The organism is Paenibacillus sp. KS1, assembly GCF_001680695.1.
Classification (GTDB): domain Bacteria; phylum Bacillota; class Bacilli; order Paenibacillales; family Paenibacillaceae; genus Paenibacillus_B; species Paenibacillus_B suaedae.
In genome coordinates this window covers 1-97,857 of sequence record NZ_MAIS01000010.1, presented here as the reverse complement: position 1 = coordinate 97,857, position 97,857 = coordinate 1, and the positions used below count along the sequence as shown (strand labels likewise).

110 protein-coding genes, 1 riboswitch and 1 other annotated feature are annotated in these 97,857 nt (G+C 47.3%); of the genes, 8 read left to right on the top strand and 102 right to left on the bottom strand.

Translation table 11 applies throughout. The features are described 5' to 3' along the window. Positions 1–26: 26 nt before the first annotated feature. The 4 genes from bshB1 to BBG47_RS05560 all read right to left on the bottom strand — a co-directional run bounded on the left by bshB1 (position 27) and on the right by BBG47_RS05560 (position 2,477). Positions 27–728, bottom strand: coding sequence for a bacillithiol biosynthesis deacetylase BshB1 (gene bshB1, locus BBG47_RS05575; RefSeq protein ID WP_394358355.1), 702 nt, complete (start codon positions 726–728; stop codon positions 27–29). Beyond that, positions 725–1,147, bottom strand: a complete 423-nt coding sequence (locus tag BBG47_RS05570) for a methylglyoxal synthase (RefSeq protein ID WP_021254659.1) — start codon at positions 1,145–1,147, stop codon at positions 725–727. The genes bshB1 and BBG47_RS05570 overlap by 4 nt, the downstream gene beginning before the upstream one ends. Before the next feature lie 97 nt (positions 1,148–1,244). Continuing rightward, positions 1,245–2,048: a 4-hydroxy-tetrahydrodipicolinate reductase gene (gene dapB, locus BBG47_RS05565; RefSeq protein ID WP_065290867.1), complete on the bottom strand. Its 804-nt coding sequence runs from the start codon at positions 2,046–2,048 to the stop codon at positions 1,245–1,247. Between the two features lie 45 nt (positions 2,049–2,093). After that, the gene (locus tag BBG47_RS05560) at positions 2,094–2,477 is read right to left on the bottom strand and encodes a MazG nucleotide pyrophosphohydrolase domain-containing protein (RefSeq protein WP_021254661.1); all 384 of its coding nucleotides are present in this window, start codon (positions 2,475–2,477) and stop codon (positions 2,094–2,096) included. Positions 2,478–2,677: 200 nt separating this feature from the next. On the opposite strand from BBG47_RS05560, the gene BBG47_RS05555 reads away from it, so the two are divergent. Then, positions 2,678–3,547 (top strand): YitT family protein, encoded by an 870-nt coding sequence (locus BBG47_RS05555; protein WP_065290866.1) that lies wholly within the window; start codon positions 2,678–2,680, stop codon positions 3,545–3,547. Positions 3,548–3,790: 243 nt separating this feature from the next. Here BBG47_RS05555 and BBG47_RS05550 read toward each other — a convergent pair whose 3' ends face one another. From BBG47_RS05550 to mtrB, 33 genes are all read right to left on the bottom strand, one after another. Further along, entirely contained in the window at positions 3,791–4,627 is an 837-nt protein-coding gene (locus BBG47_RS05550) for a sporulation protein YpjB (protein ID WP_065290865.1), read from the bottom strand. 41 nt (positions 4,628–4,668) lie between these two features. After that, complete coding sequence (locus tag BBG47_RS05545) at positions 4,669–5,328, bottom strand: DUF1405 domain-containing protein (protein WP_065290864.1); 660 nt, start codon at positions 5,326–5,328, stop codon at positions 4,669–4,671. Positions 5,329–5,453: 125 nt separating this feature from the next. After that, a complete protein-coding gene (locus BBG47_RS05540) occupies positions 5,454–6,332 on the bottom strand; it encodes a menaquinol-cytochrome c reductase cytochrome b/c subunit (RefSeq protein ID WP_065290863.1) in 879 nt (292 codons plus the stop codon). A 15-nt stretch (positions 6,333–6,347) separates the two neighbouring features. Next, positions 6,348–7,019, bottom strand: a complete 672-nt coding sequence (qcrB, locus tag BBG47_RS05535; RefSeq protein ID WP_005546984.1) for a menaquinol-cytochrome c reductase cytochrome b subunit — start codon at positions 7,017–7,019, stop codon at positions 6,348–6,350. 20 nt (positions 7,020–7,039) lie between these two features. Then, complete coding sequence (locus BBG47_RS05530; RefSeq protein ID WP_065290862.1) at positions 7,040–7,576, bottom strand: Rieske (2Fe-2S) protein; 537 nt, start codon at positions 7,574–7,576, stop codon at positions 7,040–7,042. 173 nt (positions 7,577–7,749) lie between these two features. Further along, positions 7,750–8,196: a DUF2487 family protein gene (locus BBG47_RS05525; protein ID WP_065290880.1), complete on the bottom strand. Its 447-nt coding sequence runs from the start codon at positions 8,194–8,196 to the stop codon at positions 7,750–7,752. 133 nt (positions 8,197–8,329) lie between these two features. Then, a complete protein-coding gene (locus BBG47_RS05520) occupies positions 8,330–8,509 on the bottom strand; it encodes an IDEAL domain-containing protein (protein ID WP_021254668.1) in 180 nt (59 codons plus the stop codon). Between the two features lie 24 nt (positions 8,510–8,533). Further along, complete coding sequence (locus BBG47_RS05515) at positions 8,534–9,040, bottom strand: gamma carbonic anhydrase family protein (protein ID WP_021254669.1); 507 nt, start codon at positions 9,038–9,040, stop codon at positions 8,534–8,536. An 84-nt stretch (positions 9,041–9,124) separates the two neighbouring features. Further along, positions 9,125–10,282 (bottom strand): hypothetical protein, encoded by a 1,158-nt coding sequence (locus BBG47_RS05510; protein WP_065290861.1) that lies wholly within the window; start codon positions 10,280–10,282, stop codon positions 9,125–9,127. A 222-nt stretch (positions 10,283–10,504) separates the two neighbouring features. Then, a complete protein-coding gene (locus tag BBG47_RS05505; protein ID WP_065290860.1) occupies positions 10,505–11,113 on the bottom strand; it encodes a histidine phosphatase family protein in 609 nt (202 codons plus the stop codon). A 23-nt stretch (positions 11,114–11,136) separates the two neighbouring features. Further along, positions 11,137–11,733, bottom strand: a complete 597-nt coding sequence (locus tag BBG47_RS05500; protein ID WP_021254672.1) for an anti-sigma factor family protein — start codon at positions 11,731–11,733, stop codon at positions 11,137–11,139. Between the two features lies 1 nt (position 11,734). Then, positions 11,735–12,316 carry an RNA polymerase sigma factor gene (locus BBG47_RS05495; RefSeq protein ID WP_021254673.1) on the bottom strand — a complete coding sequence of 194 codons (582 nt, stop codon included), beginning with the start codon at positions 12,314–12,316 and terminating at the stop codon, positions 11,735–11,737. A 283-nt stretch (positions 12,317–12,599) separates the two neighbouring features. Further along, entirely contained in the window at positions 12,600–13,373 is a 774-nt protein-coding gene (locus BBG47_RS05490; protein WP_065290859.1) for a prolipoprotein diacylglyceryl transferase, read from the bottom strand. A 382-nt stretch (positions 13,374–13,755) separates the two neighbouring features. Next, positions 13,756–14,850, bottom strand: coding sequence for a prephenate dehydrogenase (locus BBG47_RS05485; protein ID WP_065290858.1), 1,095 nt, complete (start codon positions 14,848–14,850; stop codon positions 13,756–13,758). Continuing rightward, on the bottom strand, positions 14,847–15,944 hold the full coding sequence (gene hisC / locus BBG47_RS05480; RefSeq protein WP_021254676.1) for a histidinol-phosphate transaminase: 1,098 nt from the start codon (positions 15,942–15,944) through the stop codon (positions 14,847–14,849). Before hisC ends, BBG47_RS05485 begins: the two co-directional genes overlap by 4 nt. Before the next feature lie 43 nt (positions 15,945–15,987). Then, positions 15,988–16,815: a tryptophan synthase subunit alpha gene (gene trpA, locus BBG47_RS05475; protein ID WP_065290857.1), complete on the bottom strand. Its 828-nt coding sequence runs from the start codon at positions 16,813–16,815 to the stop codon at positions 15,988–15,990. Further along, on the bottom strand, positions 16,812–18,050 hold the full coding sequence (gene trpB, locus BBG47_RS05470) for a tryptophan synthase subunit beta (RefSeq protein WP_065290856.1): 1,239 nt from the start codon (positions 18,048–18,050) through the stop codon (positions 16,812–16,814). Before trpB ends, trpA begins: the two co-directional genes overlap by 4 nt. After that, positions 18,037–18,798 (bottom strand): phosphoribosylanthranilate isomerase, encoded by a 762-nt coding sequence (locus BBG47_RS05465; RefSeq protein WP_065290855.1) that lies wholly within the window; start codon positions 18,796–18,798, stop codon positions 18,037–18,039. The genes trpB and BBG47_RS05465 overlap by 14 nt, the downstream gene beginning before the upstream one ends. A 24-nt stretch (positions 18,799–18,822) precedes the next feature. Then, a complete protein-coding gene (gene trpC, locus BBG47_RS05460; protein ID WP_065290854.1) occupies positions 18,823–19,632 on the bottom strand; it encodes an indole-3-glycerol phosphate synthase TrpC in 810 nt (269 codons plus the stop codon). Further along, positions 19,622–20,644 (bottom strand): anthranilate phosphoribosyltransferase, encoded by a 1,023-nt coding sequence (gene trpD / locus BBG47_RS05455; protein ID WP_483310698.1) that lies wholly within the window; start codon positions 20,642–20,644, stop codon positions 19,622–19,624. The genes trpC and trpD overlap by 11 nt, the downstream gene beginning before the upstream one ends. Positions 20,645–20,673: 29 nt before the next feature. Further along, positions 20,674–22,365 (bottom strand): anthranilate synthase component I, encoded by a 1,692-nt coding sequence (gene trpE / locus BBG47_RS05450; RefSeq protein ID WP_065290852.1) that lies wholly within the window; start codon positions 22,363–22,365, stop codon positions 20,674–20,676. A 494-nt stretch (positions 22,366–22,859) separates the two neighbouring features. Continuing rightward, on the bottom strand, positions 22,860–23,228 hold the full coding sequence (gene aroH, locus BBG47_RS05445) for a chorismate mutase (RefSeq protein ID WP_021254683.1): 369 nt from the start codon (positions 23,226–23,228) through the stop codon (positions 22,860–22,862). Between the two features lie 2 nt (positions 23,229–23,230). Beyond that, on the bottom strand, positions 23,231–24,352 hold the full coding sequence (gene aroB, locus BBG47_RS05440) for a 3-dehydroquinate synthase (RefSeq protein ID WP_065290851.1): 1,122 nt from the start codon (positions 24,350–24,352) through the stop codon (positions 23,231–23,233). Positions 24,353–24,366: 14 nt separating this feature from the next. After that, positions 24,367–25,536: a chorismate synthase gene (aroC, locus tag BBG47_RS05435; RefSeq protein WP_065290850.1), complete on the bottom strand. Its 1,170-nt coding sequence runs from the start codon at positions 25,534–25,536 to the stop codon at positions 24,367–24,369. 241 nt (positions 25,537–25,777) lie between these two features. Next, positions 25,778–26,602, bottom strand: coding sequence for a CheR family methyltransferase (locus BBG47_RS05430; protein ID WP_302621941.1), 825 nt, complete (start codon positions 26,600–26,602; stop codon positions 25,778–25,780). Positions 26,603–26,867: 265 nt separating this feature from the next. After that, positions 26,868–27,311 carry a nucleoside-diphosphate kinase gene (ndk, locus tag BBG47_RS05425; RefSeq protein ID WP_065290849.1) on the bottom strand — a complete coding sequence of 148 codons (444 nt, stop codon included), beginning with the start codon at positions 27,309–27,311 and terminating at the stop codon, positions 26,868–26,870. Between the two features lie 94 nt (positions 27,312–27,405). Next, positions 27,406–28,380, bottom strand: coding sequence for a heptaprenyl diphosphate synthase component II (gene hepT, locus BBG47_RS05420; RefSeq protein ID WP_021254688.1), 975 nt, complete (start codon positions 28,378–28,380; stop codon positions 27,406–27,408). A gap of 127 nt (positions 28,381–28,507) precedes the next feature. Further along, entirely contained in the window at positions 28,508–29,152 is a 645-nt protein-coding gene (locus tag BBG47_RS05415; protein WP_065290848.1) for a UbiX family flavin prenyltransferase, read from the bottom strand. Continuing rightward, positions 29,152–30,021, bottom strand: a complete 870-nt coding sequence (locus BBG47_RS05410) for a UbiA-like polyprenyltransferase (RefSeq protein WP_021254690.1) — start codon at positions 30,019–30,021, stop codon at positions 29,152–29,154. Before BBG47_RS05410 ends, BBG47_RS05415 begins: the two co-directional genes overlap by 1 nt. Then, a complete protein-coding gene (locus BBG47_RS05405; protein WP_021254691.1) occupies positions 30,014–30,751 on the bottom strand; it encodes a demethylmenaquinone methyltransferase in 738 nt (245 codons plus the stop codon). The genes BBG47_RS05410 and BBG47_RS05405 overlap by 8 nt, the downstream gene beginning before the upstream one ends. A 70-nt stretch (positions 30,752–30,821) precedes the next feature. Next, positions 30,822–31,655: a heptaprenyl diphosphate synthase component 1 gene (locus tag BBG47_RS05400; RefSeq protein WP_021254692.1), complete on the bottom strand. Its 834-nt coding sequence runs from the start codon at positions 31,653–31,655 to the stop codon at positions 30,822–30,824. Between the two features lie 129 nt (positions 31,656–31,784). Then, complete coding sequence (locus tag BBG47_RS05395; protein WP_065290847.1) at positions 31,785–32,339, bottom strand: hypothetical protein; 555 nt, start codon at positions 32,337–32,339, stop codon at positions 31,785–31,787. Between the two features lie 151 nt (positions 32,340–32,490). Continuing rightward, positions 32,491–32,715 carry a trp RNA-binding attenuation protein MtrB gene (gene mtrB, locus BBG47_RS05390; protein WP_021254694.1) on the bottom strand — a complete coding sequence of 75 codons (225 nt, stop codon included), beginning with the start codon at positions 32,713–32,715 and terminating at the stop codon, positions 32,491–32,493. A 113-nt stretch (positions 32,716–32,828) separates the two neighbouring features. Here mtrB and BBG47_RS29825 point away from each other — a divergent pair, with 113 nt between their 5' ends. Then, a complete protein-coding gene (locus BBG47_RS29825) occupies positions 32,829–33,002 on the top strand; it encodes a hypothetical protein (protein ID WP_155987316.1) in 174 nt (57 codons plus the stop codon). Positions 33,003–33,084: 82 nt separating this feature from the next. On the opposite strand, the gene BBG47_RS05385 is transcribed toward BBG47_RS29825, so the two are convergent. The 25 genes from BBG47_RS05385 to BBG47_RS05270 all read right to left on the bottom strand — a co-directional run bounded on the left by BBG47_RS05385 (position 33,085) and on the right by BBG47_RS05270 (position 53,904). Beyond that, complete coding sequence (locus tag BBG47_RS05385; RefSeq protein ID WP_021254695.1) at positions 33,085–33,357, bottom strand: HU family DNA-binding protein; 273 nt, start codon at positions 33,355–33,357, stop codon at positions 33,085–33,087. 204 nt (positions 33,358–33,561) lie between these two features. After that, positions 33,562–35,196, bottom strand: coding sequence for a sugar ABC transporter ATP-binding protein (locus tag BBG47_RS05380; protein ID WP_083189092.1), 1,635 nt, complete (start codon positions 35,194–35,196; stop codon positions 33,562–33,564). Between the two features lie 220 nt (positions 35,197–35,416). Beyond that, complete coding sequence (spoIVA, locus tag BBG47_RS05375; RefSeq protein ID WP_021252893.1) at positions 35,417–36,895, bottom strand: stage IV sporulation protein A; 1,479 nt, start codon at positions 36,893–36,895, stop codon at positions 35,417–35,419. 485 nt (positions 36,896–37,380) lie between these two features. After that, positions 37,381–38,115: a DUF3939 domain-containing protein gene (locus BBG47_RS05370; protein WP_254659750.1), complete on the bottom strand. Its 735-nt coding sequence runs from the start codon at positions 38,113–38,115 to the stop codon at positions 37,381–37,383. Between the two features lie 69 nt (positions 38,116–38,184). Next, positions 38,185–38,541 (bottom strand): 2Fe-2S iron-sulfur cluster-binding protein, encoded by a 357-nt coding sequence (locus BBG47_RS05365; protein WP_065290846.1) that lies wholly within the window; start codon positions 38,539–38,541, stop codon positions 38,185–38,187. Positions 38,542–38,612: 71 nt separating this feature from the next. Then, positions 38,613–39,215, bottom strand: coding sequence for a nucleotidyltransferase family protein (locus BBG47_RS05360; RefSeq protein WP_065290845.1), 603 nt, complete (start codon positions 39,213–39,215; stop codon positions 38,613–38,615). Positions 39,216–39,286: 71 nt separating this feature from the next. Continuing rightward, on the bottom strand, positions 39,287–39,586 hold the full coding sequence (locus tag BBG47_RS05355) for a 2Fe-2S iron-sulfur cluster-binding protein (RefSeq protein WP_021252897.1): 300 nt from the start codon (positions 39,584–39,586) through the stop codon (positions 39,287–39,289). A gap of 69 nt (positions 39,587–39,655) precedes the next feature. Continuing rightward, complete coding sequence (locus BBG47_RS05350) at positions 39,656–39,835, bottom strand: DUF2768 family protein (RefSeq protein WP_065290844.1); 180 nt, start codon at positions 39,833–39,835, stop codon at positions 39,656–39,658. A gap of 152 nt (positions 39,836–39,987) precedes the next feature. Continuing rightward, a complete protein-coding gene (locus BBG47_RS05345) occupies positions 39,988–40,260 on the bottom strand; it encodes a stage VI sporulation protein F (RefSeq protein WP_021252899.1) in 273 nt (90 codons plus the stop codon). A gap of 104 nt (positions 40,261–40,364) precedes the next feature. Next, positions 40,365–41,399, bottom strand: coding sequence for an NAD(P)H-dependent glycerol-3-phosphate dehydrogenase (locus BBG47_RS05340; protein WP_021252900.1), 1,035 nt, complete (start codon positions 41,397–41,399; stop codon positions 40,365–40,367). After that, positions 41,389–42,003 (bottom strand): glycerol-3-phosphate 1-O-acyltransferase PlsY, encoded by a 615-nt coding sequence (gene plsY / locus BBG47_RS05335; RefSeq protein WP_065290843.1) that lies wholly within the window; start codon positions 42,001–42,003, stop codon positions 41,389–41,391. Before plsY ends, BBG47_RS05340 begins: the two co-directional genes overlap by 11 nt. Before the next feature lie 12 nt (positions 42,004–42,015). After that, positions 42,016–43,338: a ribosome biogenesis GTPase Der gene (gene der, locus BBG47_RS05330; RefSeq protein WP_021252902.1), complete on the bottom strand. Its 1,323-nt coding sequence runs from the start codon at positions 43,336–43,338 to the stop codon at positions 42,016–42,018. A gap of 110 nt (positions 43,339–43,448) precedes the next feature. Further along, positions 43,449–44,054, bottom strand: a complete 606-nt coding sequence (locus BBG47_RS05325; protein WP_065290842.1) for a hypothetical protein — start codon at positions 44,052–44,054, stop codon at positions 43,449–43,451. Positions 44,055–44,158: 104 nt separating this feature from the next. Then, positions 44,159–45,376, bottom strand: coding sequence for a 30S ribosomal protein S1 (gene rpsA / locus BBG47_RS05320; protein WP_065290841.1), 1,218 nt, complete (start codon positions 45,374–45,376; stop codon positions 44,159–44,161). A gap of 142 nt (positions 45,377–45,518) precedes the next feature. Then, positions 45,519–46,106 (bottom strand): lysophospholipid acyltransferase family protein, encoded by a 588-nt coding sequence (locus BBG47_RS05315; protein WP_065290840.1) that lies wholly within the window; start codon positions 46,104–46,106, stop codon positions 45,519–45,521. 12 nt (positions 46,107–46,118) lie between these two features. Beyond that, a complete protein-coding gene (gene cmk, locus BBG47_RS05310) occupies positions 46,119–46,811 on the bottom strand; it encodes a (d)CMP kinase (RefSeq protein ID WP_065290839.1) in 693 nt (230 codons plus the stop codon). Positions 46,812–46,930: 119 nt separating this feature from the next. Beyond that, positions 46,931–47,206 carry a hypothetical protein gene (locus BBG47_RS29410; RefSeq protein ID WP_139070679.1) on the bottom strand — a complete coding sequence of 92 codons (276 nt, stop codon included), beginning with the start codon at positions 47,204–47,206 and terminating at the stop codon, positions 46,931–46,933. Between the two features lie 78 nt (positions 47,207–47,284). Beyond that, the gene (locus BBG47_RS05305; protein WP_065290838.1) at positions 47,285–47,929 is read right to left on the bottom strand and encodes a flagellar brake protein; all 645 of its coding nucleotides are present in this window, start codon (positions 47,927–47,929) and stop codon (positions 47,285–47,287) included. Positions 47,930–48,030: 101 nt separating this feature from the next. After that, the gene (gene ypeB, locus BBG47_RS05300) at positions 48,031–49,371 is read right to left on the bottom strand and encodes a germination protein YpeB (RefSeq protein ID WP_021252908.1); all 1,341 of its coding nucleotides are present in this window, start codon (positions 49,369–49,371) and stop codon (positions 48,031–48,033) included. A 336-nt stretch (positions 49,372–49,707) separates the two neighbouring features. Then, the gene (prsW, locus tag BBG47_RS05295; RefSeq protein ID WP_051249867.1) at positions 49,708–50,433 is read right to left on the bottom strand and encodes a glutamic-type intramembrane protease PrsW; all 726 of its coding nucleotides are present in this window, start codon (positions 50,431–50,433) and stop codon (positions 49,708–49,710) included. 328 nt (positions 50,434–50,761) lie between these two features. After that, positions 50,762–51,382, bottom strand: coding sequence for a genetic competence negative regulator (locus BBG47_RS05290; RefSeq protein WP_021252911.1), 621 nt, complete (start codon positions 51,380–51,382; stop codon positions 50,762–50,764). Positions 51,383–51,587: 205 nt separating this feature from the next. Then, positions 51,588–52,040: a hypothetical protein gene (locus tag BBG47_RS05285; RefSeq protein ID WP_021252912.1), complete on the bottom strand. Its 453-nt coding sequence runs from the start codon at positions 52,038–52,040 to the stop codon at positions 51,588–51,590. Between the two features lie 74 nt (positions 52,041–52,114). Continuing rightward, a complete protein-coding gene (locus BBG47_RS05280; protein ID WP_254659749.1) occupies positions 52,115–52,945 on the bottom strand; it encodes a metallophosphoesterase in 831 nt (276 codons plus the stop codon). A gap of 3 nt (positions 52,946–52,948) precedes the next feature. Further along, positions 52,949–53,314, bottom strand: a complete 366-nt coding sequence (locus BBG47_RS05275) for a hypothetical protein (RefSeq protein ID WP_021252914.1) — start codon at positions 53,312–53,314, stop codon at positions 52,949–52,951. Next, positions 53,311–53,904, bottom strand: coding sequence for a type II CAAX endopeptidase family protein (locus BBG47_RS05270; RefSeq protein ID WP_065290875.1), 594 nt, complete (start codon positions 53,902–53,904; stop codon positions 53,311–53,313). Before BBG47_RS05270 ends, BBG47_RS05275 begins: the two co-directional genes overlap by 4 nt. Before the next feature lie 174 nt (positions 53,905–54,078). Between BBG47_RS05270 and BBG47_RS05265 the strand changes: the two genes are divergently transcribed. Both BBG47_RS05265 and serA read left to right on the top strand, forming a co-directional pair. Beyond that, positions 54,079–54,654 carry a tetratricopeptide repeat protein gene (locus BBG47_RS05265; protein ID WP_083189091.1) on the top strand — a complete coding sequence of 192 codons (576 nt, stop codon included), beginning with the start codon at positions 54,079–54,081 and terminating at the stop codon, positions 54,652–54,654. Between the two features lie 92 nt (positions 54,655–54,746). Further along, positions 54,747–54,988: a binding site (T-box leader), on the top strand. Between the two features lie 124 nt (positions 54,989–55,112). Then, positions 55,113–56,699: a phosphoglycerate dehydrogenase gene (gene serA, locus BBG47_RS05260; RefSeq protein WP_065290837.1), complete on the top strand. Its 1,587-nt coding sequence runs from the start codon at positions 55,113–55,115 to the stop codon at positions 56,697–56,699. A 158-nt stretch (positions 56,700–56,857) separates the two neighbouring features. Here serA and BBG47_RS05255 read toward each other — a convergent pair whose 3' ends face one another. The 27 genes from BBG47_RS05255 to BBG47_RS05125 form a co-directional block, all read right to left on the bottom strand. Next, positions 56,858–58,282, bottom strand: coding sequence for a sensor histidine kinase (locus tag BBG47_RS05255; RefSeq protein WP_065290836.1), 1,425 nt, complete (start codon positions 58,280–58,282; stop codon positions 56,858–56,860). A 1-nt stretch (position 58,283) separates the two neighbouring features. Beyond that, a complete protein-coding gene (locus BBG47_RS05250) occupies positions 58,284–59,000 on the bottom strand; it encodes a response regulator transcription factor (protein WP_021259234.1) in 717 nt (238 codons plus the stop codon). A 229-nt stretch (positions 59,001–59,229) separates the two neighbouring features. Further along, the gene (gene ccsA, locus BBG47_RS05245) at positions 59,230–60,489 is read right to left on the bottom strand and encodes a cytochrome c biogenesis protein CcsA (RefSeq protein ID WP_065290835.1); all 1,260 of its coding nucleotides are present in this window, start codon (positions 60,487–60,489) and stop codon (positions 59,230–59,232) included. Continuing rightward, positions 60,486–62,168, bottom strand: coding sequence for a cytochrome c biogenesis protein ResB (gene resB / locus BBG47_RS05240; protein WP_065290834.1), 1,683 nt, complete (start codon positions 62,166–62,168; stop codon positions 60,486–60,488). The genes ccsA and resB overlap by 4 nt, the downstream gene beginning before the upstream one ends. Positions 62,169–62,194: 26 nt before the next feature. Then, complete coding sequence (locus tag BBG47_RS05235) at positions 62,195–62,722, bottom strand: redoxin domain-containing protein (RefSeq protein ID WP_254659748.1); 528 nt, start codon at positions 62,720–62,722, stop codon at positions 62,195–62,197. Positions 62,723–62,937: 215 nt separating this feature from the next. After that, entirely contained in the window at positions 62,938–63,684 is a 747-nt protein-coding gene (locus BBG47_RS05230) for a pseudouridine synthase (protein ID WP_065290832.1), read from the bottom strand. Positions 63,685–63,790: 106 nt separating this feature from the next. Next, positions 63,791–64,336, bottom strand: coding sequence for a spore maturation protein (locus tag BBG47_RS05225; protein ID WP_021252923.1), 546 nt, complete (start codon positions 64,334–64,336; stop codon positions 63,791–63,793). Between the two features lie 73 nt (positions 64,337–64,409). Then, positions 64,410–65,072, bottom strand: coding sequence for a nucleoside recognition domain-containing protein (locus BBG47_RS05220; RefSeq protein ID WP_254659751.1), 663 nt, complete (start codon positions 65,070–65,072; stop codon positions 64,410–64,412). Positions 65,073–65,099: 27 nt separating this feature from the next. Further along, the gene (locus BBG47_RS05215) at positions 65,100–66,401 is read right to left on the bottom strand and encodes a D-alanyl-D-alanine carboxypeptidase family protein (RefSeq protein ID WP_065290831.1); all 1,302 of its coding nucleotides are present in this window, start codon (positions 66,399–66,401) and stop codon (positions 65,100–65,102) included. A 194-nt stretch (positions 66,402–66,595) separates the two neighbouring features. Beyond that, positions 66,596–67,081, bottom strand: a complete 486-nt coding sequence (gene ytfJ, locus BBG47_RS05210) for a GerW family sporulation protein (RefSeq protein ID WP_021252926.1) — start codon at positions 67,079–67,081, stop codon at positions 66,596–66,598. Next, positions 67,054–67,731, bottom strand: a complete 678-nt coding sequence (locus BBG47_RS05205; protein ID WP_021252927.1) for a DUF2953 domain-containing protein — start codon at positions 67,729–67,731, stop codon at positions 67,054–67,056. The genes ytfJ and BBG47_RS05205 overlap by 28 nt, the downstream gene beginning before the upstream one ends. A 206-nt stretch (positions 67,732–67,937) precedes the next feature. Further along, the gene (locus BBG47_RS05200; RefSeq protein ID WP_065290830.1) at positions 67,938–68,636 is read right to left on the bottom strand and encodes a metal-dependent hydrolase; all 699 of its coding nucleotides are present in this window, start codon (positions 68,634–68,636) and stop codon (positions 67,938–67,940) included. 51 nt (positions 68,637–68,687) lie between these two features. Then, entirely contained in the window at positions 68,688–69,344 is a 657-nt protein-coding gene (gene scpB / locus BBG47_RS05195; RefSeq protein WP_065290829.1) for an SMC-Scp complex subunit ScpB, read from the bottom strand. Next, entirely contained in the window at positions 69,313–70,107 is a 795-nt protein-coding gene (locus tag BBG47_RS05190) for a segregation and condensation protein A (RefSeq protein WP_028533111.1), read from the bottom strand. The genes scpB and BBG47_RS05190 overlap by 32 nt, the downstream gene beginning before the upstream one ends. Before the next feature lie 72 nt (positions 70,108–70,179). After that, positions 70,180–70,647 carry a 6,7-dimethyl-8-ribityllumazine synthase gene (ribH, locus tag BBG47_RS05185; protein ID WP_021252931.1) on the bottom strand — a complete coding sequence of 156 codons (468 nt, stop codon included), beginning with the start codon at positions 70,645–70,647 and terminating at the stop codon, positions 70,180–70,182. Positions 70,648–70,731: 84 nt separating this feature from the next. Further along, positions 70,732–71,973 (bottom strand): bifunctional 3,4-dihydroxy-2-butanone-4-phosphate synthase/GTP cyclohydrolase II, encoded by a 1,242-nt coding sequence (locus BBG47_RS05180; RefSeq protein ID WP_065290828.1) that lies wholly within the window; start codon positions 71,971–71,973, stop codon positions 70,732–70,734. Between the two features lie 21 nt (positions 71,974–71,994). Further along, positions 71,995–72,678: a riboflavin synthase gene (ribE, locus tag BBG47_RS05175; RefSeq protein ID WP_065290827.1), complete on the bottom strand. Its 684-nt coding sequence runs from the start codon at positions 72,676–72,678 to the stop codon at positions 71,995–71,997. Further along, positions 72,659–73,828, bottom strand: coding sequence for a bifunctional diaminohydroxyphosphoribosylaminopyrimidine deaminase/5-amino-6-(5-phosphoribosylamino)uracil reductase RibD (ribD, locus tag BBG47_RS05170; protein WP_065290826.1), 1,170 nt, complete (start codon positions 73,826–73,828; stop codon positions 72,659–72,661). The genes ribE and ribD overlap by 20 nt, the downstream gene beginning before the upstream one ends. A 330-nt stretch (positions 73,829–74,158) precedes the next feature. Beyond that, a riboswitch (FMN riboswitch) is annotated at positions 74,159–74,317 on the bottom strand. Positions 74,318–74,486: 169 nt separating this feature from the next. Next, positions 74,487–74,924, bottom strand: a complete 438-nt coding sequence (locus BBG47_RS05165; RefSeq protein WP_021252935.1) for a peptidylprolyl isomerase — start codon at positions 74,922–74,924, stop codon at positions 74,487–74,489. A gap of 211 nt (positions 74,925–75,135) precedes the next feature. Next, on the bottom strand, positions 75,136–76,467 hold the full coding sequence (lysA, locus tag BBG47_RS05160) for a diaminopimelate decarboxylase (protein ID WP_065290872.1): 1,332 nt from the start codon (positions 76,465–76,467) through the stop codon (positions 75,136–75,138). A gap of 184 nt (positions 76,468–76,651) precedes the next feature. Beyond that, positions 76,652–78,313 carry a spore germination protein gene (locus BBG47_RS05155; protein WP_065290825.1) on the bottom strand — a complete coding sequence of 554 codons (1,662 nt, stop codon included), beginning with the start codon at positions 78,311–78,313 and terminating at the stop codon, positions 76,652–76,654. Between the two features lie 89 nt (positions 78,314–78,402). Beyond that, positions 78,403–78,840 (bottom strand): stage V sporulation protein AB, encoded by a 438-nt coding sequence (locus BBG47_RS05150; RefSeq protein ID WP_083189090.1) that lies wholly within the window; start codon positions 78,838–78,840, stop codon positions 78,403–78,405. Continuing rightward, on the bottom strand, positions 78,833–79,483 hold the full coding sequence (locus tag BBG47_RS05145; protein ID WP_065290824.1) for a stage V sporulation protein AA: 651 nt from the start codon (positions 79,481–79,483) through the stop codon (positions 78,833–78,835). Before BBG47_RS05145 ends, BBG47_RS05150 begins: the two co-directional genes overlap by 8 nt. A gap of 102 nt (positions 79,484–79,585) precedes the next feature. Next, the gene (gene sigF / locus BBG47_RS05140) at positions 79,586–80,341 is read right to left on the bottom strand and encodes an RNA polymerase sporulation sigma factor SigF (RefSeq protein WP_021252940.1); all 756 of its coding nucleotides are present in this window, start codon (positions 80,339–80,341) and stop codon (positions 79,586–79,588) included. Between the two features lie 11 nt (positions 80,342–80,352). Beyond that, on the bottom strand, positions 80,353–80,808 hold the full coding sequence (gene spoIIAB / locus BBG47_RS05135) for an anti-sigma F factor (protein ID WP_021252941.1): 456 nt from the start codon (positions 80,806–80,808) through the stop codon (positions 80,353–80,355). Continuing rightward, the gene (spoIIAA, locus tag BBG47_RS05130) at positions 80,805–81,158 is read right to left on the bottom strand and encodes an anti-sigma F factor antagonist (RefSeq protein ID WP_021252942.1); all 354 of its coding nucleotides are present in this window, start codon (positions 81,156–81,158) and stop codon (positions 80,805–80,807) included. Before spoIIAA ends, spoIIAB begins: the two co-directional genes overlap by 4 nt. A 91-nt stretch (positions 81,159–81,249) precedes the next feature. Next, entirely contained in the window at positions 81,250–82,482 is a 1,233-nt protein-coding gene (locus BBG47_RS05125; protein ID WP_065290823.1) for a D-alanyl-D-alanine carboxypeptidase family protein, read from the bottom strand. A gap of 223 nt (positions 82,483–82,705) precedes the next feature. Here BBG47_RS05125 and BBG47_RS05120 point away from each other — a divergent pair, with 223 nt between their 5' ends. After that, positions 82,706–82,975, top strand: a complete 270-nt coding sequence (locus tag BBG47_RS05120; RefSeq protein ID WP_175400486.1) for a hypothetical protein — start codon at positions 82,706–82,708, stop codon at positions 82,973–82,975. A 147-nt stretch (positions 82,976–83,122) separates the two neighbouring features. Here the strand turns inward: BBG47_RS05120 and BBG47_RS05115 are convergent, their stop codons facing one another. From BBG47_RS05115 to BBG47_RS05100, 4 genes are all read right to left on the bottom strand, one after another. Then, the gene (locus BBG47_RS05115; RefSeq protein WP_065290870.1) at positions 83,123–83,950 is read right to left on the bottom strand and encodes a purine-nucleoside phosphorylase; all 828 of its coding nucleotides are present in this window, start codon (positions 83,948–83,950) and stop codon (positions 83,123–83,125) included. A 104-nt stretch (positions 83,951–84,054) separates the two neighbouring features. Further along, positions 84,055–85,242, bottom strand: coding sequence for a phosphopentomutase (locus tag BBG47_RS05110; RefSeq protein ID WP_065290821.1), 1,188 nt, complete (start codon positions 85,240–85,242; stop codon positions 84,055–84,057). 63 nt (positions 85,243–85,305) lie between these two features. Next, positions 85,306–86,235 carry a tyrosine recombinase gene (locus BBG47_RS05105; RefSeq protein ID WP_065290820.1) on the bottom strand — a complete coding sequence of 310 codons (930 nt, stop codon included), beginning with the start codon at positions 86,233–86,235 and terminating at the stop codon, positions 85,306–85,308. A gap of 108 nt (positions 86,236–86,343) precedes the next feature. After that, positions 86,344–86,589: a DUF4227 family protein gene (locus BBG47_RS05100; protein WP_227774397.1), complete on the bottom strand. Its 246-nt coding sequence runs from the start codon at positions 86,587–86,589 to the stop codon at positions 86,344–86,346. A 203-nt stretch (positions 86,590–86,792) separates the two neighbouring features. Here BBG47_RS05100 and BBG47_RS05095 point away from each other — a divergent pair, with 203 nt between their 5' ends. Then, positions 86,793–88,223, top strand: a complete 1,431-nt coding sequence (locus BBG47_RS05095; RefSeq protein WP_065290818.1) for a S8 family peptidase — start codon at positions 86,793–86,795, stop codon at positions 88,221–88,223. Between the two features lie 124 nt (positions 88,224–88,347). Here the strand turns inward: BBG47_RS05095 and fur are convergent, their stop codons facing one another. The 4 genes from fur to BBG47_RS05075 all read right to left on the bottom strand — a co-directional run bounded on the left by fur (position 88,348) and on the right by BBG47_RS05075 (position 91,492). Further along, a complete protein-coding gene (fur, locus tag BBG47_RS05090; protein WP_065290817.1) occupies positions 88,348–88,809 on the bottom strand; it encodes a ferric iron uptake transcriptional regulator in 462 nt (153 codons plus the stop codon). 125 nt (positions 88,810–88,934) lie between these two features. Beyond that, positions 88,935–89,576: a stage II sporulation protein M gene (gene spoIIM / locus BBG47_RS05085; RefSeq protein ID WP_065290869.1), complete on the bottom strand. Its 642-nt coding sequence runs from the start codon at positions 89,574–89,576 to the stop codon at positions 88,935–88,937. 85 nt (positions 89,577–89,661) lie between these two features. Next, complete coding sequence (locus BBG47_RS05080) at positions 89,662–90,906, bottom strand: endonuclease Q family protein (RefSeq protein ID WP_065290816.1); 1,245 nt, start codon at positions 90,904–90,906, stop codon at positions 89,662–89,664. A 4-nt stretch (positions 90,907–90,910) separates the two neighbouring features. Then, positions 90,911–91,492: an NUDIX domain-containing protein gene (locus BBG47_RS05075; protein ID WP_065290815.1), complete on the bottom strand. Its 582-nt coding sequence runs from the start codon at positions 91,490–91,492 to the stop codon at positions 90,911–90,913. Between the two features lie 95 nt (positions 91,493–91,587). Between BBG47_RS05075 and BBG47_RS29820 the strand changes: the two genes are divergently transcribed. After that, on the top strand, positions 91,588–91,746 hold the full coding sequence (locus BBG47_RS29820; RefSeq protein WP_174810645.1) for a hypothetical protein: 159 nt from the start codon (positions 91,588–91,590) through the stop codon (positions 91,744–91,746). Positions 91,747–91,960: 214 nt separating this feature from the next. Here the strand turns inward: BBG47_RS29820 and BBG47_RS05070 are convergent, their stop codons facing one another. Next, a complete protein-coding gene (locus BBG47_RS05070) occupies positions 91,961–93,091 on the bottom strand; it encodes a M20/M25/M40 family metallo-hydrolase (RefSeq protein WP_065290814.1) in 1,131 nt (376 codons plus the stop codon). Positions 93,092–93,172: 81 nt separating this feature from the next. On the opposite strand from BBG47_RS05070, the gene prli42 reads away from it, so the two are divergent. Beyond that, the gene (gene prli42 / locus BBG47_RS29290) at positions 93,173–93,274 is read left to right on the top strand and encodes a stressosome-associated protein Prli42 (RefSeq protein ID WP_005546772.1); all 102 of its coding nucleotides are present in this window, start codon (positions 93,173–93,175) and stop codon (positions 93,272–93,274) included. 120 nt (positions 93,275–93,394) lie between these two features. Here prli42 and lipB read toward each other — a convergent pair whose 3' ends face one another. The 4 genes from lipB to BBG47_RS05045 all read right to left on the bottom strand — a co-directional run bounded on the left by lipB (position 93,395) and on the right by BBG47_RS05045 (position 97,642). Further along, positions 93,395–94,111, bottom strand: coding sequence for a lipoyl(octanoyl) transferase LipB (gene lipB / locus BBG47_RS05060; protein ID WP_065290868.1), 717 nt, complete (start codon positions 94,109–94,111; stop codon positions 93,395–93,397). Between the two features lie 41 nt (positions 94,112–94,152). Continuing rightward, positions 94,153–95,544, bottom strand: coding sequence for a dihydrolipoamide acetyltransferase family protein (locus BBG47_RS05055; RefSeq protein ID WP_065290812.1), 1,392 nt, complete (start codon positions 95,542–95,544; stop codon positions 94,153–94,155). Positions 95,545–95,636: 92 nt separating this feature from the next. Then, positions 95,637–96,620: an alpha-ketoacid dehydrogenase subunit beta gene (locus tag BBG47_RS05050; protein WP_021252956.1), complete on the bottom strand. Its 984-nt coding sequence runs from the start codon at positions 96,618–96,620 to the stop codon at positions 95,637–95,639. Beyond that, positions 96,611–97,642, bottom strand: a complete 1,032-nt coding sequence (locus tag BBG47_RS05045; protein ID WP_065290811.1) for a thiamine pyrophosphate-dependent dehydrogenase E1 component subunit alpha — start codon at positions 97,640–97,642, stop codon at positions 96,611–96,613. The genes BBG47_RS05050 and BBG47_RS05045 overlap by 10 nt, the downstream gene beginning before the upstream one ends. Positions 97,643–97,857: the final 215 nt, after the last annotated feature.

Genomic DNA, 97,857 nt, shown 5'->3' with positions numbered 1-97,857 from the left:
TGAAAACCGGCCTTTTTGAACACGCACTATAAGAAAAGAGATACCGCAAACGGGCCTTTCACGACAAACCCTTCCGCATACTCAAATCCGCGAGTCTGACCAAGCAGCGAATCTCGTGCAGCAACCCGCTCCACATAATTTTGATTCAATGGAGTTGCGACAAAGTCATTGTCGCCATCTGGCTTCATAAACTGAGAGCGATATGCTTGAAGCGACTTCCGCTTCTGATCATATACATCAGACACATCAACCAGAACTTGAGAAGCAGCAACATCATTAATAAAGTAATAATAGACTTGCTCAACCGTATGTGCAGGCAGCTCTGGCATATAACGCCGCAGCTTTGCATTGAACACTGCTTCCTGAACAATGCGGCTGCAGGCAATATGGTCAGGATGGCGATCCTCCCAGTAAGGCATGAAGACAATACGAGGACGATGATTGCGAATAGCGGTTACCACCGCATCGATATGCTCCTTGCTTACCTGTAAACCGCGATCAGGAAGGCACAAATTACCGCGTGCCGAGAGCCGCAAGATTTCTCCTGCTTCCCTCGCTTCCTCTCTGCGCAGCTCTACCGTACCATTCGAGGACATCTCCGCTTCAGTCAAATCGCAAATGCCGACACGATACCCTTCCTTCGTATGCTTGGCAATCGTGCCCGCCATGCCGATCTCGACATCATCAGGATGCGCTCCGAATGCAAGAATGTCGAGAGTATTCATCATTCTTCCGTTCCCGGCTTATATTTATGTGTCAGTTCACGCCATGCGAAGTCGCCGCGTTCAAGCGCCTTAACAAGAATTTCTGCTGTCGCAATATTCGTTGCAACTGGAATGCCCTGCACGTCGCATAGGCGAAGAAGAGCAATAATATCCGGCTCGTGAGGCTGAGCCATTAACGGATCGCGCAAGAAGATAATGAAGTCCATTTCATTTTGCGCAACAAGTGCGCCGATCTGCTGATCGCCGCCGAGCGGGCCAGACTGGAAGCGATGAATATCCAGGCTTGTCTGCTCCATAATGCGCAGCCCTGTCGTACCCGTTGAATATAATTTATGACCTTGGAACACTTTTTCATATGCGATAACAAAATTAACGATTTCATCTTTTTTGCGATCATGTGCAATAAATGCGATATTTAGCATGTCTATCCCTCCGTTGTGTGTCCCCTGCTCACATTCATTTTGATGCTATCTAAAAATACAAATGCCTTCAGCATTAATAGAAATTGAAGTCAATTGATCAGTCATCAAGCAGGTGCTCGAAGCCGTATACCAATTGCTCCAGATTCATTACCTTCTTGACTGCCATATTCACACCTGGCATATACCCTGCACGCTCATAGGAGTCGTGACGGATTTTAAGAGATTGCCCATAGCCCCCGAAGATAACTTCCTGCTGAGCAAAGACCCCTGGCAAGCGTACACTATGAATACGGAATCCGTTGTAATATCCGCCTCGGGAACCCTCGATCTTCTCTTCTTCATTCGGATTGCCTTGGCGATGCTCCGCTCTTACCTGAGAGATCAATTCTGCTGTCTTCACAGCAGTTCCGGAAGGAGCATCGAGTTTCTGATCTCCGTGATATTCAATGATCTCGAGATCCGGGAAATACTTGGCCGCTTGCTGTGCAAATTGCATCATAAGAATGGCCCCAATAGAGAAATTCGGCGCAATCAGACCACCAAGCTTCTTCTCTTGGCAAAGTTGCGTCAATTGCTCAATCTCTTCCGGCTGGAAGCCTGTTGCCCCAATAACAGGGCGAACTCCATACTCAATTGCAAGCATCGTATTCTTCATTACGGCCTGCGGGATCGAGAAATCAACCATGACATCTGCTTCTACCTTCTGCAGTGTCTCTTCAACATCTGCTGTAGTTGTAACACCGCATGCAGGTAGACCTACTAGCGTGCCCGCATCGATAGCGCCCGCTGACGGTGCAATTGCTGCAACAAGTTCCAAGGACTCGTCCTGCAGTACCATTTTCACAACTTCTCTTCCCATGCGTCCGCTTGCACCCGAGACGGCTACGCGAATTCGTTCCATTTTATGTCCCCCCAACTGCTCCAATAATGATATGTTTTTTTGCGATTATGATTCGTTTGATGTCTGTTCATCAATCCGTGTCCATCGATTCGCGTCACGTGTATTGAACTTGTGCATGCAGGCATCATGAGCCTTCGTCAAGTCGATACCGAGCGAGTTCGAGAAGCACAACAGAATGAACAATATATCTCCAAGCTCCATCTCAATGGAGTTGTCTTCTTCTGAAGCCTTCTTCGGCTTCTCCCCATAGCGATGATTCACTTCACGCGCCAATTCCCCTACTTCTTCAGACAATCGGGCAAGCATCGCAAGGGGGCTGAAGTAGCCTTCCTTAAACTGTGATATGTAGTCATCAACTTCCTGCTGCATTTGCGCGAGTGGCTTGCTGCGCAGGGAAGTGAGGAAAGACTTCATCTCTGGATTTGTCATACGATCCCCTTCTTTATTCATGCAAAAGTGGTTTGAAATGAATGAAATCTGCTCCCTATATTGAGGGTAACGAATTCGTTACTTTCTGCTACTATGTTATCGTATCACCGTCTGGAAAACAAATGCTTTTTATCTGCTTCGTAATCCGATATACTAATGAACGAATGAGCATCTTCCTGCCTAAAGGAGCCTGAATACTTTTGAAATCGACCATTGTTCAACGCATTTGGAATACGTTTCTCCCGATAACGGTTGGAACCGCGATTTTTGCATTTGGATTAATTTACTTCATCATGCCTAACCAGTTGATGGAAGGCGGCGTTACAGGAATTACCGTTCTATTGAATTATGCAGCAGGTATTCATCCATCAATCTCTACGCTAGTTTTGAACATCCCACTGTTCATCATCGGATGGAGAGCACTTGGCATGAAGCAGCTGGCACTTAGTTTTTACGGTGTTCTTAACCTCACATTCTTCCTATGGTTGTTCGAGCGTGCAGTCTCCATGCATTGGATTTTACCATTTCAAACTTCGAATGACTTCATTTTGGCCACCTTGTACGCTGGCGTTACCGTAGGAACAGGACTCGGTATTGTCTTTCGATTCGGCGGTACTACAGGTGGCGTCGACATCATCGCCAGGATTGCGAACCGTAAATTCGGTATCAGCATGGGGCAATTCATCCTTATCCTCGATATATTCATCATAGGGGCTGCTTTGTTCTATATTCCTAAGGAAAAAATTCTATATACGCTCGTTGCTGTATTCATTTCCTCTAAAGTCATCGATTTTATTCAAGAGGGAGCATATGCAGCCAAAGCATTCACCGTTATCTCTGATCATTCGCAGGAGATTGCGGATGCGATTACAAAAGAAATGGAACGCGGGGTCACACTTATTCCAGCAGTAGGAGCATATTCCCGCTCTCAGAAGCAAATGGTGTACTGTGTCGTTAGCCGCACAGAAATTCGCCGCTTCAAAACGATCGTAAAAACAATCGATCCACGGGCATTTATTGTTGTGAACGATGTTCATGATGTGCTTGGTGAAGGCTTTCGAGAGGAGTAGCAGAAGAAGTTAGAGGTTCAGCCTTCGCGAACACTAGAAATTCCCATCCCACTGCCTGCTCAGCGTTCTTCATAAAGTCATTTCTTAGCCCCAAATAAACAGACCTCGAAGCAAGCCTGCTGTCGCTGGCCTATATCGAGGTCTACTGTAAGATAGGCATTCCTAGAAGAATTCGCCCATCCCATCCTTCATTCTTTTTTTCATTCCTTGCCTGTCCGAACGACATACTGATATTACTGCCTTCTACCTCTTACTATTGCGGAAGTTCCCTGGACGAATAGCATATTGTTCATAGCGATACTTCTGAAAACCTACATAAGCCAACATCATGCATACGATAAAGGCCAGCATAAAAATCCACTGAAACGGCATCGGTGTATAAGCAAGCGGCCCTAATGTCGGGTTCGCCTTACTCGAACCGAATAACTGGATCAGCACCGAGTCCCCATATTTATTTAATGCCTGATTTGCTTCCTTAGGACTGTGTTTTCCCATTATTGATTCACGGATAAGTTGGCTTAACGACTCCATCATCTCAATCGTCTGCACATCTCGCTGGATGGTCGCAGCAGGACGAATCCGATCAATATGCTCCAACCAGCGGTTGGCATAGGGAATCCATTCTCCCTTATTATCCGTAGCAAGCAAGCGTGCCATATCATCCCGCAGCACCTGCTCGTATTGAAGCCACATCGGTTGCTTCGGATTGGTTAAAGCGTCCGTAGCAAGGCGCAATCTGGCCGATGCACTCATCAATTCCTCTTGCTTCAATTGAATGGAAGGCAATATCCGCTTCACTTGTACGATTGCATCGCTAAGTGCACGTACCCCCTCAACATTTGTCACATCATTGAATGTTGTCTCCGTGAACAGCTTCCCCATAGCCTGAACCGCTTGCTGTATTTTCTCGATCTCTCCTGCAACGCTCGCCCGATAAATCTGTTCTGCATACTGATCTAGCTGCTTCCACTTCTCGCTCGCCGTCTGAACCGGATCAGCAGCAAGTCGAGACCCCGCATATGTAAAATCGGGCAGTCCTAGGTATCCGAGAATACATAACACAACCATTACCGCACGCATGTACATCCCTCCCCCATCATCGTATGGGAGGATGTCCACATTTAGAACATAGCTTCCTTCGATATGTTCGTTCTTTGGTCTCGATAGCGCATTGCTAGCCATGTCATAACGACACTAATCCCTGTCCATGTAAAAGTAAAAATACATACTGCAGGCAGTTCATTTACTAGCGTATACGGAAGCCATGGGTACACCCCAGCACTGTAATCAACGGTATCATTAAGCCATGTCCAGCACGCTGCCAGCGTCAGCGCCGCACTGCCAAATGCAAACAACCGGACAAATAACAGCCCTTCAACCGCCATCGCCAAATGTGAACCAATTAGCATCCAATCCTGCCATACCATTGGAGAACCCAAATAAGCTCCAGCGACAATCATGACACATGCCCAAATCCCATATTTAATCGACGTAACAACACCTAACGCTTCAATAATACGTTTTGCAATCATGCCGAATATGGTTCGAGGCTGCGGCCGAAATAGCAAAAATCCAATACTGATCGTAAAGAACAGACTTGCCGTAGGACTATCTGGAACGAAGATCAATTGCCATGCAGGATGGTGCTCCCACGTATAGATCAACTGGTTTTTATACCAGTAGTAACCGTAAATTGTTCCAATAAGATTGCTCCAAAACAATAACCATAATACCCATCGCTGCGAAAGAAAACGTGTGCTCATTACTGATAACAAGTTCATAATTGCTCTGCTCCGATTATTAGGAATATTAAGTTCGTATGCATTTCTAGGGTGTCAATTTCTATGTAATATTAGAATAAGACCTGACTGCACTTTTGGCAATCAGGTCTGTCACACGTTTGAATCTATTGTTTTGCTGCCTTCTGCTTCGAGAGCCAGTCGGCAATATGTTCGATATCTTGGTCATTCAGGCCTTCCTTCTTGGCTGCTTCCACCATAGAAGGCATTCCGCCTTTACCATCCTTAATGACCGTTAAGATCTCATCCTTGCTGAGCTTGTCGCCAATACCAACAAGGGCAGGGCCCGCAGCACCCTTCATATCAACTGCGTGGCAGCTTAAGCAGCCAACCTTCTTCATGTTCGCAAATGCTGGATCATCCTTTTCAACGATGGCGATGCCTTTGCTTGGTTTTGGCTGGTTAGAAGCCTCACCCTTCTCAGCAGCCTCACGTGCCTTTTCCTCACGCTCGACATGCTCTGGTATCATATTCTTCTCAGCCATCTCGGCCTCATAGTGAACCCAAGCGACTCTTGTCAAATATACACATGCGATCAATGTCAAAATCATCATTGAGGATGCGATTGGGCGGCGATAGAATCTGCGTTCCTTCCCTGTATCGAGGAATGGAGCAAGCAGCAGGCCTCCGAATGCAAGACCAGGGACTAACACCGTACCGATAACAACATAACTTCCTGATGCATATGGATACTTCAAGAACTGATAGAGAAATAAGAAATACCAGTCTGGAATCGGAACGAACGCCGCGTTATTCGGGTTCGCCGGATAACCGAGCGGTGCAGCTTCCGAGATCGTTAATACTAGAAAAGCGACCAGTGCCACACAGCCAACCATCCACTCTTTCAACAAGAAGTTAGGAATGAAGGCTTCGGATTTCCCCGGAAATGAGGTGTAATCCGGTTGTTTGATTGTGGTTGTTCTCTTCTTAACACGAGAGTCGCCAACAAAGACGACTTTTTCTTCTTTGGAATTCCCATGTGCCATCTCGTTTCCTCCTCCTTATAGCGGTCCCGAAATGCCTTGGCGTCTAATCATGAAGAAATGCGCTCCAAGCAAGGCAAGAAGTGCCCCTGGCAGGAAGAACACATGAATCGCGAAGAATCGCGTCAATGTCTGCGCGCCGACGACCGTTCCGCCCTGCAGCAATTCTTTCAAATACGGACCGATATATGGTACGGTATCCGCGATCTCCATGCCGACCTTAGTTGCAAAGTAAGCTTTGTTGTCCCAAGGCAGCAAATAACCCGTGAAACCGAGTCCGAGCATGACGAAGAAGATAAGCATGCCGACTACCCAGTTCATCTCGCGTGGTGCCTTATAGGAACCAGTGAAGAATACACGGAGCGTATGTAATAACATCATAACGATTACTAAGCTTGCTCCCCAGTGGTGCATACCGCGAACAATTTGTCCGAAGGCAACCTTCGTCTGCAAATATTCGACACTGTAGTATGCGTTCACAATATCAGGGACATAATACATGGTCAGGAACATGCCTGACAGAATTTGAATGACTGTAATAAAAAACGTCAAGCCACCGAAACAGTACACGAACGCAGAAAAATGGTGTGCAGGGTTAACATGCTCAGGCACCTCATGATCCGCCACATCGCGCCACATCGGCGTTATATCCAGACGTTCGTCAATCCAGTTATAAACACCTTTAAACATCTGTTATTTACGCCTCCTCGTTATTGCACGTGTTGGTTCGCAATGATATCGCCCAAGTATACAAAGCCATCCTTAACCTGCACTTTGTATTCGTCGAGCGGTGCACGAGCAACTGCTAACTGCTTGCCTTCTTTCGTATAGTGCGCACCATGGCACGGGCAGAAATATTGATCCTTGTATGCCGGATTCTTATTCCAGTCAACCGTACATCCTAAGTGCTTGCACACCGGAGACAATGCAAATATATTGCCTTCCTTATCCTTGCTTATCCATGCCGTGAGCGTTGGAGTACTCTCATACCAGCCATCGACTTGCTTGATTTCGAAGGTAAATTCAGTAGGTGATTCTGAAATCTTGCTCAATTCAGCAACCTTAATGTAATCGCCTTCTGACTTCTTCTGAAGCAACGGATCAACTGCAAACCGGACCATCGGCAGAGTAGGACCAACAAACATGAAAGCACTTGCCCCACCCAGCGTGTATGTAAGAAATTGTCGACGGGACATTTCTTTTCGCGGCTTTTGAGGTGGATGCTCGTTATTCTGCGGTTTACTCATATACTGTCTAACCCCCCTTTACACAACCGTTCTGAGAGCTTGCTATGACGATAATCACATTCTAACTAGGACATCACTATAATATCCCAGCACTATGAAAGCGTCAAGAATTTACCAATATAATTACCAGAATGAACCTTTTTCTTATGTAAAATGTTTGAATATTGTCACATTTATCCTTGAGTTTGTGTGACGCTCCACATATTTTGCACACATATCTTCATCGCAGAACGTACTTGCCCAGCCTCTTCTTCCATCAGCTCAGCAGGAGTAATGACTAGATCCGCGGCCGGAAGCTTATCTGAAGTAAGCGGCAGTTGTGCCGATACGACGACAATATACGCAAATCCCTGGCGTCGGAGTCTGGTGCACAATCCATTCAATAGCCTCAGCTCATCAGCATCAAGCTGCTGAGATACGAAATGGTATGCAGGATAGGTTACCGTTCTTCCTCGGAAAGGTATCTCAATGCCATCCAGCCAGTCGCGCAGCTTCTCCAGACGATACCCAGCTTCGATTGGGGATTCAGTCCCGTTCAGCCCTGTAACTGGCAATATGCACGTGTCCAGATACGGCCCCCATTCTTCCCATTGTTCTTCGGTCAGTTCACTAAATTTCACGACGTCTCCCCCATCTTTTTCCTTGTCATTACTCCCCATTATACTGAAATGAACAAAAAAATGAAGAACCGCAAAATTGCGCTCTTCATTCATAACGATTTGTAAGGCATCCTTTTGGACAAGTTCTTAGAAGCTACTGCAATGTTTTCAATTCGTCCGTCAAGGTTCGGAACGAGGATTCATCCCCTGTTGCGAGTGCTTTGTCGATTTGTTCATATATTTTTTCCGTACGGTATTTCCGTATGGCATCGTCCCATATCATCTCCGCTGTTAAACTTAACATCGCCTCATACGATACCTTCATTTTATCCATAGGATACACCTCCAACCAACACGATTAAGAGATCCTATATTCCTTTCCTTTCACCACATAGTTCTGAGTTGTCCGTTTCATTCGCTCTACATCTTCATCTGTCAGTTCGCGTATGACTTTTGCGGGTGAACCTAGAGAAAGAGTATAGGCCGGTACTTTTTTATTTTCTGTTACGACAGAACCTGCTCCTATTAAAGCATATTCACCAATGTCAGCGCCGTTCAGTACAATAGCCCCCATGCCAATCAATGTACCGTTGCCTATCCGGCAGCCATGTATAATTGCACCGTGGCCTACCGATACATCATCTTCAACGATTAGCGGCTGATTGGCATTCACATGTCCGATAACGCCATCCTGAATATTCGCTCGCTTGCCTATCCGTATGGGTGCCATGTCTCCACGAAGCACCGCATTGAACCACACACTGGATTCAGCGCCAATCGTCACGTCTCCAATCAGCTTAGCGCCTTCTGCCACATATACGGAAGCATCAACAACTGGCAATATGCCTTGATAAGGTATGTACATTCGATAACATCCTCCCGATCGACCATTCCCACATAGCTCTAGCTGCAAATTCACTAGGCATAGGAAATTTTTGGCCCCATCGTATCAATGAGAATGCCTCTTGTCAACATCTAGCTGAATTTTGTCCTCATGCGCGACATAAACACTATCAATAATAAGCTGCCCTCTGCGAGTCGTCTGTATGACCGAACCATACTGCTCATCTTCACCGAATCGAATGACGCCTAGATGAACCAGCATCATAATAATTCGCTGTCTGAATACGGCCTGTGACGAATCAAAGAAGAATGGCCGCACGAACGGGAGTAGAGCCCGCTCCAAGGAATCTAACGTTGTCCACTGCTTGGTACATAACTGAATCCAATGCACGATGGATAACAAATTCGGAATCGCATTCTTGTACAGCTTCAACCAAAATCGATACAACGAAGCAGACGACTCTATCCCCCCGTTAGCGATACGCTCAATCCCCTTCGGTGTACAGCTTAACCGTCCATCGCCTTCCTCCAGCCACCCTTGATAAAAGGCGTAGTCATATAAAAGCGACATACGGTTCGGATAATCATGGAATCTTCTCCCGTATCCAAATCTCCATTCACCACGGGCAATAGGGGCTTCTTGTACGCCAAAGTAATCGAGAAGCTGCTGCTGCGTTTTTTTGTACATAACACCTTCCGCATTAAGCAATACATTTCCGTCCACGATGAATTTCAAAAGCTGTAACACGTCCTCCGCCATTCTTCCATCTTCATCCCGATAAGAGGAAGGGGTATCCGTTTCTGTCAAATGCATCGCGAATGACTGCCTAAGTACATCAATTAATCTCATTTTCAAATCGCTCGGCACTTGGAACAAATACTTGGTTTGATGCGAGCAGCCATTGAACAGCCATCCACTATGCTTAAATTTAGATATCGTTTCACGTGGATGCGGCATTGACGTCACCGCCTGCTGTTCAGCACCAGCATGTTCTAAATCGAACTTTGTCTGCTGCACTCGAGCGATCAATTCCTCCAAGCTAAATGAAGAACGCTTATCAAACAAAATGGAGTTAAGGAACCTAAGCTCTTCAAGCGTCATCTCATTCACATGCTGTTCGAACACATCCCTTCTGCCTAACACTGACAGAATGGACTGAATCAGCTCGTGCTTGGAATGTTCATTGCAGACGCACCCATAACGCTGAGCAATTCGAGTTAGTTGATTAATATCCGCGTAACTGAGCATATCCGCTAAATTCATGCATGACCTCCGTTTCCGTCAGACGTAATGTGCCGAATCCTCGATGTCCATTACTCATTATTGGAATATTTATCACATTTATTCACATTGTCGTAGAAAACATCGAATATTATATAACGAGGAGATTCTCCTCATAGCCCTCAGGCATTTGCTCATGCAAACACAAAAAAGCAGTTCGCTTCACTTCACGTGAAGTCGAACTGCTTATTAAGATATCCTTAATTATCGTGGTTTTGCTGTCAGATCCAAATGGCGGATATGCTCCATGCAATTATAGAGCAGCGGGTGCCAGCCTTCCGAACGTTTTTCTAATATTGAATAGGATAAGTTCCCAATGTGTCCTTGTCTGTCGCTTCCAAATAGAGCAATGTACAATTGAGCCAGCCAGCTCCCATGAGAGACTACTAAGAGATTAGATCCCATATGCTGATTTGCGATATGCTCTAGCGTTTGAACTGCGCGGTACTGAAGTTCTTCATCTTTTTCCTGGCCGAGATCCATCTTCCGCCACTCTGCACCCCAGCGCTGCTCTCGCTCTTCCGGCGTCGTGCCTTCTACGAGACCATAAGCTCGCTCACGAAGTCCCTCTACGGGTGATAGTAATGGAATTTGGAGTGCATCTGCCAGAATCGATGCAGTCTCTTCTGCTCGCTGTAATCCGCTGGATATGACATAATCGAATGGTGCAGTCTCTTGGACGAGGCGCTCTGCCAGCAGCCTTGCCTGTTCACGACCTGTTTCATTCAACGGTATATCCGTCTGTCCTTGTATTTTCCCCTGCGCATTCCAATCGGTTAACCCATGGCGTACCAAACCAATATGTTGTTTCATTGTTACTCCTTCATAGTCATCCGTTATTGACGCACTCGTGTCAACCAGTTCAACAGCAGTAATGCAAACGTCACCCCAAACAATGACAATGCAATCCAATAATGAGGAATCGTCGGAACAACCCGCAATATTGTCGGTTCACTTACATTGCTTGCAACCGGCAATTCAATATCAAATGCATCCAGGCCAGAATGATCACTGCCTGCCAACGCAGTCGGCAGTATCCCACTAACTGCATGAATATTAGACTGTTCATTGCGAATAAGAAGGAAAACAAGAGCACAGAGGAACATGGCCATACAAAAAGCGATTATCCCCGCAATCACTTGACGTGAGCGCAGGGATAACGCATGAGAACGTCTATGTACAGGCATCAGCCAATCTTGTTCCTCATATATGCGATCCATAACGCGACTCGCTGCTGAGCTGCTCGCTTGTTCCGCATCAAGCTCCAACTCAACTTCATCTTCCATCCAATCCATGCTCGCAGACCATACTGCGAACTGCTCCGCACACGCTTCGCATCCTTCCAGATGTCGATCGATAGCTTCACGTTGCGGATCGTCAATAGGCATATCGACATAATCCGATATCCATTCGAGCGCTTCCGCACATTTCATGTTAGTTCATCCCTTCAAGACCAGGCTCCCTTATGTATGGTTCTAACTGGATCTTTACACTAGCTCGAGCCCGGAACAACAACGATTTAACCGAACTTACGGTTTGCCCTAATACTTGGGCAATTTCTTGATAGTCCAGTTGGTCGTATTCACGAAGAATGAGAGCGGAGCGTTGTTTGTCAGGCAACTTGCTGATTGCCTCACGCACCAATTCTACCTTCTCATGCCGCAGCAATGCATATTCAGGCGCCGCTTCCTTCGGCGCTTCCGGAACGATTCCTTGCTCTTCATCAAGTGATACTTGAATGCTTCTCTGCTTACGAAGTTCGCTTAACACGGTGTTGCGCGCAATCGTATACAGCCAAGTCGAGAAAGAGGCATCTGATTCCCTGAACGTATGCAGGCTTCGATATGCCTTGTAAAATGTCTCTGCACACAAATCTTCTGCCAACAGCTCCAACTGGGAATTTTTCAACATATGATAAATAAATGATAGCAATTTGCGTTGATAACGATTCATCAATTCCGCGAAACAGTCTGTGTTGCCGTCCTTGATTTCACGGATGATTTGGGAATCGGTCATGGATTCAAGTCCTCCTTGCTTTCCATATCCATCCCGATGCGCTACCTGAATGGTTATACTCTCGAAGTTAAAAAAAGTTGCGAATCGGAGAAAAATGTTATAAAAGCCTCTATAAGCCTAATGATACGTACTATGGGTATGATCCGTGTCATGAAAACATGACACTCGAGCTTTATCATTTCAAGTCGTATTTTAGCATAATAAAGTCGAAAATTGATTAAAAATTTTTTAAGATTCAGATTTCATTAAAAAATCACCCCCTCAGGAGTGATTCAAGCCAGCCTTACAACGCCGCATTCCGCTGTTTCATCGATTGATAAGTCATGCTAACAAAAGTGATACAAGCCATTGCAAATACGAGCAATGAAATAAATTGAGAAGTCGAGAGCATGCCGACACTTCCACGAATAATATCACCACGGTAGAATTCGATGATAAATCGGCCAAGACTGTAGAGCAGCAGATACAGACTCGCAATGACACCAGCCGTCTTACTGCGCTTCGCTGCATAAAGTAGAAGGAAAAAGAGCGCAAAACTAAATCCACTTTCCATGAGCTGTGTAGGGATCAGGTTCACACCATTAGGCGCGATTTCGGATTCGTGAAACGTAATGCCGAACCATCCATTTGTCTCCTCTCCATAGCAGCACCCTGCCAAAAAGCATCCGATTCTGCCAAAGCCCTGTGCCAAGGCAATGGAAGGAACAAACAGATCAAGATGCTCCATGAAGGACAGACCCTTCACCTTACAATACACATAGCCTGCAAGCACGCCTCCAATAATCCCGCCATAGACGACGAACCCCGATGACAAATCCCATATCATCTCGGGATGATCAATGAGATTATTGCCTTGGGTTATCCAAAATAAGAGCTTAGCTCCCATAAACCCGCCAAGCAGCCCCCAGAGCGTAATCGAAGATATATGGGAGCGCTCTATGCGCTTCTTCTCTGCTCGCCTAACCAATACTTGATATGCAGTAAAAATTCCAATTGCAATCATTAGTCCATATCCATATATGGTGATTGGGCCAATATGGAGCAGATCATTCTTCATCGCAACCCTCATCCTTTCCCCTTCATTCAAGCATATTTGTTGAGGCAGACATACATGTTATATCAGTGATGCTGCTCCCCCCTGCATTACTGGTACTTTTACACAATTATAGAGAGCCGAACACCTACCTGTCAAAAACCTAAACGAAGCTGTTTTTCAGCTGTTTATCCTTAGTTCATACCTTACTGCTCGCAGGACGCTTAGCGCCAATTCCATTTCAAGACAAAAAAAATACCACTCCGATTGGAGTGGCTGCACACTTGTGCAATTCTATTGGATAGGAGTGGAGAGAAACCATACTGTACTGCTATTATAATGTATACGTTTTCATGACGTCAATAGGTTTTCGTAAAAAATTTTCTTCAATTCACAAATTTTTCCGTTAGATGAATATTTCATAACCTTTCGATTTTAACAGCTCCCTCGCACGATCCCAGTCATCCTGCTGCCGGAACGATAATCGGAGCACACCTGGCACATCTTCACGACTTTCAATAATTTGAACATTGCTCAAGTTAATGTGATGATTTCCCAACTCTGTCGCAATGCTGCCAATAATGCCCGGATGGTCAGGAACATTCACGTACAGTTCATAGAGCGATTGAATTATACCTTTGCGGCGTTCCGGCATACGGCTTCGGAATTCGCCAGCTTCTGTGAACTGCTGAATAATTCCTTCACCGTCCTGGCGCTGCAGCATATCAATAAATCGCTCCGTAGACGCTTTCCAGTCCTGAAGTAAATGGAGAACAACATCCCTATTGTTAATCAAAATATCTCTCCAGATGACCGGATCGCTTGATGCAATGCGGGTAATATCCCGGAACCCGCCGGCAGCGAGCAGTTCGTACAGCTCATTGCTCTCATTATAGGATCGTACTTGATTAACCAATGCTACAGCCACTACATGCGGCAAATGGCTGATAGCGCCAACCACTTCATCATGTTCCTCTGGATTCATCCGAATAATGTGCGCTTTCGTATAGCGGAGCAGAGATACAAGTCTGCTGTAAGCTTCTTCATCCGCCGAATCGTCAGGAGTGAGCACGTAGTAAGCATTTTCGAACAACAATGTCGTTGCCGCTTCAACCCCTGAACGCTCCGAGCCTGCCATTGGATGCCCGCCTATAAAATGCACATCGTCCCATGAAAGAGAACGTGCGCAGCGTGCAACCGAAGCCTTGGTACTCCCCACATCAGTTACGATACAGCCTGCCTTAAGAGGTAAATTCCGCAAATCACTCAGCATCGATTCCAGCATTCCAACCGGACAGCATACGAATATGTAGTCCGCATCCTCTACCGCTTCGTGCAAGGAAGTCGTCGCTTCGTCTACAACGCCGCGCTGCACATACTTCTCTGTTGAAGACGGGCTCGGAGAGTAACCAACTACATGCATGCCAGGTCTATTTTTGAAACAGAGGGCGAGGGAGCCTCCGATTAGTCCCACGCCCAATATAGCTATCTTAGTTCTCATGAAGTCACCTTAATCTCGGCCAGCGCTTCTTCCAAGGCTTGAATCATTGCCTCATTTTCTTCTTGGCTGCCAATTGTAATACGTAAATGATTTGGGTATTTATGATGCCCCGCACGCGCTATAACGCCACGACGCAGGAGCGCGTTAAAGACTTCTATTGCAGAAAAGCCTACGTCAACCATAATGAAGTTGCCGTGAGCCGGGAAGCTCTCCAAATTCATACGCGCAAATTGCTGCTCTACATATTGAATGCCCGCTGCATTCTTCTGTCTGCAATCTTCAATGAACCCTTGGTCTTGAACGGCAGCCAATGCTGCTGCTTGTGCGAAGCGAGTCGTATTGAACGGTTCACGCACTTGATTAATCGTACGGATCACGTCAGCATGTCCAACCCCGTAGCCGATACGTAGGGACGCAAGTCCATAAATTTTCGAGAACGTGCGCAAGGACACGACATTGGGATAACGACGAACCAGATCTAATCCATCACGGAAGGAAGGATCTGTCACGTACTCACAGTAAGCTTCATCCAATACAACCATGACATTTGCAGGCACTTGTGCAACAAACTGCTCCAATTCTTCTGCACTTACAATTGTGCCTGTCGGATTGTTCGGATTGCAGATCCATACGATCTTCGTCCGCTCGTTTACGGCAGCAAGCATTGCTTCCAGATCATGCGCTCCTTCTTTCAAAGGAATCTCTACTGTGACAGCCCCTTCAATCTCTGCATTATGCTTGTATTGAGGAAACGTCTGATCTGCGATGACAATCTCATCACCTGGAATCAGGTACGCACGGCATATCATTAATATAACTTCATCGGAACCTGCGCCGAAAATCAATTGATTGTGCTCAACGCTCAAGTGTGCCGCAACAGCATCTGTCAGTGCTCTAGCCGCTCCATCGGGATAAATGCTCGTATTGTTCACTTCATTCAATATTGCTTGCTTCGCATGCTCAGAGGATCCGAACGGATTCTCGTTGGAAGCCAGCTTGATAATACGATCCAAGCCAAGCTCCCGCTTCACTTCATCAACAGATTTGCCTGGCTGATATACAGGCAGGTGTACAACACTGTTCTTCGGCTGCATATGGGTACCACCTTTCTCATCTACATAGATCATTGCAAAAAAATTAATGTTTTAATTGTCGCACAAAATCACAAATTTGCAAGATCCCTTCTTCAGATGAATCAGGATGCTCCAGAAGCGGCAGAGCTTCTTCAATGCGCCTTACAATGGCACTACCTACAATCACACCGTCGCAGCGTTTCGCAAAATGCTTCACATGCTCTGCTGTAGAAATGCCGAATCCGATCGCAATAGGAAGCTCTGTAATGCGTCGCACCAGTTCAATAAACGCATCTACTTGTGAGTCGAAAGTGTCTCTTACACCCGTAACGCCAAGCGAGGATACACAATAGATAAAGCCTCTTCCTTCTGCCACAATGGAGCTAACCCGAGATTCCGAAGTCGGCGCAACGAGTGGAATGAGATGAATGCCCATTCGGTCAGCAGCTTCACGGACTTCATGACTCTCTTCATAGGGCAGATCAGGAATGATTATGCCGCTAATTCCGGCATCCCTAGCCTGGTGTAAGAAGCTGTCCAGTCCAAATTGCAGCACTGGATTATAATAAGTAAACAATACATAAGGAATTTGTGCACCTTGTTTCCTAGCCTGAGCAGCAATGCGCAGTCCATCAGCGATCGATACATGATTGCGCAACGCGCGTGCCGATGCTCGCTCAATAACCGGACCGTCAGCCAGCGGATCGGAATACGGTATGCCAAGTTCAATAATGTCTGCGCCGGCTTGCTCCATCTGCAGAAGAAGCCGAAGAGTGATTTCACAGGTTGGATCACCTAGCGTTATAAATGGCATCAATGCGGACTTGCCCTGTGCTTGTAAAGTACGGAATGCATCATCCAGTAAATTACGGCTCGCTAGTGTCTGACTCATAGCAGTTCCTCCCCCAATCTCTCCATAATGGTGGCAACGTCTTTGTCCCCACGGCCTGACAAGCAAATCACAATTAGATCATCCTTATTCATGCCAGGTGCTGATTTGATCGCCTGCGCAATCGCGTGTGACGATTCCAATGCGGGTATAATGCCTTCTGTACGGGTAAGAAGCTGCAGCGCATCCATGGCTTCATCATCTGTAATAGGCACATACGATGCTCGTTCCGAATATTTCAAATAGGCATGTTCTGGCCCTACTCCCGGATAATCCAATCCAGCGGAGATGGAATGTGCCGGCTGAACTTGACCAAACTGATCTTGAAGCAGATAGCTCATCGATCCCTGGAAAACCCCTGGTGTCCCAAGTGTCATCGTAGCCGCATGATATGGGGTATCAATTCCTTTGCCTGCTGCCTCAACCCCAAGAAGTTGAACCGACTCATCCCTCAAAAACGGATAGAACATCCCCATAGAGTTGCTCCCTCCGCCAACAGCAGCGATCAGCAGATTCGGCAAACGCCCTTCCAGTTCAAGGATTTGCTTGCGTGTCTCATCTCCGATAATTCGCTGGAAATCCCGCACAATCATCGGATACGGATGAGGCCCCACTACGGAACCAAGAATGTAGAACGTGTCCTGCACATTGCTAACCCAGTAGCGCAGCGTTTCATTCCCTGCATCCTTCAACGTTCTTGTACCTGACATCACAGGCACAACCTCTGCACCGAGCAGCTTCATACGGAACACATTCAGGCTTTGACGCTTCATGTCCTCTTCACCCATAAATACTTTGCACTCCATGCCCAGCAGCGCTGCGACTGTTGCAGTGGCAACACCATGCTGTCCCGCCCCTGTTTCAGCGATCACCTTCGTCTTGCCCATACGCTGGGCTAACAAGGCTTGACCGATGGTGTTGTTGATTTTATGGGCACCGGTGTGGTTCAAATCCTCACGCTTCAAATAAATCTTGGCTCCGCCCAGCTTCGCAGTAAGCCGCTCTGCATAATAGAGTGAAGTAGGTCGCCCTGAGTACTGAGTCAGCAGCTTGATCAATTCTGCTTGAAATTCTGGATCCTTCACATGTGTACGATAAGCCTCTTCCAGTTCCAGAAGCGCACTCATCAATGTCTCGGGCACAAAACGGCCTCCAAATGGTCCGAATCTGCCTTTTTCGTCCGGTAGAACCGTTGTCTCTGTTGCTGTTGCTGTTGCTGTCGCACTACTCTTTTCCATGCTCATTTCCCCTCACCCTTTCGATAAACTCATCAACCTTGGATATATCTTTTACTCCATTTGTTTCAACACCACTCGATACATCAACGCCATCTATATCGTACTCTCTCACAACTAGACCGACATTATTAGGAGACAATCCGCCAGCGATATAAAGAGGGAGCCTTAATGAAGCCAATTGGTCTGCATAAGATGGGATTACCGTCCAGTCGAACACTTTGCCAGAACCACCGCCCTGAATCGGACAATGTGTATCTAGCAGGACAACATCTGCATATTGGACATCCAACTCATATACCGCCGCAGTTGCTGCTATAGACTGGGTAGGTTGGTGCTCATCAGTACGAACGATAGGAACCGTCCTCCATATTTGAATATCATAGTGATCCTTCATCCATTCCAACAATGCCGTATCGCCCTTCACATGGAGCTGAACGCTTGTTAGAGGCACTGCATCGAGCACTTGCTTCAGCTCTTCACGAGTTGGATTCGCGAACACACCTACAAGGTCTGGAAGTGCGTCTCCTTCCTCCCTCAGCTTCAACAGCCACTGTTTAACGTGAGACGGCTGCACCTGTCTGCGACTCGGTGCGAAGACGAATCCAATATGATCTGGTCTTAATTGGACAACTCGACGCGTCATCTCGAGATCCGTCAGGCCGCATATTTTTACTTTCGTTGCACGAGCAACACATGAACGTGCACTCGCTGTAGGTGACTCGTGTTCCCTCGATGCTTCGACTTCCATATCTTCTTCACTCCTTACGTCTGTTTACGAAGCAGTGTTCGAATTTAGAAGACCGCTCATCAAGTGCTCTACTGCATCCTTTACATTGTCTCGTCTCATGAAATGTTCCCCTACCAGCACCGCATCGACATGCAGCTCATCCATGCGACGGAGATGCTCCGGAAGATGGATACCGCTCTCGCTGACTAAGATACAACCTGACGGAGCCAAATGGCGAATACGATGGGTCTGCTCGATATCGGTCTCGAATGTATGCAAGTTTCGATTGTTGATGCCGACTAACTTGATTCCTTCAATTCTGCCTACACGCTCCATTTCAACTTCATCATGGACTTCCACGAGAACATCCATGCCAAGTTGTCTAGCTGTTCCGTGCAGATGCTGCAATTGGTCGTCACTCAAGATCGCTGCAATCAGCAGGATTGCATCCGCACCTATTAATCTTGCTTCAAGCACTTGAAGCTCATCGATAATAAATTCCTTCCGCAAGATCGGCAGTTCTGTCAGCGCACGCACCTGCTGCAGAATGTCATTGCCGCCTTGAAAATATGCGCGATCTGTAAGTACGGACAATGCATCAGCACCTGCAGCCTCATATCCAGCTGCAATCTCAGCGGGATTGAAATGCTCGCGAATCAGCCCTTTGGATGGCGATGCCTTCTTTACTTCAGCAATCAAGGCAACCGAACGGTTCTTATTTACAGTAAGTGCCCCAGTGAAGGAGCGGCAAGGTGAAAGCGCTGCTGCCTCCAGAATTGCGTCGTTCCGATTCATCACTCGTCTAAGCGCTAGTATCTCTTCTTCCTTCGTTCGTACAATCCGTTCAAGAAACATGACTTAGCCCTCCTGTTGCTGCGATCCATTGCTCCAGCTTCTGATTCGCCAATCCATTATCGATCGCATCAGCTGCAATCCGCACGCCTTCAGCAATGGAGCTCGATTGTCCTGCAACGTAAATACATGCGCCCGCATTTGCAAGAACAATATCGCGATGTGCGCCTTGCTCTCCGCGAAGCAGACCTCTTATAATTTGCGCGTTCGTTGCGGCGTCTCCACCCAGCACACTAGTCAACGGCTGCGTGTGTAGACCAAGTGTTTCCGGTGTAATGGTATATGTGAATACTTCTCCATTTTTCAGTTCACTAACTTGAGTTGGTGCCGACAGGCTGATCTCATCCAATCCATCTTCGCTCGCAACAACGAGCGCACGCTTCAACCCCAATTCACGCAATACGGATGCGATCGTCCCCGTCTTCGTGCGATCATAGATCCCAAGGACTTGTCGATCAGCTCCCGCTGGATTCGTCAACGGGCCAAGCATGTTGAATACGGTGCGTATCCCTAGTTCCTTGCGTGGTGCAGCCGCATGTTTCATTGCAGGATGATAGACTTGTGCGAACATAAAGCAGATGCCGATTCGTTCCAAGCACTGTGCAGCTTCCTCGCTCGTCAGCTGAATATTTACACCCAGCGCCTCCAGTACATCCGCACTCCCCGAGCGACTGGAAGCCGATCGGTTGCCATGCTTCGCAACCCGCACGGATGCGGATGAGGCGATGATGGCAGCAACTGTGGAGACATTCAACTTATGAATGCCCGATCCGCCTGTTCCACATGTATCAAGCAGGCGCTCATGCGAAGTGACCACTTGATGGGCGCGGCTGCGCATCGCTTCAGCAAAGCCCGCAATCTCATCAACTGTCTCCCCCTTCAAACGCAGACCTGCAAGCAGTGCTCCAATCTGAGCCGAAGTCGCATGGCCATCCATAACATCTGCCATTACATCCCTCGCTTCTGAGCGGCTTAAGTGATGCCCTGACAGCACTTGAGCAAGCGCCTCCTTCATGAGTGCACTTCCGATTACAAGTTGGCTCGTCATCCTAAATTCCTCCCTTCGGCGACGGGAATCGAAGCAGCCCGTTCTTCCGTTCCGATATAATAGTCCCAGTTCGCCGGCATCATCGAAGTATAGGATGCCGCATATCCAACCTCACTTCCCTCAGCTGCGTTCGTTAGCTTGCTCTCATTGACACTGTCCTCTTGCCCTTCAGCGTCACCTTCGCGGCTGAACATCTCTTCTGTCATCCGAATCGCCAGCAGCAGTGCTTTCGCCTTGTTAATCGTTTCTTCGTATTCCATCTCCGGAACCGAATCCCATACAACACCAGCACCTGCCTGTACGTAAGCATGACCTCCTCGGAAAATAATTGTACGTATCGTAATACAGGAATCCATATTCCCATTGAATCCTAAGTATCCGATAGCGCCCCCATATATCCCACGTGACTCTTCTTCCAACTCTGCAATAATCTCCATTGCACGAAGCTTAGGCGCTCCGGACAATGTACCTGCTGGCAAGCAGGAGAGGAAGGCATCGAAGAAATCCTTGTTCTTGCGAAGCTTGCCAGAAACGTTCGATACGATATGCATGACATGGGAATAACGCTCAACATTCATGTACGTATCACAGCGCACGCTGCCGAACTCGCATACGCGGCCGAGATCATTCCGCCCGAGATCAACAAGCATCACATGCTCGGCCCGCTCTTTCTCATCCTGCATCAGATCTGCTTCCAGCGCTGCATCCTCTTCAGCTGTGGCGCCGCGTGGTCTTGTTCCCGCAATCGGCCGCGTCTCTACCCGCTCATCCTTAATACGCACAAGCATCTCTGGAGAAGTACCGACAATCAGGTCGTCCTCTGTCTTGAGCACATACATATACGGGGAAGGATTTGTCATTCTCAGCACCCGATACACATCAAGCGGGTCTGCTTGTGTCTGCCGTTCGAAGCGCTGTGACAGCACCACTTGAAAGATATCTCCTGACCGAATATATTCCTTGGCTCGATTCACCTTCGCAACGAATGATTCCTTCGTCTCCGAGGATCGAACCCCCTGCAGTACCTCTTCAGCCGCAGATGCTGCCGTTGTTTGCTGTACCGGTCGGGTGTTGCTCACTAAAGGTGCTGTCAGCTTCATTTGCAGGCTGCGCAATTTCTTTCTCGCTTGCTCGTAGCGATGCCGTATCACATCTGCCGAACTCCCTGGTTCCACATGAATGTTCACAATAAACTGCATTTGCTGCTTCATATGATCGAAGGCAACAAGCTGATCGCAGAACATAAATCGGATGTCGTCCATTTGCAGCGTGTCGTACTTATGACGCGGCAGGCGTTCATACTGCTGAACCAAATCGTAGCCGAAGCAGCCAATTGCCCCTCCTGTCATTGGAGGAAGTCCATCTAGCGCAGGGCTTCTATATTTATGCATCAATTGCTTCATCATCTCGATTGGGCGCTCTCGCACCTCGGTGATATGGCCATGCTCTATCTTCCGCAATCGTCCACTCTTCCCTTGAAGGAGCAAGAACGGATCCGTTCCGATAAAGGAATAGCGGGCCCATTGGACGCCACCCTCCACACTCTCCAACAAAAAAGCATATGGTTCATTGCGCAATCTTTGAAATAATCGAATTGGGGTTTCGGTATCAGCCATCATCGTCTCGGCAACAGGTATGACATTATACTGCTGGGCGAGATGGATTACTTCGTCCAATTGGGGATACATCGCTTTCCACTCCTTTCAACTTCGTTATGCAGCCGTTAAGACGAATACATACCGCGTGATGAACGAGAGCGTCTACCAACCATTTCTTATTCACTTGTTTACGCTTGTTTCAGTGCCTTATCGGAATCAGGCGAATCACGAATGAAAGGCACTACTGAAAAATAACGTGTACGAATAAAAAAGCCTCTGCGCAAGGCAGAGGCTTGTTGGTATACGATGAAATTGTGGATGAGTAATTCAATTCATGAGGATATGGATCGCCTTATATAAGCCCTCCTATTGTGCCGCTGCCATAAATCAATGTACAGCAAATACAATAGGCGCTAACCTATATAGACATGATGTCCATATTCTATCTCGTCTCAGCTCAACTCATCTCAATCTCAACTCTGCTCAACTATGCTGATATCAATATAACCGGAAATGTCGGCTTCGTCAATCCAACAAACTAAATTTCAGACATAAACGATCTTCAGACTGGGTTTCCCACATCTCTATTTACTAGACAAATCAGGTCTCAGAGCTATCGCCTCATTCAAGTAGACATGGCGAATCTCGTGCTGCTCCTTGTCCGTGTTGATCGTTACCATTAGGCGGATGCACAAAGGCAGACTGCCCTTCACTGGAATTTCAATGGCACACATGAGTGGCACTAGATCCCAGCCTTCCATGGCACGTATCGCACGTGCTGGAAAAGTAGCATTCAAATCCTCTGTCATCGTGATCCAAATATTTGCGATCTGTTCAGGTTGAACCGTATTTTGCGCAACTATCTCCTGGAGCAGCTTCGTAGTCGCATGCAGAATCTCTTCTGCATCGTTGCGGGTTACCGTAGTTGCTCCGCGAATTCCTCTTGCATACATGGTCACGCCTTCTCTCCTTTCAATTCCTCGATGATATCTCGTACTAGGCTGACCGGTACATCCTTGCGAATTTCTACATGACCGATTGCAGTAGGCACAATAAATACGGTGTGCCCTTCCTTAAATTTCTTGTCATGCATCATGGCTTGAATAATATCATCCGAATTCATATGCTGTGGCACTGCCACCGGCAGGCCGTATTTCTTCAATATCGCTTCTGTTCGAACAGCAATCTGCTTATCTTCACCCAACCGCTCTGCGAGACGCGCAGAACCAACCATTCCAATTGAGATGGCTTCGCCATGCAGCAATTCTCCGTAGCCAGCAACCGCCTCTAGAGCATGGCCAATCGTATGTCCCAAATTCAATATCGCTCTTAGATCATGCTCACGTTCATCCTGAGAGACGACCTGCGCTTTAATCGCGCAGCCCTTAAGCAGTCCATACGTGAGTGCTTCCTCATCCTTAGCCAGCAAGCGTTCAGCTTGTGCTTCGCACCATGCTGTAAACTCTTCATCCCAGATAAGGCCATGCTTAATCATTTCAGCCAGTCCTGCGCGGACTTCACGATCAGGAAGCGTAAGCAAGGTAGCTGTATCGTACAGCACCATTTCTGGTTGATGGAAAGCCCCTATAATATTTTTGGCGAACGGATGGTTAACCGCAACCTTGCCGCCGACACTGCTGTCATGAGCCAATATCGTCGTAGGCACCTGAATAAAGCGAATTCCTCGCATGTAAGTTGCCGCCACATAACCTGCCAAATCCCCGACTACGCCACCGCCGAGGGCGACGATGGAAGAATGGCGATCACAGCCCGCATCAAGTGCTGCAGTGATGCACTGTTCGTACACCTGCAGCGACTTGGAGGATTCACCAGCTGCTACTACAAAGGAAGAAACCTGATAGCCAGCCTCACGCAGTGCTGCTTCCGTGCGCTCTAAATATAGCGGAGCCACATGATCATCCGTGATGATCACAATTGGACTGCGAGTGGGGATGCTGCGCATTTGAAATGCCTCACCGATTCGACCGAGAAGACCACTGCCAATCCAAATTGGATAAGAGCGTTCTCCTAGTTCAACAGTAAGCTCTGCTGCATCTAAAGTGAGATTCTTGCTCATGACGTTCCCCCCTTTTAATATCGGGACACTTGTTCCAAATAGTGCTCATAGTTGGCGCGAATTTCTTCCATCGAATCGCCGCCGAACTTCTCCAGGAACGCCTTCGCAACTTCCCAAGCGACTACATGCTCCATGACAACACTCGCAGCCGGCACTGCACACGCATCTGAGCGTTCCACTTGTGCAGTGAACGGCTCCTTCGTATCGATATCAACACTGCGCAATGGCTTATAAAGGGTCGGAATAGGTTTCATAACCCCACGCACGACGATTGGCATTCCGTTCGTCATACCGCCTTCGAAACCGCCAAGTCGGTTGCTAGCTCGTGTATATCCCGATTCCTCGCTATATAGAATTTCATCATGAACTTGTGATCCGCGCAGTTGACCTGCCTCGAAGCCAATACCGATCTCAACACCTTTGAAAGCATTGATCGACATCACTGCTTGCGCAATGCGTCCATCTAGCTTGCGATCATATTGCACATGGCTGCCTAGTCCAACCGGCAGTCCCTCCACGATGCACTCGACAATACCGCCGATCGAGTCGCCTTCGCCTTTGATTTGATCGATGTACGCTTCCATCTTCTTCTCCGTATCGGTATCGACCACACGAACAGAAGAAGCCTCCGTACGTTCAATAATCTCGTCAACTGACAAATTGTGAGCAGGAGCTTCGATTTCACCAATGCGAATAACTTGTCCTGCAATCTTGACGCCGAATGCTGCAAGGAACTGGCGCGCTACTGCACCCACAGCTACGCGAGCAGCTGTCTCCCTAGCGCTTGAACGTTCCAGTACATTGCGCAGATCCTTCAGTTGATATTTCAAGCCTCCGTTCAGATCCGCATGACCTGGACGCGGGCGATGAACACGACGCTTCTCTTCATCTGTCCCTTCAATCGGCTCCACATTCATAATATTCGTCCAATGCTTCCAATCGTTGTTCTCCACTACAATAGCAATTGGAGCACCTGTCGTACGTCCATGACGCACACCGCCGACGATCGTTGCTGTATCTTTCTCAATTTGCATACGTCTGCCGCGGCCATACCCCTTCTGGCGGCGATGAAGTTGGAAATTGAGTTGCTCGAAATCAATAACCATGTTGCTAGGCATCCCTTCAACAATGGCAGTTAGCTGCGGTCCGTGTGTTTCTCCTGCAGTCAAATAACGTAGACTCACAAGTTGCTCCCCCTTTAACTGTGATGCTGTAAATGGCTAAAACCCTTAACTTTTTTCTCATTATAGTATAGGAGGCAACGTTTGACAAGAAAACAAAACGCGCCCTTGCCGCTTTGTTTCAAGCATTAGGGCGCATCTTTCGTTATCGACGTGTAGTCTGTCTATGTTCAATTTAGCTATTAATTGGTGAGTAATTCCAGTATGAATGTAATAGTCGAATACACTCTTTAAGTTCGAACAGCTATAATTTTCGATAAAAGAACGTCTCCATCGTTTCAAGCTGATACTGCTGTGGATTGAATATTTGCTCTGTGCTTCCGACAAACAATACCCCACCTGGCTTAAGCGCATTGGCAAACTTTCGATACAACTCATGCTTCGCTTCTTCCGTAAAGTAAATCATCACATTACGGCAAATAATCAAATCATGCTGAGTAGCAAAAGTATCGGTTAATAAGTTCTGCTTGCGGAATCGAATCGATTTCTTCAAGCGATCAATGATATGAAAACTGTTCGACTGCTGCATAAAGTACTTTGACTTGAATGATGGGGGAACGTCTTTCAAAGAGCGCTCGATATAGGAAGCTTGCTGTGCTCTTGCAAGTGCATTCTCGTCAATATCCGTAGCAGAGAGTTCTGTCCGATCAAGCAAGCCCATATCATCGAGAATCATCGCTAGTGTGTAAGGCTCCTCACCCGTCGAACAAGCGGCACTCCAGCACTTCAGCTGGCGCGTTCGCTGCGACAGCTCTGGAAGCACACGAGTGCGCAGGGTATCCCAACGCAGCGGATTACGCCAAAATTCAGATACATTGATCGTCATACGATCCAGCATTTCATCAAATAACGAAGAATTAGCACTCATCGCCTTGGCATAGGAGGCAAATGTCGAGTAGCCGTTCTTCATTCGTAACGTAGACAAGCGTCTACGCATCTGGGTCTCCTTATACTGTGATAAATCGATGCCTGTAGTTGATCGGAAATATTGGACAAAATCCGCATAATCTTGATCATCTCCATGATCCACGGCTGCCCCTTGGCCGAATCCGTTAGCAGCAGGGAAAATGGTGGCTGCATCCCATAAGGTCGTCTTGCGCTCTGACAATTGTGCTCACACCTTCTAAGTTCGTATATATGCTGCAACTGAGTTCCTGATCGACAACAAGCATAGTCCAAGATCGCTCAGCAACACCGCAACATAAAAAAACACGGTCGAATATTACTATTCGCCGCGTTCTTCCATAGTCCTGCCCTATGTAAGCTCTTACATCAGAAATCAAAAAAATAATTATTATGTTTCTGCGTGTGTGAGCCGCGCTCATGGCTGCCGATTAAATCCATGGCTCCAATGCCCGCTCGTAACGAAATGAATCCACTTCTGAGAATAAGTTTGCGATTTCACGTTCAGCACTCTCTGGTGAATCCGAACCGTGAACCACATTGAAGTTCGTATGACTTGCATAATCTCCGCGTATCGTCCCTGGTGCAGCTTCAGTCACTTTCGTCTTGCCGATCATCAAGCGTGACAAGCTGATAACATCGTCACCTTCCCATATCATAGCGAATACTGGACCTGAGGTAATAAAGTCGACCAGTTCGCCAAAGAAAGGCTTTTGTGCATGTTCTTCATAATGATGTTCAGCTTGTTCACGCGAGACTTGCATCAATTTTCCAGCTACAAGTTTAAAGCCCTTCCGCTCAAAGCGACCTACTATATCTCCTATGAGGCCTCTTTGTACTCCGTCAGGTTTGACCATGATGAATGTGCGTTCCATACGATCACTCCTACTCAAATGTGAAGTCGTCCAACACACGCATTATACCAGATTTTTCTTCAAATGGCACTCGATTTTTTCACCATAGTTCAAATCAATGATTACGATTTGCAATAAAGTAAGCAATATCGCGCAGGTTGCGGCGAGCACGGATGTTAGGCAGATGCTCTAATACCGCGAGCGCCTTCTCGATATACCGATTTGCTATCTCTTCAGCCCGCTTAATACCATCACTTTGGCGAATCATATCGAGCGCAGCAGATACATCTGTATCTCCATTTCGCTCACGGATACGTTCAATTTCACGAAGAAGAGACTCGCGAAGCTTCGTGTCCTGCAGCGCAAATATTACTGGAAGCGTCAAATTCCCTTGACGAATATCATTCCCTGGCGGCTTGCCTATTTGCTCTTCAGTACCGGTTAAGTCAAGCACATCATCTCGAATTTGAAATGCCATGCCCACATTGTAGCCAAAGCGATACAGCGCATAGCCAATCTTCGGCTCTGCATGTGCGGCAATTGCCCCCAACTGACAGCTAATCGCAATCAGCAACGCTGTCTTTCGACGGATCCGAAGCATATATTGACGGATCGTCTGCTTTGTATTGAAGAAGTCACGAATTTGCTCCATTTCACCGATGCACATTTCAACCATTGCTTTGGAAAATATGCGATGAATCTCTGGCTGCTTCAATTCTGTAGCTACAACCAGCGCTTGGCCATACATATAATCGCCGGCATACATAGCAACGCGATTATCCCATTTGGCCTTAACGGTCAGTTGCCCTCTCCGAGTTTCAGCGTCATCAATGACATCATCATGCACGAGTGAGGCCATATGAATTAATTCCAGGGGAACAGCAACGCGCTTCAACTGTTCTATATCGTATGTACCGAATTTCCCTGCAAGCAGAACGAATACCGGACGTATTCGCTTCCCGCCCGCCTTCAGCAGATGCAGCGACGCTTCCGTAAGGAGCTCGTGATCGGAGCGGATGTTCCGCTCCAATTCACGTTCAATATACGCTACATCTTGTTTCATTGTCGCATAAATGTCCCACAGTTTCATGCCTTCACCTAACCAACTGTATTTTCCGACCCAAGTTCCAAGTGAACCTCAAGATCAATAAGTCCCAACTCAAATGCAATTTAAAAATACAGACACGAAAAGATAAAAGATCGGCCACACATTTGTGTTATCCATTCGGCCGATCCGAATCTTCGGCAGTCTGTACTTCCGAATTCCCCCACCTTGTAAACAACTGGTGATCGATATCCATGCAGTCCAACACCTTGCCGACAAGGAAATTAATGATGTCATCCAGAGTCTGCGGATGATAATAAAATGCAGGCATCGCCGGCACAATACGTACACCCATATTCGCAAGCTTCAGCATATTCTCCAAATGAATCGCATGCATCGGCGTCTCGCGCGGAACGATTAGAAGCGGACGGCCTTCCTTCATCATAACGTCAGCAGCTCGCCCCATCAAATTATCGGAAGCGCCGTGTGCAATCGATGATAAGGTTCCCATGGAGCACGGCATGATCACCATGCCGTGCACCCGAAATGAACCGCTTGCTATGCTTGCCCCAATATCCTGGTTCGGATGATACGTAACCCGATCCGCCAAATCGCCGAATGCCAGCTCAATCGCTTGCTGACGCTTCGTAACATTCCATCCGAGTTCTTCCTTTAGTACGCGCCATCCAGCATCTGATACGATGAGATGAACCTCATAATCGGTTTCCAACAGACATTGAATCAATCGGACACCGTATATAGCACCACTTGCCCCTGTAATACCAACTACGTAATGCTTGCGAGATGCAGCACTCATTACTTCATCACCACCATGTCAATAAGCGTGAAGCAAAATACAACGATGCTGAGCACACCGTTCATCGTGAAGAAGGCTGTGTTCAGCTTGCTCAAATCGTACGGCTTCACAAGCATATGCTCATAAATAAGCAGAGCACTTGCAATAACCGTACCTATGATATACCACCAGCTTAATTGAGTTAAAAATAATAGCAGTATAAATCCAAACGCTGTAGCGATATGGAAACCTCTTGCAATCCAGAGTGACTTCGCAATTCCGAAACGTACCGGAATCGACTTCAAGCCTTCCTTCTTATCGAACTCATAATCCTGGCATGCATAAATAATATCGAACCCGGTAGTCCAAAACGCAACGGTTAAATAAAAGGTGAGAGCTGCCCAATCGATTCCATTCGTTACAGCCACCCATCCTCCGAGCGGTGCCAATGCAATCGTAAGTCCCAGCACAACATGGCATAGCCATGTGAAGCGCTTCGTAAACGAATAAAATACTAACATAAAGACGGCAACCGGAAGCAAGTATACAGATAATGGCTCCAGATTAGCCGCTGCCCAAAATAAAAGACCGAACGACACGGCCGTAAATAACAGTACTTCTCCTGCCTTCAGCAATCCTGCGGGTATTGCTCGATTTGCAGTTCTTGGGTTCTTCGCGTCGATGGCAGCGTCAATTAACCGATTGAGCGCCATTGCCGCGCTTCGAGCTCCGAACATCGCCATGAGGATCCATCCCCATTCAGGGAGCGTTGGGAAGCGTTGATGAACAACCATTCCTCCCAGCAGTGCGCCCATAAACGCAAATGGAAGAGCAAATATCGTATGCTCGAACTTAATCATTTCTAAGAAGATACGTACTTTTTTAAGCATGACCATTCCCCTTCGTCCCGATGTGAAGAGCGGCAATGCCACCGAAGAACGAATACGCTTGTACGCGATCAAGTCCATTAACTCTAAACATCTGTTCTAGCTCCTTCCGGCCCGGGAACGTAACAAGCGACTCTGGAAGCCACTTATACTGCTCATACCGCTTCGCAATCAGCTTGCCAAGCAATGGCAGCACATGGCGGAAGTAGAAATAATAAATGCCCTTGAACGGCTGCCATGTTGGCTTGCTCAGTTCAAGACATACAACTTGTCCACCCGGCTTGACCACTCTGCGCATTTCACGAATGACTTGCTCAAAATCCGGAACATTGCGCAAACCAAAACCAATCGTCACATAGTCAAAGCTGTTGTCGGGGAATGGAAGCTCCATTGCATTTCCTTCAACAAGCTCAATTTGGCTGTGCAGGCCTGTTTGATCCACCTTCTTCTGACCTACCGCCAGCATATTCGAACTGAAGTCCAGCCCTGTAATCTTGCCTGTGCCGCTCGCTTGCGCCAACTGAATCGTCCAGTCACAAGTTCCACAGCACAGATCAAGCGCTGTCTCCCCCTGCTTCATGTCCATCTTGCGCATCGTGAAGTTGCGCCAAGCCTTGTGACGTCTGAAGCTCAGTATATCATTCATAATATCGTACTTCGGAGCTATGCTCTGAAATACTTCTTGAACATAATGTTCTTTGGTCTTGCCAGTCTTAGGCGAATGTGTCTCCACGATCTGTCACCTATTCCTTTCTTCGCCGAACGTATCGTCGATCTATTGGAGGTTGAACGCTCACTATCATTTACAGACGAGGTAAGGCAAGAAATGTGTCAAGACGTTGTCTGGTGCTCTCATCAAGCGGCAATGTCACCGCTAGCGTATGCAATTTATCCCGTGATACACGAACTTGATAAGCCAGCTGCTCCCTCACCTCATACTTGGACATGAGCGCATTCCAGAGCATCTCGTCAACCAATTTCTGCTTCAATTTTCTTCGTTCCTCATCCGTGCCTTGCTGCCATACATGCCAGTAAGACCAGCTGCCTTCGAATCGTTCGAAATGATCCGCTCGCTCTTGTTCTCTTTCTAGTACTTCGAGCTCTGTCAACGAATCAAGCAGTTCCTCCCATGTGGAGATGTCTTCTTGATTCATCTGAGCGTTGAAGGACTGGAACAACGACTTCTTCAGCGTAACGCTCGCCCGTAAATATTCCTCTGCGGTCATTGTCCAATGCTTCATCTTGTCCACCATCGTCATCTTCAGACGATTAATATCGCATACGGATTGGCTCAAAGCCCTTACCGTATCAATCTGACCTTGCTGCGCAAGCAGGTTATAGAAGCGACTGCTGAAATAGTCTCCAGCCAATACTTTCAGCTGCCTTGAACGCAAGTTGCGGTCGTTATGCTGCACCGCTGCCAGTTCAATCGTATCATGCGTGTCTAATCCAACCTGCACGAGCGATGTAACTAGCGCAAATAATTCACTATGTTCCGCTATTGGCTTACTGCGGTTTAAAAAGGCGAACATCAGCTCCACTCTTGCGTTTGGAAACGCAGGCAGTTCCGTGTGCGCCTGGATCATGTCATGTTCAACATACCGCTTAGCCAATTGCGAGATATGATAACCATTCATCTGCTGCCTCCGACTGTACCGGTTAGTCATCCTTACGGATGTCGCAATCTAAATCATTATAGCATATGTTTAAAGTGATAGGACAACATTTCTTCGTTCTCCTATTTCTTATGACCAAGACCCTTACTCTCATCTGACTGCCGGAAACTGACGCTCCCAATGCGGTGTATAAATAATCCGCCATGCTTCTTCAAGCTCCTTCGGCATTGTTCCTTTCGATTTCTGGAGAAGCTTCAAACTTTCCACATCTACTTGAGAACGCTGCGCATCCATACCAAGCAATACATATCTCTTTTTAGCCATGTCATCCTGTATAACGACACGGAGCTGCAGACGTTCGACATTGCTTGTTTGTATGAAGGCGAAGCGAAGAAGCTCATGGATATCATGATAAATAATTTCTGGATGGACAATCGTTGCAGCCACTTTTACATCAATCACCAGTTTATCTGACTCCCAAGTAACCCGACTAAACTTCAACTGAAGTGGAAGCTCTGATAAATAATCCACGATCTCCTCGGAACTGAGCTTGACCATACGTGGTGAAGGGGTAAATACAGCTACATCTTTATTGGCGTCCGGCATCCGCTCACCCAGTGAATACAATAGCCCTAATCCTAGCGGAAGCATAATCGTAACGCAAAGCACGATGACCAGAGTTCTATAGCGATGCATATTCTTCATTCTGAACCTTGCACCTCCACATATTGTAGATCAAGTCAACACTCCAGATAACAGACAGTGTCGACGTTCCAGAGTATGTCCATACCTCATGTCTATAATGAAAAAAAGCAGGCTATGCCTGCTTCCCTCATGAAAACAAAAAATTTCATTCCTATTCGTCTGTATCGGTATGAATTACACCGTGTTTTGTCATCACAACTGCTTTGCCGCGAATTTTAATTGCGGACGTATGATCCGTGAACTGGGCGACAAGCACTTCATTCTTGTCCAGCTTCTCCGTATGATGAAACTTCGTATCTGTTCCGCGTGTAAGACCGATCACCTGAACTCCCTGATCTTTGGCCTTTATTACGATAAAGTCATTTTGTGTTTCCAACTGCTTGACCTCCTTGCATATGTATTGGCTTCCTTGCAGCTTCAACCATGTGAATCACCATTCTTCGGGCATACTACTAGTGTAGCACGTTTCATCTAAAAGGAGCTAATGCGATGCACCCAGCACATTTACAATCTAACCAGCTACAGCTGCTTCAGCAGTGGGAAGAGCAATTAAGTCAAGTAAGTGGTCAGCGTATTGTACTGGTCGCCTACAGCGGCAGTGCACAGAGCTCTAGAGCAGCTAAGAGTAATCTAGAGCATCCTACTCCTCAACTTCCCCTCTGAAAAGGAGCAGAAGCCGCGACATTCATGTCGCGGCTTCTACCTCACTTGCGTTCCCCTATTAGACAAAAGTATGTAAGTTCACTTATTTGATGCCATCTTTAAGTGCTTTGCCTGGTTTGAACGCAGGGATTTTGCTTGCAGGAATTTCAATCTCCTCGCCCGTTTGCGGGTTACGGCCTTTGCGTGCGGAACGTTCGCGCACTTCAAAGTTACCGAAGCCTACCAATTGGACTTTGTCGCCGTTCTGAAGTGCAGTGGAAATCGCTTCGAATACAGCATCAACTACTTTCGTCACATCTTTCTTCGACAATTCCGTAGCCTCTGCCACTTCAGTTACCAATTCAGATTTATTCATTCTGTTCACCTCCTGATTCAAGTATGCATCGTTATCCATTTTCTTTACTGTTTCTCTAGAATTTATACCTTATCATCAGCAAAACAGTTCAATACGATATCCAATCTGCTGCCAAATCGGTTCACAGAACAAATTTATAGTAATATACCGTTGTTACAAATGCAAGTAGGGACTGAAGAACAACGATAAGCTTATGTGTTTCCCCTACTGTTTATCTGATATTCCCTTCACTCTATCTTCAACATCTCGCAGCCTGCCACCAGCTGAAGCATAGAACAATAACTGCTCTTCCGAAGCCTCTCCTCGCTCAAATAGCCGCACCATTTCCCCGTCATACATAACAACAATGCGGTCGCCAACCATTGACGCTTCATACATGTCGCTAGTGAAGTAAATGATTCCTCTTCCTTCCTCTGACAATTGTCCAATGATGCGGAAAATCTCATTTTTCGCACCGACATCGATCCCATTCATAGGTTCATCTAAGACAAATACATGCGCATCAGTGCCAAGCCATTTCCCTATGGCAACCTTCTGCTGGTTGCCTCCACTTAAATGTCTCACTTTCTGCTTCACAGAAGCGGTCTTGATATTAAGCTGCTCGATCACGCGCTCTGCTGACAGCCGCTCTCGCGTGGTTGATACGAAACCCGCTGTGCAGTATTTTGGCAATGTAGAGATACATAAATTGCTCTGTAACGACTCATCCATAAATAAGCTATATTTGCGTCGCTCCTCGGGAACAAGCACGATGCCCGCACGAATCGCATCACGAATAGAACGCGGCTGAAGCACTTCTCCATTCAACGTTATCTCTCCGCCATCGCACAGCTCGGCCCCACCAAGAATCCGAGCCAGCTTCGTCTTCCCTGCTCCTATCAGTCCCACAAATACAAGAATTTCCCCACGTCTCAATTCGAAGTTTACATTTTTAAGCTTCTGTCCGCAAGTGATTCCCTTCACAGTAAGCAGAACCTCTTCACGAACAGAGGAATGTACCCCGGGTTCTTCTTCTATGGTTTTATCTAGCATATATTGAATTGCTTCCTTGGGGCAAATGTCAGAGATTAGCGAACTGTGAACCAATTCACCGTCACGCAAGATAGAGATACGATCACAATGATGAAACACTTCAGCCAGGCGATGAGTAATAAATAGAACGATAACTCCTTGATCTCGAAGTGTATGCATAATCGTAAATAACCGCTCTGACTCCTCAAAGCTAAGGGATGCAGTTGGTTCGTCAAATATGACAATCTTAGCTTCATTCAATAATATTCGCGATATAAGCACCATCTGCTTCTCCGCTAATGTGCACTCCTCCATACGCAGCGAAGGCGAGATCGACAGGCCGATAGCATCCATGATGCTCTCAGCCCTCTTCTTCAGATGTGCAGGGCGAATCCAGCAAGAACTTCTCCCCATGCTAAAGTCATCCATCATAATATTCTCTGCTACTGTAAGCTTGGGAACAAGTGCCACATCTACCTCTTGATATACACAATGAATTCCCTGTTTCTTCGCATCAGCAGGTGAATGAATTGATAATTGCTCGCTTCCTAACTGGATGACTCCGACATCGGATCGGCATGCACCTGACAATATATTCATCAACGTACTCTTCCCCGCTCCATTAGAGCCAACAAGAGCGTGAATTTCTCCGCTAGATGCAGTAAAGTTGACTTGCTTCAGAACAGATAGCCCGTTATACGATTTTGTAATTCCAAGCATGTACAAATTTGAATCCGCTTCAAATTGACAATCGCCTGCCGTTTCCGTATCGGAGACATGCGCGGAACGTAAGTTTGATACTCCTTGCGTTTTCCATACGCTGCTCATCTCTATCCCGCCTCTTAACTTTACTGATCCATTCGATTTTTGCATGACGAATAAATCCCACTTTTTACCGTTAACGGCATTATTCTTAAATATACCCGCTTCCTTCGAGTCTGTAAATTGATTTAGCAATAAAAGATCGATGAATTTTTACAGGAACATACAAAAAGCCTAAGTGGCTAATCCAATCTGGAATAGCGACTTAGGCTTCCTTGCAATCCGATTACAATATGATGGCGATTAATCCACCTGAGCCTTCGTTGATGATCCGGCCCAATGTCTCTTGAAGCTTGTAGCGAGCGTTGTCTGGCATCATGGCGATTTTGCCTTGTATGCCTTCGCGAACGATGGAATGCAGGGATCTACCGAAAATATCAGATTCCCAAATCTTCGTTGGATCGTTTTCAAAGTCCTGCATCAAGTAGCGCATCAGCTCTTCGCTCTGCTTCTCCGTTCCGATAATCGGAGCGAATTCCGATTCAACATCGACGCGAATCATATGAATGGAAGGAGCAGTTGCTTTGAGCCGTACCCCGAAGCGTGAGCCTTGTCTAATCAGCTCAGGCTCATCGAGAGCCATTTCGTTCAAGGTAGGCGCTGCAATGCCATAGCCAGTTGTCTTCACCATTTCAAGCGCATCCGCGAATCGGTCATATTCCCGCTTCGCATGTGCGAATTCCTGCATCAACTGAAGCAAGTGATCCTTGCCTCGTATTTCTACCCCGACCACTTCCATCAGAATTTGGTCGTACAATTCGTCCGGCGCGTACAAATCAATCTCAGCAACACCTTGACCCATGTCCATGCCGCTCAAACCAGCTCGGGCAATAAAGTCATACTCCATAAATTGCTGCACAACACGATCAACATCCCGCAGGCGTCTAATATCTTTGACTGTATCCCGTACCGACGACTCATAGCTGGAGCGCAGCCAATGAGTATCGTTCAGAACCATAACCCAGCTCGGAAGATTCACGTTGACTTCATGTACTGGGAATTCATACAGAACTTCACGAAGAACGCCCATTACATCTTCTTCGCCCATCGTCGCTGCACTGAGCGCCATTACTGGGATGTCATATTTAATCTGCAGCTCATTGCGGAGTGCAATCGTCTCATCACTGCGAGGCTTCGTCGAGTTAATAATCAGTACGAATGGCTTGCCAACTTCCTTTAACTCTTGAATGACGCGCTCCTCGGATTCGATATACGAGCTTCGAGGAATCTCAGCAATCGTACCATCAGTCGTCACAACAACGCCCAATGTGGAGTGCTCTTGAATGACTTTGCGTGTCCCGATTTCGGCCGCTTCCTGGAATGGAATCGGCTCCTCGAACCACGGCGTATTAATCATGCGCGGGCCATTCTCATCCTCGTAGCCTTTGGCTCCGGTTACCGCATAGCCAACACAATCCACTAGACGAACGTTAACATCCAAGCCTTCCGCTACTTTAATTTGAACTGCATTATTCGGAACGAATTTGGGTTCGGTCGTCATAATGGTCTTACCTGCTGCGCTTTGCGGCAATTCGTCAACTGCGCGAATGCGGTCTGATTCATTCGTGATATTAGGCAATACGACCGTTTCCATAAATCGTTTGATGAACGTCGATTTCCCTGTGCGGACCGCACCGACGACCCCGAGGTAAATATCCCCGCCGGTACGCTCGGCTATGTCCTTAAAAATGTCCACTTTCTCCAATTGATATCCCCTCCTCAAATTTTTCCGACGGACTACGAGACAACGTTCGCCTCTCGCCCTTCAGAAACGATTGGCACCGTTGCTAGGATTGAGCTGTTGCCGTTGTCGCCAGTGTTCGCCGCCGAGATTTCACGTCGTACAAGGGCATTTCGACGCAACTCGTACATGCTTTTGGACTAGTAACATCTTATTTGCTAGATGGCATAAATATGCCCCTCACACAAAACATTTTTCGTAAATGATTCAGTTCTAGTAGATAGTGATGCTCATCCGTGAGTGACCCCCCACTTGGGCACGAACGCAAAAGGTCGTATCAACAAACGCCTTCCAAATCAGATATATGAAGTTAGAAATGAAGTATGACATTATCTTGCATATCGATGAGTAAATCGTCTTTTCTATTTCTGTACCAACCTGTCATCCATGTTCGCATGCAAAAAAGACCAGTCGAACATATCGACCGGCCTTCCTTTCATTCCATTTGTCTATTTAGAAGTATCTTCTTGAGGTACAGGCGCACCGTTGCTCCATTTGTACGCGACTGACTTCACTGGCACAAAGAAGGAGGCATCCGCAAGCATGGGCCTCAGATCCTTCTCTTGACCTGTAGGCTGCTTCCCAGAGGTTTCCACAAGCTGCATAATATCCTGCGCATAATCTGCGTATACCCTTCCTTGCTCATCCATCATGAACGACAGTACACTTCGGCTGAACGGACTTCGAACTTCTACAGGCTGTATGCCTATCAGCTTCTCATCAATTCGATAGAATCCAGGATATACTTCCTCCTGCTTCGGCAACGCACCCTTAGCCCGTATATGCGCATCAACAGCACGAGCAAGATCATTGACCCGCTGTGAAGTAAGTAAATCCATCACCTTCACTTTCGGAATCGTCTCTTCATCAATAATCAGATACACACCCGAGCCACCTGATTCAAATGCACTTCCAGGAATTGCGCTAAGCAGATCTTTTCGCTTGAGCAATTCAAAGTTCACACGAAACTTCTCATATCGTGGAACACTCTCATCGCTGCTTACTAGCGGAAGCAGACCTGTATCCTTCTGATACTGATCCACAGCATTTTGGACAAGAAGTACGCCCTCACGAACCGATTGTTGGCTTTCCTTGCGCATCTCCTTCGGATATAAGCATCCTTGAAGTGTCATGCTCATGATAACGAATAGCACGATACAACAGATTTGTCTCCCCGACCTCAACTACTTCTCCTCCTCAGTCACAATCACAATTCCACACTTGAAGATAGAGCTGTTCATTCTATTCTGGCATTACCACAAGCTGTCATCTTCCTGTTCCGCTAGCTTGCGGCGAATAATGGCTTTCAGAGGATCTTCTGGGACTTCCACCGTAACCGTACCTGGATTCCCTGTCAGCAGTGTCTGGCACGATAAACGAAGCCCAGTTGCTGAATGGATACCTAGCTTGCTGCTCTCTGCTAACGTGGGCTCTCCAATTAGTCCTTCTTTATCCGCTGATACCTGTACTTTACACATCAAGCAGCCCGCCTTCCCGCTGCATCTTGTGCGTATCGGAACACCTGCTCGTTGCGCGGCATCCAATAACGACATCGAGCGCTTAGCCCCCCATACCTTGCCAGAAGGCTCGAACCGCACGTTTGTCCCCATACTAGCCAGCCCCTTTCCTCAACGTTGGTAGGGCTACATGCGACTCCACCTTTATTTACAAATCATTTACATTAGACTAATAAAAAAGACATCATATTCGGACACCTTTCATTCACGATGGACTGTATATACGCAGGTTCCGAGCAATTTGCCAATACCGTATTCATAGCAGCAATATGCTGCTCAGGAGCAGCATTGATTACCTGTGCGATCGAAGCTGTACGATCTTCCCGCTGACGCAATATATTGAAGACCAATTCATGAGCTAGCGGCATTAACGCGATGCGATATCTGTCAATATTATAGATGATGCGATGATTCCATAAGGCATCACGAATGATTGTGTTGTATTGGCATTGCGGTGTAGTCACGATGAATTGACCAACCAATTCAATGGGAACTCCGCATATTTGATAATGGCTTAATAAGGAATGATAAGTACTCGTTGCATTCCACTCGGGCGCATCGGTTGCATATGGATTCCATTGCTCCTGTAGCTGCTTTGCATCGGGCTCATCCGCATAGATATCCACATCACGAGGCTCCCGGCCAAGCGGTACCCCTTGTAGAACTAATCCACAGCTCCCACCTAGCATCCAGTGCTTCATATCGTTGTTTGATGATGCTACTAATTGTTCAATTGTCCCCATTATTGGTTCGGATAATGATATCATGCCATTTGCTCCATTCACATTTGAATCCATGCTGCATTATTCAGGCTGCCAGTCACCAGTCAGGCCTTTGATCAAAAATACGGCTTGTGAACTGCACGAATGAAGCCATCCGCTTCTGCAACGACCTGACAAGAGAGCCGATAACCCTGCTCGAATTCTTCTTCCTCCATACGGTTCCACTCTGCATCCGTCACTTCGGATACATATTCTCGTCCTTCTTCGATTAAGCAGCGACATCTCGCACATGTTCCGCGCGTGCAAGCATAATTCCAATCTACTCCAGATTCCTTTGCGGCATCCAGCAGAGTAGTACCTACAGGTACAGATATACTCGCTTGCTTCGTCTTGCCTATGAATAGGATGTCCACCATTCTCAATCACACTCCTTCGACCGTCTTATCGTCAATGACGATATGTATTGAGTAAAGTGTTAATTACGCCTACAAGATGGAGAAAAATCCATATACCATACCTGCAAGCAGCATAATGAACGCAATAAGCGAAAGAATACCTCGTACCCAGCCTCTCGTCTTACTTCTGGCAAAAGCAATGAGCAGTGCAGAAAAGGCCATTAGGCCTATTCCTATAAAGGATACCCACATTTTTGTCATACTGTCCATTTTCCCGATTCTCCCATTCGTTCAAACTGCTCTCATTATACCATTCGATGAATTAGAAGAGAAACGTTTTGCACGAACATGCACAAAAAAACGACACAATCAGCTACTCGCTGTCGTGTCGTCTTCTTTTTACACCAAAACGATTGTACCTGCTACTTCTTCATCAACTTCATCAATGCTTCCAGGTTGTTTGCGTTAACTCCGCTCTTCTTCACGGTGCTGACAATGTCATTTATTGTCGACTCTGAGACAGGGAGTTTGGCCATTGAAGCAACTTGCTTAATCAGCTGCCGCAACTGCGCCTCATTCTGCATCGTCGAAGGCTTCACCGTACCTGCAAGCTTCTTGATTTGATTCTCCGTTATGTTTTTGCCAGACTTCTTATTGATTGCATTCAATGCATCCTTCGGAAATTTATTCGACATATCGCCCCTCCTCGGGTCTGTACTCTATACAGTGTATGTCGACGAATAAATGAAGGTGATAAGGATACTAGCCAATAATAGAGTCCGTGCAAGCCCATCAATATCTAGGATGACCAATCCGATGTGGCCACTTCTTCAATTTCGTTCTTGCGAACTCGCCCCATTAAGCATTCAACTGCTGTCTTTGGATCACGAGATTCGAATAATACTCGATATAACTGCTCTGTAATCGGCATCTGGACGTCATATCGGTCAGCCAAGAAATGAGCCGCCTTCGTTGTACGGATACCTTCAACGACCATCCCCATATGAGCCAACACCTCATCAACCGCCATACCTTGACCTATCAGCGAGCCAGCTCTCCAGTTCCGGCTATGTCTGCTCGTACAAGTTACAACTAGATCGCCAACGCCCGCAAGGCCAGCAAATGTCATCGCATTCGCTCCCATCACAACTCCGAGCCGAGCAATCTCAGCCAAGCCGCGTGTTAACAAAGCAGCCTTGCCATTATCCCCGAACTCCAGTCCATCGGATAAGCCTGCGCCTAATGCAATTATATTTTTGAGCGCTCCTGCAAGTTCCACACCAATCACATCTGGGTTGGTATAGACACGAAAGAAGGATTCGTTCATAAATAAATCCTGTGCTTGTTCAGCAGCCTTCGTACTGGTTGATGCAACGACTACCGTTGTTGGACATTGCTTCACAACCTCTTCGGCATGGCTCGGACCTGACAGCACAGCTATTCGATCTGAACTGCATCCAAGCTCCTCTACAAGCACCTCTGACATGCGCTTTAACGTTTCGGTTTCAAATCCCTTCGTCGCATGTACGACAACCATCTCGTCCGTCAAATACGGCTTCATCATTCCCGCAACTTGGCGCATCGCAGCAGATGGTGCTACAACAACGCAAGCCTTCGCACCGCTCATAGCCTCTTCGACGGAATTGGTTGCCCGAATCCCGGGATGCAAGGTAACGTTCGGCAGATATTTCCCGTTCGTATGCACCGTATTGATCTCTTCTGCCTGCTGTTCATTTCTCGTCCATAGATACACATCGTGTCCATTATGGGCGAGAACCTCGCTTAGGGCAGTCCCCCAGCTTCCGGCTACGAATACAGCAACTTTAACGGACACGGGACACGCCCCCTTTGCTCGCGCCAAGCCGGTTCTCCGTCCCTTGAACCAGCTTAACGATATTGCTCCGATGACGATAGAATGCAAATAGGCATAACAGCAAACTGCCCCAGAAAATGCTCCAATCATATTGGAATAACAAAATAAATATCGGAGTCAGTCCAGCAAAAAGCAATGATCCTAACGAAACATAACGTTTCCAAGCAATTGATGCAATCGCGATAATGCCAGCACATAGGGCTGGCCAAAAAGCTAGAACGGCCAGCACCCCAATTGTGGTGGCAATCCCCTTCCCCCCGCGGAAGCGAAAATAAACGGGCCAGTTATGACCAACGATGGCGGCAATCCCGCTTAGCACCATGACCCATGTGTAATCCGATAGCAAATACCCCATAAGAACGGCTACCATTCCTTTGGCCGCATCAAGCAGGAGAACCCCAGCCGCTGGCCCTTTGCCTAATACGCGCAACGTATTGGTCGCGCCCGCATTACCGCTCCCGTGTTGACGGATATCAATACCACGAAGCCACTTTCCAATCAGAAGACTAAAGCTGACTGAACCAAGAAGGTAACTCGCTACAATTGCGATAATAGATAGCGTCAATTCCGCTCGCTCCTAACTTTCGTCGGATTTCCGGCGTGTGAATATCCGGATCGGTGTCCCTTCAAAGTCGAACGCTGCACGGATACGATTATCTAAATATCGCTCATAGGAGAAGTGCATCAGTTCAGGATCATTAACGAATACGACAATCGTTGGCGGTTTAACCGCAACTTGCGTCGCATAATTGATTCTGAGACGTCTTCCCTTATCCGTTGGCGGCGGATTATAGGCGACTGCATCAGTTACAACGTCATTTAACAAATGTGTTGGAATGCGTTTGGCATGCTGCTGAGCAACATGCTGTACGACAGGAAGCAGTTTATGTAAACGCTGCTTAGTCTTCGCAGACAAGAACACAATCGGTGCGTACGTCATAAATAAGAAATGGTCGCGAATCTTGGTTTCGAATTGCTGCATAGTCTTATCATCTTTATTAACGATATCCCATTTATTGACGACGAAAAGCACCGCCTTGCCTGCCTCATGCGCATAGCCTGCAATATGCTTGTCTTGTTCAATAATGCCTTCTTCACCATTAATTACTACGAGTACGACGTCTGCTCGCTCGATTGCCTTCATCGAACGCATGACGCTGTACTTTTCAGTCGTCTCATATACTTTGCCACGCTTGCGCATACCCGCCGTATCGATGAGCACGAACCTCTGATCGTCCTTCTCGAACGGTGTATCGATTGCATCGCGTGTTGTTCCCGCTACATCACTGACGATAACGCGCTCTTCGCCGAGTATTGCGTTAACCAGAGAAGACTTACCTACGTTCGGTCGGCCGATCAAGGCTACCTTAATGACATCTTCATCATATTCTTCATCCGATAAATCCGGGAGATTATTTACGACTTCATCCAGCAAATCACCAATCCCTGTACCGTGAGATCCTGAAATCGGAACTGGATCCCCAAAGCCAAGGCTGTAGAATTCATAAATGTCATCCATACGACTCATGTTGTCGACTTTATTTACCGCTAGAACGATCGGCTTGCCTGAGCGGAATAACATCTGTGCCACTTCTTCATCCGCTTGCGTTACGCCGGACTTCGCTTCGCACATAAATACAATTACATCTGCTTCCTCTATCGCAAGCTCCGCTTGCACGCGGATGGAACGCAGCATTTCATCTTCACCATAAACTTCGATTCCGCCTGTGTCGATAATATTGAACGGCTTGCCAATCCACTCTCCCGTTCCGTATATACGGTCACGAGTTACACCAGGCTTGTCCTCCACTATAGCCAATCGGTCGCCGATGATTCGGTTGAAAATGGTGGACTTGCCGACATTCGGCCGCCCGACAATGGCAACAATGGGTTTTGCCATGCAGTTCACTCCTTCATATTTTGCAACTATACACGTACATCATCATATCAAAAAAAGCGGGTCTTGGCTAACGTAAATGGTTGAAATACTCGAAGAAAGCGCATTTCCCACTATTGTTCGGAGCCAAGAAGCCCTTTCAAAAACCGTTCTTTCATCCACACCATCATAATTGACATCAGACGAACAAGCAGAAACGACAGCCACCATACATCCTGAACTTGCCCTTCTCCAGCAGTAATTAACGTATGCAGACGCAGATGGATGAGAACTTCTCCTAAGGTTAATCCAAGTGTCAAGATGATCCATTGCAGCTGCCAATTTGTTGTAAACAACAGAATATAGCACGAGAAGATGCCTGCTATCAGCCAAATGTTTGTTTGAGAATTCGACATTTGCATGGAAAATCGGCTTAATAGCTCGAGCCACATCCAAATTGCAGCTAGCATGGCGACATGGCCGCATACGGTAATGAGCTTTCCACCTGACTGTTGCCCAAGGAAAAATACAGCCAACACCATCCATAGCACCCATGCGCCATTTATTTGATTGCCGTAAGACAGTGCTATCGTCCAATTGTGAAGAAGCAGCCAGCTAAGTCCGACAATAATCACCTGTGTCCGCGTAACAGCCGCGAATAGGGGCGTACGCCAACCGCTTGCTATCAAGATTGCAAAGCAAACCCACACCGCTACTGACAACACACCTGATGAAGTCATCGAGACCGCGCCCCTTTCCTTGTCTGATGCTATTATTTGATGCACAGTACAAAAATAAACGGCAGACTCTAAAGAGTCCGCCGTTATTTGCATTTATGAATAGATTAGTTTTTGAACTTATTCAACATATCGCCAAAACGCTCAGCAAGCGTAACGCTCATTGCTTGGTTCGTAAGGGATACATTTGGATTGTTCAATTCTTCTTTTACTTTTTTCTCAGCCTTCGGTGCTGGTGCTGCAGGAGCTTCTTCTGTTTCCTTGATGCTGAGGCTTACTCGCTTATCAGCAGGGTTGAAATCAAGCACTTTCACTTGTACAGATTGGCCTTGCTTCAATACTTCGTAAGGTGTAGCAACGTGACGATGAGCGATTTGGGAAACGTGAACCAAACCTTCCACACCAGGAGCCACTTCAACGAATGCACCAAAATCAACCAAACGCTTCACTTCACCCGTCAGGATATCGCCTGTCTTGATGTTGTTGCCCGCTTGTTCCCAAGGACCTGGTTGAGTTGCTTTCATGCTTAGGCTGATTTTGCCGTTAGCAGGATCAACCTTCAGTACTTTTACTTTTACCTTTTGACCTTCGGATACAACATCAGAAGGCTTCTCAACATGGCTCCATGCCAATTCAGACACGTGAACAAGTCCATCAACGCCGCCAACATCAACGAATGCACCAAATTGAGTCAAGCGTTGAACTGTCCCTTCGAGCTCTTGGCCTTCAGTCAGACCTTCCATAACGCGAATTTTATTAGCTTCAAATTCCGCTTCCAATACATCCTTTTGGGAGAGGATAAGCTTGTTGTTCTCGCGGTCAATTTCTTTTACTTTCACGCGGAGCGTACGGCCTTTGTATTCGCTGAAATCTTCAACGAAATGACGTTCAACCATGGATGCAGGGATGAATGCACGAACGCCAACATCAGCTACAACGCCGCCTTTTACAACATCAGCGACTGTTACTTCGAACACATCCTGTGCTTCAAAGTGCTTCTGCATGTCGTCCCAAGCCTGTTCGCTGTCAACTTGACGCTTGGACAGAACAAGACGCTCCTTCTCATCGTCAATGCTAACAACCTTGCATTCAACTTCTTGGCCCACTTCAACCACATCTGCAGCATTGTCAACCGATACCGCAGTTAGCTCGCGTACAGGAATGATGCCATCGTATTTATAGCCAATGCTTACTACTGCTTGATTGTCATCAATTTTGACGATTGTGCCTTTTACGGTGTCACCTTTCTTCAAGGAAACGATGTTCTCCAACGCTTCTTGGCTTGCCGTTTCGGCAGTTTCGTTAACTTTTGTTTCTTCAGACATGTGAAATACCTCCTCGATTGAACCCCATTTATTCAAAACCCGCTCCACGAATGAAGCAGAGTTCCTTACCAACTATTGGTCACTGCATACCAGAAAAATAATACCTGTAGTATCATACCATCGAAGCAAAAACATGCATGAATTACGAAGCAGCCGTTTCCTCGAGTATAATGCGATGGATATGCTCCATAATGCGTTCAGTCGCTAGCTCGAGTGCACCGCTTCCATGCTTCAATAAGTCAGACATGTCAATCGGCGGGCCATATACGACCTTCGTCTTGCGGAACAGCTTATATTCCCCAATTACGGCAACAGGAACAACGGCAGCCCCGCTCTTCAAGGCAATCATCGCTGCACCTTTCTTCGCTGCGACAGCACCATCTGTATTGCGTGTGCCTTCCGGGAAGATCCCCATGATGTCCCCGTCGCGAAGCAGGTTAAAAGCAGTTCGAATGGTTTCTTTGCCCACTCCGCCGCGCTTAACCGGAAAGGCTCCGAGACCGTTTATAATCTTACCCAGCACTGGGACGTCGAATAGTTCAGCCTTCGCCATAAAACGAACCTTGCGATCCAACATAATCCCGATTGCTGGAGGGTCTAATAAGCTTATATGATTGGAGCAGAGGACTACTCCGCCCTCTTTAGGAACGTAATCCTTCCTCTTCGCTTCAAGTCGGAACAAGAACCGGTATAATACTCGAAGCAATGCTCTTGCAAACGTATAGAACATAATTGTTACAGCTCACCAACTCTTTTGTAAATTAGCACGCTCAACGATCGTCGAAACAACATCAGCAATTGCCATTCCTGTCGTATCAAGCAGAACGGCATCTTCAGCTTGACGAAGTGGGGACACCTCACGTGTCTCGTCCTGACGATCCCGATCCGCAATCTCTTGGATAAACGTCTCAAGAGAAGCGTTCTCCTTGTCCTTCCATTCTGCATAACGTCTGCGGGCTCGTTCCTCCACAGAGGCTGTGATGAACCACTTCAATTCTGCATCAGGAAGTACATGTGTACCGATGTCTCGTCCATCCATAACGACACCTTTGCGTGTTGCCATTTGACGCTGCATATGTACCAACTGCTCACGAACGACTTGGGATTTGGCATAATCAGATGCCAAGCGGCTGATCTCAGACGTACGAATTGCATCCGTAACATCTTCACCATTCAAAATAACAAATTGCCGCTCGCCTTCCGGCTTCAGTTCCAAGGTGACTCGTTTCAGCTCTTCAGAGAGTGCTGCTGCCTCATCGGGTTGAATGCCGGCTCGTGACATGTGAAGAGATATTGCCCGGTACATCGCACCGGTATCTATGTATACATACCCAAGCTCTTGCGCAACTAGGCGTGCAACCGTACTCTTACCAGCTCCCGCAGGTCCGTCGATGGCAATATTTATGTGATGTCTGCTGTGATCTGACTGTGTCAACGGGGCTGACTCCCTTCGTAGAAAAACATTTCATGCACCATTCAAGAAAAAAGCAGGCGTTGCCTGCGACGTGAAAATTATACCACACATAGAATAGGGATGCAAAAAGGGAATCGCAGTCACCTCTTCTGCAAGCCTCTCTCGAATGATAGATTCTCTTCCTCAAAAGGAGGATGAAAAGGAACCCCTTCGAGCCTATCCACAGGCGACACCCACGGTCGAAACGCACCAACAAGCAGTAAGGATTGGGCGGTTACAACACAGAGTACGAACCATAATAACGAGCGAACTAGCCATTTCGATAATAAGCCGCATATCTCTGGATGTGTGATATGTTTTGTATAAGTGCGCCATGCTATTTTACGGTTTGGTTTCTTCTTTAATCGACTGTGCATAAGAAGCCACCCCTTCGTTTTGGAAGTAGTATGGCAACCCTGCAATCAAGCTATGCACAGTTTCAACACATATGTATGTTATTTCCGTAAATCCAACTGCCGTTCAAAACAATGACGAATCAGTTTCTGCTGTTCTACATTCGCAATCTGGTCAAACTTAAGCATGATTAACTGGCGCTCATCATTGAGAGGCTGAACACGAACAATCTGCCCAGTAAAGAAAACATGCTCGATAGCACCGCTGCGGAACGGCACTGCAACCCAGCTTTGGATGATTTGTGATTCGCGCAGCCCCCATTTGGACTCAGTAACAAAGGAGAGGCCTCCACCGCTAATATCCTCTGTCAATGCTAGAAATTTCACACCATCCAACGTACTGATTGCCATCTCCAACGACGCTTGTACACGCAAATAGTTGCGTCTCTGCATTCGTGATACCCAATGGGGCTCAGGCTTCCGAATTGACATCATCGGAATGGTTTCATTGCGCCTGCCCATTACCTGTGTACGAAAATGCCACTTTACCCCATCTGATTGCGAGAAGTAGACATTCAGCTCCTCTCCATTGGAGAACAAGCCGTATTTACCCGTCTGTTCCGACAGCGGGATTTCCATCCAGATCAGCTGTTCATTTATCTCCGTTACTCTCGCCTTATAGGCAAACCCGTCCACTTCTTCCCGAACTGGCTGCACGTACAAGGTGTCACTGACATTCGGTAACATATGCTTCCCCTCCATGAAGATTATACCATGATACCAATATGCCAAAAAGAAAAAGGTTCCAATTACCTTGCCAGGAATTGGAACCTTTATTTAGCCTTCATTTATGATTTGAGAAGCTTCATCTCTTCAATCTGTTCTTCTGTTCCATTGTCGGCATTAATGTACACACGGTAAGCACCGCCATTAATTTTGCCTCCGAACTCATAACAGAGCACTTCTTCAGACAGATCATTCTTAATAAGCGACATGCGGTCATACATAACGTCCATGTCAGGATTCAGCATTGCTTGCGCCTCTTTTTTGCCCAACTTCGGCTTGCCGACCTTGCGCTCCTTGCCTTCATAGACGAAATCAGCTGCCTGCAGCCCGGTAACTTCGCCATTGTCCAATGCTACGCGAGCTGTCACCTGCTGCGGATATAGATATACGCCATCAGCAACCGGAACTAGTGTAAGACTGCCTGTATTATTGTACTCATCATAACGAACTGCAGCCATGTCAGGATAGTCATTCTTCTTCAGGAATCGCTTCGCTGACTCTTCGGCTTGCGCCATCGTCAACTTTTTCTTGCCAACGGGACGCGTGTCCATATATGACATCAGAAAGCCTTGTTTCGTGTAGTCCATCGTGAGGGCACTGCCATCGTTCTTATATTTCGTGAAGACGGTATACGACTCATATTCGGTACCTTTGCCGTTCTTTCTAACTTGAACGGGTTCATTTGGCTTCTTAATTAGGAATTTCTCTGCTTTTTCTTTAATTTGCTGCTCTGATAGTGGATTTCCCTTCAGCATCTTCACGGAGCGCTTCGTATACACGCTTGATATAGAAGGTCCCCAGTTCAGCTCTGGGTACTCGCTAACCTTTTTGTCCACCGTTTTGAAGCCGTCGATAATTGTATTATCCATCGTCTTCTTCTCGGAGGCCATTGCCGTCTCAACATCCATCCAGCGCAAACTTTGACTGATGACTTTATTCTGAACCTGCTGCAAGTCTTGTGAGATTTGAGCAGCATTCTGGTGCAGTGTCTTCAGAATTTTCACCTCATCATCACTAAGAGGCTGCTTCGTCATATCTCTTACGGCTGCTCGATATGAGAAGTTTGAGATCCGTGATAAGAAGTCTTCTGTCTTGTTAAATGGCAGCAGCGTCAACGGCAGCTGATTAATTTCATTTTGCGCCTGGCTTGTAATTCTCCATACATTCACAAGGCCTTTGCGGTGCATCGCTTGCGATTTGGAGTTAACTGCAAGTGTTTGTCCCAGTTCAGAATGCAGTTTATCAACATGATACGTCAAATCATGAAAGGCACGCTGATATTGGTTCTCTGCCTTAATCAATATAGAGTTCTTCTCTTGATGCTCTTGATATCCCCATACAATCGCCCCAATAAATAAGAGCGCAAAAATCGGAAACATCACTGCACTTAATCGTTTATACATGGTACAAACGTCTCCCTTCACAGCTACTTATACATCATAGTGATGTTAGTTTGCTGGATATCAGGGAGGTTTATGCATCGATTCCCATTATTGCGCTCTAATTACGATACTTATATTGGCTCTTCATCAATATGAAACGCATCTCGATTATCACAGATGCATTGTTTGAAGCCCGTTTCAATTCGACCCTTTTCCCGTTTGCCACGTAGAATGAATTTTTCGCCGCAGCATTGGCAGCGAATGGTTACCTTCACCCTCACATGAGCCCTCCTTGCTACCATGTACTGCGCCCGTTCGTGCGGTGCACAACTTGAGCATGTACATATAGCATTCCCATTATTGCTCCATATTAACCTCATCTTCCGGATTCATTAATCGGAGCGGAGATCGGGCATTGGCACGACGTACTTTCCCCATGCCGTAATACCAGAGAAACAGCATCAGCGGCACGATGAACCACAGCCAGTAACGGGTGGACATCATTAGGATAAGATCATACACTCCATGCCAGAACAACGGTAATCCAATCGAGTACATTAAATATTTACGTGAACGACCGCCAAGGAATTTTGCCTTTCCCATGTAATAGCCCATGATGACACCAAATAAGGCATGTCCGGATACAGGCAGCAAGGCACGCATGAGCATTTGAGAGAATGACGTCTGATTAAGCCATGCATACATGACATTCTCTATGGTAGCAAATCCGAGCGACACCGCAACTGCATACAGAATCCCATCATAGTGTTCATCGAACTCTACATGATTGTAGATCATGTGGTACAGTACGAACCATTTGACAAATTCCTCTACACCGGACGAGATTAGAAAGGAATACACATAAGGATTGTTTCCCCACCACAACACAAGGCCATGCTGAATAATCATGATTGGGAATACAATAAGAAACCCCAGTAGAAAGACACGAATGACCATATGAATCGGTTCATAGTCATATCGATCCTTCAAGTAGAAATACGCCAGCAATGCAATTCCTGGAGCGATTGCTGCTGTAAGCAAAGGCAATATAGGCGTCGAAGCTTCACCAGATTGTGCCGCCATCTGAGAAGTGTCTGCGACTAGCATGCCGATAGCAGTTAGCAAAGTCACCTTCACATCCTCCTTTGGCGGCTATACATAAAAATTATGATCATTTGGATAACAGTAAGTATATCATACGTTTGCAATGTACGCTTACCCTGTCGAATGCTAGGGAATAATGATGGTTTCAAATGAAGATATCGAAACGGGCAGTGTCCAAATCATTGGAAAATGCATATATTGGTTGACGTAGCCATCTGCTGGAAAAACACGAAACAGGGAGCCCGAATTTTTCACTTGCCATGAAAAATCTCAAGCCCCCCTGTTCACGGACGCATATTAAACTGTCCTACGCGCGACGCGGACTGAAATGTGTACAAGTAACGTCGATGGCATCCTCTGCAATGATACACTTCCCATACTCCTCCAGAACAGCTGTCGTCACTGACGCCGCTTCTCCATACTCAGCCATGATTGCAATGAAGGCTTGCAATCGCTGAGGATCCGTATTTGCCGGCTCCGCATGGAAAATCCACTGTCCATTATATTGGTAGAGCGCACCTGGTACGGTAAAATTGCCATGAACCGTATGTGCCGCCTCGATGAAGTCTTCAAAATCTCGAAATGCGAATACGATCGTATCGCTCTCCTCAAGCGTTACTTCCATTTCATATACATCATCCAACTCGTCATCCTCAATGCCGTCACCATGACCTGAAGCATGGTTCCACTGCGTTCGCGTTACGATAACTACCATACCTTGTGCAGGCATTGCGAATACTTCTACGGCTAATGGTCCCGTCGCATCAAATCCGAGTTCGGTATACGCCTGATCCATCATTTCCGCGAACAGTTCCTGCAGCTTAGACATTTCCCGCCACAGATCGTCGCGTTTGATCCCGCGCTCAGACAAATCGTCGAACGTAAGGAAAATTCGAATCTTGTCTTGACTGATACGTTCGATCTTCATGACAGGACCCTCCTTTGCAACTTCGGTTATAACAGATTATGAAGCAACATATAATATGTGCTGAAAATGGTTCTATGTATTTCATGTTATCATTTCTTGTATGGATTTGCACTACATAAAATAGTTGTCAGAGAGTAAATGTACCAAACATTGAAGAAGCTGCCGAAGAAATTCGGCAGCTTCTAAGATAAAATTTCCTCAGCTATCAGTGAGTGGACTGTTGTTCTTCGAACGGCTTGCTGCGTGGAGCAGCTTGCGTTTTGGAAACGCTAGATACTGTTGTAGTAGACGTTTCTGTTTTCACAGCTGACAAATCGGATGGCGTCGGAGCCAGCCCATTTTCACGCAAAATCGCATCCACCTTGCGCTTCACTTCTGGATCCCGCTCAATCAGTTCCTTGACGCGATCCAAGCTGAATGAGTCCGACTTAGATGCCTCTTTGGACAACTTCTTCATGTCAAGCAAGGAAGCAATATCCGGCATATTGGACGTCGTTACATCCATAACCTTATCCTTCGCTTTGCCAACCACATCCTGGACGACATTGCCTGCAACATGCAATTTGGATTGCAAATTAGCCAGCGAACGTCTGTCAGCCAAGTACATACCAGCCAGAATGCCAATGGCTGCACCAGAAATGAACGATGTCACTTTCACTGTTGTTCCCTCCTTCAATTCGTTAGGATCAATTGTAGTGTGAGCGCAACTGTATCGAACCATCCGGTAAAAAATCAGGAAATCTGGCCATCAATGCCCGAACGAAGCGTAATAAAATGTGCCTCAGGCTTACATAATAAACGAAAAGGAACATGCGAGGTGCCGAACCCCTTCGTGATAAACAATGTTGTAGAACCTTGTCCAAGAAAATTATTCCAGCCACATAGATATTTGCGGTAAAACTTAGAGGTGCGAAGCGGCCCGTATCCAGGCAGGTAAATTTGCCCTCCGTGCGTATGTCCTGACAATACGAGATCAATCCCTTGCAGCTCAGCCTTGCGCAAGGACAGCGGATCATGTGTCAGAACAATGGTGCAGCTAGGCTCTTGTTTAGGCTCACTCATAGCAAGCTTCACATTCGTTCGCTTCGAGCTATAGTCATCCCAACCAACAAGCCATATAAATTGACCATTCTGCTCCAACCGCATTGCTTCATTGTCCAGCACCTTAACACCTAGCTGATTCAGCTTATCATCTAACTCTCGAACATTGGCCTTATAATCATGATTGCCATGTACAGCCGTTACAGGCCCTAATTGGCGCAGCTTTGCTATATTCTCTACACTGGATTCCAGATGAGCACCTTGATCAGTCATATCCCCACCGACCAGAAACAAAGAAGCCTGTCGATGACCCAAAATCTGCTCAATATGTCTGTCAGTCAATTGCCTTCGATGAAAGTCACTTATAAAAAACAAGCGGACCCCGTCGAATGTCGACGGCAACCGCTTCAGCACCACTTCTTCTTCTGTAATTGTAAACCCCCGTGCTTCCCATAACATATAAACAACAAGCACTCCGGCTGCTGCCAGCAAGCCTGCAATGATAGTAAAAGCAACCATCATCGATTACCCCTCCAGCCCCAGCTTATGACGACCCCAAAATAGTAGTCCAATTAACAATCCTACAAATAATAAAAATAGAAAATTATAAAACCATTTTGTCAGTCTAACATAACTCGACGGAAATAACTTCTTGCGTGACGGCAATGAACGATCATCCATATCTTCATCTGATGCGGAGATATTCTCTGCAAGATGAAGCAGCTGTTCTTCCGATATCGCATGGTTGCTGTCTTGTTGCTCCGTATGTGTGTCTTTCTTCGATGAATTTTCTCTCAATGAACGTAAAGCATCTAGTGCCGGGCTATGTAGGTCTGGCTCTTGCTTGCGAGAGAACCCTCGAAATAAAGGGTGTGGGTGATTCTCGCTCATACTTCCCTCCGAAATCGTATAATGAGTCCCATAATGAGATCAATGATAAAATGTGCTAGTATAGGAGCCCACAGGGTTCCTGTCCACTCATAAATAGTACCCAAAGCAAAGCTAATTAGAAACACCATTCCAGTTGGTAACCAATGGCGCAAATAACGTACATGGATAGCTGCGAAAATAATACTCGTCCAATATGCTCCAAATGCGTGCTGTATTGCCCCGCGAAAGAGCATTTCCTCACATACGCCAACGATAAAAGAGATAGCAATTATATGCCATATTGGACGATTGCGGAAGAGCTTTTCATTCACCCCACCGTCGTCCGTCATATCATCAGGAACAAATCTAGAAACCGCGATGTCAACAACAATAACTAGAGCAGCCAATCCGGCTCCAAGCCATAGCCATGACAGATTCGATGTCTGTGTAGTTAGCAATAAGAAAGGATTTCTGCCTTGAAGCCAAATCCACACCAAACCGAGAATCAGTGTGATTCCCTGTGTTACATACAAATTAAGAAGAAGCACCTTATCATCTAACTGTTGTATGTCTACTTGTCGAGATTTGAAATCATTCCATTTCTGTTTCATTACATCCCTGCCTAACGAGTTAGCAATCCATATTATATCCCTCAATAGATGCATCATATCAGATTGAAGATGGTTCATTCAAGTTGAGGATTCTGCAAAATCTGCGATTGTATTGCCTAATGCGACACTGCCTTGTAAAATAAATGCACTTCACACGAAAGGAGACCGATTTTTTTGCCTGCATCTATGCATTTCAATTGCACCTTCTATTTCGATGACGATCTGAGAGAGGTTCCGCACTCCCTCTCTGATATGTGTAATGCCATTGCTTATATAAAAGAACAGACCCAATCTGATCAGCAGAATCAAGAGGAATTAGGAAGACAATACGGAATGCTGGGTGTTTACAGCCGAATTGTCGGCAATTACGCGGACAGCATTACGTACTTAACTTCCGCAATCTCTATTCATTCTGCAATGAACAATGCTAAGCAGGTGTGGATCAATAAGCTCCGTCTCGCTCATTCCTATCAATGGATGCGTAACTTCCACACATCGAACCGCATGTTCGACGATCTACTGGAACATGCGATTTCGAACGATCAACATTTCAATTTGCTTGACTTTCTCTATCAACATTATGGTAAAAATCTATATGACCAATACAAGTACGAATCAGCTCTCCCTTGGTTTGAAAAAGCATTAAAAATCCGAACAAAGTCCGAAAACGAAGAACTGATCCATTCTTCCCAAATCGCAATAGACGCCTGTATAAAACATATTCTTAAAGAATCCGGAAAATCATCATAATCCGTACAATTTACAAATACTCCACAGTTATGTTCGTATAAAAATCTATTGACACCCTAACATTTGCATGGTACATTAAGTAAAATTTCATGAGTCAAACGGTGAAGGAAACGAACATTCAGTGAAGCCTGCAGAGAGCCGATGGTCGGTGTGAATCGGTGGCGGATTGACTTGTTCCAGCGTTCCGGAGTTGTTGCGTCGAACCCTGATGACAGTAGGCGTAACCGAATCGAACCCGTTAACGTTCGGCGTCTAGCATAGACGCGTAAGGCTGCTTGTGCGAATAAGCAGCGAATTAGGGTGGCACCACGAAGATGGAACTCTCGTCCCTTACTACGGTCGTAGTATGTGGACGGGAGTTTTTTGCTATATTCATAACCAAGGCCTCATCTCAACAGCAAGATAACGGCATTGCCGTTTCTAATACATATGAAGCTATGCTCAGGAGGGAGAATTCCATGTTCAAAGTACTAGTATCAGACCCGATTAGCGATTTCGGGATTCAGAAGCTTGTTGACGCAGAGGATATTACAGTTGTGAAGCAAACAGGGTTGTCGGAGGACGAGCTGGTTGGCATTATCGCAGATTATGATGCTCTGCTCGTTCGCAGTCAGACTCGCGTTACAGCACGCGTCATGGAAGCAGGTAAGAATCTTAAAGTCGTGGGCCGTGCGGGAGTCGGTGTAGACAACATTGATCTGCAAGCAGCCACACAGCACGGAATTATCGTAATCAATGCTCCTGATGGGAATACGATTACAACTTGTGAGCATGCTTTTGCCATGATGATGGCATTATCCCGTCATATCCCTCAGGCTTACGCAAAGACAATCAATGGAGTATGGGATCGCAAGACTTTCCTAGGTGTCGAGCTGATGAACAAGACCCTTGGTGTTCTTGGTATGGGTCGTATCGGCAGCGAGGTTGCCAAGAGAGCGAAGGCATTTGGCATGGACATCATCGGATATGATCCATTCATGACAGAAGAGCGTGCTGAAAAATTAGGGGTTAAGCTTGGCACAGTTGATGAGATTATTCGCGCAGCCGATTTCCTGACGGTTCATACACCATTGACGCCTGAGACGAAGCATATGATTGCTCGTCCACAATTCGAGGTCATGAAACGCGGTATGCGCATTATTAACTGCGCACGTGGTGGAATTATCGATGAAATGGCACTTGTCGAAGCAATCGATGAAGGCATTGTGGCAGGAGCCGCATTCGATGTATTCGAGGTTGAACCTCCACAACCGGATCACCCATTCTTGAGTCATCCGAAGATTATCGTCACACCTCACCTTGGCGCATCCACTGTTGAGGCGCAAGAAAACGTGGCTGTCGATGTTTCGGAGCAGGTGCTGCATATTCTACGCAATGAACCGTTCAAGAATGCGGTTAACATGCCGCCGGTCGCACCGGCTGTATTGAATAAAATCCAGCCTTACTTCACACTTGCGGAGAAGCTGGGGCAATTCGCTTCACAAATGACGAAGAGTCCAATTCTTGAAATCCTTGTTAACTACTCTGGTGATCTGGCTGAGGTCGATACGCAAACCATTACGAGACATATCGTGAAAGGCGTTCTCACCCAGCATTTTGGCTCAGATGTGAACATCGTCAACTCTGTTCACCTTGCCAAAACGCGCGATATTCATATTATCGTTCAGCAATCCCACGTTGCCAAAGGGTTTACAAATCTGTTGTCCGTAACTTTGAAGACGAACACAGAAGAACGACTCGTAGCTGGTACATTGTTGAACGGATATGGTGAACGTATCGTACAAATTGACAAGTACCCTGTAGACCTCTCGCCAGAAGGGCATCTGCTATTAATTTCGCATGATGATAAGCCTGGCGTAATTGGAATTGTCGGTACACTACTTGGATCAAATGGTGTTAACATCGCAACCATGCAAGTTGGTCGGAAAATTGTCGGAGGGTCTGCCATCATGGTGCTTTCCGTCGACAAAGCCATTCCAGAAGAGGTAATCGCAAAACTGAAAGAATCTACAGACATTAAAAAAGCCAAAGAAATTGTGCTGTAAACCGAACTTATCCTTCATCAGCTCGTGGAGTAGTGGAAACTGTTCCACGAGCATCAAGATTAATCGGAAAATTGTGCCCTCGTCTGACACATATTCCAATCGTCATTCTACAAAAAAACACCCTATTGCCGCTGAACTGCGCAATAGGGTGTTTTGTGTCATATACTGGTTTGTGTTGGCTGTACGGGTAGAGCAATGGAGAATGTAGTTCCCTTCCCTAATATGCTGTCGACTCGGATATGACCCTGATGTGCTTCGATAATATTTTTGACAATCGCTAGACCTAGTCCTGTGCCGCCTGAAGGGCCGCGTTTGCGTGCCTTATCAGCCTTATAGAATCGTTCGAACACATACGGGACATCCTCTGACGGAATACCCTGACCATGATCCTCAATGTGAATCCACAACCACTCATTGTCCGTACGTTCCGTCCGAATATGAATCGGTTGTCCTTCAGAGGAGTGGCGTAGTGCATTGTCCAGCAAATTCGTCAACACTTGCTCTAACCGATCTTCATCCGCTTCAGGAAGAATTGGATCCATCGCATGAAGTTTCATTTCAATCGGTATATTACGTTCCTTCGCAAGTACTGTGAATTTACGATAGACTCGGGAAGCAAGTTCGTGAACATCCGTCTCTGCTTTGTGCATTGGCAGATGGCCCGCCTCCATACGAGCTAGGTCGAGCAGATCCTTCACCAGCCTTCCCATACGCAAGGACTCGTCATGAATAACCTGAACAAGCTCTCTGCGTTCCTCTGGCGAAGCAGCTATATCATCCAATAATGCCTCACTATATCCTTGAAGCATGGACAGTGGCGTACGAATCTCGTGCGATACATTCGCGACGAAGTCTTTGCGCAGCTTCTCCAGCTGCACTTCTTCGGTCACATCCCGCAATACGGCTACGGCACCGCGTACGCGGCTGTCTGCATGCAGTGGCCCCATCACAACAGACCAAACCTGCTGCTTCACATGAACACGGGTCGTAACCTCCCGAGCTTCAGAAATAACGGTATGAAAAATGGGTCTTAACGGCTCCGGCACTCCGGATACACCTGTCATATCTTCATCGATCGCCCAATCCATTCCATTCCAGCGGCTCATGACTGTTTCACCATGCGGGTTCGCGAGCAGCACCTGTCCCGATGCATCAAAGGTAATAACAGCATCCGTCATACTGCGCAAAATACTCGCTAGATGCTCCTTCTCATGCTGCAAATCCAAAATGGTGGAGTTCAGTTCCTCCGCCATATGATTAAACGTCTGGGACAACTCCCCGATTTCATCAGAGGAGCGAAGTGTTACTCGTGTGGAGTAATCGCCTTGACGAATCGTATCGGCCGCTTGCTTCAGCTTACGAAGCGGTTGCGTAATCTTCGTAAATAAGAAGAACGCAAAGAAAGTTGTAAGTGAAAATCCAATAATTCCTGTATATACGAACAACTGCTTGATATCGTTCGGATGCGCGAAATTGCTGTCAATGTAATGCAGCAAATACAGACCTAAAATGATAAGTACAAAAGCAACTAGACCAATAATGGTCATCCACAACTTGCCGACAATGCTTCGCCAAAATTTCACGTTATTTTGGCACCTCGAGCTTGTAGCCGACACCCCATACCGTAGTGATCATAGTAGCTGCTTCTGGCGAGACCTTATTCAACTTCTCACGCAGGCGCTTCACATGTGTATCTACAGTACGAAGGTCTCCAAAGAACTCGTAATTCCATACATCCTTCAGCAGCTCTTCTCTTGAGAACACCTTGTCCGGAGATACCGCCAAATAATGCAGCAGTTCATATTCCTTAGGCGTCAAGCTAATCTCTTGGCCCCCTGCTGTCACACGATGTGCATCATGTTCAATAATGAGATGCGGGAATACAATGTTGTTGCTTGCCTTCGGATCGCTTGTCAAAAAGGCTGTAGCCGAAGATCGTCTCAGGACTGCCTTCACCCGGTAGATGACCTCGCGCGGACTGAAGGGCTTGACGACATAGTCATCTGCACCAACTTCGAAGCCCTGCACTCGGTTAATCTCTTCCCCCTTGGCTGTCAGCATTATGACTGGCGTCGCCTTCACTTGTCTTAAGCGCGTGCATACTTCTACACCGTCGATGCCTGGCAGCATCAAGTCAAGAAGAATGAGGTCATACTCTTCACTTACAGCCATTCGCAGCGCTGCTTCTCCATCTTCCGCCTCTTCAATTTCAAAACCTTCTTTTTCAAGGTACATTTTTAACAGTCGGCGTATCCGCTCTTCATCATCGACGATCAAGATTCGATTCACTTGCTCGGACATGTATGACTCCCCTTTCCACCATAAAAGAAAACCTCAAGCGAAGCCAAGTGCGGCTGCAATTGATGAGGTTGGTAGCTCTAGCTGTAATATAAGCAGGCAACTCGCAGGATGCTCCTCTCGTCGTCGCCTTGATACTTGGCTCTATTATAGCAAAAATGTGAACGACTGGGGTACTCCTTGTTCGTAATCCCAGTCGTTTCATCTTTTTTCCATTTGTTAACCTTTATTTTTATACCCCTGAGTAGGAATGCAGGCCTGATATCACCAAGTTCACCCCAACAAGTGTGAACATGACGATGATAAATCCAATTACCGACATCCAAGAAGACTTAGTTCCCTGCCAGCTGCGTGCTAGACGCAAGTGCAGGTAAGCGCTGTATGCAAGCCAAGTCACAAGCGCCCATACTTCCTTCGGATCCCAGCCCCAAAATCTTGACCATGCAACCTGGGCCCAGATCATTGCAAAGATAAGTGCGCCTAACGTAAAGATCGGGAATCCTATCGCAATTGAGCGATAGCTAATCTCATCCACAGTGTCTGGATCAATCCCATGGAATAAGGGTTGAAGGGCCTTCGCGATTGGCTTGCGCAGCAGCAAGCGAATTAATCCGTACAAGATCAGTCCCGCGATGACCGACCATACTACCGTATTCAGCTTCCGGCCCGCTTGAACTCCCTTCATCCAGCCCGGTGCTTCCATTAACGGCAGCTTCATGCCTAGGAAAGAGGGTAGTGATTGCAAGGTAGCTTCATCACTTAAATGCGGAGCCACAAGCGGCGGCATTGTATAGGTGACCATCTCCAAGCCTGTCTCGATCTCTCCTCCGGTCTTGACCGTTTCAACCTTCTGTCCTATAACCACCTCATAGCTTGCAGCACGAAAACTATATACGACCACGATAAAACCGATGAATACAACGATGCAGCCCATTGTGAACTCAAGCCAGCGCTGCGGCTTGCGCGAACTTCCAGCATCCCAACGGACGGTTCGCAATAAGTAGAGCAGTCCTGCAACAAAGGCTACCGCAAAGAAAGCATAGCTAAGTGCCGACATCGTCACATGAAGCTTCAGCCATACCGAGTTCAGCTGTGGAATAAGCGGCTGTACCTCACTTGGAAAGACCGATGCATACGCCATCATCAAGAAGGCGAGCGGTACAGCGAGGAGCCCTAATACAGTGCTTCGATAAATAAGGTATACAATGATAAATGCACCGATAATCATCATCGACAAAAATGACATGAACTCATACATATTGCTGACAGGGATATGCCCAGCGTATGCCCAGCGCAATCCGAAATAAACGATCTGGCTAATAAATCCAAGTATCGTTACACCAAATGAAATTGCTCCCCATCTGCGTTCGAAGCGAACGGGATCGCGAGTTTTCATCTTCCGGCCAGCAACAGTCACGACGTACAAAATAAAGGAAAGACAAAACAAGAAAAACGCGATAATATATGCGTCCTGACTCCATTGCAAAGTCACGCCTTATTCCCCCCACGATCGATCGATTTGGCATCTACTTCTACGTGAACAGCTCCGAGTGCACTCGCCACCTCATTCCGAATTCCATACCAGTTCTTATTCGTATGGGCACCGAGCAGCAAGCGATTGCCGTCGATTCGAAGCCATATGCGGCGATGCTGCCAATAGAAGCCCATAACTAGACCGATCATACTGATACCAGCCCCAATCCAGATGAGCGGCAGCGCCGTCTCCTTACGCACGGTCATATAACTGATTGAATTCGTATAGATGATATCTTTCATGGATTCTAATCCGATGCGAAGATTGGGCATCGAGCCAGACCCTAAACTCTCTCTCAGCTTGGCATTAATGTCATCCTGATGAAATTGATCTTTGTCCTTAGGCAGCGCGAAATACAAGTAAGGCAAGCCTTCACTTGGGAGATTCGGCCCCTTAATCAAGAAGCTGAATGCAGGTGCGTTCGGGTTTTGCGATTTTGTAGTCAGTTCTCCGTTTTTGCCAATTGCAAAATCCAAGTATTTCCCTGTCAGTTTCAGTGAATATGGACCTGTTTGAAACTCCGTAGCCGTATTCTGCACCCGAAGTTCAAACTTGCCGTATACCTCTCCTGTGTCCACATTGCTAAGTACAGGGCTTACCGCAACGAGACGCGATTCAAAGTCGCTCTGATAGACCATGAGCCCTTCATATTCAAGCGGTGAATTCAACTGAATATTGTGCTGAGCTACCTGTTCAAGCACAGGCTTCACACGCGCATCACCACACTTGTCCACACACTTGAACAGTGTCGCCTTCGTCTCGAACAGCTTCGGTATAACACGCCCTTCCTTCACGAACTGCTCAGGCATATCTTCCTTGCCGTAATATTCAACTGTAAATTTATCATTCTGCAAATAATAGGGAGTTCCAGGTATTTCACGGGCTTCTCCTTGCGGGAAGCCGTCATAATAATCGTAATGCCAGCCTGGGATGCTGCGTGCAAGTATAGCAAGCAAGAAGAGAATAAGTCCGATATGGTTGATGTACGGCCCCCAGCGGCTGAACCGGTTCTTCTCAGCTAATAGCGCCTCATTATCCTTAATAACTCGGTAGCCTTTCTTCTTGAGTACGTTCGACATGTTATCCAGCCAAGCTTCAGCATCTTGGTTTATTGATCCTTCATAGACAATCCGCTGTCTCGAAATAAACTGGACATGCTTACGTATCTTCTGCCGATGTAATGCACGATATAACGGAAGTACACGATCAATGCTGCAAATGACCAGTGAGGCGCCGATCATGACAAGCAATGTAATGAACCACCAGGATTCGTATGTATGAGACAAGCCAAGCATATAATAGATTTGTCCCAATGTACCGTACGTGCTCTTATAATATTGTGTCGGGTCTATGCTGAGAAATGAGCTTTCCTGTGGGTAGATGGTGCCGAGTGACGCACCAATTAATGTAATGACGATAAGAATAACCGCCACTTTTACTGAGGAGAAGAAATTCCAAATGCGATCAATCCATGACGGACTTGCCTTCTGTGACTTACGCGCAACCCCGTCATAACGCATTTCCAGTACGGAATCCACCTCATCCCCTTCAAATAGCGGCTTGCCGCAGGCCTCGCACAATACAGTTCCTACTGCATTCTGATGGCCGCATTCGCACTTCGTATTCTCAAACCGCACAGCCTAGTCCTCCTCCCCTTCAAGCCCTATTCTTTCGCCATTTGTTCCAAATAGGACTCTAGCTGGCTTGTAGTGACTTCCCCAGTATGAATAGCATGGACTTTGCCATCAGGCTTGATGAAGAATGTGGTCGGCAATGGACGGACACCGAAGGCTTTGGTTACACTCTTATTTGAATCGAGCAGCATCGTGAAATGAACATTTACCGCTTTCATATAATTGTCCACAACGATCGCATCTTCTCCATAGTTGATGCCGATGACTTCCACGTTGCGATCCTTCCAATCAACTGCTGCCTTCTGCAAGGTGGGCATCTCCCGCTCACACGGTTCGCACCAGGAGCCCCAGAAATTAAGCACCAGGGACTTTCCCTTGTAATCACTCAGCTGCACAGTATCGCCCTTCAGCGTATGAAGCGACACATCTGGTATGCGGCTGCCAACCTCAGGGTATGTAGGCTTACTGTACGCATTGCTAATTGCAATCCCGCCAAGTATCGCAATGACAGCTAGTATGAGAATCTGGACTGTCTTGTTTCTCTTGCCCAATATCATCGCCCCTTCTTGATGTGGTTCAATTGATATAGATTGAACACTTGCTTTCTATGACATATTTCACATTCAGACGACATAATTGCAACAATTGCATTACACCATCCACGACTATTATAATTCATAGATTAGCGGACATATCTTCCTCAATATGAAAATTATGTGTCACCATATACTGGGCGGGGTGCAATAAAAGCGATTTACTGCTCTATCCGATTTTACGTATGCATGGTACGGTTGGATTTCATCTCCATACGGAGTTCGTTGACTTCCGACTTCGTCAGCACACGGTGTTTGCCACGGGCAATTCCTTGCAGCGTAATATTGCCGAACTTCACACGCTTCAGCTTGGTGACAGGATGGCCAATCACCTCGAACATGCGACGAACCTGACGATTGCGACCCTCATGGATCGTTATACTGATGGTTGCCGTATTGCTCTCCAAGTCAACATCATGGTATTCCACCGCTGCTGGCTGAGTCATACCATCCTCAAGTTTAACCCCTTTTCTCAGTTGCTCCAGCTTATCCCCATGAGGTACGCCTTTCACGGTTGCATGATAGGTCTTCTCCACATGATGACGCGGATGCATGAGCATATTGGCTAACTCACCATCATTTGTAAACAGCAGAAGCCCCTCTGTTTCGTAATCGAGGCGTCCTACCGGATATACTCGCGCCTTTACACCCTTCATAAAATCCATGACTGTCTTGCGGCCTTCTGGATCTGATGTACTTGTAATAACGCCTTTTGGCTTATGGAAGGCTAATACTATTTTGTCGGACTTAACCGATATCGTTCTCCCACTAACGGTAATCACATCGCTTGACGGATCAGCCTTCACACCCAAAGTTGTTACGACTTCTCCGTTAACCTCTACCTTACCTGCTTTGATAATTTCCTCACACTTACGACGCGAAGCGATACCCGCGTTCGCTAAAATCTTCTGTAAACGTTCTTCCATGAATGTCTGTCACCTCAAACTTTTATTATCCTCATTGAAAAGAAAAGCCCGCTGCCAAGAGGGCGCGAGCTTGTCATTAACTTACATTATTCAAGCTATTATGATATTACCCTGTAATGAAACCAAATACAAGGAAACAGACGACAATTGCTGCAATAAATCCGACCAAATCAGAGAATAGGCCAACTTTTAGTGCATACCGGCCTTTCTTAATCCCAACAGCGCCGAAATATACGGTCAACACATAGATCGTTGTATCTGTGCTCCCCTGTATCGTTGAAGCAATTCGGCCAATCATGGAATCAGGCCCGTACATCTTAATAAGATCGGTAGTAAAGGCAAGAGAGCCAGCTCCTGTAATGGGCCGCAAGAAAGCGAGCGGCATCACCTCACCAGGAATGCCTATCCAATCGAGTATCGGACGCAGCAGCCCCACCATCCAATCCATCGCTCCAGATGCACGGAATACACTGATTGCAACCATCATGCCTACTAAGGTTGGAATGATGTTGATTGAAGTTTGAAATCCATCCTTCGCCCCTTCAACGAAGGTCTCATATACGGGCACACGCCGAAAATAGGCAAACAGCGGAATAAAAACGATAATGGCCGGTATGGCCCATGCGGATATAGAGGAAACAAATGCATACATAACCGGACCATCCTTTCTACTTCATTTCGAGGCTGGAAGTAAGGTCATGATGCCATAATCACCAAATCATTGTTCAACTAGCTGGTGTTTGATATCCCGCTCCCTGGGATTCCGTATACCGCTCTTTTTCAGACTTTAATTGTTGCGGGGGCGGACGCTTCGCATCCTTTCTTCGGTACCATCGATCCGCGAAGATCGCTGCAAATGTTGCTACAATGGTCGCAATGAGCGTAGTACCTACAATCTCGGCAGGATTAGCAGAGTTGAAATTCATCCTTATCGCAATCAATGTTGTTGGGATTAGGGTTATACTTGACGTATTGATTGCAAGCAGCGTGCACATGGCAGGCGTAGCCGTATCTTTATTCGGATTTAATTTCTGGAGCTCCTGCATAGCTCTTATCCCCATCGGTGTAGCTGCATTGCCTAGCCCAAGCAAATTCGCGCTCATATTCGACATAATGAAGCCGAGAGCAGGATGGTTCCGAGGTACATCGGGAAACAAATACCTAACGACTGGACCAAGAGCCTTGGCAAGCCGCTTCAGCAGCCCTGCATCCTCTGCAATCCGCATGATCCCTAGCCAGAACACCATCACACTGATGAGTCCAAAGCTTACAGATACTCCTGTCTTCGCTCCCTCGAACACGGCTTCCGTCACTACGTCAATCTTTCCCTGAGCGGCAGCAGCGATGAATCCCACAAGCAGCATGAACATCCATATCGCATTTACAATGACAACCGTCTCCCTTCCCATGGGCGATCAAGCTGCGCCAAATAGTCTGCCTGTTACACGTTTTAGTACCAGCATCCATTCACTGAGTACGTTGCCGCTCTTACTTTCTCTTAGAACTGCAGAAGTGTGTTCGGCTGAACCACCTCGAGTTGGCGCAGATTCGTCTGGAGAAATTCTTCGAACATCTACACTGGCTATCGGTTCCTTGTCCACATACATCGTCAAGCGTCCCTGATGACCTAACCTTGCTTCGAGACTACCGTTAGCCGGTACGACGAGCTTGGCAGACAATTTCGATTGCTCCCCATATCCAAGCGGATACGTCAGCGATCTAGAAGCTTCAAATGGCTGGCCCTCAATATGTTGGCCTTCCTCTACAATCTTCGCTTGCGGAAACGCTTGAAAGCCGTAATCGAGCATCCTTCTATGGTCTTCCCAATCTCTGGAGTCATTCAGCGTTACAGCAACTAGCTGCTGGCCATTCCGTGTGGCAGAACTGACTAGACACCGCAATGCACCTTTCGTGTAACCTGTCTTCACACCATCTGCTCCTTCATACAAGTGAAGCATTTTATTCTTATTGCCCCACACATAATCCCAATTGTCGATTGTATTAGGCGCCTTCTTCGTACGGGTGCGCACGATTTCACGGAAGGTTGCATTATGCAGTGCATATGCTGATATACGAGCTAGATCTTCTGCAGTCGTATAGTGACCCTTCTCATCCAAACCATGAGGATTGCGGAACTGGGTATGCTCCAACCCGAGCAGCTTCGCCTTCTCATTCATTAAGTGGACGAAGCCTTCTTCTGAGCCTCCAACGTGCTCAGCAATCGCCACTGCAGCATCGTTGCCTGAACGAAGCATAAGGCCATACAACAAATGGTTGAGACTCATCTCTTCTCCAAGTCTCAAGTAAATGGAGGAACCTTCCTTGCCCACAGCACGAGAAGTCGCCTTTACTTTATCCTCCAGCCGGCCATGCTCAATTGCCACAATCGCGGTCATCACTTTCGTCGTACTCGCCATTGGAAGCTCCTGCTTCCCGTTATGGCTGTACAGCACTCTTCCAGACGCTACATCTATTAAGGCTGCTGCTCTTGCCGCAGTAGATGGAGGCGCGATTCGAGCCGAAGCAGTTGCATTCGATGGCTCAACCTGCAGCGGGACAGACCATTCCTGTACAGCCTCACGCTGTGCGCGACTTGTGTCCACGGACGGATCAGCTGACGCGGCACGTCCATACAAATCATATGCCAGAACCGAACCCAACAATGCACACAACGCAATCATCTTTCCAACTTGTCCTACGTATGGATACTTGCTCATACGTTCCTCCTTAATCTGTATACCGGTCAAGTTGTTCCATATGTATGCTTGTACGAGACCGAGTATGTCCATCACTTACGATTACTTAAGCAAGCAGGAGTTGTTCTAATGAAAAATAGCGTCAAGCTCCCGTTGACTGCATCGCCATTTTACCGGCAATAACGGCAGCAACAATCAAGCCTGACGCCATATTCCTACCGATCCGATATAATAATATCCTCGGCCGTCGTTGATTCCTGCTTCTTGAACATCGAACTGATTTGATCCAGTACATTAGGTGCGGCATCAATAATTTTCTCCAGCAAATGCGTCTGATTGTCGAGCGATACGACATCAATGCCCCGCCTGCCAACGACGAGAAAGGCAATCGGTGTTATGTAGACGCCACCGCCGCTACCTCCTCCAAATGGCTTCGAACCATAGGCATAGGCTGCAGGAACTGTACGCGCCTCACCACGTTCTGAGGCTGGTCTGTCATGTCTGTCGTGCCTGTCGTGTCTCTCATCCAACCGGAAGTCGCTGCCTCCTGCCGCAAAGCCAAATGCAACACGGCTTATCGGCAAAATGACACTGCCGTCAGGTGTTTGGACAGGATCGCCCACGATTGCATTTACATCTACCATAGCCTTAATATTGTTAAAGGCTGCATGCATTAAGCCCTCGATAGGATGTTCCGCCATGTTCGTATTCCTCCTTCTGCGCGAACGATGCGAATAATCAACTTGATTACAGCAGTTATAGCGTGCACGATGCGAATTTTGGTTATACAAACGATCCTAGTGGAAAAAAAAGGGGTGTGAAATTGCGGATTCACTTCCATCTGAGGATGTCTTCGAAATCGAATATGGTGAGACAATGCTCCTACCAGCATGCTCTTCACTGACCATGATGCCCCTGTCAATAGACAAGCTGTTGCCGGATTAAGCAGTCCAATCTCCGTATCCCAAGTAAACATGCTGCACTGTACCCGCTGGAGAGTTTCTTTGAGCCATAGAATGATGCAACGCGTATGACGGAGAAGTCGCCGCACGTTGTGCTTATATCTCTCTATCAATTTTTTATCGACCTGAGTTTCATCTCGACTTGCATGACCTGTTCCGACATTATCCTTAGCTTTTACATGCAGGTGAACCCCTGTTTCCATGTTAATAAATCGAATGGATCGCCATTCATATTTCCAACGAAGCAGTCCATAGCATGCCCGAATCAATAGAACAACTCGCTCATGTTTTCCTGATTTGTGAATGATGATTTTGCACTCAATGGACGAAAAGACAATGAGGGCAAGCAAGACAACTACTATCCCTCCAGCAATCGCCCATCCTATCATGTCATGCGCCTCCATTTCCTAAACTATCCGTATTATGGCCTTTTATCCAAACTAGCATGCACGATTAGCATATTTCCGATTGATTTTATCAAATAAAAAAACCGTCAGCTCGTATTATCGCATACGAAGCTGACGGGCAAGCATTAGAACATATTGATGCTCCTCGTTCAAGCAAGTTTCTTTGAATGTTAGGGACAAGCGCCTCTTTACAGCATCAGCTTGGAATGATCAATAGATTGACCAGGCAAAAGTTCCAGTCCTTGCATCCCAAGCTCCTGAAGTTTCGCCACAAATGCTGCCCCATCCTGTTGAATAGGAGGAAATGTATTGTAGTGCACGGGGATGACAACTTTAGCCTGTACCCACTGCGCAGCTAGCAATGCATCTTCCGGGTCCATCGTGAAGAAGCTGCCAATTGGCAAGAAGGCGATATCTGGCTTGTAGCGATCGCCAATGAGCTTCATATCGCTATACAATGCAGTGTCTCCGGCATGATAAATCGTTAGCCCCTCTGTTTGCAGGACAATCCCTGCAGGGTTGCCCATATAAATATCCTGACCATTGACTGTAACGGAGGAACTGTGCAGGGCAGGCACTAGCGCAACCGATCCAAATTCGAATGGAGCTGGCCCACCTAGGTTCATGCCTATAGCTTGCGCACCTTGCGATTCCATGTAGTTCGTAAGCTCTACCATGCCAATAATAGGCGCATTGCAGCGCTTGGAGATGGATACCGCATCACCAATATGATCGCCATGGCCATGTGTGAGCAGCACATAGTCAGCATGAATCTCTTCTGAGCGTGTGACAGCTGCAGGGTTGCCAGTCAAGAAAGGATCAATGATAATACTATGCTGTTCGGTAACAAGCTGAATGCAGGAATGACCGTGGAAATGAATGTTCAAAGCAGTTCCTCCTCATATTTGCATATTCAACAGCTTCATACGCAGAAGTTCTTATCGTATCTCTTCCTCGTGCTCATCTTGAACTCCTGCTTCCAATTGTTCTTCAACTTCCTTCACGTCTTCAATCGTCAATTGGCGTCCATCTAACTTCTCGAACAAGAGCTGCGTTTCCTCTTCTAACCCATCCATTTGTTCAAAAGCAGAGGAATCCGGCAGTTCTTTAATTGTTGATAATCCGAAATAATCTAAGAATGATTTCGTTGTGCCATACAAAATCGGCCTTCCGATCGCTTCTGCTCGTCCAACCTCTTCGATCAAACCCTTGTTCGTTAGTGTCTGAATCGCACGATCCGATTTTACGCCGCGGATTTCTTCGATCTCAACACGGGTAATCGGCTGTCGATAGGCAACGATAGACAAGGTCTCTAGGGCTGCTTGCGACAGAGAAGAACGCGATGGCGAATATGCCATCTTCTCAAAATACGGGGCATGTTCTGGCAATGTAGCTAGCTCGTACATCCCTGCGATTGCAACAATTTGCAGACCACGTTTCGAGCGCTCGAAGTCCGCGCGCAGATCGTTCATCGCTTCCTCTATAACCTCTGGGCGCTGTTCTGTAATTTCTGAGATTTGCTTAATGTTCAAGCCTTCATCTCCAGCCATGAACAACAACCCCTCAATAATCGACTTCAGCATCTGAAAGTCCATCTTCCGTGTCCACCTCCCCACTCCATTGAATCACGATGTCCTCAAAGAGGCTATCCTGGTAGCAGCGAACTTGCTTCATCTTCATCAGCTCCAGCAGCGCGAGAAAGGAAACGACAATTTCCGAACGCGTGAGATGCTCGCTAAGCAAGTTAGAGAACATCATCTTACCTCCCTTGCCAAATGGACGCAGCGTGTCGATAATGCTCTTAATCCGATCCTTCACCGATATTTCATCCCGGTGGATTGTTGCGACCTGCGTTCTGCGCGACGCTTTGCTAAGTGCCTTGCGGAATGCTGCGATCAAGTCTGTGACATGTAATCCATCCACTGGATTATCAGGAGCTGTTGGCATAAATGGCGTTAAGTCCTCTGGTTCCTTGGAAAAAATCATGCTTCGTTCTGTCTCGCGTTCCCGGAGATGCTCCGCAATTCCCTTGTACTTTCGGTATTCGATCAACTTGCGTATAAGCTCTGCCCGCGGATCAGGCTCATCATCCACATAATCTTCATAGTCGTCCCATTCCATGACCGGAGGCTTGGGAAGCAGCTGCTGTGATTTCATGGACAGCAACGTTGCCGCCATAACGAGAAACTCGCTCGTAATCTCCAGCTCCAATTCCTGCATGTTGTGCAAATATTCCATATATTGATCTGTAATCTCACTAATCGATATATCTTGAATATTAATTTCCGCTTGGTCGATTAAATGCAGGAGCAAATCGAGCGGTCCTTCAAACTGTTCCAGCTTATACGTTACGGTCACCCCGTGATAACCTCCTGAGCAATAAAAACAAATGTAGCGCCCTTACAAAAAGGGCACTACATTAAATAAGCACTATTTTAACTGATTCGTCAAGTTCGCCATTTCAATTGCAGTAGACGCAGCTTCCCAACCCTTGTTACCTGCCTTCGTTCCTGCACGTTCAATTGCCTGCTCGATGGAGTCTGTTGTCAGCACTCCGAATATGGTCGGAACCCCTGTCTTCATGTTCACTTGCGCAACGCCTTTAGCCGCTTCACTGCACACATAATCGAAATGCGGAGTGGACCCGCGAATAACTGCGCCAAGTGTGATCACCGCATCATACTTCCCGCTCTCCGCCATTTTCTGCGCAATTAGTGGAATTTCAAATGCACCCGGAACCCAGGCAATATCTACCTCCTCATCTTTAACCCCGTGGCGCTTCAGCGCATCAAGTGCTCCCGAAACAAGCTTGCTGACAATAAATTCATTGAATCGACCAGCAACAATTCCATATTTTAATCCTTCGGAAACTAAGTGTCCTTCAAATACATGTGGCATAAGTAAAGTCCTCCTCTGTGATAAATAACTGAATCATATCGATAAGGTTATCGCACGCTTGCGGTACTTCATTTCCTTCAGGGCTTATCTGCGTGCTTGTTCATCCTGTTCAATATCGTCGAATACGAGCATATGCCCGAGCTTTGCAGCCTTCGTATGCAGATATTTTGTGTTGTCTTCATTCTCCTGCATTTGAATCGGGACGCGCTCAACGACCTCCAGGCCATAGCCTTCCAACCCTTTAATTTTGCGAGGATTATTTGTAAGAAGGCGAATTTGACGAATGCCAAGATCTTTCAAGATTTGAGCTCCAATGCCGTAATCCCGCAGATCCGCTGGGAATCCAAGCTTCAAGTTGGCATCCACAGTGTCTAGCCCTTGCTCCTGAAGCTTATAAGCTTTGAGCTTGTTAATAAGTCCAATCCCGCGGCCTTCCTGGCGCATATAGAGCAGGACGCCAATGCCTTCCTTGTCTATTTGTGAAAGCGCAGCGGCAAATTGAGGGCCACAGTCGCAGCGATGTGAATGAAATACATCCCCGGTTAAGCATTCCGAATGAACGCGAACAAGTACTGGCTGAGTTCCATCAATGTCGCCCTTCACTAAGGCAACATGTTCCTTATTGTCCACACCATTCGTATAGGCAATAGCTCGGAATATCCCGAAATCAGTAGGCATGTTCACCTCGACCTCACGTTGAACCAGCTTCTCCTTCTCATTACGGTAATGAATGAGATCCTTGATGCTGATGAGCTTCAAGTCCCATTGCCCCTTCAGTTCCATCAAGTCGGGCAGTCTAGCCATCGTGCCATCTTCCTTAATCACTTCGCAGATGACACTAGCAGGTGCAGATCCGCTCAACCGGGCGAGATCAACCGCTGCTTCCGTATGCCCAGCACGGCGCAACACACCACCATTCTTCGCTATTAACGGGAAGATATGACCCGGGCGGCGGAAATCTTCTGCCTTGGCGTCCGCATCCAGCATCTTCTGGATCGTTAGTGAGCGTTCGTGCGCTGAAATGCCAGTAGTCGTATCTACGTGATCAATGGATACGGTAAATGCCGTACCGTGATTGTCCGTGTTGTGTGCAACCATTGGGTGAAGCTCAAGCTCCTCGGCACGCTCCTGCGTAATAGGTACACATACCAATCCTCGGCCTTCTGTAATCATGAAGTTAATAACTTCCGGTGTTGCCTTGTCGGCTAACGCGATAAAGTCGCCTTCATTTTCCCGATCTTCGTCATCAACCACAATGATGACCTTGCCCTGCTTCAAATCTGCAATTGCGTCTTCTATCGAATCAAAGTGAAATGCTTCCTTCATGTTGTTCCTCCCCTTTCACCATTACATAAAACCATGCTCTGCCAAAAATGCTGCATTCAGACCTCCAGAACCAGAACGATTCGAGTCCTTTGTCTCGTTCTCCGGCCCTGATCTACCATACCGGAGCAAATGATCCACATACTTGCCAAGCACATCACATTCAATGTTGACGATATCACCCGGCTGCTTGCGCTGAAGAGCGGTTTGCGCCAACGTATGCGGAATAATCGATACGGCAAACTCTCCATGCTCTGCTCGCGTAAGGGTTAAGCTGATGCCGTCAATAGTGACAGAACCTTGTGGAATCATATATTTTGCCATCTCAGGCCGACTCGCCCGACATTCGATGACAACAGCATTCGCATCTCTTGTTCGTCCCACAATCGTTGCAAGACCATCCACATGTCCTTGTACAATATGACCGCCGAATCGCCCACCTGCTGCCATTGCACGCTCTAGATTGACCGGATCGCCCGGCCTTAAATCCTTCAAATTCGTATGGCGAAACGTCTGCGGCATCACATCCGCCATGAAGGAGGTGCCATCATATGACGTCGAAGTCAGGCATACACCATTGACAGCGATGCTGTCCCCCAGCTTCATGCCCTCTAGAACCTTAGATGCTCGGATGTGAAGCACCATCGCCTCGCCCCGCTTCATCACAGCCTGCAGTGAGCCCACTTCTTCAATGAGTCCGGTGAACATTGCTATGCTCCTCCTTAACGCTGGAATGAGTGAAATGCTCCACTTCACGCTTGCCGAAAGGATATCCAGTGATGCAGATATTATCTCCGAGCTTCTCAACCTCCACATGCTGAAGCCGGTATGCATCCTGCATCCGCTCTACACCTTCAAACACAAAACTACCAGGCGCATGCTGACCGCCGACGACAATCGGAGCCATAAATATTGCAACTTTGTCGACCAGCTTCTTCTCTAGCATCGCTCCATTCAATCGACCTCCACCTTCAAGGAGTATGGATCCGATCTCATGTTGGCCGCACCATTCCATCATCTGCCGAAGGTCTACCTTCTCGCCTTCTCCGCACTCGATGACCTCCACGCCTCGGGACACCAATTCACGCCGCTTCTCCCCGCTTGCCCGTGCAGTTGTGAAGATGCAGGTTCGTGCAGCTTGATCGGTTACGACGTTGGCGTCCATAGGGATCCGAAGCATCGAGTCTACGATCAAGCGCACTGGGTTTACCCCAGGGACTGATAGGCGTGTTGTCAGCGATGGATCATCCGCAAGAACGGTGCCTATGCCTACCATAATCGCTTGATGACGGTGCCTCATCGAATGAACGATTTCACGACTTCGCTCATTCGAGATCCACTTGCTGTCCCCAGTCGAAGTAGCGATCTTGCCGTCCAGCGTACTTGCTGTCTTGAGGGTAACGAACGGAATGCCGGTCGTAATATGCTTAGCGAACATTTCAATCAGTGCGAGACCTCTCTCCCGAAGCACATCCAACGTTATCCCAATTCCATGATCCTTCAGTAGAGCAATTCCTCTCCCTGCAACCGCTGGATTCGGATCGACGCAAGCGATCACGACACGGGCAATTCCCGCTTCAATCAATCGCAGACTGCAAGGCGGTGTTCGCCCATAGTGGCTGCATGGCTCAAGGGTCACATACGCAGTTGCTCCTCTCGCCGCTTCACCAGCCATCTGTAAAGCATGGACTTCCGCATGGCCTTCACCACGCCGCAAATGAGCTCCAAGACCGACGATTCGTCCCTCGTTCACAATGACACAGCCAACTGCAGGGTTCACATCGGTCTGTCCAAGCACCTGCTCTGCCATGTTCACAGCGAGCTGCATGTACAGTTCATCATTGATAACAGCAGACATTGGGTATCCTCCTTTCCACAAACAGATCAAGGCTAACGCAAAAAAGCCCTTCGGATCCTCCGAAGGGCATGATTGATTGAGCTTGCAGGTATGTACTTAATTTCACAATAGACGCACATAAGCATAATTTCCATTTGTATATGACAAATAAAACCGACAACAAGGATGTTCTCAGCAAACTGCAACGATTTCGCATATGTCAAATACGACGATAGATGAATAGAAAACCTCACGCTTACGCAGGTATTCGCCGTCCATTTCGCCTGGAATGCTCATGAAATTGTGAAAATAAGAACTTGAAAGAACTAATTATCGAGTTCTTCTCTCCTGACGCCCCTTCTCCCATCCAGACTATACTGTCGGCTCTGGAGTTGCACCAGATCCACCGTGTGGACGAATCCACCCGGGTCACGGACTAAGAACACCTTGCACACGCAAGAATAGTTCATCACCGCCGGTCGGGAATTTCACCCTGCCCTGAAGGTCTGTCATTCGTATTGCTATAAAATTAGTTTCTAAGATGTTGCACTTAGAAGTGTACCACCTGACCTGGTAAAATGCAACTTGTGTCGCTTCACCGCATGGAACCATTCAGATGCGTTCAAATAAAAAAGACGTGCAGCAGCCAAGCTGCATACACGCCTTCCCTCAATTATTTCTATTCTTCCACGATTGTAACTTGCTTCATCTTGTCGCCTTGCTTAACAGCATCTACATGCTCCATGCCCTCTACAATTTTGCCAAATACCGTATGCACGCCATCCAAGTGAGGGAATGCATCGTAAGTGATGTAGAATTGGGAACCGCCTGTATCCTTGCCGGCATGCGCCATCGCAAGTACACCACGCTCATGCTTGTGCGGGTTGCCTTTTGTCTCACATTTGATTGTGTAGCCTGGGCCGCCTGTACCTGTTCCGTGCGGGCAACCGCCTTGCGCTACAAAGCCCGGAATAACACGGTGGAATGTCAAGCCGTTATAGAAACCTTCGTTGGACAGCTTCTCAAAGTTTGCAACGGTACCTGGTGCCTCTTGCTCATGGAGCTGGATTTTCACCGTGCCGCCTTTTTCCAATTCAATCAATGCATATTTGCTCATCATGTATCGTCTCCTTCCATATGTACAATGCTCACGCTTGCTCATCCGATTATACGTTATTTCTTAACAAAAAGAAAACACCCGATTTCTGCCTCATCGTTATGCCACGACAAGACAGATAATCGGATGATGTAATAGTTTCCATATCTGGTGTAACTTCGGATATGAAATTCAACTGCTGCCGCGGAGCTTGCAATCGTCACATCCCGTACTATTTCAGCGCTGGCTCCTTGCGCAGACGAGCTGGAATGAAGTCATTGCGCACGATATCTTCATGCGACTCACGACGTACAACAATATCCGCTTCCCCGTTGTGCACGAACACGACAGCTGGTCTTGGAATACGGTTATAGTTGCTTGCCATCGAATAATTGTACGCACCTGTGCAGGACACAGCCAACAGATCGCCCTGCTGGACGGCAGGAAGCACAGCATCCCAAATCAGCATATCGCCGCTTTCGCAGCATTTTCCTGCTATCGACACTGTCTCCGTGTACTCATTAGTCGCACGGTTAGCAAGCAGTGCCTCATAACGAGACTCATACAGCGCTGGTCGAGGGTTGTCGGTCATCCCTCCATCAACAGCTACATATTTGCGCACGCCTGGAATATCCTTCACAGAGCCAACTGTATACAGTGTTGTTCCCGCTTCTCCAACAATACTGCGGCCTGGCTCTACCCAAATTTCAGGCAAACATTCTCCGATGTCAGCAAAATGCTGCTTTACAGCATCTGTAATGGCCTTTACATAATCGCGAACATGCAGAGGCGTATCCCCTTCTACATAGCGGATGCCAAAGCCGCCGCCCAAGTTCACAACCCGGAATGCGATCCCTAGCTGTTCCTTCACCCCACGAGCAAATTGTGCAACGCGTTCAACCGCCATTTGGAATCCTTCAGTTTCGAAGATTTGAGATCCGATATGCGAGTGGATGCCCAGCAGCTCCAAATGAGTTGCATCCGCCGCATGACGCACAGCCTCAAGCGCCGTGCCATTGCCGATGTCAAAGCCAAACTTCGAATCCGTCTGACCTGTCGAAATGTATTCATGCGTATGTGCCTCAACCCCCGGTGTAACGCGGAGCAGCACAGGCACGTACTGATTGCGCTCTTGGCAAATCGCATTCAGCAGCTTCAGCTCAGTGAAATTATCAACAACAAAGCAGCCGATGCGGGCATCAAGCGCCATTTCGATCTCCTCGGGCGTCTTATTATTCCCATGGAAGTGGATTCGCTGAGCTGGGAATCCAGCCTGCAAGGCTGTATACAATTCCCCTTCCGATACAACATCTAGCGACAGCCCCTCTTGGTCGACTAGCCGGCACATTGCTGTTGTACAGAATGCTTTGCTTGCATATGCAACCTGAAAGGTTAACCCTGACTCGCGAAATGCTTCCATGTATTGTTCACAGCGTTCTCTGACTAATGCTTCGTCAAAAATATAAAGCGGAGTACCAAATTGCTGCTTCAATTCGGTTACATCGCAACCACCAATTTCTAAATGTCCATCCCCATTAATCTTGCTCGTTCCGTGTAAGTACATCGTCATTTCTCCCCACTCCCACTCGATCTTCTATGTCTATCCCCTCATGTTGTTCCAATTGTTGGTGAAAATATTACATCGAGTATATCAGCTTATTCGATCATGAAAGAATGGATTTTTCCGTCCATCATTTGCATTATAGAGGTTGTCAAGGGACAAACACATTGCCTTCCAAACGTTGAAGCTATCGCTTCGTTCTTGGCGGCATCTTTGTATTATCTCGCGTCTGATTCAAGCTAGGGCGCGTCTTTATCAGCAAGAATGGCTGTCGCACGATGATATTGTACATCGCTTTGGCATTGAACGGAATGAACGGCCATAAGTATGATGCATTGTACGAGCGATGCAGGGTTAGCCAGAGCAGCCAAACGGTTGTACCAATGACGAGTCCGGGAACTCTGAATAGTGCAACCGCAACAAGCAGCACGAGCCTCACTATTCGATTGGCCAGCGCCAGCTCATAGCTCGGTGTCGCAAACATCCCTACGGCAGCTACAGCCATGTACAAAATAACCTCATTGACGAACACTCCCGTTTTGACCGCTATGTCACCTACGAGTATCGCAGCTAGCAAGCCCAATGCTATCGCAAGCGGCGACGGAGTATGAACAGCCGCCATTCGCATGAGATCCACGCCGAGCTCTGCGATGAGGAACTGGAAAATGAGCGGTATCTTCCCTGTCTCCTGCGGTCCAATAATTTGTAGGGCGGCAGGCTTTAATCCCGGCTCGATAACGAGCAGCAGCCACAATGGGAGAATGAAGAGCGATGCAAAAATACCGATGAAGCGCACACTCCGCAAATAGGTTCCCATAAATGCAGTTTGTCGATTCTCTTCTGCATGCTGACATAAGTCGAAAAACGTCGTCGGCAAAATGATGACAGATGGAGAAGTGTCGACAAATATGACAATGCTGCCATCCATCAAATGGGAAGCGACGACATCCGGGCGTTCCGAGTATCGTACAAGCGGATAAGGGTTCCACGCCTTATTGATAATCGCCTCCTCCAGTTGCTTGTCGGCCAGTGGCAGACCATCCACATTCACCGCTTTTATTTTATTACGAACCGACTCCACTTGACGCTTGTCAGCAATATCATCTATATAGGCAATACACACATCAGTACGGGTACGCCGCCCCACCTGCACCATTTCATACATAAGCCCTGGATCACGCAAGCGGCGTCGGACAAGGGTAACGTTCGTGAGCAGTGTTTCGCCGAATCCGTCACGTGCACCCCGAACCACCCGCTCGAGCGACGGTTCTTCAAGACCCCGCACAGGGAAAGTCTTGCAGTCCACAATAATCGCACTTGATTCATGATCAATAAAGAAAGCGCTGCTGCCAGCGAGCACTTTATTAATGACGCTGCTTAACTTATTCTCCCGCTCTACTTGAACATGAGGGATGTAGCGTTCGAACAAGGATTTGAGCGCGTTCGGCGACATTTCTTCCTTATCCAAGTAAGACATGCGGGACAAGATCAACGTCATCACTTCGTCCTTAGCAAACCCATTCACATAGAACAGACCCACCCGCCGCTCGCCGAAGACCATCTCGCGCAGCACGATATCAAACGACTCCCCAAGTCCGACTACCTGTTGCAGCGTTCGTTTCGTCTCGTCCAGCTTCTTGGAGATTTCGTCCTTGTCCTGCCAATAGATGATGGACTCTTCTATCGTATCGGACTTCTCATGCTGCTTTTTTCTGTCATGCAAGCTGCCTTGCTCAGATGCATGCTGATGATTGCCCCCATCCTCAGACTGCTCTTTCAGTGATTTCGAATTAGGAGGGGAAAGTACGTCCTTGTGCGACGATTCTTGTTCAGTTTGCTGCTCTGTCATTGGGCAATATCCTCCTTCTTATAGAATCGCAATGTATTGGCATATCCTTCATTGCGAGATTCTCATCATTCAACACAGATACTTCAAACTCAATGCGGGTATTTAAAACAGTCGAACCAAGATCCAAGAACCTTGCCAATTACCATAGCGGTCAGTAGATGAGGGAGCGCGTGTGTCATACCAAGCCGTTTCGCCAATATCGGAAAAACATTCAATACCTCCGTCAGCGCTGCAGCCAATAGTCCCACGAATATTCCATCCAGCAGTCCGATGAATGGAGAGAACCATCCCGCATAGAAGAATCGGATACTCCATAAATCTGTTACGGTAAAGAACAGCGTGCCCGCAATAATGGCGTACTCAAACCAATACGAACAGTGGAAGGAGCGAGTAAGCTGTGCTAGCCGTGGAAGCATGTCAAGCACGACAAATAATGCCACCATCGCGCCCCCAACCGTAATCCCGCCAGCGATTCCCGCGAACGATGCCAGCAGCTGTGCAAGACCATACAGCCAAGTCTCAGTCACGCTTCAAATCCTCCTTGCGCAATCGCTTGTATTCCTCGGTTATCATGTACTGGTTCAAGTTTTCCTGATATAGGAACATCTCAACTTCAAGCGGTGTCGGCTCTTCATTGAACTTCTTGCGGAAAAAGTGATTAAAAAATACGACCATCCCAAGACCGATGCCAATGGAATAGCAGGCTTGGAACCAAAATGGATTCGCATCCTTCCGACCCGTAAGCATTTCTACAATTCGTTTATGTACAGGGAGCATGCTTACATCGGCGTGAAAGTTCATGATCGCTAAGCCAGAACCGAAGAACAGCAGCAGCCAGACAAGAACAATTAGGGCGATATTTGGCTTCTTCACCTGCGTCACAACCTCAACTAATGTATGCGGCTGGCCGAAGCATTCTATGGTCATTCTCGGACACAGTTCCTTAATTGCCCTCGTAATGTGCATCATGTCAATCAATATCATGTTACCGTCGCTTGTCTTTGGTTCCTTCAGCACAAGCTCTCTTAATTTCGTGTACCATGCATCGTCTGCAATGACCTCAGCTACATCCTTTAGTCGAATCGGATGATCCGGCTTGACCGAAGATTGCTTGCGCAGCCGGATATAGCAGGTACTGCCGGAATCAGGCAACTCATCCAAAGTCGCCATGTTCATCCCCCTCCTTCCTCCATAGTGTTAGTATGGTTGAATAGACAGCAAAAAAACCGCAAGGACATCTCCCTGCGGTTCGCTCCTCATACCCTCTCTAGCTCACTGAGCGATCTGGGCTTTGATGGATTGCAATATTTTCTTCTCCAGCCGCGACACTTGCACCTGCGATATTCCGAGGCGACTGGCAACCTCAGATTGCGTCTGATCCCGATAGTACCGCAAATAGACAATAAGCTGCTCCCGTTCACTCAAGCCTTCTATCGCTTCATTCAGCGCAAGCTTATCAAACCATTTGTCCTGCGTATCATCGGCAATTTGATCCATTAACGTAATTGGATCACCATCATTTTCGAATACCGTCTCATGAATGGATGTCGGTGGTTTATTCGCTTCTTGTGCGAACACAACATCCTCCGGTGATACCCCAAGCTCCGCTGCAACTTCCTTAATCGTTGGAAGCCGATTGAGCCGCTTGGACAACTCATCCTTCGTCTTGCGAACTTTGTTCGCCATCTCCTTCAGTGATCGACTCACCTTCAGCGTTCCATCATCACGCAGAAATCGCTGAATTTCACCGATGATCATCGGCACTGCGTAAGTCGAGAACTTCACGTCATATGATAAATCGAATTTATCAACAGATTTCAGCAATCCGATGCAACCAATCTGGAACAAATCATCTGGATCATATCCTCGATTCATAAAGCGCTGAACGACGGACCAGACAAGGCGTATGTTGCAATTGACAAGTGTTTCTCTCGCTAGCGAGTCACCTGTCTGACTGAGTGCAATCAGACGCTTCACTTCCGCGTCATCCAAATAATTGGGCGACGACTGCTTCAAATCAGCTTCCATGGCTTCAACCCCTAATTATAGAGCGCTTTTTTCGATTCAATCCGCTTCTTCATGCGGATGCTCGTACCCACGCCCAGTTCGGTAGTTACTTCGCATTCATCCATGAAGTTCTCCATGATCGTGAAGCCCATGCCAGAGCGTTCCATGTCCGGCTTCGACGTATACAGCGGCTGTCTTGCAAGCTCAAGATCCTCAATGCCTCGTCCATTGTCTGATACGGTCAGCATAATCTCCTCACCGGAAATAACCGCTGAAATCGTAACCATCCCAGTAGGATCATTATCATATCCGTGGATGATACAATTCGTCACTGCCTCAGAGATTACGGTCTTCATATCTGTCAGCTCGTCCATTGTCGGATCCAGCTGCGATACAAAGGCTGCAACAGCCACACGGGCAAATGCTTCATTCTCGGAACGACTGGAAAATTGCAGCGTCATTACGTTCGTGTCTGATTGTACACTCATGATACGACCTCCAACCCATTAAGCGCTTTGCGCTCATTATCGTAAACATGCACAATTTTAAACAAGCCAGACAATTCGAACAGACGTCGTACCGCGGGATTCATATCGCATACCGCCATTTTGCCGCCTCGTCCCTTGATCTGCTTGTATCTTCCAAGAATGACCCCTAAACCCGAACTGTCCATAAACGTCAAATCTCGAAGGCTTAGCACGACATGGTTCACTTGCTTGCGTTGAATCGCTTCGTCGAGCTGAATCCGTACGTACTCAGATGTATGATGATCCAGTTCCCCTCTCAGACGGGTAATCAATACGTTGCGCTGGTGTTCCAATTCCACCTGCAGATTCATGGCGCTTCACTCTCCTCCCCATGATGCCGATACAGTTCGTCAATGGGATAACCAATTCCTGCCTGACGACAAAACTAGAAGCTGCACGCCGTTAATTGACAAAAAACAACTTGCCGCACGTACGTTTAAAGAGTGTCCACCAGCCAGCTTTCGCAATTTCCTCGGTGGATTCGACAGGATATTCACGAACCTTCTTATCTCCCTGATAAACGACAAGTTTCCCAAGCGACTGACCTGCCGCTACTGGCGCCTTTACAGATTTCGGACCTTCCAGTTCGAAGCGAAGATTGTCAGTGCCCTCGCCTTTTTTGAGCAAAACATGATATGGACGCTGAGCCTTCAGCTCAATATTTTCGACCATCCCTTTCTCCACACGAATATCACCAATCTTATCTCCGCTTTTCAGCAGCGGAACATTCGTATACTGAGCGAAGGCATAATCGAACATCTGCGTTACTTCTGCATTGCGTGTCTTCGTATTCGGTTCGCCAAGCACAACAGCTACCACACGCATATTATCCCGTTTCGCTGTCGCAGACAGGCAATAACGAGCTTCTGAAGTAAAGCCTGTTTTCAACCCATCTGCACCTTGGTAGAACCGTACAAGCTTATTCGTATTGACAAGCCAAAATTTCTTACTGGTGTTCTGTCGCAAATAATCCTCATATGCTCCTGTAAATTTCGTTACATTCGGATATTTCAACAACGCTTGCGACATCAAGGCAATATCATGCGCTGACGTATAATGATTCTCAGCAGGGAGGCCATTGCAATTCACAAAATGTGTATCCTTCATGCCAAGCTCTGCAGCCTTATCGTTCATCATTTGTACGAACGCCTTCTCGGAGCCGCCGATCTTCTCAGCCATCGCAACCGATGCATCATTGCCTGAGGCCATTGCGATTCCCTTCATCATTTCCTCAACCGTCATCTCTTCGCCCGGTTCCAGAAAGATTTGCGATCCGCCCATAGACGCGGCATACTCGCTTGTTGCCACCTTGTCCGTCATCTTCAGCTTTCCTTTGTCAATGGCTTCCATGACAAGCAGCATCGTCATAATTTTCGTAATACTTGCTGGCGGAAGCCGATCGTGGCTATTTTTCTCGAAAATCACCGTTCCCGTGTCCGCATCCATAAGCACCGCTGAGCGCGCGTTATCCGCCAGTTGGGCTTCCGGCGCAGCTGAGGATGTTGCTTGGCTTGGCGTTTCTGAATTTGTCCAAGGCGGCAAGTCTGCCCGTGCATAAGATGCGTTCGCCGAAGAAGGCAATATACAAGCGGCAGCGAATAAAAAGCTAAGGCTAGCACACAGCCATTTGTTCACAGATTGTCCCCTCCTATCTAAATAGCGTACATTCTGAGCGCATTACATGCGCAGGATGCACTTTCTATCCAGTGTTACCTTTCAGAAGCAAAATATTCCACTCTTATCGAAAGATAGAGCAGAACTTGAAAGGTTTATCATGTCACGATGTCGAAAAAATTTACGAAATAAATTTATAGCCTATGAAAATGAAATGCAGTACACAACGAGAGAGGATGACATCATGCTTCAGTCGCAATTTGAACACAAAATGATCTCGAGGGGTTTGAATTTCCCGGATTTTGATTTTACTAAGGATAACCTTGATCGCATCTGTATCGGGCTGCATCTGGGCTATTCAGAGGAACAGCTAATGAAGGAGTTCTCTATTTCGCAGGCACAGTGGAAGAAGAGCATCGATCTGCTCTATGGTGAAGGTCTCGCCAAAAAAGTAGAGGGGCTTCGAGGAGTATTTTATTTGGTATTATCATTTTTTATATACTTATGTGACTGACCAGCTCATCGAATTGAACGTTATACAATTGCCTTCTTCGAATGGACTCGCTCATTTTATATTGCTGGAACCATAAGATAAGGCCGCTGCTGCTGCCCGATCAACGGACAGCCATGCAGCGGCCTTTTTTCACATAATAGGTTCCCTTTACATTACAGGGATAATCCCGATAACAAGCTTAAGGAATTGGTCACGAACGAGCTCTGCCGTCTCCATGACCTCATCGTGCGACAATGGCTGATCCAGAATGCCCGCCGCCATGTTGCTGATGCAGGAAATACCGAGCACTTCCATGCCTGCATGCTGTGCAACAATTACTTCCGATACCGTCGACATCCCTACAGCGTCGCCACCTAGCACACGAAGCATGCGGATTTCCGCAGGCGTCTCGTAGTTCGGGCCAAGAAAGCCGACATATACACCTTCCTGCAGTTCAACACCCTGCGAAGCTGCAACGTCCTTCGCCTTCTGGCGAAGCTGCGGGCTGTACGCCTGAGACATATCCGGGAAGCGTACCCCGAGACGGTTGTCGTTCGCACCAATTAGCGGATTGCGCCCAGTCATGTTCAAATGGTCGGAAATGAGCATAAGATCCCCAGGCTTATAGGAAGTGTTGATCCCGCCTGCCGCATTCGTTACGAGCAGCTTGGATACGCCAATCGCCTTCATAACGCGAACCGGGAATGCGGTTAGCTCTGGTCCATATCCTTCGTACATATGGAACCGGCCCTTCATCATCGCTACCGTACGGCCTGCGATCTTGCCGATCAGAAGCTCGCCCGCATGGCCTTCTACAGTCGATACAGGGAAATGCGGAATGTCCCCGTATGCAATCGTTACAGGCTGTTCCACCAAATCTGCCAGCACACCTAGTCCAGATCCCAAAATCAAACCTACTTCAGGCGTATCACTAATCTTAGATTGGATATAGGTCGCTGCCTCTTGAATATGATCGTGTGTAATTGTGTTGCTCATCTTATTTCCCCCATTCATCATTGTCCGATCAGAATCGATCGGTTGTAACATCGTCTTCATCATGCTGTTCAAAATGTGTTGTTCCCCATTGTTGCCCATACCCTTTACAGTTCATGCAAAAAGCTAGTGCCTACTTGAGGTTGCCCTGCTCGGAAATTATCTGCGATCGTGGCACCCAAATCTGCATATGTGGTACGAACCCCAAGAGATTGACCTGCATGCAGGGAAGGGCTGTACAGCAGAAGTGGAACATACTCCCTCGTATGATCGGTCCCCATATGTGTCGGATCATTGCCATGATCTGCCGTAATGACTAATAAATCATCCGGCCCGATTCTATTCATCATCTTAGGAAGGGCGGCGTCGAACTCCTCCAATGCCTTCGCATAGCCTGCCGGATCACGGCGATGCCCGTACAATGAATCGAAATCCACTAAGTTGACGAACAGCAGCCCTTCAAATGATTGATCTAGCATCTCGATCGTCGTGTCGATGCCATGCGCATTGCTCTTGGTCGGATAAGAAGCACTTATCCCTTCTCCCGAGAAAATATCATTAATTTTCCCCACCGAAATAACGTCCTTGCCTGCCTGCTGCAGCAGGTTGAGCACGGTATTTGCCGGGGGCTTGATTGCATAATCATGGCGATTCGGCGTTCTCGTGAATGCACCTGGCTTGCCAACATAAGGCCGTGCGATAACACGGCCGACAGTGTGCGGTTCACACAATGTCAGCTTCCGGGCGATCTCACAAGCGCGATATAGCTCATCAAGTGGAATAATATCCTCATGGGCGGCAATTTGGAACACACTATCCGCAGATGTATATACGATCCACGATCCAGTCGCCATCTGCTCCTCGCCATATTCATCTAGGATTTCGGTGCCTGACGCCGGCTTGTTGGCCAACACTTTGCGGCCTGTTTCTTGCTCGAATGCTTCAATCAGCTCTTGTGGGAATCCATTTGGATACGTATTGAAAGGTGAAGTAATACGAAGTCCCATCAGTTCCCAGTGACCAGTCATCGTGTCTTTGCCGACTGAAATCTCCGCCATCTTACCATATACGCCTTCTGGGCACTCGGCAGCCTTCAAGCTGCCAAGATCGGCGATATTGCCTAAGCCAAGGCGCTGTAAATTCGAGAGTTTGATACTCGGTTTATGCTCTATGATATGTCCCAAGGTATGTGTACCCGCATCACCAAATTGCAATGCATCCGGCAGTTCCCCAATGCCAACACTGTCCAGAACAATAACTGCAATGCGTCCAAATTGCTTGCTCCCTCTATCCATGGTTACCACTCCTTCTCTTTCTCCGTCTTAGATTATGTTAAGGAGATTTGAACCATACTCCCGCTATTTCTTCTTCGCTCTTGGATGGGCGGAGGTATATACATCCTTCATACTTGATTTCCTCATATGCTCCACATACCGCTGTGTGGTCGCAAGCTCTGCATGTCCGAGCATTTCTTGCACTGCACGGACATCCGCGCCATTCGATAACATATGAACAGCGAACGAGTGCCGCAGCGTATGGGGCGTAATGGGAAAGGATAACTCCAACTCTTCTGCATATTTTTTGATCATTTTCCAGAAGCCTTGCCGTGACATCCTTTGTCCGCGCACATTGACAAAGAGCGCATTATGCTCTGTAATCTCCAATCCATCAGTCTGTGAAGAGGAGGATAATAATTGAGGGCGTGCATCGTTCAAGTATCGTTCCAACGCTTCAGCCGCAACCTGTCCGAGAGGCACAACACGCTCCTTGCCGCTCATGCAGCGCAGAAACCCCAGCTTAGGCTGAACATCCTCCATATTAAGCGACATAAGCTCCGACACTCGAACCCCTGTCGCATATAAAGTCTCCAGCATCGCCCGATCACGAATCCCTAACGGATTGCTCTCGTTGGGTAATGCCAGCAACCGCTCTGTATCTTGCAATGACAAGATCTCTGGCGCTTTGGAAGATGCCTTCGGGCGCTCTACTTCATAGGATGGATCCAGCTTCAAATTCCCTTCACGGATACAGAAATGGAAAAAGGATCGCAGTGAGGCCGCAATGCGTGCAATACTCGAGGCCGCACGTCCATCCCGCTTCAATTGATACATATAATGATTCACATGATACGTACGAATGTCGTCCACCATGCTCACATTGTCGGCGACTGATGCGATGAACATCTGTATATCACGCATATAGGCTTCTCGCGTATTCGAGGACACTCGCCGTTCATGTATTAAATAATCTCGGTATGCTTCCACCTGTTGTTCGATTAAGCCTGCCATCGTACTATACTCCTTACCTTGCGACTTTCACATCTGCAAATCTAAGCAACTGCTCTACAATAATTCAACAACACGAGTGTAAATCCCTTCCCTTGTCCGAACAGTTCGCTACTCGCCCAACCAATAGTACAACCGCAATCGTTCTGTGAACGTCATATGCTCTCTATCCAAGCCATCCTCCCAGCGAAAGACCTTAACTGCCTTGCCATGTGGCTCGCGGTACTTGTCCACTGGATAAATCCAATCACTGACGGCCCCCATAATATAAGCAACCGCATAGGTCATCATGAGGAATAACGCCATAAACTTGATTCGTCTTAATAGAGCTCGCAAAGGCACTATCACACTGCTCATCCCCTTCCGCTGGGCAAGTTCGACTCTCCTGTAACATATGATGCCAAGCCTTCGGATATGCGGTTCTCTCCGTATTCCCTTTTGAAATTCGCTGCTAAAACATTTCACCGTTCTATATTTGTCTCATACGATACAACAAGGCATTCCATTCCACTTGTCTAAGAAGTTGCACAAATTCGTTTCGAACTGGAGGGCTAGCAAGCATGCGCACCTTATCACGCATGTTGAAGGCGGCTGTCAGCAGCCGTCCTCATCGTAAAGCTGTACGGAAAATGATCATTTTAAAAGACGAAAAAAGCTACAATGCATGCATACTCGAACTCAAAAAATTTGGCATTACCCCAGTAAAACAAGTAGGTTCAGCTAACATGCTGTGTTGTCATATGGACGGCAACCATCATGCCTTGCAGCGATTGAGGAAGCACCCCAGCGTCCGCAGAATTGAAACGGATGCGAGAGTAAGGGCACATATTTATCCCTTATCGTACTATCCTGCTAGTCAGATCCTGAATTCTGTTACAGCAGAACCTACTTCCAGCAAGCAAATTCCGTGGGGCGTCAAGCGCATACAAGCTCCAGAAGTATGGAAATCATCCCAGGGGAAGAGCATAAAGGTAGCCGTAGTCGACACAGGGATATCAGCTCATCCCGATCTCAATATTGCGGGTGGTGTGAACACGATTCGCAAGGGAGGTTCCTATAGAGACGATAACGGCCATGGAACACATGTAGCCGGGATTGTTGCTGCACTTGGAAAAAGTGGTATGCAGTATGGCGTTGCCCCAGAGGTCATTCTGTATGCTGTAAAGGTACTGGATCAGTCTGGTGACGGATATGTGTCAGATATTGTGGAAGGCTTGGAATGGTGCATTCGCAATAACATGGATGTCATCAATATGAGCTTAGGACTGAATGGCGCCAGTGCATCGCTGCGCTCTATGGTCAAACGTGCTCATCGCAAGGGCATCGTGATCGTGTCCTCAGCTGGAAATGAAGGAAGAAACAGCGGTAAAATCGATCAGCCTGCCAGCTACCCGGAAGTCATCGCAGTAGCCGCCACTGACAAAAACAATCGAATTGCAACATTTAGCAGCCGCGGACGCGGAATTGATGTTGCTGCGCCCGGCAGCGATATTGTATCCACAAGCAATAAACAAGGATTCATCTCAAATTCAGGAACATCTATGGCTGCCCCACATGTATCAGGTACAGCTGCATTGCTGCTTGCTCACAACCGCAAGGTAAAACCTTCCCTTATTCGCAAGCTGCTCATGGATACTGCGAGGCCTCTGAACGGCTACTCTCGCCATTCACAAGGATCTGGCCTTATTCAAGCAGACCGCGCCTTCTCTTCACTCTCTATTGCCACTCAGCAAGAAGCAGAAGCCAGCGAGGGTCTCGAATCAGCGCATTCGACTCCAGCCATCCCTATTCAGGCTGCAGCCGCTTCCCGACACAAACACAGGTCAAAGGTGCTGGTAATTCGTCGCCGCAATCGTCAACGTACCGCCCGTCATTCTCAAGCTGTTGTCCCGCGGCATTCCTCCATCGGCGCCAAAAGCACCTCTGCCGCTCATCGCAAACGGCAAGTGCAGCGAAGAAGAAGGGTATCTGCGAATCCTTCAATTATGTAATTGCTCAAGCAATAAAGCCTCGGCAGTCCTGCCGAGGCTTCCTCATCATATCCATCTTCATTCGCTGCTATCGACCTGCTGTCATAGCGTAGCGCCATTTCAATTCCCTGTTGGATGCTTGCGGTTACTCCGCCTGCTCTTCTGCTTGCTTCTCCCGGCAATTCTTACAAATGCCTTGGAAATCCAAACGATGATCTACGACAGAAAATTGAAATTCTCGCTCCAAGCGCTCTTCCAATGGCCCAAGCCAGTCCTCACGGATTTCTTGCATAGAGCCGCATTGGACACATATCAAATGGTGATGATGGTGCTTATTCGTATCACCGCGCAAATCATATCGTGCAACGCCGTCGCCGAAGTTCATCTTCTCCACGACATGCAGCTCACTTAACAGTTCCAATGTACGATATACGGTGGCAAGACCGATTTCAGGCGCTTTCTCTTTCACGAGCATGAATACGTCCTCAGCACTAAGATGATCTTCTTCATTCTCGAGCAGGACGCGCACGGTTGCCTCGCGCTGTGGTGTCAGCTTGTACCCTTGGGATTGAAGTTGCTGCTTAATCTTCTCAATCCGCGCTTCCAATGGTCTCCCCCCTTGCCTGCCATCCACGTTTCATTTGTATCACTTCTATATATTATAGGGGGAGAACACAAGCAGTGTCAAATGAATTGCACAAAGTCAATATTCTTGGTGCTGTCTATTCTTGATCACATTGTCAATATTGGAACAACCCATCTCATTAGAAGAGGTGACACCCAAGTTGCGACAGCTGCAACTCCTGCCATTCCTACTAAGGATACAGATTGCAGTGTCATGAAGCGCTGCAGAGGATCACGCAAGGATTGCATCCTAGGAACGAACAAACGATTTTTCAGAATATGCATGGCAAATACCATAGACGCAACGCTTGCAATCATCAGAAAAGGAATCGCAATAATATTATGCGGGGCGACTGATACTAATGCGAATAATACGCCTTTCCATGCATACTGACTGATGAGTGTCCCCACCGAGAATCCGATAAACACACCCTTCGCAAATACAAGTGCAAGCACAAGCGGAAATCCGATTATAGATATGCCAAGCAATGCAATTAATGCAATCCATTTGACGTAGAACATCGTCGAGTTCAAAAACGTCTCTCCACTATTCCCCACCTGATTAGAAGCAGCAGGCTCTTGTCCCATTGTGGACACAAACTGACTCACATGGTTCCCGATATCCTGCTGTTGTTCCAATGTCAGTGCATTCACGAGCAAGGAACCAAACACAACGCCGACGAGGAAGAGAACGGACACGAAAATATATAAATGGAGCTGAGAGCGAAAAGAGTGAGCAATAGGCTTCATGGATGATGCCCCTTTCGAATAAGTTGAAGCGACGAATACCTCGTCCATCCAGCTTATGCTCATGCTCGTCCCTTTATGATTCGAACTATTCTCCTGTGATTACTTTGCCGTATGTGCCTCCGCCGCCACTTTGTAGAGACAGCTGTACGCTCCTAGCGAGCACAATAAGTTCTGCTGTAGCTTGTCCAACCACTTGCTTGAGTTCCTCCTCCGTTGCATGGTGCAGTACGTTCATCTCCGTTCCGAAATGCTCCAGCAGCTTGGCAAGCGTTCGCTTCCCTACACCAGGGATGAATTCAAGCGGAATCTGCATGCAATATGGTGGGCGATGAGCTGGAATCTCCGATTGTTCGCGATCTGCGATAGAACGTATCCGCTCAGATACACCACGGATGAACTTCGTTGAACCACATTCTGGACATCTTGGCTGTACCTGATTCGCGTGGGTATCTGTGATTTCTACGGAAGCAGTACTGTCTACAACGTGGCCACATTTCGCACAAGAAGTGCGATGATATTTACCAAGCCGCGGATTAAGACCATAATTGGCTGTAACCCCGCGTCCAGCTTCCCTACGCAAGGCCATTGCCCACTCCTTGAATGTTGGTGAAGCCATGGCAAGTGCATTGTACTCCCTTGCAATTTTACTTAGTGAATGTGCATCTGAATTCGTCAGCAATGTAAATCGATCCAACTCAGAGATACATCCCGCCATTTCCGTATCAGCACTTAATCCCAACTCCACAGCATCTATAATCTCCAGATCGAGCACATCTGCCATTCTGTCAGCACAGTTCCCATATATGCTTTTAAAAGGTGTGAACACATGCGCAGGAACGAACAATCCGCCATATGCCGCAGTTTCTTCCTGCAGTGCTCGCCCTGGCAAGTACACACGCTGGGACGATAAACTCATGTTGGTGACATGAGGGGATAGCCAATTCGAGAATCGTTCCATTGCATGGATATTCGGCAAATAACACAGCACATGTGCAATGCCATATCCTTCTTCACGAATTTCGAGCTCGGTTCCTAGAAATATCGTGGTGTTCTTATACCGGATACCGCCATCCTGAAGTTCCTCCATCTCGCCTTTATCAAGAAGCGTTGCGATATCCCGCAGTACACCCGGCGCATGCGCATCAATGATGCCAATCAGATGAACCCCTTTGTGTTCGGAAGCTTCATGTGCTATTGCCTCGAAGGTCAAGTTGCGGCTCGCGCTGATTTTCACAGGCTGTCCTTCCGAGGTACTGCCTATATGAATATGGAAGTCACCATACATGGTATGCAACTCTTCATGCTGTCCACTTCTTGCTGCATTCTCCATTCGGTTATACCGGCCACTTTCCTGTTAGTTTGTAAATTTGCCATGCATACATCGCATTGATAGTCTTCGCATCGCTAATTCGCCCTGCGCGCATCGCAGCAAATGCTTCCTCTAGCGTCATCGCATCTACTTCCAAAAATTCATCTTCGTCCGTATGCGCTTCGCCGGCTATCAATTGATCTGCTGCATACAAATGAATGATTTCATCCGCAAAACCAGGCGATGTATAGAATGAGCCTAATGGAATGAGATGATCTGTACGATAGCCTGTCTCCTCCGCAAGCTCACGCATTGCAGCTACGATTGGCTCTTCACCCGGATCAAGCTTGCCTGCTGGAATCTCAACCTGATTGCGCCCAAGAGGCTTGCGATACTGTTCAACAACAAGCATTTTATCCTCTTTGATCGCTAATACCGCAACAGCCCCTGGATGACGGACAATCTCCCTTGTTGCAGTCGAACCGTTAGGGAGCGTAACCGTATCTACCTGAAGCTTAATGATCTTCCCATCAAAAATAGGCTTCGTCTCTATTGTAACTTCTTCTAAAGGATTGCTTGCGCGTTCAGAACCTCGTTGTTCATTCATATATTCGTGCTCCTTTATGTACATATTTCCGTTCCGCTGAACATACCCATTATATCATTACGGCTTGTCCGATTCGATCCGGGAGTGATGAATGGATGCAACGCATATATCAAGCACAGGAAATGCTGTTAGTTGGCAAGAAGCAAGAAGTAATCGTCGAACTGCGTCGTCTCATGATGCGCCATGGCGGAAACACTCCACTGTCTCAGATATTGGACAACCAACCCGCCACCCGCAAATTATCCAGCAAATAGCTTACCTCTTGGCGGCTTCCGCTGTTCAGTCCTTACCATGTTTAATCCCCCTGCATCTTATGCACAATCGAACCGTTTCAAAACAATTAAGCCCTTGTTCATGAATGGTATCGAACAAGGGCTTATCCTATGCAGCACAACTGCTGAGTATGATAATCATTTCATTCATTTCCTGCAATAATCATCCAAGAGCAAGCTACATGTTTATTGCATGCTATGCTTGTACAGCTTGTTGAATAATCGCGACTACCAATTCACTCGTCTTCACCAAGTCGGATACGTGAATACGCTCCTTCGTCGTATGGATGTCCAAGTATCCTACTGCCAAGTTAACGGTAGGTACACCCATGCCGTTGAAGATATTTGCATCACTGCCGCCGCCTGAATGGAACAAGCGCGTCGTTGCGCCAATACTCTCAATAGCACGCTTCGCGAGCTGCACAACTTCATCTTTCTCTGTGAATTGGAATGCAGGGTACACGATGTCACTGTGGAACTCGGCTCTTGCTCCACATTCCTCTGCAGCACTCTCGAGCGCTTCCTTCATTGCCTTCACTTGAGCTTCAACCTTATGCTGTACGATACTGCGCGCTTCCGCATGCAGCTTCACATAGTCGCATACAATGTTCGTCGCTCCACCGCCTTCGAATTTGCCGATGTTCGCAGTCGTTTCGTGGTCAACGCGTCCAAGCGGCATACGGGAGATCGCTTTGCTGGCAACTTGAATTGCACTGATGCCATCTTCCGGATTCACGCCTGCATGCGCGGACTTACCGAACACTTCCATTGTAATTTTCGCTTGCGTAGGAGCCGCAACTGCAATTGCTCCAATCTCACCATTTGAGTCCAGCGCATAACCGAAGTCAGCCTGCAAGTGGCTGCTGTCCATTGCACGAGCACCTACAAGGCCGGATTCCTCACCTACTGTAATGATAAACTGGATCGAACCGTGTGGTGTATTCGATTCTTGAATGAGTCGGATCGCTTCGAACATAGCAGCAAGGCCTGCCTTGTCGTCTGATCCAAGAATCGTGGTACCGTCACTGCGGATATATCCATCTTCGCCAAGCTGCGGCTTAATGCCATTGCCCGGTGTAACAGTATCCATATGGGAGGTGAAGAACAAACGCTTTGCGTTCTCTTGACCTTCTGTTGCTGACCAGTTCACAATCAGGTTGCCTGCTCCATGTCCCGTTGCAGACGTTGTATCATCTTCCGTTACTTGGAGGCCAAGTGCCTCGAACTGCTGTTTCAACGCATCACAGATCGCACGTTCATTTTTCGTCTCGCTATCAATTTGAACCAATTCCATAAAGTGCTTTACAAGTCTTTCCTGTTGAACCATATCTCTTTCCTCCAAACGTTTATTTAAGGTACAATAGAGAATAACTCATGAACTTATTGATGAAAGGAGTTCTCTGTTCTTATGCAATCCAAACGATGGTTTAAAATCATTATATATGTCATGCTCGCCGCGATGCTCGCATCCACCGTGCTTGTGATTGTCGAGCCATTTATATATGGCTAGTGCTTCAAGCTGATCCATGCTAGGGGTACCTAGCTGCATCTCATCTTGCAACCACATAAGCAGAGCAGCTACGGGACAAGCCATGCGAGCAATCGCATGGCTTGAACTTATTGCAGCCTCCTACACCAACAGCGAAGTGTCAAGCTTGGCCGCTTCGAATCCGAAAACATGAACAAGATGAGGCAGCAGCAATTGGCCTACTTGCTCCACTGTGAAGGTTTGACCTGTGCAATCCTCCAGTGATGTTACCCCATACTCGCTAATTCCACACGGAATAATGCCTGAGAACCCTTCATGCTGGATGCCGCTCTTCACATTGAGTGCAAAGCCATGGCTGGTTACGAAGCCACGACGGCGTCTGCATTTATTGAATTTCACACCTATCGCAGCTATCTTAACATTGCCAACCCACACACCGGTATACTCTGGCTTGCGGCTTCCGATTACACCGAATGTCGCAAGAAATTGAATAATCGCTTCTTCCAATGATCGCAAATACCCGTGAAGATCAAGCTGTGGCCCATCCAATAGCACTAACGGATAACCAACCAGCTGTCCTGGACCGTGATATGTAATATCCCCGCCACGATCAATCTCGTACAGTGCAATTCCTTGTCGCTCCAGTTCTTCCTTGCTTAGCAGCAAATGCTCCGGGTGGCGCTGTGAACCGATTGTATACGTAGGGGGGTGCTCCAGCAGCAGCAGCGTATCTTCTCTCGTACCATCATCAATGGCATGAACGAGTTCCTTCTGCATATCCCATGCTGCGCCATAATCGACACGCCCCATATGGGTTACACGAAGAGCCTTATCCGCTTTATTCCATTCATTATTCATTGTCATCACGCTTTCTTCCGTCGATTCGTGCTGATTCTATTTTAATACACTTTCGTGTCCAATGAGAAGCTTTCGAGATTTTCTTTCACGCGTTGTAAAAATCTACCGCAAATTACGCCATCTAATATGCGGTGATCCAACGACAGACACATATTCGCCATCGAGCGGACGGCAATCATGTCATTAATCACAACAGGCTTCTTCACGATCGATTCAAAGGTAAGAATGGCAGCCTGCGGATAATTAATGATCGGATAAGACAGGATGGAGCCGAACGACCCCGTATTATTCACGGTAAATGTCCCACCCTGCATATCATTCGGAGACAAAGTTCCCTCTCTTGTCTTCCGTGCCAGCTCATCAATCTCTCGTGCCAACCCCGCAATGTTCTTCTGGTCAGCCTTCTTAATGACAGGCGTTAATACAGAATCTTCTGTACCTACAGCCAAAGACAAGTTAATGTCACGCTTCACGATAATCTTATCGACAGCCCACACCGAGTTCATAATTGGATAATCCTTGATCGCATTGACGATCGCCTTCAGCACGAATGCCAAATAAGTCAGATTAATGCCTTCCTTGCGCTTGAATTCATCCTTAATCTTGTTGCGAAGCTGTACAAGATTCGTAACGTCGACTTCAATTGTCGTCCAAGCATGCGGAATTTCAGAGACGCTCTGGCGCATACGCGTTGCGATTGTATGCCGAATCGGTGTGACGTCAATGAAGGTCTCTCCATTACCAGCTTGTGTTCTTCCTTCTACTTCAATCGAAGGGATACGCGGCGTCTCTGTAAGATGAAGTCCGGTGTTGCGCACATGCCCGCTTGCATGCTGCACCGCACTTGATTGCGGGGCTGCACTTGCTCCACCAGCTATTCCTATACCAGACGATGAGGCTGGTGCATTGCCAACTGTAGCAGCACTTGATGGCGTTACTACGGTTTCTCCACCAGCTTCAATTGCAGCCATTACATCTTTGCGTGTAATGCGGCCGCCCAATCCAGAACCAGCTACTCGCTGCAAATCAATTCCGTGCTCCTGCGCAAGTCGCTGCACGGCGGGTGAATACCGATTGCGCATATCCTGCCCTGCCTGCCCCGTTTGATTTAGTGGGGCGTCCGCTGTATGGCCCTGATTCTGCTCAGAGGCACCTGCAGCTGACGATGGCACAGATGCAGCAGCTTGTGACTGAACACGGCAGATCACCGCGCCTACCGCAACGGTTTCGCCTTCATGCGCCACAATTTCCTGCATAATGCCTGCTTCTGTTGCTGGCAATTCAGCTACTACCTTATCTGTAATCACTTCACAAATCGGTTCATACGCATCAAAGGTCTCCCCTGGACGCTTCAGCCATTTGCCGATAGTCGCCTGTACAAGGGATTCTGCCAACTGCGGCATCAATACTTCTGTTCCCTGATTTGAAGACATCGTTTTCACACTCCCGTTCTGTACGGTTGAAAGAGAAGTTCCGTCATAGGCTGTGCCATGTCTCTCCCTCCTTCATACCGTCTGCCATTCGATTAGAAGATCGCCAATTGGCGCATCGCTTCCTTCACTTTGTCCTTATTCAGCATGAAGAATTTCTCCATCGGAGGACTATAAGGCATTGCAGGCACATCCGGTCCGCACAGACGTTGAATCGGCGCATCGAGATCATAGAGCAGCTCTTCTGCAATGATTGCCGCTACCTCTGCCCCGACGCCGCCAGTCTTGTTATCCTCATGAATAATCAGCACTTTGCCGGTCTTCGAGACAGCTTCAAGTATCGCTGTTCGATCAAGCGGTTGAATCGTACGCAAGTCCAGTACATGTGCGCTGATGCCTTCCTTCGCCAATTCTTCCGCAGCTTGCAATGCATAATGGACTGGCAAACTGTAAGCAATAACTGTTATATCCGTTCCTTCGCGAACTACATTCGCTTCACCAATCGGTACTACGTAGTCCTCAACTGGAACCTCTCCCGAGATCATTCGGTAGCACTTCTTATTCTCGAAGAAGATAACTGGATCAGGATCACGAACTGCCGCCTTCAGCAGGCCCTTGGCATCATATGCCGTTGCAGGAGCAACTATCTTTAGACCTGGTGTCCCGAAGAATACAGATTCCGGGCATTGTGAATGGTACAACCCCCCTGCAACACCACCGCCAATTGGGGCGCGTATCACAAGTGGACAGGTCCAGTCATTGTTTGAACGATATCTAATCTTAGCGGCCTCACTAATGATTTGGTTCGTTGCTGGGAACATGAAGTCCGAATACTGCATCTCAGCAATTGGCTTCATTCCTACCATTGCAGCTCCAATTGCAACGCCGGCAATGGCCGACTCTGCAAGCGGGGTATCTAACGATCTAGCTTCGCCAAATTGTTCATACAGCCCCTTGGTTGTTGTGAAGACGCCACCTTTGACCCCGACATCCTCACCGAGCACGAATACATTGCTGTCTCGTTCCATCTCTTCCTTCATTGCAAGTCGAATTGCGTCAATATACTCTATTACTGCCATGTTCCCTGACCCTCCTCCGCGTAGACATACTTCAGTGCTTCTTCCCCTTGCGGGAACGGTGCCTGTTCACCATATGCGGTTGCGTCATCGAGCACAGCTTTCAGTTCAGCGCGCAGAGCAGCATCTTCATCTTCAGACCAGATGCCGCATTCAATCAGGTAGGCCTTGAATCGAGGAAGACCATCCTTATTCCGGTGCTCCTCCACTTCTTCCTTCGTACGATATACCATGTCATTATCCGCAGTTGAATGGGGAGACAAGCGATACATGACTGCTTCTACCAACGTAGGCCCCTCACCTCGGACAGCACGTTCACGCGCTTCCTTCATAACTCGGTATACTTCTAACACATCACAGCCATCAACCTGAACCCCTGGGAAGCCATAACCCAAAGCCCGATCACATACGCGACCTGCGATTTGCTTCGCAATTGGAACAGAGATGGCATATTGATTGTTCTCTACCATAATGATGGTTGGCAGCTTATGAACTCCTGCGAAGTTGCAGCCCTCATGGAAATCTCCCTGGTTGCTGGAACCTTCTCCAAGCGTCACAAATGATACAGAATCTTCATTGCGCATCTTCGCTGCCAGAGCTATGCCTACCGCATGTGGAACCTGTGTCGTTACCGGACTAGAGCCGGTTACGATACGCAACCGCTTGCAGCCGAAATGACCTGGCATTTGGCGCCCACCGCTGTTCGGATCGCCCGCTTTGCCGAACAAGGCGAGCATTAGTTCACGTACGGTCATACCAACCGACATGACAAATCCATAATCTCGGTAATAAGGCAGGAAGTAATCTTTCTGATGATCGAGCGCAAAAGCCGCGCCAATTTGCGCTGCTTCTTGGCCTATGCCTGATACGTGAAAGTTGATTTTACCGGCACGCTGCAGCAGCAACGCACGTTCATCGTACATGCGTGCAAGAAGCATCATGCGGTACATTTCCTGTGCCTGCTTATGGGTTAGGCCAAGCTCTTCATGTCTCGTCTGCTGACGAGTCGTCATATCTGGTGTCATGGAGTCATCCTCCTTTATTATCGCAAAATCCGTTCTTCGACCCTTGTACAGAGCAGCTTCATAGCTATCCTGCACACAAGTCATGAACAGTGGTCAGTTATCTAATACCAGGTACTAAGACTAGAGTCTAAAAACTATTATACTCTGAACATTCCCAAAAGAAAACGTCAGACTATTCTCATCCCCTTATAGAGGTTGTTCAAAAAGTCCGCTTT

Bases quoted from the DNA above. Each gene is read 5' to 3' on its own strand.
- spoIIAB (WP_021252941.1), bottom strand. From the start codon at position 80,808: ATGAGTGTACAATCAGACACGAACGTAATGACGCTGCAATTTTCCAGT.
- BBG47_RS05075 (WP_065290815.1), bottom strand. From the start codon at position 91,492: ATGAATGAACAACGAGGTTCTGAACGCGCAAGCAATCCTTTAGAAGAA.
- BBG47_RS05395 (WP_065290847.1), bottom strand. From the start codon at position 32,339: ATGAAGAATATGCATCGCTATAGAACTCTGGTCATCGTGCTTTGCGTT.
- BBG47_RS05110 (WP_065290821.1), bottom strand. From the start codon at position 85,242: ATGGATAGAGGGAGCAAGCAATTTGGACGCATTGCAGTTATTGTTCTG.
- spoIIAA (WP_021252942.1), bottom strand. From the start codon at position 81,158: ATGAATCTGCAGGTGGAATTGGAACACCAGCGCAACGTATTGATTACC.
- BBG47_RS05215 (WP_065290831.1), bottom strand. From the start codon at position 66,401: ATGAGCAAGTATCCATACGTAGGACAAGTTGGAAAGATGATTGCGTTG.
- lysA (WP_065290872.1), bottom strand. From the start codon at position 76,467: ATGTACTTACACGGAACGAGCAAGATTAATGGGGATGGACATTTAGAA.
- BBG47_RS05165 (WP_021252935.1), bottom strand. From the start codon at position 74,924: ATGAGCAAATATGCATTGATTGAATTGGAAAAAGGCGGCACGGTGAAA.
- BBG47_RS05410 (WP_021254690.1), bottom strand. From the start codon at position 30,021: ATGCTTAAAAAAGTACGTATCTTCTTAGAAATGATTAAGTTCGAGCAT.
- BBG47_RS05115 (WP_065290870.1), bottom strand. From the start codon at position 83,950: ATGAGCAACACAATTACACACGATCATATTCAAGAGGCAGCGACCTAT.
- BBG47_RS05250 (WP_021259234.1), bottom strand. From the start codon at position 59,000: ATGTCCGAGCAAGTGAATCGAATCTTGATCGTCGATGATGAAGAGCGG.
- BBG47_RS05545 (WP_065290864.1), bottom strand. From the start codon at position 5,328: ATGAACTTGTTATCAGTAATGAGCACACGTTTTCTTTCGCAGCGATGG.
- ribH (WP_021252931.1), bottom strand. From the start codon at position 70,647: ATGCCACATGTATTTGAAGGACACTTAGTTTCCGAAGGATTAAAATAT.
- BBG47_RS05080 (WP_065290816.1), bottom strand. From the start codon at position 90,906: ATGGAGAATGCAGCAAGAAGTGGACAGCATGAAGAGTTGCATACCATG.
- BBG47_RS05205 (WP_021252927.1), bottom strand. From the start codon at position 67,731: ATGATAGGATGGGCGATTGCTGGAGGGATAGTAGTTGTCTTGCTTGCC.
- bshB1 (WP_394358355.1), bottom strand. From the start codon at position 728: ATGATGAATACTCTCGACATTCTTGCATTCGGAGCGCATCCTGATGAT.
- BBG47_RS05515 (WP_021254669.1), bottom strand. From the start codon at position 9,040: ATGTACATACCTTATCAAGGCATATTGCCAGTTGTTGATGCTTCCGTA.
- prli42 (WP_005546772.1), top strand. From the start codon at position 93,173: ATGCAATCCAAACGATGGTTTAAAATCATTATATATGTCATGCTCGCC.
- BBG47_RS05520 (WP_021254668.1), bottom strand. From the start codon at position 8,509: ATGGATAAAATGAAGGTATCGTATGAGGCGATGTTAAGTTTAACAGCG.
- BBG47_RS05505 (WP_065290860.1), bottom strand. From the start codon at position 11,113: ATGAAACAACATATTGGTTTGGTACGCCATGGGTTAACCGATTGGAAT.
- ytfJ (WP_021252926.1), bottom strand. From the start codon at position 67,081: ATGGCGGAACATCCTATCGAGGGCTTAATGCATGCAGCCTTTAACAAT.
- BBG47_RS05360 (WP_065290845.1), bottom strand. From the start codon at position 39,215: ATGATATCATTATCCGAACCAATAATGGGGACAATTGAACAATTAGTA.
- BBG47_RS05120 (WP_175400486.1), top strand. From the start codon at position 82,706: ATGCTTCAGTCGCAATTTGAACACAAAATGATCTCGAGGGGTTTGAAT.
- BBG47_RS05275 (WP_021252914.1), bottom strand. From the start codon at position 53,314: ATGAGCGAGAATCACCCACACCCTTTATTTCGAGGGTTCTCTCGCAAG.
- aroB (WP_065290851.1), bottom strand. From the start codon at position 24,352: ATGAGCAAGAATCTCACTTTAGATGCAGCAGAGCTTACTGTTGAACTA.
- sigF (WP_021252940.1), bottom strand. From the start codon at position 80,341: ATGGAAGCTGATTTGAAGCAGTCGTCGCCCAATTATTTGGATGACGCG.
- BBG47_RS05280 (WP_254659749.1), bottom strand. From the start codon at position 52,945: ATGATGGTTGCTTTTACTATCATTGCAGGCTTGCTGGCAGCAGCCGGA.
- BBG47_RS05530 (WP_065290862.1), bottom strand. From the start codon at position 7,576: ATGAGTAAACCGCAGAATAACGAGCATCCACCTCAAAAGCCGCGAAAA.
- spoIIM (WP_065290869.1), bottom strand. From the start codon at position 89,576: ATGAAGCCTATTGCTCACTCTTTTCGCTCTCAGCTCCATTTATATATT.
- BBG47_RS05560 (WP_021254661.1), bottom strand. From the start codon at position 2,477: ATGACAAATCCAGAGATGAAGTCTTTCCTCACTTCCCTGCGCAGCAAG.
- serA (WP_065290837.1), top strand. From the start codon at position 55,113: ATGTTCAAAGTACTAGTATCAGACCCGATTAGCGATTTCGGGATTCAG.
- BBG47_RS05380 (WP_083189092.1), bottom strand. From the start codon at position 35,196: ATGAGCAGCGTATGGAAAACGCAAGGAGTATCAAACTTACGTTCCGCG.
- aroH (WP_021254683.1), bottom strand. From the start codon at position 23,228: ATGTATGCAAGAGGAATTCGCGGAGCAACTACGGTAACCCGCAACGAT.
- dapB (WP_065290867.1), bottom strand. From the start codon at position 2,048: ATGGAACGAATTCGCGTAGCCGTCTCGGGTGCAAGCGGACGCATGGGA.
- BBG47_RS05235 (WP_254659748.1), bottom strand. From the start codon at position 62,722: ATGATATTGGGCAAGAGAAACAAGACAGTCCAGATTCTCATACTAGCT.
- BBG47_RS05385 (WP_021254695.1), bottom strand. From the start codon at position 33,357: ATGAATAAATCTGAATTGGTAACTGAAGTGGCAGAGGCTACGGAATTG.
- scpB (WP_065290829.1), bottom strand. From the start codon at position 69,344: ATGGACTTTCAGATGCTGAAGTCGATTATTGAGGGGTTGTTGTTCATG.
- BBG47_RS05290 (WP_021252911.1), bottom strand. From the start codon at position 51,382: ATGAAGATCGAACGTATCAGTCAAGACAAGATTCGAATTTTCCTTACG.
- trpB (WP_065290856.1), bottom strand. From the start codon at position 18,050: ATGGAAAAGAGTAGTGCGACAGCAACAGCAACAGCAACAGAGACAACG.
- BBG47_RS05050 (WP_021252956.1), bottom strand. From the start codon at position 96,620: ATGGCAGTAATAGAGTATATTGACGCAATTCGACTTGCAATGAAGGAA.
- BBG47_RS05055 (WP_065290812.1), bottom strand. From the start codon at position 95,544: ATGTCTTCAAATCAGGGAACAGAAGTATTGATGCCGCAGTTGGCAGAA.
- BBG47_RS05180 (WP_065290828.1), bottom strand. From the start codon at position 71,973: ATGAAGGAAGCATTTCACTTTGATTCGATAGAAGACGCAATTGCAGAT.
- BBG47_RS05400 (WP_021254692.1), bottom strand. From the start codon at position 31,655: ATGAATGGTTATCATATCTCGCAATTGGCTAAGCGGTATGTTGAACAT.
- BBG47_RS05045 (WP_065290811.1), bottom strand. From the start codon at position 97,642: ATGACACCAGATATGACGACTCGTCAGCAGACGAGACATGAAGAGCTT.
- BBG47_RS05415 (WP_065290848.1), bottom strand. From the start codon at position 29,152: ATGAGTGCTGCATCTCGCAAGCATTACGTAGTTGGTATTACAGGGGCA.
- BBG47_RS05350 (WP_065290844.1), bottom strand. From the start codon at position 39,835: ATGGACAGTATGACAAAAATGTGGGTATCCTTTATAGGAATAGGCCTA.
- BBG47_RS29820 (WP_174810645.1), top strand. From the start codon at position 91,588: ATGCAACGCATATATCAAGCACAGGAAATGCTGTTAGTTGGCAAGAAG.
- trpA (WP_065290857.1), bottom strand. From the start codon at position 16,815: ATGAGTCAGACACTAGCGAGCCGTAATTTACTGGATGATGCATTCCGT.
- BBG47_RS05355 (WP_021252897.1), bottom strand. From the start codon at position 39,586: ATGGTGGACATCCTATTCATAGGCAAGACGAAGCAAGCGAGTATATCT.
- BBG47_RS05490 (WP_065290859.1), bottom strand. From the start codon at position 13,373: ATGAAGAATGATCTGCTCCATATTGGCCCAATCACCATATATGGATAT.
- trpE (WP_065290852.1), bottom strand. From the start codon at position 22,365: ATGTATCCCCAATTGGACGAAGTAATCCATCTCGCCCAGCAGTATAAT.
- hepT (WP_021254688.1), bottom strand. From the start codon at position 28,380: ATGAAACTGTGGGACATTTATGCGACAATGAAACAAGATGTAGCGTAT.
- BBG47_RS05325 (WP_065290842.1), bottom strand. From the start codon at position 44,054: ATGACTTCATCAGGTGTGTTGTCAGTAGCGGTGTGGGTTTGCTTTGCA.
- ribE (WP_065290827.1), bottom strand. From the start codon at position 72,678: ATGTTCACCGGACTCATTGAAGAAGTGGGCTCACTGCAGGCTGTGATG.
- der (WP_021252902.1), bottom strand. From the start codon at position 43,338: ATGGCAAAACCCATTGTTGCCATTGTCGGGCGGCCGAATGTCGGCAAG.
- BBG47_RS05230 (WP_065290832.1), bottom strand. From the start codon at position 63,684: ATGGAAGAACGTTTACAGAAGATTTTAGCGAACGCGGGTATCGCTTCG.
- trpD (WP_483310698.1), bottom strand. From the start codon at position 20,644: ATGAAGGAGGCGCTTGCTCAAGTGCTGTCAGGGCATCACTTAAGCCGC.
- BBG47_RS05510 (WP_065290861.1), bottom strand. From the start codon at position 10,282: ATGAATTTAGCGGATATGCTCAGTTACGCGGATATTAATCAACTAACT.
- ypeB (WP_021252908.1), bottom strand. From the start codon at position 49,371: ATGTATAAACGATTAAGTGCAGTGATGTTTCCGATTTTTGCGCTCTTA.
- ndk (WP_065290849.1), bottom strand. From the start codon at position 27,311: ATGGAACGCACATTCATCATGGTCAAACCTGACGGAGTACAAAGAGGC.
- BBG47_RS05270 (WP_065290875.1), bottom strand. From the start codon at position 53,904: ATGAAACAGAAATGGAATGATTTCAAATCTCGACAAGTAGACATACAA.
- BBG47_RS05145 (WP_065290824.1), bottom strand. From the start codon at position 79,483: ATGGCGACTTTGGATGAGTTGCCTGATTCCGGCAGTACCTGCTATATC.
- BBG47_RS05305 (WP_065290838.1), bottom strand. From the start codon at position 47,929: ATGTTACCGAATGTCAGTGACACCTTGTACGTGCAGCCAGTTCGGGAA.
- BBG47_RS29410 (WP_139070679.1), bottom strand. From the start codon at position 47,206: ATGCACAGTCGATTAAAGAAGAAACCAAACCGTAAAATAGCATGGCGC.
- BBG47_RS05315 (WP_065290840.1), bottom strand. From the start codon at position 46,106: ATGTTCTATACGTTTGCAAGAGCATTGCTTCGAGTATTATACCGGTTC.
- BBG47_RS05495 (WP_021254673.1), bottom strand. From the start codon at position 12,316: ATGACCGATTCCCAAATCATCCGTGAAATCAAGGACGGCAACACAGAC.
- BBG47_RS05485 (WP_065290858.1), bottom strand. From the start codon at position 14,850: ATGAGAACTAAGATAGCTATATTGGGCGTGGGACTAATCGGAGGCTCC.
- BBG47_RS05100 (WP_227774397.1), bottom strand. From the start codon at position 86,589: ATGAGCAGTGTGATAGTGCCTTTGCGAGCTCTATTAAGACGAATCAAG.
- BBG47_RS05345 (WP_021252899.1), bottom strand. From the start codon at position 40,260: ATGTCGAATAAATTTCCGAAGGATGCATTGAATGCAATCAATAAGAAG.
- BBG47_RS05570 (WP_021254659.1), bottom strand. From the start codon at position 1,147: ATGCTAAATATCGCATTTATTGCACATGATCGCAAAAAAGATGAAATC.
- prsW (WP_051249867.1), bottom strand. From the start codon at position 50,433: ATGGCGGCACAATCTGGTGAAGCTTCGACGCCTATATTGCCTTTGCTT.
- lipB (WP_065290868.1), bottom strand. From the start codon at position 94,111: ATGAATAATGAATGGAATAAAGCGGATAAGGCTCTTCGTGTAACCCAT.
- BBG47_RS05070 (WP_065290814.1), bottom strand. From the start codon at position 93,091: ATGGTTCAACAGGAAAGACTTGTAAAGCACTTTATGGAATTGGTTCAA.
- BBG47_RS05500 (WP_021254672.1), bottom strand. From the start codon at position 11,733: ATGAAATGTGCGGAAGCGCTCGAATGGATATCGGATTATGTCGATATG.
- BBG47_RS05105 (WP_065290820.1), bottom strand. From the start codon at position 86,235: ATGGCAGGCTTAATCGAACAACAGGTGGAAGCATACCGAGATTATTTA.
- BBG47_RS05365 (WP_065290846.1), bottom strand. From the start codon at position 38,541: ATGGGGACAAACGTGCGGTTCGAGCCTTCTGGCAAGGTATGGGGGGCT.
- BBG47_RS05465 (WP_065290855.1), bottom strand. From the start codon at position 18,798: ATGGAAGTCGAAGCATCGAGGGAACACGAGTCACCTACAGCGAGTGCA.
- BBG47_RS05540 (WP_065290863.1), bottom strand. From the start codon at position 6,332: ATGGCACATGGGAATTCCAAAGAAGAAAAAGTCGTCTTTGTTGGCGAC.
- hisC (WP_021254676.1), bottom strand. From the start codon at position 15,944: ATGCAGCCGAAGAACAGTGTTGTACACCTGCCTGTATATCAGCCAGGC.
- qcrB (WP_005546984.1), bottom strand. From the start codon at position 7,019: ATGTTTAAAGGTGTTTATAACTGGATTGACGAACGTCTGGATATAACG.
- rpsA (WP_065290841.1), bottom strand. From the start codon at position 45,376: ATGTCTGAAGAAACAAAAGTTAACGAAACTGCCGAAACGGCAAGCCAA.
- BBG47_RS05155 (WP_065290825.1), bottom strand. From the start codon at position 78,313: ATGACAGAGCAGCAAACTGAACAAGAATCGTCGCACAAGGACGTACTT.
- BBG47_RS29825 (WP_155987316.1), top strand. From the start codon at position 32,829: ATGCACCCAGCACATTTACAATCTAACCAGCTACAGCTGCTTCAGCAG.
- trpC (WP_065290854.1), bottom strand. From the start codon at position 19,632: ATGTTTCTTGAACGGATTGTACGAACGAAGGAAGAAGAGATACTAGCG.
- BBG47_RS05550 (WP_065290865.1), bottom strand. From the start codon at position 4,627: ATGCGTGCGGTAATGGTTGTGTTATGTATTCTCGGATACCTAGGACTG.
- ribD (WP_065290826.1), bottom strand. From the start codon at position 73,828: ATGTCTGCTGTTATCAATGATGAACTGTACATGCAGCTCGCTGTGAAC.
- BBG47_RS05225 (WP_021252923.1), bottom strand. From the start codon at position 64,336: ATGTATGCATTTGTTTCCTCTATATCCGCATGGGCCATACCGGCCATT.
- BBG47_RS05095 (WP_065290818.1), top strand. From the start codon at position 86,793: ATGCGCACCTTATCACGCATGTTGAAGGCGGCTGTCAGCAGCCGTCCT.